Below are 111,671 nucleotides of genomic sequence, written 5' to 3' on the forward strand. Positions count from 1 at the left end.
AACTTCGCCCGCACGCCCGCCGTATAGCGACGGCCGTAATAGTAGATTTCGCGCGGCTGGTTCTTGTCATTGCCGTAATTATAGATGGCGGCCCCGGTCAGGTTGGTGCCTTCCAGCGTCAGCGTGATATTCTCGGTGACGGCATAGGAGAGGCTGGCATCCAGGGTGCCAAAATCATCGACATTGGTGTCGGAGCTGACCTCGTTGCCGAACCCGCTCATATAGGCGCTGCGCCAGGAATAGCTGGCACGGGCACCGAACGGCCCCAGTTCATAGAAGCCGACCAAATTATAGCTGTCCTTGGACAGGCCCGGCAGCAGGTCACGCACGGTGCGGGTACCGGTGACGAATTCGGTCTTCACATCGGCATGGGTGTAATTGGCCTGCACGCCCAGCCCGTCGAACGGGGCCGGCAGGAAGCTCATCACCTGCTGATAGGCCAGTTCAAACCCGCGCACTTCGGCATCACCGCCATTGGTCAAGGTGGTGACGCGGATATCGCCGCGGCCCGGCACATCGATCTGGGTGTTGCGGGCGGTGATATAGCTGTCCAGCTTCTTGAAGAAGACGCCGCCGGTCAGCGCCGCATCCTTGGCGAAGTACCATTCCAGCGTGGCATCATACTGGGTGGCCAGATAGGGGTTCAGGTTGGGGTTGCCACCGCTGCCGGTGGGGGCATCGTTGGAAATGGTCAGGCGCGGGGCGATATCGCCCAGGTTGGGGCGGGTCAGCACGCGGGCCACGCTGAACCGGCCCACCAGATCGTCGGTCAGGTCGGCCTTGACGTTCAGGCTGGGCAGGAACTTGGTATAGTCCTTCTCATACCGCACCGGGGTGGCGGTGGTGCCATTGCTGGCATGGCCGGCAGAGATCTGCTGGGTATTGACCAGACGGCCGCCCAGATTGGCGCTGACGGGGATGGAACCCAGCTCCGTCTCCATATTCAAGCGGGCGTACCCGCCCCAGATTTCTTCCTGCACATTGAAGCTGTTGGCCTTGTCGGCCGCCGTCAGGGGGGTGCTTTCCAGCGCCTTGTTCCAATATTTGGCGAAGAAGGCCTTGCCGTCCGGCACCAGCCAGGTGCGCGGGAAATTGCCGCTATAGTCGGACAGGAAGTCGCTATAGGGGAAACTGTCGAACAGGTCGCTGGAGAAGCTGGCACCGGGCACATTGGCAACGCCGGTGTTGCTGGTGATGTCGCGGCGGAAATAGTCACGCTCCCGCTTGCGATATTCGGCACCGGCCTGGATGCTGGCCAGCGGCCCCATATTCAGTTCGCGCGTCACATCCAGACGCCCGCCCCAATCGGTATCGTTGCTGTCCTGCATCCGATATTCCAGCCGGCGGCCGACATAGGAGGCCGGGTTGTTCAGATCGGTGCTGGTGATCAGATCATAGGCATTCTTGTAACCACGGGTGAAATCCATGGTCAGTGGCAGATAGGTCTGCAACCGGGTGCGGGAGATCGGGTCTTCGCTGATCGAATGCGCCTTGGAATAGGAGACATCCATATCGACGATCCAGCCGTCACCGCTGGTAAATTTCTGGTTCAGGCCCGCCACGTACAGGTCATGACGCTGGCCCGAAGTCTCCCGTGAGGCCATGGTGAAGACGTTATCGAAGGTACCCTTCACCAGGGTGCCGTCCTTGATGGTGAAGCTGCCGGGGCGCGGCTTGGCCGCGCTGTCGCCGGGGTAAATATCGATGCCGTATTCGTCATAGTCGTTACGCAGACGGGAGAACAGCAGATCGACATTGGTTTCCCAGCGCGCATCCGGCTGCCACTGCAGGGCGCCGGCCACGGTGTAGCGCTTGCGGTCTTCCTGCTCGATGGTCGGGCGGATGCGGGTCGGCGTCCAGGTATCGCCGCCGAACAGGGAGGACCAGCCCTTCTTGATCTCAAAGCCGGTGCTGTATTCGCGGTCCTGGCGGACGGAACGCTTCATGTAGGAGCCGGCCAGCAGCAGGCCCAGGCTCTTGTCGTCATTGACCCAGGAGACGATGCCGGAAGCCGACGGATCAGTCTTTTCCCGCAGGTCGGAATAGCTGCCCTGCACCGTGCCGCTGACCGTGGTGCCCAGATCGAACGGGCGCACGGTGCGCACATCGATATTGCCACCGATGGCGCCTTCATTCATGTCGGCCGTGGGGGACTTCACCACATCGATGCGGGAAACCAGTTCCGGCGGCAGCACGTCGAAGCGGAACTGACGGCCATTGACGCCGCCATTTTCCACATTCTCGTTCACGGCGATGGAACGGCCGTTCAGCTGCGTGGTCTGGAAGTTGGAGGCCAGACCACGCACGGCGATATCCAGACCTTCGCTGCGGCTGCGGGTCATGGTGATGCCGGTCACCAGCTGCAGCGCCTCGGCCACATTCTGGTTGGGGAACTTGCCGATATCTTCGGAGGAGACCGAATCCACCACCTTGTCAGCATTGCGCTTCACGTCGCGGGCGGCCTGCAGGCTGCGGCTATAGGTGCCGGTGACGACGATTTCTTCCATCTCCTCCGTCGCGGGGGCGACATCGGCGAAGGCCGTCATGGCCGGGACGCAGGCAAGGCAGAGTGCCAGCGCGGAAGCGCTGCGCAGCAGGAAAGTCCGGTGCATCGGTCAACCTGTGGGGTCGGATTGGCAATAGCCCCACAGCCACAGGGGCCGCCGGGACAAGGCGGCTTATAAGCCCCAATCGTGACAGTATCTGCGCAGACAAATTTCAGATTTATTTCAATGCGTCGCAGCCGTGCAAACGTTTGAAACTTGCCCAACCAGCATACCTTTATATGCTTGGTTTTCCGCCATTCCCAACCCTGTCAATATCCATTTCCGCAGGGGAAATCCGCTTCTCAGCTCAACCGCATGGCCAGCTGGCCAGCGCCGGGATTGCGGGCCAGGCACTGCTGCAGGGCGGTAACACGGGCATCGACCGCCTGGACGCCGGGATATGAAGCCTGCACAGCGGCGGCACAGCCGGCAAAACCGGGATGTTCTTCCGCCACCTGCAGCGGGGCGGCGGTGAGACTGTTGGGAGTGGTGGTGCAGGCGCCGAGAAGCAGCAGCAATCCCGTGCCCGCCAATGACAAGCGGCGCATGGCCCTGGTTCCTGTTAAGATGGGGTGAGGTTGCTGAAACCCTAACCCAGGGTGCCCGGCCCCTCAGTGACACGGCTCACAGCGCCGTCCCTGCCGCCGCATGGCGGCCTTGCAGCAAGGGATCATGCCCATGCCCGCCCCCGCCGACCGCTCTGCCCCCACCCCGCTGGTGCTGACCGGCAACAGCCGGCTGGTCATCATTGATATGCAGGACCGGCTGCTGGCCGCCATTGATGGGGCGGAACAGGTGGTGGCACGGTGCGAATTGCTGGCCCGCGCCGCCCATCGGCTGGGCATCCCGCTCGCCGCCACGGAACAGAACCCGGCCGGCATCGGCCCCACCACCGCCCGGCTGGCCACCCTGGTGCCGCTGCGTTTCGGCAAGGTGCATTTTGCCGCCAGCAACCAGGGCGATTTCCTGGCCTGGGCGGCTGGCGGGGGAACCGTGCTGCTTTGCGGCACAGAGGCGCATATCTGCGTGCTGCAGACGGCCCTGGGCCTGACGGGCTTGGGTTTGAAGGTGGCGGTGGTGGTGGATGCCATCGGCTCCCGCCACCCGTCCGACAAGGCGGCCGCACTGGACCGGCTGCGCCATCACCGGGTTGAACTGGTAACGGCGGAAATGGTGCTGTTCGAATGGCTGGAACGCTATGACCGGCCGGAATTCAAGGAATTGCTGCGGCTGGTGAAGTGACCAGCGGGGAGTTTCGCCATGATCACGGAAAACAGCTATCGGCGCTCCCGGATATTTCCAGGCCTCCTCGCCGCCGGGGCGGTATCCGCCGCGGCGATGTTCCCGGTCGTGGGGTTCTACGAGTCTTTTGACATGTTTACCGGGCAAGGCGGGTTGTGGGAGCCCGACAAGGCGCTGGCACTGCTGCGTCTCTATGCCTTTACCGCCGGGCTTTCCATCCCGCTGACGCTGATGCTGGGTGCAATCATCTTCGCGCTGTTGATCCGGCGGGTTCCGCTCACCCGTCGCCACTGCGCGGCGGTGGGCGGGTTCCTTGTGCCGCTGCCCTTTGCAGGGTTTCCCGATATGGGCAGTCTGGCCGGGACGATACCCCTGGCACTCATCGCCCTGATCGGCGCGGCGGCCGGGCTGACCTTCTGGCGTATCGTCAGGATCGGGCCGGCGGATCAGCCCCCCGGCCCGTCAGCATCATCTCAGTGATGGCCATGCCCATGGTGGCCATGGCCGTGACCATGATCGCCATCGCCTTCCGGTGCCTTGATGGCGGCAATGCAGATGCCGGCCAGCACGCTGGCGGCGACGAAAATACCGATGACGGCGAAGCTCATGATCAATGCATTCCTGAACAGGGAGGGCCGGCGGCGAAATTAGCCGGTGTGGCCGCCGGGCGCAATGGTGGCGACCGGCGGCACCCAGTCCCCATGACTACAGGGTGAGCCCGGCGCGGGTAAACTCTGCTTCGATATGGGTGCTCCATTTCCTGGCCGCCGCCTGATCGGCAGCGGATTTGGCCTTATCGCCCTTGCGGGCCCAGATGATGGCCCGGCCCCACAGAGCATCGCTGAAATTGGGTTTAAGACGCAGGGCATGATCATAGCCGGCCAGCGCCTCGTCCAGCCGATCCAGTCGCAGCAGAATCAGTGCCTGGGCCGCCAGTGCTTCGGGCTGTTCCGCAAAAACGGCCAGCGCCCGATCACAATCCGCCACCGCACTTTCCAACGCGACCCCGGCCTTCGCCTTCATCTCGCAAAGCGCCACAAAGGTCACAGGAAGCTTCGCCGCCATGCGGGCAGCAATGAAATCCTTATCCGCCCCGTCACGATCGCCAGACTGTGCCCGAATGACGCCGCGACGGGCGCGGATCGCGGCATTATCTGGATGCTTTTCGACCAGCCGGTCAAGAATCGCCAAAGCCCCGGTCGTATCCTTGCTGTCAGCCAGCAGCCGGGCCATGCCATAAAGCAGGTTGGGCTCATCCGGCGCAACGGCAAGCCCGGCCTCCAGATCAGCGCGGCGGCCGGTCAGATCGTCCGGGGCCCGCCGCACCGCGCGGGCAAGATAGGTGCCCGACGATTTTTCCCGGGCGAGCGAGGTGGTATAGGCACGATCAGCCTCCTCCCACCGCCCCTGCTGGGCATAGAAATTACCCTGTAATCGCAGAACCTCGGCATCGCCAGGCCCCTCCTGGATCAACGCCTCAATCTCCCGTGCCATAACATCATATTGGCCCGTCCGCTCGTACAGGGCGATCAAGCGCAGCCGGTCGTCCTTCGTGAAGGGCATAGATTTCCGGGCATTCTCAAAATCCTCCAAAGCATGAAACGAGTCACCGATCTTTTCGTAGGCACGGGACCGTGCGGCCAGCAGATCAGGTTGATTGACACGCTTTTCGATCAGACGGTTGAGAATCGCCAGACACTCAGAAAAGCGGTTCTGAGAACAGAACAGATCACTTTGTATCCGCAGCAGCAGGGGATCATCGGGGTGTTGCTGAGAGGCCTTATCCAGTTCCTGCTGAATGGCTGGATAGTCCGCATTCGGCATCTGCATTCGCACGGACGCCCGCAAGGCTTTGGCCGCGGCTACATTCGGGTTAAGAGCGATAACCTCATCCAGCACAGCAAGTGCTTCTTGCCACTTGCCCTCAGACTGGAGGGCGACAGCCCGGCCAAACAGGGCCGGCACCGTTTTTTCCTCCCGCGTGGTCAGCGCTTTCTTATCTTCCGGAGTCACCCAATAGAATTCCGGCGAAACGATCTGGGGCTTCTTGTCATTCAGTGATTTGCGCCGTTTTGCTCCGGCAACAGCCTCCTCAATGGGAATCTCCCGCACCAGGGAGCGATAACTTGCCTCCGCCGACACGACATTTCCGTCCAGCATCGCCTTGCGGGTGAAGGCATGGCCGCCGAAGGTTTCATTCACCTCCTCGCCATTTTCCAACCGGAATGCGCCGACCTGTGCCGGCAGCAGCACCTTCTGTCGTGTCAGCACATAGGTTGGATAAGGAATGGTGACGGGCGCTTCTTTGTCCCCCTGCTCCCGTTCCGGGTCAGTATCCAGGGGGGAAGCCAAACCCGTCAGCCGGAAACGGTCCTCAGGCCATTTGAACGTCGCAGTCCCCTCAGCCTTCAGAAGAAGTTCACCGGCGGCAGGGTCGAAGCGGAAAGTCAGTTCCTTGAATTCCGCCGTACGCAAAATATCGCCCCAATAGCTGCGCAACATCTGTTCACGGGCATTGGAGGCAGCACTGGTCAGCATCAGATTGAACAGAAAGGCACGGTCGCCCCGCAGCAGCTTTTCGCCGCTCAGCTTGGCCGGCGCCCGCAGCCCGGCCGACATGTCCAACGTCAGTGACAGTTCCTCATCCGGCACGGTCAGGGGCGATGCTTCAATGGCCATCAGGCCCGGTGAGCCATCTGCCACCAACGGCAGCCCCCAGCGGAAATCCGGGGTCCGCAGCAATGCCAGGCTGGTGTCCGCCGGGCGGGTACCATCCAGCCAATAGCTCTTCCCCGCAATCGTTGCCCGCACCAGCACATGATCGAACCAGCTGAGCATCGGGATCCGTTGGTCCAGACCGTCCCCCATGCGGGTCTGGACCACCACCGGTTCAGCCGTCACACCCAATTCACGCAACAGAGCCAACAGCAGGGCAGTCTTGCCCTTGCAATCGCCGAAGCGCCGGCTCCAGGTCAGCTGTGCATCCGCCGGCAGCACCCGCCCGGTCCCCATCACCAGGGCGACGTAGCGGATTTGCTGCTGCACCAGGGCCAGCGCCGCCTCCGTGCGCTTGACCGGATCGTTTGATGCCGCCTTGATCCGGTTGATTTCTGCCCAAAGGTCACTGTCGGGCGGCAATTGGGATGCTTGCTGATAAAGCGGAGCCAGCTTCTTGGCGATTTCCTGCCAGGAGGTAAAAGTACCAAACTGGAACTGTGGTTTGAAGAGAAAGCGTGCCGGCGCCATGTCTGTGGACGGAAGCGGCTCCGTCTTTTCCATGGTCAGTTCGATGCTGGTCATTCCTTCGCGCGTCACCGCCTTCGCCCATGGCAGGCCAAGCGGCATACCCATACTGATCCTCTGATCTGCCGGCCATGAGACCCGCAGATGTCCGCGTTCCACCGACAGGCCGAGCCATACCGGCCCCATAAACTCCATTCGACCGGGCAGCAACGGATCCTCTTCTTCGGTGCTGAAGGCAAAGATCAGCGTATCCCCCACCTGCAGCCCCTCCGGGAACAGGCTGGCGGTCAGAACCCCATCCAGTACGGCGGCCTCCATATTGGTTTCGCGCTTCGACACATTGAAGCGCTGACCACCAGCCAATATGTCGATGGGCTTTTCATTGCGAAGAATGGTGATTTTGTGGGCCGTCGCCTTCTGAATCTCCGGCAACCACTGCATCGCAGCGGTGCCGGCCCCCAGACCCTGGGCTGTCCCGATATGAAGGGCGACTTCGGTGTAATGAAATGTTCTGTCGGGCTGAACCCGCGTCTGCTGATCCATCAACAGGATGGTGACCGGCCTTTCACCCGCATCCTTGGGCAGGGGCGGCAGTTTCTGCGGCACCACCCAGGACGGCACCGGCCCACGGGCCGGCTCTGCCAGTTCAGCCGCCGAGGCGGTGACGCTGATCAGAAAGCCAAGCAAAAGCAACAAAAGGCCGGTAGTGGAACCACCAGCGCGACGCCACAATGAACCGGTCCATGCAACTGACATCTTTGGAAAACCATCGGAAACAGGATGAAAGCATTGCAATAATAAGGGAAATTATGGGCTTGGTCACACTAAAATAGACAAACCGTATCCGATCAAACAACCTTTCTAGAAACTGCCTTAACAATCCTGGTGCCCCCCGCACCCCGCTTGTAATTCGCCAAGCGGCTGATTAGGTTCCCGTGCGGGTTCACCCCTTATCGTTTCACCCCAGCCGGATTGTGGCGACGACATGAGCTACGGCCTTTATGACCATCATCGGCGCTATCGCCGCCGCTTCTGGGCCCGGATTATCAAGCTTGGGCTGTGGCTGCTGGTCCTGGGCGGGGTGGCCGGCTTCTCCTATCTGGTGGGCGTCGAGCAGCTGAAATCGCGCCAGGGCTCCATGCAGGAAGAGCTGGCCAATGCCACCGCCGCCAAGGACAAGGCCGAACGGCGCGCCGGGCAGTTGCAGCAGATCGCCCAGTCGCTGGAGGTGAAGACCAAGGAGCTGGAAATCCGCCTGCAGCGCGAAGTGCCCAGCGGGGAGCTGGCGCGACTGTCGGAGTTGCTGTCGCGCAAGCTGGCCGAAGGGGTGAAGCCGGAACGTATCGCCTTTCTTCTGGAACAGGCCAGCAACCCGCGGTCCTGCGCCCGGCCGGAAACCAAGCGCTTCGTGCTGCCCACGCCGATTTATCGCGGCGCCAATACCAGTGTTGCTTTCGCCGATGGCAGCCTGGTGGTGACCGGCGAAGGCGTGCCCGCCCGCAATGCCGGCGGCAGCCCGGAAGCCTGGTACGATCCGGCCAAGCCGGTCACCCTGCGCATCAGCAATGGCGATGCCCCGGCACAGGAAATTTCCGGCGTGCTGCCCCTGCAGCACTCGCTGATCGCCTCGGACAAGGAAGTGAAGCTGACCGTCAGCGCTGGCGCCCGTTCCTTTGTGGAGGTCACCGGCGAAGTCTGCCGCTTCCCCTGATCCGTCAGCCACCGCGCAGATAGGCCGCCACGGCCGCGTCCAGCGCCGGGGGACGGGCGGGCGGGCCTGCATCTGCCGGCGGGCGCAGATGCAGGCTCAACCCCATGGCATAGCCGCCATAAAGGTCCGGGTTGCCACCGTCCAGCCGCAGCACCGGGGCATCCGCCCCCGGGCTCAGCCGCAATTGGCGAAATTGGTAATGGCGCAAGGCCGCCGCCACCAGGGCCGGGCTGTCGGTCTGCTGCGGGTCAAGGAAGGGCGGGACGGTCTCCGCCCCCTGCCAGATGATCTGCCCCGGCCCCACCGCCTGGAAGCCCCCAAGCGGTAAGGATTTGCCATCCAGCGGCAGATCAATGCGACCAGCGATCACCCCTTCCGCCGACAGCGGCGCCATGCCCAGCGCCGCCAGCACCGGGCCGGCCGCACTGTCGGGCAGGGTCAGGGCCAGGGCCAGGGGGAACGGCGCCTTGCCCAGGGCGAAACGGCTGGGCGCCAGCTGCAGGGCAAGGCCGGACCAGTTGACCAGGGCCGGCCCGACCAACAGCTGACCATCCCCCGGCAGTTCCACCGACAGCGCCCCGCCATCCAGCACCATGCCGGCCGCGCGTAGCCGGCCCAGCCACAAAGTCTGCGCTGGCATGGCCAGCGGTGACAGCGTATCAAACCACAGCACGCCGGACAGCCCCTCCACCTGCCCGCCATTCCAGGAAAATCCCGCCTGATCCAGCAACAGATGGGCGGCACTGGTGGAACCGGCGGCGTCCTGGGCATAGGTCAGGCGCAACCCGACACGCCCCCGCGCCGCCGTCAGCCAGCGGGCGAGCCAGGGGGAAAGAGCATCCAGGGACCGGCCCGCCGGCCCCAGATTCTGGGGCGGGATTTCCAGCATCAGCCGGGCCTCGCCCCCCGGCTGCCACGCCGCCTCCCCCCGTACCAGCGGCTGCCCGGCAAGGTCGGTCGCCGACAGGCTGGCCGTCCACTGTCCCGGCTGCCCGCGATCCAGACGCAGCACCGGGCGCAGCGGCACCAGCAGCGGGGCTGGCCCGCCCAGATGCAGGCTATCGGCCGAGAGAATCAAGGCACCCTCCGCCGCCGGGACGGTCAGGGTCAGGCCATGGGCCGCCACGCCCAGCGCGGGCAGGAACAGCGCGCCGCCGGCCGGGCTTTCCACCTGCCAGCCCTGTGCGCCCCGGCGCAGTAACAGGGGCAGGCTGGCGCGATTATCGCGGGGGCCGTCTTGGATGCCGATCCCCTCCGCACTCACCTGCCCTTCCAGCCGGGTCGGGGTGCCCGACAGGGATAGGCTGAGCCGGCCCGCCTGCAGGGGGCCGGCCGCGTCCGGCAAGGTCAGCAGCCCCTGCAAGGCCAGCGCCCCATCCTTGTCCGACCTGGCCGAAATCTCCAGCCGCAGGGGGGAGAGACCCCAGAGCGCCAGCTTCTCCAGCTGCACATGCCCTTCCCCCACCGCCGGCGCGCCGGCGGGCAAGCGGATTCGCATGGTCCCGCTGGCCTGCGGGCCAGCGCCGGCCGGGCTGGCCGTGACCGCCATTTCGGGCGGCTGCCCCGGCAGCAGGCTGCCCTGCAGCGCCAGATGGGCCAGCACGGCCCCACCGCCCAAAAGCTGCCCCTGGCCGTCGGCCTGCCAGCCGCCTGCCGGCAGCGGGGTCAGGCTGGCCTGCATCACCTGCGCCGAAGCTGGCAGCAGGGGGTTGTCCGGCAGCGGCAGGGGAATATCCCGCAGCTGAATGCTGGGCCATTGCCAGCGCCCCGCCCCCGCCGGCGGCAAGGGCGGCGGCGACCAGCCGGCCAGCGACAGGTCGCTGATCAGCAGCGCATCCAGCCGCCGGCCCCACAGGCCGGGCAGGCTGTAGCCCACGGTGAAGCGGGCATGGCAGGCCGGGGCGCAGCGCGTATCCAGCAACAGGGTGCCGCTGGCCTGATCATCGCCCAGTTCCGTCAAGGTCACCTGGGCGCCGGTCAGCCCCTCCGCCCAGAGCGCCTGGGTCAGGGCGCGTTCCACCAGCCCCGGCAGCATCTGCCGCCCCACCAGGAAGAGTATCAGGCCCGAAAGGGCCAGCCCCGCCGCCAGCCAAAGCCGATATTGCCGCACCATCCGCCCCATCACCCTTTGCCGGATCGCCCGCATAGGTAAAATCCACCCAGCATCGATAAACGCCAAGGGTTCCCTTGCAAGGCCGTGGCCGTTATCGTCGGGCCAGGAAAAAACATGGATCGGGGAGAAACCATGGCGATGCTGCGCCGCCTGCTGCTGTTGCTGCCGCTGGCCCTGGTGCTGGCCCTGCCAGCGGGGGCGGCCCCCGCCTATAAGGCCAAGCCGGAGGATATTCTGTATCTGCAACTGGCCAGCGGCCGCATCACCATCAGTATGCGGCCGGATGTGGCACCGCTGCATGTCGCCCGCATCCGCCAGCTGGTGCGACGCGGCTTTTATGATGGGCTGGCCTTTCACCGGGTGTTGAAGGGCTTTATGGTCCAGACGGGCGACCCGCGTGGCAATGGGGCCGGCGGCACCGGTCGATATCTGATGCTGGAGCCATCGGACCTGCCGCATGAACGCGGCACCGTCTCCATGGCGCGCGGGATGCACAAGGACAGCGCCGACAGCCAGTTCTTCATCCTGATGCGGGCAGAACCGCAGCTGGACCGCAAATATACCGTCTGGGGCAAGGTGACCCAGGGGATGGAGCTGGTGGACAAGCTCAAGACCGGCGATATGAAAAAAGATGGCCGCGTGACCGACCCCGACCGCATCATCCGCGCCTGGATCGCGGCGGATGGGGAGGGGCCGCCGGCAGCGGCCAACCCGCAGCCCCAGAGGAAATAGACGGCGGCAACGCATAAAGCGCCGGTTTTCATCCGGTCCCCATATCGCTATGGTGCGCGCCGGCCCATAAAACACCGACCAAGGAACCGACACGATGGATTTGGAAAACACCCTGTATCTCGATCTGGCCGGCGGCCGCGTCACCATTGAGCTGCGTCCCGACCTGGCGCCGAAGCATGTCGCCCGCATCAAGGAGCTGGCGCGCGAAGGCTTCTATGATGGGCTGAAATTCCATCGCGTCATCGAAGGCTTCATGGCGCAGGGCGGCTGCCCGCGCGGTGATGGCACCGGCGGTTCGGGCCAGAACCTGCCGCAGGAATTCAGCCGCCAGCCGCATGTGCGCGGCACCTGCTCGATGGCCCGCGCCGCCAGCCCGAACAGCGCCGACAGCCAGTTCTTCATCTGCTTCGCCGATGCCCGCTTCCTGGACGGCCAGTACACCGTCTGGGGCCAGGTGACCGAGGGGATGGAGCATGTGGACGCCATCAAGCGCGGCCAGGGCCGCAATGGCGAGGTGAAGGACCCCGACCAGATCATCAAGCTGCAGGTCGCGGCCGACGCCGAAGCCGCCTGATCCTACACAGACGGTTTGATCGCACAGAACCGCCGCCGGCCTGCCCGGCGGCGGTTTTATTTTGCCCGCACGGCGGATGGATGCGGCTTGGTTAATTATGCTGCGTCAGCGGAGTGGTTTGGCTAACATCCTGTGGCCTGATACACCACATGGGTTGCAGTCATGCCTGATCATTCCGCAAGCCCTGCCCTGGAAATCCGCGCCTTGCGCAAATCATATGGCGCAAAGGAGGCGGTGAAGGGCATCGACCTTTCCATCCAGCCGGGGGAATTTTACGGGCTGCTGGGCCCCAACGGCGCCGGCAAAACAACGACCCTGAAAATGGTGGTCGGGCTGCTGCGCCCGGATGCCGGCAGCATTTCGGTCTTTGGCGTCGATACGCAGAGCCGGGGGGTGGAGGCCAAGCGCCTGATCGCCTGGCTGCCGGACGAGCCGATGCTGTATGACAAGCTGACCCCGCTGGAATATCTGGAATTCGTCGCCGGACTCTGGGGCATTGACGCCGGTCGCGCCCGGGATGAGGCGGAAAGGCTGCTGACCCGGCTGGAACTGTGGGACCACCGGGATGAGCGCTGTGAAGGCTTTTCCCGCGGCATGAAGCAGAAGGCCGCCCTGGCCGGCGCGCTGATCCATGATCCGCGCCTGTTGATCCTGGACGAGCCCTTGACCGGGCTGGATGCCGCCATCGCCCGGCAGGTGAAAGACCTGTTGCTGGAACGGGCGCGGGCAGGCTGCACCATCATCCTGACCACCCATATCATGGAGGTGGCGGAACGGCTGGTGGACCGTATCGGCATCATCCAGCATGGGCAGCTGGTGGCGGAAGGCACCCTGGACGCCCTGCGCCAGCAGGCCGGCCGCAGCGGTGGCACGCTGGAAGAGGTGTTCCTGGATCTGGTCGCCACGCGGGGGGCCGCCTGATGCTGCCCGCCTTGCGCCCTGGTTCCCTTCCCTGGCTGCTGCGCCACGAACTGCGCCTGTCGTTCCGTACCAAGCGGAATGGCCCCTGGATGATCGCCGGCTCCATCGTACTGCTGCTGATGCTGCATGGGGTTGGCATCATGTCCGCCTTTGGCTTCGCCAAGATGGACCTGCCAGCCCCCGTGCTGCATCTGATGCTGGGGGGCACCGGCCTGTTCACGATGGCGATGAATATCGCCATCGCCCTGCAATTGCTGGTGAACGGGCTCTATACGCGGGGGGATTACGATCTGCTGCTCTCCTCTCCCCTGTCGCCGCGCGTCATTCTGCCGGTGCGATTGATGGGAACCTTGATCGCGCTCTCGGCCGGGGTTCTGATCTTTACCGCTCCCTTCATCAATGGCGGGGCGCTTATTGTCTCCTGGCGATGGCTGGTGGGCTATCTGACCCTGCCCACCCTCAGCCTGATCACCCTGTCCTTTTCCTTCCTGGTGCTGCTGGGTCTGGTGCGGGTGCTGGGGCCAAGACGGGCCCGAACGGTGGCCCAGGTGACCGCAGGCATTGTCGGTATCGGCGGGGCTCTGTCCTGGCAGCTGATGAACATGAAGGGGGGAGGCAGCGGAGAGCGTACCCGCGCTGGCATGGAGACAGCGTTGAAGCTGGCCGATACGCCGATTGCGCTGGCTGTGCGCTGGCTGGGCGCCGCCATGGCGGGGGAGCCAGGGCCCCTGGCCATCCTGCTGCTGGTCGGCATCGGTGGTTTCACCGCCATCTGCTGGTTCAGCGGCCCGGCCTTCCTGCGGCTGGCCGCCAGCACCGGGGCCACCGACGCCAGCCCAAGCCGCCAGAAAAACCGTCCGATGGGGTTGCGGGTGCGCGGCCGCACCTTGTCCGTCATGTTGAAGGAATGGCGGCTGATCTGGCGTGACCCGGCCTTGCTGACCCAGGTGCTGTCCATCGCGTTGATGATCGTCCCCATGGGCTTTTCCCTGCATGGCAAGACCATCACCACCATGGGGAACGCGCCGTTATACATGGGATGGCTGATTGTTCCCCCCAGCCTGGGCCTGCTTGCCGGGGCCATGGTCTGGCTGGCCGTGGTGGCGGAGGATGCACCGGATCTGCTGGGCACCGCGCCGGTGCCCCGGATGCGGCTGCTGGGGGATCAGCTTCTGGCAGCCGGCCTGCCCTCCCTGGTCATTCTCAGCGCTGTCAGCCTTTACCTGCTGCCAGCCTATGGCATGGCGGCGGTCGGCATCTGGCTGACCGGGGTTCTGGCCATCCTGCTGTTCCTGCTGCTGGATATGCGCCAAGCCCCGGTGGAGGGGGGTCGTAAGGCGTTCCAGAAGCGCTATCAGGGCAATTATTTCATCCTGGTGGCGGAGCTGTTGCTGGCCTTCGCCCTCTATGGCGTGGCCAGCCTTGCTGTCTGGGGTAACCCGCTCTGGATCATCCCGACGCTGCTGCTGGCCATCGGGCTGGCCGCCGCCGCCTTGCTGACCCATACCAGCGGCACGAAAACATGACCGAAGGTCACGCTTTCGTGCCCCTCAATCGCCGGCGCCAGCCTCCGCTGGCTTGGCTACGCCGCTACCAAGCGGCGCGGCGGCCGTCGCCGCTGTACAACGGTCATGAATGATGACCGTTGGTATAGCGCCTTACCCATCTGGGATAGCCGGCAAGGGCCGTAAAATAAAAGGCCGGGGCTTCAACGCCCCGGCCTTTTATTTGGCAATAGGATCAAGCAAACCGCTGATAAGCGGCCGCTGACAATGGTTTCAGCGAGCCTCGCCGCTGACGGCAGCCGGGGTCGGTGCCTGCACCAATGCGGTCCGAGCGATCACTGCACGATACAGCATCAAGGTAAGGGCCAAAGTGACCATGAAACCGGCCGGGCCACCGACCAGTATGCCCAGCAAATTGGGTACGCCCACCATCAGCCAATAGACGACAGCCGTGCGCACCGGCGACACCAGCCAGCGCAGCAGATAATGGTGCAGATGTTCCCGGTCAGCGGAAAACGGCGCGCGACCGGAACGGGTGCGCGAGATAATGAGGCGCAGGCAATCCAGCACAGGCAGCAGGAAAAGCCCCACCAGCTGCATGTTGGTCAGGGCACTATCCGGCTGGGCGACAATGGCCAAACCCAGCAAGCCGATCACGGCGGAGATGCCATAAGCCCCGCTGTCACCCAGGAAAATACGGCCCCGCATGTTGAAGCACAGGAACACCAGACCACCGAAGAACAACAGCAGCGCAATCCACGCCAAGACCCCGGTTCCGGTGAAGAAGAAGAACAAGGCCCAGATCATGGCGGCGCCACTGGCCACACCATTGGCGCCATCGCTCATGTTGAAGGCGTATTGGAAGCCCACCAGACTGACGATGGTCAGCACGGCACCGACAACCGGCGCCATCGTAACCAGCGTTCCCTCACCGAAATTCAAGGTCTCGATCGCCAGATGCGGGGACAGGATCACCGCCAGGGAGAACATGACCAGCGAAACAGAGAGGCGGATCGCCGGGGGCAAATGCTCCCGGTCATCCATCATACCCATGATGAACAGGACGGTGGCCGTAGGTACGATGACCCAGTGGGAGACCTCACCGGTCATGACGGAAAGGACAACGCCAATCAGCGCCGCCGGCAGCAGGATGGCCAGACCGCCGATCAGCGGAACGGCACCACGATGCAGTTTGCGGTACGTATCAGGCTTGTCCATCACCCCCAGCAGGGTTCCGATCCGGGGCGCCATCAGGCAGATCAGCGCAGACGCGGCGATCTGCAGAACAAGAGCTATCGCATAATTCAATTTGCCCACCTTTTGCGCGGGTTTTAGGAACGGGCCATCACCGACCAAATAAACCCGTCATCCCCTGCGCATTTCAGGCGCAAGCAATGCCAAGCTCCCTGGTGGGAGAGCACCTTTGCCGTTTATCCGCGGTTCGCCCCTTCGTTCCGCAGTGCCGAAGCAATGTTGCTTTACCACAACCCACCGCCTCTGGTGAAGACATTAGCTCAAGCTTCGCCTGCGTCAAAAGCAGAGTTTCAAGAATACAACTTTCTAGGCAGGCCCCCCCGGTTGGGCAAGCTCCACGCTCTCTTTCGCTAAGAAGTCGTATGCAATTTCGGTAGGGAAGCCGCCATTACCAACCCGGGTAACGACGTTTGGCATAATCCGAAATGCCGAAAATGAGAATTGCTATGATTTCCTATGAGGGCGGATGCGCAACTTTCGCAACGCATCGCCCCGACACTATTGGACATCAGCGCAAAAAATCCTGCGCCGCAACATAAAGTGACGAATCAGTCCGCTTGGCACCTTTTTTGTCGCGCGAAAGTAACACCCGATCCATCAGGTCCCCCTGCGTCTACAGATCAGGGGGCGGCCCGGATGCCCTCCAGGAAGATGCGCACGGCAACCTCGACATCACCCAACACCTCTTCCCGCGTCGGCGGATCGGGCATTTCAGCCGCCAACCGGAACATCGCATCCCCCCAAGCCATGCTGAAAAAGATGCGGGCATATCGTTCCGGGTCCGGAATATAATAGGCACCATCGCGGGAAATATCCGCCAGATAGGTGCCCAGCATCCGGTTCCCTTCCACGAAGCCCTGTTCATGGAAGACCTGCGTCAGATGGGGAAATTTCCGCCCCTCTGCCAGCACCACGCGGGTCAGCGCCAGATTGGCCGGCGATAACAGCACGTCAACCGAACGCACTGCCATTTCCCGCAGCACGTCCCCCGGCGGGCGGGAGCGCACGGCATCTGCCGAAAGCGGGGCCAATACCGCCTGACAGCATTCCACCAGCATGGCCTCCAGCAGCCCGTCCTTGCTGCCGAACAGCTGATAGATGGTGGCGCGCGACCCGCCCGAGAGGGTGAGAATCTCGCTGAGGCTGGCCTTCTCATAGCCTTTCTGCAGAAAGACGATGCTGGCCGCATCCAGAATCGCGCGTCGCCGCATCTCCCCACGGCTGGGACGACGCCCAGCCGTGGGGATGGCGGGTTTTATCCCGGTCACGGTGTTGCGTCGACCGTGGCCGTTCCACCGGCCAGCGTGCCGCCCCCCAGCGCCTTATACAGCGTTACCAGATTGGACAGGCGCTGCAGTCGGACCGAGATCAGGTTCTGCTGGGCGGCATAAAGCGCCCGCTGGCTGTCCAGCACGGTCAGGTAATCATCCACCCCGCGTTCATAGCGGGCCTTGGACAGGTTGAAGCTGCTCTGCGTTGCTGCCACCAGCCCTTCCTGTGCCCGCAACTGGTCCGTCAGCGTGCCCTGCGCCGCCAGCCCGTTGGCCACCTCCTGAAAGGCGGTGCGCACGGTCTGCCGATACTGGGCCACGGCAATGTCGCGGTTGGCCTTGGCCACGCCCAGATTGGCCTCGTTGGCGCCGAAGTCAAAAATTGGCAGCGTGGCAGACGGTGCCACGCTCCAAGCCTTCGTTCCGCTATCGAAAAGATTCGACAGGCTGCCCGAAACGGTACCAATGGAAGAGGTCAGCGAGATGCTGGGGAAGAAGGCGGCCCGCGCCGCGCCGATATTGGCATTGGCGGAACGCAAAGAATATTCCGCCTGCAAAACGTCTGGGCGATGTACCAGCAGATCGGACGGCAGACCGCCCGGCAGGTCGGGCAGCATATAGGTGCCATCTTCGGCGGCCAGCGTCGCCTGCCCGGCATCCACCGGGCCGCCGACCAGCACGATCAGGGCGTTGATGTCCTGATCGACCTGCCGACGGTAAAGCGCCTGGTTGGCGCGCGCCGTCTCCAGCGTCGTCTGGGCCTGGCTCAGTTCCAACTGGGTGCGCACGCCCCGGTCGAAGCCGATCTTGATCAGGTCATAGCTTTCCTGCTGGGCCTTCAGCGTATCGTCCGTCAGCCGCAGCAAGGCCTTGTCGGACAGCAGGGTCAGCCAGGCATTGGCCACTTCCGCCACCAGCGAGAGCTGGGTGGAACGCTGCGCCTGTTCGGTGGCCAGGAAGCTCTGCAGGGCCGCATCGGACAGGTTGCGCACCCGGCCGAAGAAATCCAGCTCAAACGCGGTAATGCCCAGATTGGCCTGATATTGCTCCGTCACCATGGACCGGCCAGTGGCGGAACTGGCGGCCGGCACGCCCTGACGGCTGGCCGAAACACCGGCATTCAGCTTCGGCAGCAGATCGGACCGGCTGATGCGGTACTGGGCCCGGGCCCGTTCCACATTCGCAACGGCTTCTTCCAGATTGGCATTATTGGCCAGCGCCCGCTCGATCAGGCCCTTCAGGGCCGGATCGCGGAAGAATTCCTGCCAGGCGATGGCAGCGGCCTGCTGGTCGGCCGCCATCACCGGGCCGGCAGATGCCGGCCAGGCGCTGGCGACGCCGGTTTCCGGCCGCACCGTCTCCGGCGCCAGGCTGCACCCGGCCAGCCAGAGGGTCAAAGGCAGGGCAAGGACAAGTTTCGCATGGGTTCTCATCGGATCAGCCCTCCCGGTTGGCGGCGTTTTCCTGCCGCTTCGACCGGTTCAAACGAAGCACCAGCTTCTCCACCACCACAAAGAAGATGGGCACAAAGAAGACGGCCAGCAGGGTGGCGGAGATCATGCCGCCGACCACGCCGATACCGATGGCGTTCTGGCTGCCCGAGCCGGCACCAGACGCAATCGCCAGCGGCGTCACACCCAGCACGAAGGCCAGCGAGGTCATCAGGATCGGCCGCAGGCGCTGACGCGCCGCCTCCAGCGTGGCGGGGATCAGGTCCATCCCCTTCTCATAATATTCCTTGGCGAACTCCACGATCAGGATCGCATTCTTCGCCGACAGGCCGATGGTGGTGAGCAGGCCGACCTGGAAATAGATGTCATTGGGCAGGCCGGTCAGGGTGGCGGCAATCACCGCCCCCAGCACGCCCAGCGGCACCACCAGCAACACCGACACCGGGATGGCCCAGCTTTCATACAGGGCCGCCAGACAGAGGAAGACGACCAGCAGCGAAATGGCATAGAGCGCCGGGGCCTGGGAGCCAGAAAGACGTTCCTCGTAAGACAGGCCCGTCCAGGCCAGCCCGATGCCCGGCGGCAGCTTGGCAACAATCTCCTCCACCGCCGCCATGGCAGCACCGGAGGAATAGCCGCGCGCCGGTTCACCCTGGATATTCATCGCCGAACTGCCCTGGAACCGTTCCAGACGCACCGGGCCATGGATCCATTCAGCCTTGGCGAAGGCGGAGAAGGGCACCATCTGGCCGGCCGCATTGCGGACATGCAACAGATTGATGTCCTGCGGCAACATACGGAACTGGGCCTCGGCCTGCAGATAGACGCGCTTCACACGGCCGCGATCAACGAAATCATCGATATAGGCCGAACCCCACATATTGCTGAGCGTGCTGTTGACATCGGCGAGGTTGAGCCCCAGGGCCGCCGCCTTCACCTTGTCGATATCCACCTTCAGCTGGGCCGCATCTTCCATGCCGTTGGGGCGGACATTGGCCAATGCCGGGTTCTGCGCGGCCATGCCCAGGAACATGTTGCGGGCTTCCAGCAGCTTGGCATGGCCAACCCCGCCTTTGTCCAGCAGCTGCAGATCAAAGCCGGTGGCATTGCCCAGTTCCAGCACGGCCGGCGGCGTGAAGGCAAAGGCCATGGCATCCTTGATGGTCATCATGAAGGCGCCCATGGCGCGCATGGCGATGGCCTGGGCTCGGCCCTCCTTATTCCCACGTTCCTTCCAGTCCTTCAGATTGACGAACACCATGGCGGTATTCTGCCCCTGACCGGAGAAGGAGAAGCCGGCGATGGAGAAGACGCCGTTAATATATTTGCCTTCCTGACCGATCAGGTAATCCTCCACCTTCTTCACCGCTTCCAGGGTGCGTTCCTGGGTGGAGCCGGACGGGGTCATCACCTGGGCAAAGATGATGCCCTGGTCTTCTTCCGGCAGGAAGGAGCTGGGCAGGCGGGCAAACAGCACCGCCAGGCCGCCGACAATGGCGGCAAACAGCAACAGATAGCGCGCCGGCCGGTTCACCAGCCGGTCGGTGACCGAGACATAGCGGCGGTTGCTGCGGTCAAAGGTGCGGTTGAACCAGCCGAAGAAGCCTTTACGCTCGTGATGCGCCTGGCTTTTCAGGATGGTGGCGCACAGCGCCGGGGTCAACACAATAGCCACCATCACCGACAGCGCCATGGCCGAAACGATGGTGATGGAAAACTGGCGATAGATCACGCCGGTGGAGCCGGGGAAGAAGGCCATCGGCACGAACACGGCCGACAGCACCATGGCAATACCCACCAGGGCGCCGGTGATCTGTTCCATGGATTTGCGCGTGGCTTCGCGGGCGGAAAGCCCCTCTTCCGCCATCACGCGTTCGACATTTTCCACCACGACGATGGCATCATCCACCAGCAGGCCAATGGCCAGCACCACGCCGAACAGGGTGAGGGTGTTGATGGTAAAACCAAACGCCGCCAAAATGCCGAACGTGCCCAACAGCACCACCGGCACCGCGATGGTGGGGATGATGGTGGCACGGAAGCTCTGCAGGAACAGGTACATCACCAGGAAGACCAGCACCACGGCTTCGCCCAGCGTCTTCACCACCTCATGGATGGAAAGCTTGACGAAGGGCGTCGTCTCGAACGGATAGGCCACATCCACCCCGGCCGGGAAGGACGGGCGCAGCGCTTCGATCTCTGCCTTCACCGCCTCGGCCGTGCCCAGCGCATTGGCACCGGTGGCGAGGTTGATGGCCAGACCGGCGGCGGGCATCCGGTTATAGCGGGAGATGAAATCCGCGCTTTCCGCCCCCAGTTCCACATGCGCCACATCGCGCAGGCGGACGGTAGAACCATCCGTATTGGTGCGCACCAGGATGGCCCCAAATTCCTCCGGCGTCTGCAGGCGGGTCTGGGCGGTGATGGTGGCGTTCAGCTGCTGGCCCTTGGGCGAGGGCGTACCGCCGATCTGACCGGCCGAGACCTGGGCATTCTGCGCCTTGATGGCGGCAGAAACCTCAGCCACGGTCAGGCCATAGCTGGTCATCTTGTTCGGGTCCAGCCAGATGCGCATGGCATAGGACGAACCGAACACCTGGATGCTGCCCACGCCATTGACGCGGCTGATCGGATCCTGGATGCGCGAGGCAACAAAGTCACCGATATCAGCATCGTTCAGCCGCCCGTCGGTGGAGACGAACGCCGCCACCATCAGGAAGCTGGCCGAGGATTTGGCCACCACCACGCCGCGCTGCTGCACTTCCGACGGCAGGCTGGCCAGCGCCGGCTGCACCTTGTTCTGCACCTGCACCTGGGCGATGTCGCCATTGGTGCCGGCATTGAAGGTCAGGTTGATGGAAACAGCGCCGGAGCTGTCGCTGGTGGAGGAGATGTAACGCAGATTATCGATGCCCTTCAGGTTCTGTTCGATAACCTGGGTCACCGTGCGTTCCAGCGTCTCCGCCGAAGCACCGGGGTAGGAGGTGGTAACCGAAATGGTCACCGGCGCAATGGCCGGATATTGTTCGATCGGCAGGCGCAGGATGGAAATCGCGCCCGCCAGCATGACGATGATGGCGAGCACCCAGGCGAAGACCGGGCGATCAATGAAGAATTTTGCCATGATGCGGCGCTCCGATCAGTGGGCCTGGCCCTGGGGTGCGGCACCGGCGGCAGGGGCGGCCGGCTTCTGGCCGGCCGGTACGGGCTTCACTTCAGCACCGGGGGCCGCCTTCATCACCCCTTCGGTGATGATGCGTTCATTGGCGGCCAGCCCCTTGGTCACCAGCCACTGGTCCCCAATGGCCTGCCGGGCCTCCACCGGGCGCATCTGCACCTTATTGTCTGCCCCGACCACCATGGCGATGGCGGCACCACCGGCAACGCGCTGGATGCCGACCTGCGGCGCCAGGATAGCGTCAGCCATCACGCCCTGTTCCACACGGGCACGCACGAACATGCCGGGCAGCAGTTCCTGGCGCGGGTTGGGGAAGGTGGCGCGCAGGGTCACCATGCCGGTCGTCTGATCGACGGTGACTTCATAGAAATCCAGCGTGCCGGCCTCGGCATATTCGCTGCCATCGGGCATCAGCAGGGTGACCCGCAGCTTGCCGCCTTCCGGCATGGCAAGCTGGCCATTGGCGATCTGGCGGCGAAGCGCAGAAATCTCTTCCGCCGACTGGGTCAGATCGACATAGACCTTGGACAGGTCGGTGATGTTGGTCAGCATGTCGGCCTGACCGGCGGTGACCAGGGCCCCCTCGGTAAAGCGCGACCGACCGATGCGGCCGGAAATCGGGGCATTCACTTCCGTGTAGCCAAGATTGATGCGCGCCGTCTCCAGCGCTGCCTTGGCAGAGGCGACGGCCGCTTCCTGCTGGCCCAGCGTGGCGACGACATCATCATAATCCTGCTGGCTGACGCCGCGCACCCGCACCAGCTCGCGGTAACGCTCTGCCTTGGCGCGGGTGGCGACCACCTGGGCCTGGGCACTTTTCAGATTGGCCTCAGCCTCAGCCGCCGCCGCCTTATAGGTGGCCGGATCGATCTGATAGAGCGGCTGGCCGGCCTGGACAGTGCTGCCCTCTTCAAACAGGCGCTTCTTGATGATGCCGCCGACCTGCGGCCGCACCTCCGACACCTGGAAGGCGGTGATGCGGCCGGTCAGTTCCGTGGTCAGCGTATAGGGTTTGGCCGACAGGGTGACCACCCCCACTTCCGCTGGTCCCATCGGACCCATGGTGTGCTGTTCCTTGCCGCAGGCGGTCAGTAACAGCAGGACGCTACCGAGCGCGAGCGGCCCTTTGAGACGGGAGAGGGTGGGCATGGTGCAGTGATCCCCAGTGATCGGTCGTTCCCCGCGCCGGACGCGCGGTTGTCAAATTACATCCGATGGCGGATGTATCATGCATCCGGCAACACAGGTAGATTTCTTTGCGTCGCCGGCCCTATCACCATGGCGATAGGCCGGGCGGAAAGATACTGTACTGACGGGTACATTTCTGTACTGGCACTTATGGGTTCAAATGCAAACAGCCTCTGTGATCCGGCTCACAGAGGCTGTTGATTTTTAACGCGCTGCACAATTCCGTTTTAAAACAAACGCTTGATGCCCCCCCCAAGCCGTAAGGATGACCCGGATCAGAAACCGCCATCGATACGGTAGATATCCGGGGCGGTCGGCTTTTCAACATAGGAAAGCCGCAGATTCGCCCCCTTCACCACCGGCTGGGCATTGGGCTTGTCAGCCTTTTCGGTGATCAGGCCCAGCACCAGTTCCGTCAGGCGGCCCTGGTTATCCTTGCCCTGGAACACCAGCACATTGTCGCCATCCAGCGGATGGTTCAACACCAGCGTGTCCGGCTTATAGCCCTGATCTGTCAGGAAATTACGCAGGGCATTGGCGGCGGAGACGATATTTTCGGCCTTGGTGTCCGAACCCGCTTCCCGGCCCCAGATGACATTGACGCGGAACAGCTTTTTGGATTTGTAGCCCATGATATAGGCGACCACGCCCACGCCGCTGTCCGGCAGCAGATCCTTAACCTTGATCAGCAGGGCCGTGGTGCGTTCCGATGGGTCTTCCACCTTCTGCACGGCATCGCCGGTCAGGTTGAAATCCTTGGCGATGGCCTTGCGCAGCTCTTCCTCATTCATGCCGAAGCGGGCATTGCGGAAGCCCTCCACCTTGGCCTGCTTGGTCTGACCAGCAGGGGCGGCAGGGCTGGTCTGCGCCTGGGCCAGGGTGGGGGCCGCGACCAGCACCATCCCCAACAGCAGCGAAGCGGCAAAACGCGCGAACATGGAACCCTCATGGCAGGATGTGGCGTTGCGCCCAGTTCTATCGCCAGTTCTGCCGGATGACGATGCTTTTCCACATCCTTACCGCTTGGGGGCAGGTGCCGGGTTCCCGTCGGCACCTGCCCCAACCGATTAATGGAACAGCACGGCCGCCTTCTGGAAAGTGACCCAGACGCCCCAGATGATGGGAATACCGACCGCCAGCCAAGCCAGGGCCGCCTTGCCATCCAGCCCGCCCTTGCCAATGCCGAAGGAACCGGTCACCTGCTGAGCGGCTGCAGCGCGGGCGGAAGCCTGCAGGGCCGCCACTTCGCTGTCGGGCATGAACCATTTCTCCGCCAACGGCCGCACGGCCAGATTGGCCAGCAGGCCCAACACCAGCATCCCGGCCAGGATATACATGGTGAAATCATAGACCTGATCGCGCGGCACCCCGGCATCGATCTGGGCTTCGCGGATGAAGGTAACGACGAACGGGCCGATAATGCCCGCCGTGGCCCAGGCCGTCAGCAGGCGGCCATGGATGGCGCCCACGAACTGGGTACCGAAAATATCCGCCAGATAGGCCGGGATGGTGGCAAAGCCGCCGCCATACATGGACAGGATGATGCAGAAGAAGGCGACGAACAAAGCCACCGAACCGGCGTGGGCTGCCCAGGGTGCCAGCCCATAGAGCACGATGCCCAGTGCGAAGAAGGTGAAATAGGTGGCCTTGCGGCCGATCTTGTCGGACAGGGAGGCCCAGAAGAAGCGGCCACCGATATTGAACAGCGACAGCAGGCCAGTGAAGCCGGCGGCAATGGCCGCCACCGCCTTGCGCTGGCTTTCATCCAGGGCATTGAAGCCCACATCCGGCGCGCCGATCAGGGAACCAGCGAAAATTTCCTGCAGCATGGGCGAGGCCATGCCGATCACGCCGATACCGGCAGAGACATTCAGGCAGAGCACCGCCCAGATCAGCCAGAACTGCTTGGTTTTATGGGCATCACGCAGATGCACATGGCCATGGGTGATCATAACCTTACCGCTTGGGGGCGGTGCGGCCCAGCCATCCGGGCGCCAGCCGGCCGGCGGAATGCGATACCCAAAGGCCCCGGCCACCATGAACACGAAATAGCCGGCCGCCATCACCAGGAAGGTCTGCCACACGCCCACGCTGGTGGGGCTGCGGAACATGTTCATCAGAATATCAGCCAGCGGCGCGCCGATCATCGCCCCACCGCCAAAGCCCATGATGGCCATGCCGGTGGCCATGCCGCGCCGGTCGGGGAACCATTTCACCAGGGTGGAGACCGGCGAGATATAGCCGAGCCCCAGCCCGATGCCGCCAATGACGCCGGAACCCAGCCACATCAGCCAGAGTTGATGGGTCATGATACCGAACGCGGCGATCACCATGCCGCCGCACCAGCAGAGGGCGGAGACAAAGGCGGCCTTGCGGGGCCCGACCTTTTCCAGCCAGCCGCCCCACACGGCCGCCGAACAGCCCAGGAAGACGAAGAACAAGGTGTACATGATCGACAGGTCGGCCACCCGCCAGTCGCAACTGGTGGTGAACAGGGCCGTGAAGACATTCAGGTCCGTACAGGCGACCGGGGCCGTAACACCCAGCGCCCGGCTGAGCGGCAGCCAGAAGACGCTGAAACCATAGGCCATGCCGATGCACAGATGCACGGCCAGGGCCGCCGGTGGCACCAGCCAGCGGTTAAAGCCGGGCTGGGCAATGATGCGCTGCTTATCCAGCAGGCCCACGCCATCAGCATCTAAAGGGGGATTGGCAGCACTCATCCTTTTCACGCCTCCTGTTCCAGTTTCCTGCCTGTTCAGTCACTTGCGGCCGGCGCTTATAGCGCACCGTGCCGGGGGCGCGAGGTGCCAAAACCTCACGCCTGTATGCGCAGACTTTCCAATGCCTGGCGCACCAGCGGGTCCAGCCCCTGTCCACCCGCATCCAGATGCGCCAGAATTGTCTGGCGCATCCGGGGATCCCAGAAGCTGCGAATATGGTCGGCGATGCCGGCGGCGGCCTTGTCGCCGGGCTGGGTGGCGAAGAATTTGCCGATCTGGTTGGCCATGCTGACCAGCTTGTCAGGCGACATCGGCCTTTGCCTTTCCGTCAATACGATTTGGATGGGTGAACAGCTCAAATTCATGGCCGCGCACGATAGCGGCCAGGGTGATGCCCGCCTGCTCGGCCAGCCGCACGGCCAGGGCCGTGGGGGCGGAGATGGCGGCGATGACGGGTGCCCCGATGCTGGCCGCCTTCTGCACCATTTCAACCGATACCCGGCTGGTCAGCAGCAGGATGCCGGATGCAGGCGATAGGCCGCCGCGCGCCAGGGCACCGGCCAGCTTGTCCAGGGCATTATGCCGGCCCACATCCTCCCGCACCGCCACGATGCCGGCGCTGGGTGTCCACAGGGCAGCCGCATGAACGGCGCGGGTCTGCTGGTTCAGCGGCTGCAGCGCCGCCAGTTGCGCCATGGCGTTTGTCAGTTGGGTCGGGGTGAAACGGGGCTGTGCCGTCACCTCCGGCAGGGCGCGGTTGGCCTCCGCCAAACTCTCAATCCCGCACAGGCCACAGCCGACCGGCCCAGCCAAACGCCGCCGCCGTCTTTCCGCCCGTGCCGCCGCCGCCGGTTCCAGCCACAGGCGCAGGTTCACGCCATCCGGGACCGGCACCAGCTCCAGTTCCCGGATGGCGGATGGCTGATCGATGATGCCTTCGGTCAGGCTGAAGCCGACGGCGAAATCCTCCAGATCCGCCGGCGTCGCCATCATCACCGCATGGGCGGCCCCGTCATAGCTGAAGGCGACCGGGGTTTCTTCCGCCAGATGGCGTTGATGCGGCTGCATTTCCCCCGCCCGCCAAGCCTGACCGGGGGTTATCCTTACGGCTTGGGGGCGGGGTTGATCGCTCATTCCGCCGCACTCACGTGGCCGGAAATGCGGCGCGACAGGTCGGCATGGGCCTGATAGCGCTCCTGCCAGTCAGAGGGGCCGTTGCTGGGGGTGATCTGCACCGCCGTCACCTTATATTCCGGGCAATTGGTCGCCCAATCGGAATAATCGGTGGTGACGACATTGGCCTGGGTCATGGGGTGGTGGAAGGTGGTGTAAACCACGCCCGGTGCCACGCGGTCGGTGATCAGCGCACGCAGCGTGGTTTCGCCCGCCCGGCTTTGCAACCGCACCCAATCACCGTCGCGCACGCCGCGCTGTTCGGCATCATGCGGGTGGATTTCCAGACGGTCCTCCTGATGCCAAACGGTATTGGCGGTGCGCCGCGTCTGTGCGCCGACATTATATTGCGACAGGATGCGCCCGGTGGTGAGCAGCAGGGGGAAGCGCGGCCCCGTCTTCTCGTCCGTCGGGATATATTCGGTGATGACGAACTTGCCCTTACCACGGGCGAAGCCGCCAATATGCATCACCGGCGTGCCTTCCGGCGCCTTGTCGTTGCAGGGCCATTGCACCGATCCCAATTCCTCCAGCTTGGCGTAGGACACGCCCTTGAAGCTGGGGGTGACGGCGGCGATCTCATCCATGATCTCCGCCGGGTGCTTGTAATTCATCGGGAAGCCCATGGCATTGGCAATGGCCACGGTGATTTCCCAATCCGCCAGCCCCGGCCCACCAGCACCATTGCGCGGCGGCATCACCTTGCGCACGCGGTTGATGCGGCGTTCGGCGTTGGTGAAGGTGCCGTCTTTCTCCAGGAAGGTGCTGCCGGGCAGGAAGACATGGGCGTAATTCGCCGTCTCGTTGAGGAACAGATCCTGCACCACCACACATTCCATGGCCGCTAGACCAGCGGCAACATGGGTGGTGTTGGGGTCGGACTGGACAATATCCTCCCCCTGCACATACAGCCCCTTGAAGCTGCCGCTGACGGCGGCATCCAGCATGTTGGGGATGCGCAGGCCCGGCTCACTGTCAAGGGTCACACCCCAGAGATTTTCAAACATCTCCCGCGTCGCATCATCCGCCACATGGCGATATCCCGACATTTCATGCGGGAAGGAGCCCATGTCGCAGGCCCCCTGCACATTATTCTGCCCGCGCAGAGGGTTCACGCCCACCCCTTCCCGGCCCAGATTGCCCGTGACCATGGCCAGATTGGCGATGGCCATCACGGTGGTGGAACCCTGGCTGTGCTCGGTCACACCCAGGCCGTAATAGATCGCGCCATTGCCGCCCGTGGCATAGAGCCGGGCGGCACCGCGCAGATGGTCCGCCGGCACGCCGGTATAGGCTTCCACCGCCTCCGGGCTGTGGCGCGGGTCGGCGACGAAATCCGCCCAATCGGTGAATTCATCCCAATCGCAGCGTTCGCGCACGAACGCCTCATTCACCAGCCCTTCGGTGACGATGACATGGGCCAGGGCGGTCAGCACCGCCACATTGGTGCCGGGGCGCAGCGGCAGATGGAAGGACGCTTCCACATGCGGCTGGCGCACCAGATCAATCCGGCGCGGATCAATGACGATCAGCTTGGCCCCCTGCCGCAGCCGCTTTTTCAGGCGGGAGCCGAAAACCGGGTGGCCATCGGTGGGGTTAGCCCCGATCACCACCACCACATCGGCGTGCTCCACGGAGTCAAAATCCTGCGTGCCGGCGGAGGTGCCGAACGCTGTCTTCAACCCATAGCCGGTGGGGGAATGGCAGACGCGGGCGCAGGTATCGACATTATTATTGCCGAAACCACCCCGGATCAGCTTCTGCACCAGATAGGTTTCTTCGTTGGTGCAGCGCGATGAGGTGATGCCGCCAATGGCATTGCGGCCATATTGGCCCTGCAGGCGCTTGAACTCCGAGGCAACATGAGCAATCGCCTGATCCCAGGTCACTTCCTGCCAGGGATCGGTGATCTTGGCCCGCAGCATCGGTTTCAGGATACGTTCCTTATGCGTGGCATAGCCCCAGGCGAAGCGGCCTTTGACGCAGGAATGGCCCCGGTTGGCCTTGCCATCCTTATAGGGGACCATGCGCACCAGCTCAGTCCCGCGCATTTCCGCCTTGAAGGAACATCCCACCCCGCAATAGGCGCAGGTGGTGACGACGGAATGTTCGGGCTGGCCGACCTCGATCACCGATTTTTCGATCAGCGTCGCCGTGGGGCAGGCCTGCACGCAGGCCCCGCAGGATACGCAATCCGATGACAGGAAATCCTGCCCCGCCCCCGCATTCACCTTGGACGCAAAGCCCCGGTCAGCGATGGAGATGGCGAAGGTGCCCTGCACCTCCTCGCACGCCCGCACGCAGCGGGCGCAGACGATGCATTTACTGGGATCGAAGGTGAAATAGGGGTTGCTGGTATCCTTTTCCTGGCCCAGATGGGTTTCAACCTCATTGCCATAGCGCACCTCGCGCAGGCCCACGGCACCGGCCATATCCTGCAATTCACAATCGCCATTGGCAGCACAGGTCAGGCAATCCAGCGGATGGTCGGAGATATAAAGCTCCATCACCCCACGCCGCAGTTTCGCCAGCTTCGGCGTTTGCGTCGCCACCTTCATGCCGGGCGCGACAGGCGTGGTGCAGGAAGCGGGGGTGCCGTTGCGCCCCTCGATCTCCACCAGACAGAGCCGGCAGGAGCCATAGGCATCCAGCATGTCGGTGGCACAAAGTTTCGGCACCTGGATGCCGGCATCCATGGCCGCCCGCATCACCGATGTGCCTTCCGGCACGCTGATTTCCACCCCATCAATGGTCAGGCTGACCATGCTCTCCGACTTGGACCTGGGCGTGCCATAGTCGATCTCGTGGATCAGGGTCATGGGTTCCTCCGGGGGTGGGGGCAGGCGTGGGAATGAGGTGAGCTTGTTTCAGCACATTGCGTTTTTGCTGCCTCCCCCGCGAAAGCGGGGGTCCAGGGGCCAAGTGCACCGAAGCGTTGGTTCTTGTGGCCCCTGGTTCCCCGCTTTCGCGGGGAAGGCATGGAATAAGGGATGTTGATGGGGGCGCTCATCCCCCTACTCCGCCGCTGCCGCATGACGCCGCCGGAAATCCTCCGGGTAATGGCGCACAGCACTCAACACCGGATAGGGGGTGAAGCCGCCCAGCGCGCAGAGCGAGCCGAACTTCATCGTGGCGCAGAGATCTTCCAGCAGCACCAGATTGGCATCCACCTCCCGGCCCGCCATGATCTTTTCCACCACCTCCCGCCCCCGGGTGGAGCCGATGCGGCAGGGGGTGCATTTTCCACAGGATTCAATGGCGCAAAATTCCATTGCAAAGCGCGCTTGGGCCGCCATGTCCACACTGTCATCAAACACCACCACCCCGCCATGGCCGATCAGGCCATCACGCTGGGCAAACGCCTCATAATCATAGGGCGTGTCGAACAGAATGGGCGGGAAATAGGCGCCCAGCGGGCCGCCGCACTGCACCGCCTTCACCGGGCGACCGGTGGCGGTGCCGTCGCCGATGCCCTCCACAATCTCGCCCAGCGTCACGCCGAACGCCGTTTCATACAGCCCGCCATGGCGGACATTGCCGGCGATCTGGATCGGCATGGTGCCGCGCGACCGGCCCATGCCGAAATCGGCATAATAGGCCGCCCCTTCCGCCAGGATCACCGGCACCGTAGCCAGCGAGATCAGGTTGTTGATCACGGTCGGCTGGCCGAACAGGCCCTTATGCGCCGGCAGCGGCGGCTTGGCCCGAACCTGCCCGCGCTTACCCTCCAGGCTTTCCAGCAGGGCGGTTTCCTCCCCGCAGACATAGGCCCCGGCACCAACGCGCAATTCCAGATCGAACGTGACGCCGCTGCCCAGAATATCCGCCCCCAGCCGCCCGGTGCGATAGGCTTCCGCGATGGCAGCACGCATGGTGCGGTTGGCATGGGGATATTCGGAGCGGGAATAGATGTACCCCTTGGTCGCCCCCACGGCGATGCCGGCAATGCTCATGCCTTCGATCAGGCAGAACGGATCGCCCTCCATGATCATCCGGTCGGCGAAGGTGCCGCTATCGCCCTCATCGGCGTTGCAGACGATATATTTCTGCGGGGCCTTGGTATCGGCCACCGTTTTCCATTTCACGCCGGTGGGAAAGCCGGCCCCGCCGCGACCGCGCAGACCGGATTTTGTCACCGTCTCCACAATGGCCGCCGGGCCAATCGCCAAGGCGTGGCGCAGCCCCTTGTAACCGCCCGTCGCCTCATAATCCGCCAGCGACAGCGGATCGACGATACCGCAGCGGGCAAAGGTCAGCCGCGTCTGGCCCTTCAGCCAGGGATGATCCTCCATCCGGCCCAGCCGCAGCGGATGGGCGCCGCCCAGCAGAAAGCCGGCATTGAACAGGCCCGGCACATCATGCGGATTGACCGGGCCATAGGCGATGCGGCCGGCGAGCGTTTCCACCTCCACCAGCGTTTCCAGCCAGAACAGCCCGCGCGAGCCGGTGCGGGTGATGGTTATCGGGGTGCCATCGGCGGCGGCATGGCTGGTGATGGCCTTCACCACCCGCTCCGCCCCCACAGCCAGGGCCGCCACGTCCTGCGGGATGAACAGCCGGATCGGCGATATCGGGGCGGTATTCATGCGCGCCGCGCCTCCTCAACAATGCCGGCCAGGCTTTCCGGGGTCAGGCGGCCATGCGGCTCCCCATCCACCAGGGCCGCCGGGGCCGTGGCGCAGAGGCCCAGGCAATAGACCGGCTCCACCGTCACCGACCCGTCCGGCGTGGTACCGCCCCAATCAATGCCCAGCCGGCGCAGCAGGTGGCTGGCCGTATGCTCCCCCTTCATGGACTGGCAGGCTTCCGCCCGGCACAGCTTCACCACATGGCGGCCGGAGGGATCATGGCGGAAATCATGATAGAAGGTGATGACGCCATGCACCTCCGCCCGCGACAGGTTCAGCGCATCCGCCAGCAGCGGCACCGCCGGTTCGGGCACATGGCCGAACTCTTCCTGCAGCGCGTGCAGGATGGGCAACAGGGCGCCCGGCATCTGGGCATGGTCAGCAATAATCGCTTCCGCCCGGAACGGATCCCAGGTGGGGCGATGGGACGCGCTTGGCATCGGGGGCTGCCTTTCGTCTCAACATCGTTTCAGTTGAGAGAAACAGAGCCCTGCACGCGTTTCAACATAGCTGTCCCATGCTGCGATAGAACATTTCTATCAATAATACTCCGTTGCCCTGATCAGAACCTATCGGTTCTGATCAGGGCCCTCAGTCGCCGGCGCCAACATCCGTTGGCTTGGCTACGCCGCACGGGCGGCGCGGCGGCAGTCGCCGCCGTACCAAGTTGCGATGCGTTCTGCTCATCGCAACTTGGTATAAGCCCCTGTCGATCCAAAAACCCGACGGGGCGGCCGCCAGTCCGGGGCCGCCCCTGCAAAGCCGGCACTGGCGGTGGGGCTGGCTTTGCGCTATCCCCTGTGCCCAGCCAAACCGGTTTTGTTCTTGAGACGTGACATGACGAATTGCCATTGCGGCTCCGGCCGCGCCTTTGATGAATGCTGCGGTCCTTACCTCTCGGGGGCGGCCGTGCCGCCGACGCCGGAAGCGCTGATGCGTTCACGTTACTCCGCCTTCGCCACGGCCAATGTCGCCTATCTGGGCGAAACCCTGCTGCCGGGCACGCAGGATGATTTCGACGCCGAACAGGTGACGGAATGGGCGAAGAACAGCCAGTGGACCGGGCTGGAAGTGCGCTCCACCGCCGATGGCAAGGACGCCAATGAAGCCTATGTCGAGTTCGTCGCCAAGTTCATCATGGATGGTAAGGAACTGATCCATCATGAAACCGGCCGCTTCCAGAAGCAGGATGGCCGCTGGTGGTATGTGGATGGCATCATGGGCCAGCGCCCGCGCACCGTGGTGAAGGTTGGCCGCAACGATCCCTGCATCTGCGGGTCGGGCAAAAAATACAAGAAGTGCTGCGGGGCTTGAAGCCGTTCTGATCGCTTCCCGCCCCAGAAGGGGCGGGGAGCGATAACCCATCCCTATCACCCTGATCAGATCAATCGATTTCCCTATCGCCGGCGGTTCGGCCAGAATAACGGCCAATCGGACATGTGATCGGGAGTTGATCCAATGCAACAGCGTAAATCCGCTGAGAAAGTCTTTCATGCCCTGCGCCAGCATGGGGCCGGCCTTGTGGCCAAAGGGGAACAGCTGATCATTGAAGGTTCAGCGCCAGCAGATATCTTGATGCAGGCGCATCGCCATCGGCGCACATTGCTGGCGATGGTGCGCATGAAAGCCTGACCTGCCCGGAACCCCCAAAGGATATCGTGCCGCAAGCCCCCTCCCCCCACCTGCCCGCCGGTCACCCGCCTGTAAAGACGCCGCGTGTCGGCGTGTTGCTGATCAATCTCGGCACGCCGGAGGGCACCGATTACTGGTCGATGCGGCGCTATCTGTCGGAATTCCTCTCCGACCGGCGGGTGGTGGAAGTGCCGCGCCTGATCTGGCAGCCGATCCTGCAGGGCATCATCCTGACCTTCCGGCCGAAGAAAAGCGGCCATGCCTATGCCGGCATCTGGAACCGGGAACTGGATGAAAGCCCGCTGAAAACCCATACGCGCGAACAGGCCCTGCTGCTTTCCGCCGCCATGGCGGCCCGGCATGGCGATGGCGTGGTGGTGGAATGGGGGATGCGCTATGGCCACCCCTCCACCGCCGCCGCCCTGGAACGGCTGACAGCGGCGGGGTGTGAGCGCATTCTGCTGTTTCCGCTCTATCCGCAATATAGCGCCACCACCACGGCCACAGCCTGCGATCAGGCCTTCCGCGCCCTGATGGCCATGCGCCGCCAGCCGGCGCTGCGCACCGTGCCGACATATCATGATGAGCCGGCCTATATCAGCGCGCTGGCCACCAGCGTGCGCGACCATCTGGCCGGGCTGGACTGGACGCCCGATCTGTTGATCACCAGCTTCCATGGCCTGCCCAAGGCCTATCTGGAAAAGGGCGACCCCTATCATTGCTATTGCCTGAAGACGGCGCGGCTGTTGCGCGAAGAGCTGGGCTGGACAGCGGACAAGCTGCGCTTTGCCTTCCAGTCCCGTTTTGGCCGCACCGAATGGCTGCAGCCCTATCTGGAACCGATGGTGAAGGCCCTGCCGGAACAGGGTGTGAAGAACCTCGCCATCATGGCCCCCGCCTTTGTCAGCGACTGTGTGGAAACGCTGGAGGAGGTCAACCAGGGCATCCGGGAGACATTCCTTACCGCTGGGGGGCAGAATTTCACCTATATTCCGTGCCTCAACAGCAGCCCCGCCCATATCGACCTGCTGGTCCGCCTGACCGAACGCGAATTGGGGGGCTGGGTATAGATCCCCACCACACAACCCCACGCCTATCCAACCCGGCAAAAATGATCGTGCACCGCGTGCCATTCCATGGCACGCGGTTTGCTTTATAAAGTTCCGGTTGGAAAATTCTTCAGGCGAAAGAAACGATAATGGCCACGACGATCACTCTGCCGAACTATACCGGTCCGGTCAGCGGCCTGACGCCGCAGAGAATGGCGACGTTGACGGCCACCCAGATCCGATCATTCGATCTGGACGATATCGGCTCCCTGACAAAGCCCCAGATCGCTGCCATTTCTGTCAGGCAAATCAGTGGCTTGACCACCGCCCATATCCAGGCATTGAACAGCAGCCAGATCGGTTTCACCGCAGCGCAACTGGCCGCCCTCAGCGATGATCAGTTCAAGGCATTCGAGGCCGATGACTTCTCGGCCATGACGGTCAGCCAGATCCGCGGGTTGACCCCGCGGGAGATGGCATTAATGACCCCTGAAAAAATTGCCGCCCTCTCCACCACCCAGGTGGCCGCACTGACGGCGCCGCAACTGAAGGCCATGTCCACCAGCCAGATCGCCAGCTTCAGCACCACCCAGATCGGGGCGCTGACCAGCAGCCAGATCGCGGCCCTGTCCGGCGACCAGCTGAATGCGATGACGGCGGATCAGGTGGGGGCATTGTCCAACAGCCAGTTGAAGGGCCTGACCGCCGCACAGATGGCGTCGTTGAGCGACACCCAGCTGGAACGGCTGAGCCCGACCCAGCTGGCCAGCCTGTCCACCGTGCAGGTCCGCAGCCTGACATTGACGCAGCTGAACAACCTGTCCGCCGCGCAATGGCAGAATTTCACCCCGGCCCAGATCGGCACCCTGACGACGGCACAGGTGAAGGGGCTGGACACATCCTTGCTGTCCAGCCTGCCGGAAGCGCAGTTCAAGGGCTTTACCGCCAGCCAGCTGGCGGCATTGACCACCACCCAGGTCCAGGGCCTAGCGGGTGAACAGATCGGCAGCATGACCCCGGCCCAGATGAGGGGTTTGACCCAGGCCCAGCTGGGCGCCCTCACCGAAGGGCAGCTGGCGGCATTCGCTCCCGATCAGCTGTCCAAATTGTCGGTCGCCCAGGTGAAATGGCTGCCGGCGGAGAAGATGACGGCCCTCTCGCCCGACCAGGTGGCCGGGCTGAACGGGGCGCAGATCAATGCGCTGACCACCACCCAGTTCCAGAATCTCAGCGCCGACCAGATCGGCGTGCTGACCCCGGCGCAGATCGCCCAGATCGGCCCGGTCAAGCTGGCCAACCTAAATGATGAACGGCTGGCCGCCCTGACCGGCACCCAGCTGACGGCGCTGACCCCCTCTCAAGTGGCCGTGCTGACCACCACCCAGCTTGCCAGCCTGACCGATGATCAGTTCGGCAGCCTGGGCAAGGGCCAGCTGACCGCCCTGACGGCCAACCAGATCAAGGCCCTGCCGGAAGGGCGGGTCGCGATCCTTTCCACCACCCAGCTGGCCGCCCTGACAGCCCCGCAAGTAGGCGCCCTGACCAGCGGGCAGATCACGGCGCTGAGCCAGGATCAGCTGGCGGGATTGACCACGGTGCAGCTGCGCGCGCTGACCACCAGCCAGATCGGGATGCTGGCCGGCAATCAGCTGTCGGCGCTGAGTTCGACGCAGGTCGCCGCCCTCAACCCCGGCCAGGTACGGGGCGTCGCACCGGAACTGCTGGGCGGCCTGTCCACCACACAAGTGTCGGCCCTGACGCCGGCCCAGGTGGCCGCCATCTCCACCGACCAGATGACGGCGCTGACCGGCAGTCAGCTGGCGGCCATGTCCGCCACCCAGCTGCGCAGCTTCAGCGCCGCGCAGGTCGGCGCCATCACCGCCGAACAGATTGGCAGCATCGGCGGCGATGTGATGGCCAATCTGACGGCGGTGCAGCTGAAGGGCATGTCCAGCACCCAGACGGCAGCCCTGAACCAGACCCAGGTGGAAAGCCTGTCCCGCGCCCAGCTGGCCGGTTTCAACAACAGCGCCCTTTCCGGCTTCAGCAATGTGCAGCTGTCCTGGCTGTCCAGCACGCAGCTGGGCGGGTTGACGGCCGGGCAGATCGGCGCACTGAGCGACGGCCAGATCGCCGGCCTGACCGGCAGCTCCCTGGCCGGGCTGACCAACCAGCAGATCAAGGGCCTGACCACCCTGGCGATTGCCGCCCTGTCGCCCGATCAGCTGGCTGCCCTGACCAGCGAGCAGGTGGCCAGCCTCAGCACCACCCAGATCCGGGGATTGACGCCCGAACAGGTAACGGCCCTCAACACCACCCAGATCGGCGGGCTGGCCGCCTCCAGCATCTCCAGCCTCAGCACCGCGCAGGTGGCCGCCCTTTCCGGGGAACAGGTGGCCAGCCTGTCGGAAGTGCAGCTGAAGGCGCTGTCGGCCACCCAGATCGGGGCGCTGCAGGGTGAGGATGTGGCCGCCCTGACCACCAGCCAGATGGCCCTGTTGAATTCCGGGCAGATCAAGGCGCTGACGGCCGACCAGATCGCCCTGCTGTCCGGTACGCAGATGGCGGCCCTGTCGACCACCCAGCTGTCGGCCCTTTCCTCCACCCAGATCAATGCCATCAGCGGGGAACAGCTGGCGGCCTTGTCAGCCACCCAGCTGGCCGGGCTGGCCGCCGGCCAGCTGGGTGGGCTGGCGCCGGAAAAGGTGGCGCAGCTGACCCCCACCCAGATCGGCGGCATGACGGTAGCCCAGGTGAAGAACCTGACGGTGACCCAGCTGAACAGCCTGAGCGAAAATCAGATCGGCGCGCTGACGCCGGACCAGCTGGCGGGGCTGAGCAACAGCCAGGTGGCGGGTGTCAGCAACGAATTCATGGGCCGCCTCAGCGCCAGCCAGTTCGCCGGGCTGACAGCCGGCCAGTTCGGTGCCATGACGGCGGATCAGCTGAATTCCTTCAGCGATGAACGGTTCGCCGAAATCTCCGTCAGCCAGCTTTCCGGCCTGACGGCCGCGCAGATCGGCAGCCTCAGCCAGACCCGCGTGGCGTCGATCGGCGGGGAGCAGTTCGCTAGCCTCAGCGTGGGCCAGATCGGCGGGCTGAAGGCGGAACAGGTCGCCGTGTTGAATGTCAATAATCTGAATGGCTTGAGCACGGTGAAGTTCGCCGCCCTGACGCCGGCGGCCATCAGCGGGCTGAACACCACCCAGATCACCAATCTGAACCCGGAATTGCTGGCCGGTATGACGGCCCCCCAGCTGGCCGGGCTTTCCACTGACCAGTTCGCCCTGCTGTCGCCCGACCAGCTGGCCAGCCTGACCAACACGCAGATTTCCGGCCTGACAGCGGCACAGCTGGGTTCCCTCAGCCCGGCGCAGCTGGGTGGGCTGACCCCGGCGCAGGTGGCGGCCCTGCCCAATGCTGCCATCGCCGGGCTGACCGGCGACCAGATCACCGCACTGAGCCCACAGCAGATGGCCGGGCTGACGACGACGCAAATTGGCCTATTCACACCCGACCAGATGAGCAAGTTGTCACCCGATCAGGTGGCCCAGCTGACCGTGCCGCAGCTGCAGGCGCTGTCCGCCACGCAGCTGGGCGCCATCGGTGCCGTCAGCCTGCCAATGTTGAACCAGACGCAGCTGCAGGCCCTGGGCACCCGACAGATCGCCGGCCTGTCCGCCGACCAGATCAATGCCCTGACGGCGGAACAGATGCCCTGGCTCAGCACCGGCCAACTGGGGGCCATCAGCAGCACGGCCGCCGCTGGACTGCGCGGTGAACAGCTGGAAGCCCTGTCCAGCGCCCAGTTCGCCACCCTGTCATCAGACCAGTTGAAAGCGGTGTCGCCCTCCCAGCTGGCGGCGCTCAGCGATACGCGGCTGGCCCAGTTGAGCACCGGCCAGGTGAGCGGGCTGACCGCTGCCCAGGTGAACAGCTTCAGCACCACCCAGCTGGGGCTGATGGGCACCGGGCAGGTCAGCGCGCTGGGCACGGGTGTTATCGCCAGCCTGTCCGCCGGCCTGCTGAACGCGCTCAGCAGCACGCAGATGAGCGGCTTGACCGCTGCCCAGGTTGGCGCCCTCTCCCCCGCCCAGGTCGCCTCCCTGCAGACGGAGAAGCTGGGCGTAATTGTGGCCCAGCAGTTGCCGTCCCTGACAGGGGCCCAGTTGGGCGCCATGAGCCAGGCGCAAATCCAGTCGCTGGGCACCAGCGGCATCGCCGCCCTGTCCGCCACCCAGCTGGGCGGATTGACCGCCAGCCAGGCCGGCGGCCTTTCCGCCAGCCAGATGCAGGCCCTGACCACCACGCAGGTGGCCGGGCTCTCCACCGGCTTCGTCAGCTCCATCGGCACAGTGCAGTTCGCCGCCTTGACCGGGACGCAGCTGAACGCCCTGTCCAGCGCCCAGGTGGGGGCGCTGTCCTCCGCCCAGGTCGGCGCCCTGACCGCCAGCCAGATCGGCCTGCTGAACGTGGCCCAGCTGAACCAGTTGAACGCCACGCAGCAGGCCGCCTTCAGCGGCACGCAATTGCAGGATCTCACCACCACGCAGGTGGCAGGGCTGTCCACCGGCTTCATCAGCCGGCTGACACCGGATCAGGTGAGCAACATGCTGACCAATCAGGTGCAGGCGCTTTCCCCTTCCGCGCTGGGGGCCATTCCCGCCGCCAGCATCGGTTCCATCGGCACGGCCCAGCTGGGCGGCATATCCTCCACCCAGGTCAGTGGGTTGACCAGCGACCAGCTGCAGGCGCTGTCCAACACGCAATTGCAGTCCCTGTCCACCAGCGCCATGCCGGGCCTGACCGGGCAACAGCTTTCCGGCCTGCTGCGGGTGCAGCTGCGTGCCCTGGGCAGCGGCCAGGTGGCCGCCCTGACGGCCACGCAGATCGGCGGCATGGCCCCCAGCCAGTTCGCCAATTTCACCGCCGCGCAGATGCAGTCGCTGACCGGCAGCCAGTTCAGCCAAGTGTCGTCGGCACAGATCGCGGCGGTCGGCGTCAGTCAGTTCACCGCCTTGACCACCAGCCAGATCAGCCAACTGACACCCCAACAACTGACCGGGTTGACCACAGATCAGGTGACGGCAATGCCCAGCAGCCAGATCAGCGCCCTTTCCACCAGTCAGATCGAATCCATGTCGGAAAAGCAGGTGAAAGCCTTCACCAGCGCCCAGCTGGACGGCATGACGGCGGAGCAGCGGCAGGCGGTGAACAATGCCCTGGCATAAGCCGACGCCCCCATGATGAAGAGCCCGTTACGCATCCTTGGCAAGGCAAGCTCCATCAATGTCCGCAAGGTTCTCTGGACCTGCCGGGAAATTGGCCAGGACTTCGTGCGGGAAGATTGGGGCAGCGGCTTCCAACCCATCGACACCGCAGCATTCCGGCAGATCAATCCCAATGCGCAGGTACCGGTGGTGGCCCTGCCGGATGGCTATCTTTGGGAATCAAACAGCATATGCCGCTGGCTGGCGGGGGAGGCAGAACGCGCCGACCTGCTGCCGACCGTTCCCTTGGCCCGCGCCCGGGTGGAAATGTGGATGGATTGGCAGGCGACCGAACTGAATCCCGCCTGGCGCTATGCCTTCATGGCCCTGGTGCGCGAGAGCCCGGCCTTTCTGGATAAGGAATTGATCGCCGACAGCATCCGGGCCTGGAACGGCAAGATGCATATTCTCGACGATCAGCTCTCGAAGACAGGTGGCTATGTGGCGGGGGAGAATTTTACCCTGGCCGATATTGTGCTGGGGCTTTCAACCAACCGATGGATGCAGACTCCGATAGAGCATGTGCCATTGCCAGCGGTGGCCGATTGGTGGGAACGGCTTTGCCGACGTCCCGCCTTTATGGAATTCGGGGCCAATGGCATTGCCTGAAAGCGGCGGCCGGGCCGCCGCTTTTCTCAACAACCGATGAAATCCTTGATCACCGCCGCCACCGCCGGCCCGTAGCCATCGGCACCGAAGGCTGGCGTTTCCCGGCATTGCCCATGGGGGGCCAGCGCCAGGGCACGGCGCGTGTCATCCCCCAACGGGTCACTGGCCCCGATCAACCCCAGCACCGGGCAGGTGATCAGCCGGATACGCTCCAGGGTCGGATAGACGAAGGCCGCGTGATAGGCCCAGGGATAGGTCTCCGGTGCCTTCAGCACATCCAGCACCAGTTCATGCAGCCGCTGCGGGCTGGGCAGGCCGGTGGGGCGACGATGGGCGGCGTCGCGGCTGTACCAGGGAAAGAAACTATACTGGTCGCGGCAGAACATGAAGGCGCGCTGCAGGTAATCGCCCTCCAGCGTCGGGGGAAAGGCCGGGGCATAGCGGGCCAGATATTCCGCCTGCTGGTCGGGCGTGAAGGCCGCCACCCCGTCCATTACCACGCTGAGCGCGCGCGCCGGGGCCAGGATGGCGGTTTCCGCCGCGATGGCCGCCCCGGTGTGGGAGCCGTACAGATGCGACGTCGCAACTTCCAACGCATCCATCAGCGCCAGCACATTGGCGGCATAATCCGCCATCTGCGGACGACGCCCGCCGGGAAGGGCGGGCGCATCGCTGTCGCCATTGCCCGGTGTGTCCGGGGCAATGACATCGAAGCGGTCGGCCAGGGCCAGCATCACCGGTTCCAATTGCTTGGAACTGGCGGGGGAAGCGTGGAACAGCAGGATCGGGGCCCCCTGCCCCGCCCGCCGGTAATGGATTTGCCCATGCGGGCCGTCGGCAAAGCCCCGGCGGATGCGGACGGGGCCGCTCATACCGCGTCCCCCGCCACCCGCACCAGGGCGCGCCCATTGGACTGACCGCGCACCACCTTTTCCAGCTGGGCCGGGGCGGCCTGCAGCCCCACGGCCACGTCATTGGCTTCCCGCAGGGCACCGCTGGCGATCAGGGGGCGGGCCATCTCCACCCATTCCGCCCGGCGGGGAATGAAATCATAGACGATCAGCCCATGCACGGTGGCACGCTTGAACATGATCATGCCGGCATTGATCATGGCCGGCGTGCCGGCGCCATAATGTTCGGCCAGCCCGCACAGCACCACCCGCGCATAGGGCCGCAGCAGCGGCAGCGCCACCTGCAGCATACTGGCGCCGACATTTTCAAAATGGATGCTGAAGCCGCCTGCTTCCTTTGACAGATCGGCCAATTGCTGTTGCCAGCCCTCCTGCCGATAATCGACGCAGGCATCAAAACCATATTGCTCCAGGGCCAGCCGGCACTTGTCCGGCCCGCCGGCAATGCCAATGACGCGGGCACCGGCCGCCTTGGCAATCTGCCCGGCCGTGCCCGCCACCACGCCGGCAGCGGCATTGATGCACAGCACATCGCCGGCCTGCACCTTGGCCAGTTGGGTGATGCCGGCCCAGGCGGTGACGCCCGGCATCCCCAGCAGGCCTAGATGAGCCGTCAGCCCCAGGCTGGGATCGATGCGGCGCACAGTCTCTGCCGACACCATCGCCTCTTCGGCCCAACCGGCTTCGGTCACCACATGGTCGCCGGGCTTGAAGCCTTCCACGGCGGAGGCCAGCACCTGGCACACCCCTTCGCCCGGCAGCGGGCCGCCGGGTACCGGCCTTGGTTCGCCCATATGGCGGCCCCGGATGCGCGGCCCCAGATAGGGGTCCAGCCCCAGCCAGAGCAGCCGCACATGCAACATGCCTTGCGGCGGGGTATCCGGCAGATCACGCTGGATCAGGGTGAAGTCCGCCGCTGTCGGGGCCGCCTCCACCGGATGCGCCAAGGTGATTTCGGCGACGCTGCGTCCCATTTTCATTCTCCCACGTTGCTGGCGACGATACAGACCGGGCAATCCTCTGCCGGTTCGTCCGCCACCCCTTCCACCATGCGTTTCACCAGATCGGGCCGGCCGGGGCGGGCGATCACCCGTTCCCCGCCGACCCAAACCCCTGTCCCCGCCGCCGCGCTTACGGCGCTGGTCAGCGGGTTGATCACCGGGATCGCGGCACGCGCCGCCAGCGCCGCCGCCAGGGGCGACATGCAGGTACAGCCCAGCAGCACCGCTTCCGCCCCCCGATCCGCCATGTCGGCAATGGCCAGGGCGATGGCATCCAGCACCACCGCCGCCCCCTCCCGCACCCGGGCCAGATAGCCATCGGGGCCGGCCAGCCGGTCCAGTTCCGCCTCCGCCCCCACATTGGCGATGCCGATGCAGGCCGTCTCATGGCCATAGAGGCGCAACAGACCTTCCGGGATGAAATTCATGGAGCGGGGCCAGACGGTGACAATGCCGAAGCGGCGCCCGCCTGCAGCGGCCGCCGCCATCCCCATTTCCCCCGGCCCGAAGACAGGCAGCGCGGTGGCCGCGCGGAGGGCCGCCAGACCGTAATCCCCCAGACTGTCGATCACCAACGCATCACAGCCGGCCTCTGCCGCCGCAAGCCCGGCTTCCAGATGCCCCACCTGCTGCAGCGCCTGCTCCAACGCGGTGAAGGGGAAGGCCGGCACGCGGGACGGGAAGGGGCGCAGCACAGTGGTGGGCGACAGCAGCGGCGCCAGTTCCGGGGCGACAGGGCGGAGCGGGTCACGCACCGCCCCCAGCAAGCCGATCAACATGTCGCCCCCGTTAAATGATACAAAACTATATCTTTATATTTTATCAACAGGGTTAATCTGTCAATCACCTATCCATGATGGTGATGAACCGGCAATTGCGCTGATCGGCCCGGCGCACTAGGTTCGGTGGGTGAAGCTTCAACCGGACCCCGATCATGCATAGTGAAATTACCCTGGAGGCTGACGGGTCATTGACCTTGACGCCGGAAATGCAGGCCCATCTGCGCGTGCGGCCGGGGCAGCGGCTGAAGATCTCCCTGACCGAGGAGGGGCAGATCATCCTGTCCGCCGCCATCGCCCCCGGCGCGCAATTGCTGCGCGGCATGTTGGGGCGTAAGACGGGGGAGTAAGCCGTTCCATCCCAAGAGCCATGTATCATGGCTCTTGGGATTCGTATGCTCCCTCAGGCGCCGGGCGCTGCCTCCGGCAGCTTGGCTTACGCGCCACGTGGCGCGGGCCAGCGGTCGCTGGCTTCCAAGGATCATGTCCCATGACCCTTGGTTTTGCCCTCCCCCAAAAAAAGAAAGCCCACGTGTTGGCGACCGTGGGCTTTTTTAAGTTTTACTGAAGGAAAACAGGGTCAGCGTTGCCGACCCCGTTGCACGGGAACCGCAAGCGGTTCCGGCCTCGTGATAATGAAGCTGGCAGCAGCGGCCAGGATCGCCATGATTCCAACGCCCAGCCAGGGCAGGGAGAGTGCGAGCGGCACCAGAAAGGCCATGCCCAGGCTGATACCGCCCAGGGCCAGGGCCTTGCCCCGGCGGGTGATCGCGCCATGATCCAGGAACAGCCGGATCGGCGCGCCATAGCGCGGATGCGCCAGCAACCGTTCCGCCCGGTGGTCGCCAGCGCGGATCAGGCAGATGACCGCCAGGATCAGAAAAATCGTGGTGGGCAGGACCGGCAGCACAATGCCGATGATCCCCAGGATCAGACAGAAGCTGGCCGCTAGGCGATAGAGCGCCCGCGCCATGGGTCCGATTTGTTTGGCCGGTTCCCGATCCTGCATGATGGCTTCCTGTTCCCCGCTTGCGACGTCGCAACATCGCCTCCCAACGCCAACCGCTGGGCATGGGTAAACAGTAAGCCCGGAAAAGAATTCCGTACAATCGAATGATCCGATCAGCCTGATAGGGGCGGCCTATCCCCCAGCGGCGGATCGACCGCCGGGGCTTTCCTTACTGCTTGGGGGAACACCCCTTAAGATCTAACAGCCTTCATGGCCGCAGCCATTTCAGCGGCCTGCACGCCATGGCCGAAGACGCGGACGAAATGGCCCTGGCGGTCGAACAGATAGATGAAGGCGGAATGGTCGACCAGATATTCGGTGGTGCCGGCCTCTTCGGCCGACACTTTCTTGGAATAGACGCGGAACTCCTTCTTCACGGCTTCAATCTGCTCGGGGGTGCCGGTCACCCCCCGCAGGTTGGGATGGAACAGGCTGACATAGCCGGCCAGATGTTCCGGCGTGTCCCGTTCCGGATCAACCGTCACGAACAGGGCCTGAGCGTCCGGCAGTTCATTGCCCAGCAGGTCCAGCGTCTCCCCGATCGACTGCAGGTCGGTGGGGCAGATATCCGGGCAATAGCTATAGCCGAAATAGATCAGGCTGACCTTGCCCTGCAGCGCCGCTTCGGTGATCGGCGCGCCGGTATGATCGGTCAGGGCGAAGGGGCCGCCGATATCGGCGCGCCCCTGGCCCTGGTCTGCTTGCGAAAAGGGGCGGAGATGATCCGCCACCAGCAGGGCGGCCCCCAGGAAACCGACAGCGCCCAGAATGGCGATGCCGGTCCATAACATGCGGCGTTTCATCGGCCCCTCCCGGCTTAATGCTGATGGCCGTTATGGCCACCCTGCTCGGCCCCGGCGGCCGGACGGGCACCCGGGCCCTTGACCGGAACGCTGACGGAGACGGCACCCGCCTTTTCGAAATTCAGCGTCAGCGGCACTGCGTCGCCCGCCTTCAATTGCTGCTTCAGGCCGATCAGCATGATGTGCAGCCCGCCGGGCTGCAACTGCACCGGGGTGCCGGCCACCAGGGGAATGGCCGCCACCGACCGCATCTGTGCCACGCCATTTTCCATGACGTGGTTATGCAGTTCTACCTTCTCGGCAACCGGGCTGCTGGCGGACAGCAGCTTGTCCTCCCCCTGGTCCAGGGCCAGGGTCAGAAAGGCTGCCCCCACCTTGGCCGTGGGCGCGGTGGCGCGGGAGAAGGGTTCCGTCACCGTCACGGTGGCAGCAGCGGCCATGCCGGTCAGCGCCAGCATGGAGAGGGAGGCCAGCGCCAGATGCTTGGCAAAAAACTTCATGATGTCACCCTTGGGTATTCATATAAGGATATTGTAGGGGGGATGGGGCTGGCTCAAGCCCCAGGCGGCCCCCGTGCAGGTGGAATTCCCAGGGTGATGCTGAAGGGTGCGCGCCTGCTGTCCATCGCGGTAGCGGCGGACAGAACCCATTGCACCGGCAGGCGCAAAACCGGCCCGGCCAGGGCGGGCAGGCTGGACATGGCGGCGAACAGGCAATGGTCACCGCCATGCAGGATGAGGGAACCATCCCGGTCCGCCGTGCCGGCCGGCAATCCCGCCCGGCAGAGGGAAAAACCCGCCCAGGCGCCGGAAGACAGGCCGGCCGGATCGGGCATATAACCGGCCGGCACCAGGGCCCGCAGCCAAAAGGCCGCCAGCACCAGAATGGTGAGCCATTGTCCGCTGTGCGGCACCGGGTGCGGTATCGCCTTCATGCTTAATGGGTGCCACGCGTGGCCGCCCCTGTCCATTCCCCTGTTGTCGCAGGGATGGAAGGCCGCCGATCAATGCAGGCGCTGCAGCGGGGTCAGCACCGGAGCCCGGTCGCAGGCAAGATCAAAGCCACCCTGCCGCAGCAGGCGAGCCAGCCCTTCCATCGCCGGGGCCGCCCGTTCCGCCGCCTGCACCGGCAGCCAGGCGGTCAGGATCATCTCGGCCCCCAGCCCCTCGTCCCGCTGCAGCGCCCGCACCCCGTTGAGGATCTGCGCCTCATCATCGGTCAGCCGCGTGCAGGCCGGACAGCCCAGGGCCGGCGCGCGGCGGGAAGCCGTGGCGAATATCCGCATCAGCCCGTCGATGCTGGCCGCCGCATCCGGCACCCCGGCACTGCGATAGACATCGCGCAGCATCAGGGCCGGGCAGCGCCCATGCCGGGCACAGGTGGCCCAATAGCGCATCCCCCACAATGTCAGCCGCGCCGCCGGGGTCAGCGCCACAAAAGGCATCTCCGCCCGGATGGGGGCGGGCAGATCGGCTTGGTTGTTCCAGACAAGTCGCAGGCTGCGCATCATCAACACCATGGCAGGGGGAAAGATGGGGTCACCGTATCGTTATTAAGAATGATTCGCAATATCTCATGAGAGGTGATTTTTCTATCGTCCGGGGTTGTAGCCCCCGCCGGGCCGCCCCACCTGCAAATAAGGAACCCCGTCCAAGGAGAAGCGTTTTCCAACACGCATCAACCGGATTTCCATCGGACAGGGGCTGAGGCCGACAGCGCCATCGCCCCCGTAACCCGGCGGTCGGGACCGTTTCAAACCATGTCCCGACCGGACCGGAACCCGCATCAAGGGGAAAGGACTGACGTAATGGACATTCCGCTGCAGATCGCCTTCAAGGACATGGACAGCTCCGCCTTTCTGGAGGCGCAAATCCGTCACCGGGTGGAGAAGCTGAAACGGGTACATCAGGCCATCACCAGTTGCCGGGCGGTGCTTTCCATCCCCCATCGCGCCGCCGCCAGCGGCAAGCTGCCGCTGGAAATCGCCCTGGAAGTGAATATTCCCGGCCACAACACCCTAGTCGCCCGGGATGAGGAACCCCGCCACGACGCCAAGCAGGATCACACCCTGGTGATCAACCGCGTGTTTGAGGTGATGGAACGCCAGCTGGAACAGGCCAACCGGATCCATAAGGGGATTGTGAAGCATCACGCCTCGGCCCCCGACACCGGCAAGGTGGTGCGGCTGTTCCCCGAACAGGATTACGGATTCGTGGAGATGCGGGACGGCGATCTCTATTTCAACCGCACCGCCGTGCAGGGGGAACGGTTCGAAACACTCAGCGTCGGCACGCTGGTAGAGGTGGTGCGGGCGCGCGAAGACGGGCCGATGGGGCCGCAAGCCAGCAGCATCCGCCTGCGGGAAGCAGCGCGCGCCGCTTCCTGAGCTTTTTCCATCCTTACCGTTTGGGGGAGCCCTAAAATCAGCAACTTACCGGCCGTTGGCCAAGGAGTCGCCCGCCCCCGACCTGTAAGGGTTCAGTTTCGCAGAGCAAACGGCGCCGGAAATCCGGCGCCGTTTGTCGTTTCTGCAGGAAAATCGCCCCCAAACAGTAAGGATCAGGCAGGGGCCATTCCCCCCGCATTCCCCCAGGAAGTAAGCTTGGGTCGCGGGACTCGGGACAACCTTACGGGCAGGGGGTGCCTTGACTCTTCGCGTGGGCCCTGGAATCCGATCATGTCCTTACGCCACGGGGGAGCGTAAGCCATTGAAATATATGAGGCGGATAAAAGAATAGCGGCTTGATACAGGCCTATCCTTACCGTTTGGGGGCAAAATTCCGCGCACATCCTTACACCCTGGGGGAAAACCCGTCGCTGCAGCCCCCAAACAGTAAGGATAAGCACCATCCCGCCGCACGCCCCCAAGACGTAAGGGAATCGGATGCCCATTCCTTGGAGACGAATCACATTTACGCCCCCGAGAGGTAAGGAATCCTGCCCCCCGAGTCGCCCTGACCGGTGCTGAAGCGTAATTTGCCCGCCAAACAGGACAGCAATCGCACTGCAAAACTCCTGTTTTTGGTTTTCAGGATTCTTGTATAGATTCAGGGAACCGCAGAGCCGCAGGAATCCTCAGGTTTTTGGCCCTCATCCTTACAGACCGGGGGGCTTAACCCTACCTGACGGGGGCGTTTGGCCCACGCCCCGGGGCGTAAGTGTCTGCCCCCACGCCGTAAGGATGGCTGCCATGGTCCTTTCCTTACTTGCACTCCCTGTAAGGAAGATCATAGGTTGGGGCATTGACCAGGGGATTTCCATGCCGCCTTCACGCCGCAAAGCCGCTGTCGCCATCGACGATGGTGGCGCGGATGACCAGATTGCCAAACCCACGACCGGCCGCGCCAAAGGGGCGGCCGCCGCAGAGATCATACCCTACAGCCCGGCATTCGGGGATAGCGGCGTCGTCATCGACATGGAGGGCAATCCCGGCCCCGACAATCTGCCGGCCCTGGACCCTGGCGGCCACACGGCGCGCGTGGCCGCCGCCACGTTCGAACGCGATGGCTACAAGCACCTGATCAAGGCGGCGGAGGCGGTCTATTCCTACCCGGCCAACGGGTCGCGCCTGTCGCTACCAGCGCAGAAGATGCTGAATTTCATGATCCATCTGGCCGGCAGCCAGAACTTCGCCAACAAGCTCTATCGCCTGCCCAAGAAGGTGGTGCGCGGCAACCATAAGGGGAACGAGCGCATCTTCGACGCGGTGAAGGAGATTTACGAAAGCTCCCTGGTGGTGATCGGCCCCTTCCGTGGCCGGCGCAGCCGCGCGGAACTGCGTATCCTCTCCTCCTATGTCCGGCCGGAAGATGAGGTGGAGATCGACAGCGCCGATATCCATTTCCAGTTCACCGATGCGTTCCTGGAGCTGCAGCGCTCCTCCCAGCTCTGGGCCCGGCTGTCGGGGCCGGCGATGGTGAAGGTCACCAGCACCTATGCGCTGAAGCTGTATGAGATCGGGATGCAGCGCTACCAGATGGATCATCCGTCGCTGACCCTGGATATTGAAACGCTGCGCAAGCTGCTGAATGTGCCGGAGGGTGCCTATAAGGATTTCGGCATTCTGCGCACCCGCACCATCGACCGCGCCATGGCGGAGGTGAACCAGCTGGCCCCCTTCCGCGTCGATATGCCGGAGGAGAAGTTCAAGCGCAAAGGCCGCAAGATTGAGGAAGTGACCCTGGATTTCCACGCCAAGGAGGAGGAGGAAGCCGCCGAGACCTTCCTGGAGCGGGAACGCCATGCCGCCGGCCGCAAGGCTCGTCGCCTGGGCAATGTGGAGAAGCTGGAGGCACCGGCCCCCGCCGTGCCGCCGCCGCCCCTGCCGGATGCCGACGATGCAGAGGCCTTGTGGGCCGCCGCCCGCCATGCCCTGGGTTCCCGCAACGTGCCTACCCCGCTGCTGCGCGATCTGGAGGCGGTGGGGATTGAGGAAACCGCCCGTGGCGCCCGCAAGCTGGTGCTGCGCGCCGCCCACGCCGTGACCGCCGATACCGCCCGCCGCGGGCATGAGGCGACGATGCGGCTGGTGTTGTCCTCGCTGACCTCCGGTTCCATTACCGAGGTGGAGTTCCAGGTACCGGCCAGCAAGCCGCGCAAGGGCTGAGGCGGGTGTGATCAGGATCGATGCAGATGTGGTCTTCAGAAAGAGGCGTTATTTTTCGCCGAAAACTTCATATGAAGCAATATCTTGAGGAACTCAGTATCCTTTTTGGCAGGACAGTCAATGTCGAAGAGATAGGAGATCCCAAAGATCTTGATGCGGTTCTAGGGGCATACAAATTTTGGGATTTTTCGTCTCAAGAAACCGAGATCGAGTTCAATGATCTTCAATCGGATCGGTTCCGTGGCTTAATTCAAAAACTGCATGCCGCTAACCCGTCTGAAGTTCATATAGCCACACCGCGAACGAGGGATTGCGGCAAGTCTCCCTCGCTTCCCATCACTGATGTAAATTTTGCGTTCGACTTTTTCTTGTTCAGGGAAGCGTGCATCAGCTTCATAACAGCGGACATGGAAGACAGGTTGCGTCTGGAGTTGCTCTGGCCCGATGATCGGGATGAAAAGGGCGCTGCCATAATAACAAATGGCAAGAACTGGGCGGGGCTGAGTTACTAACGGTTTTCGCTTCACGGCGCCGTCTCTTGGGTCGTGGGTATCAACGAGACCGCCCGTGGTGACCGCAATTCGGTGCTGCGCGCTGCTTTCCGGTTTCATCACAGATGGTGGTTCCAGCCCCCCAGCAAGCCGCGCAAGGGCTGAGGCTGCCACCGCCCGCATAGCGCAAACACCGGCGGGAAGTGTGTACCCTTCTGTCCGGCCCGGCAGCCCTATGCCAAGGTGCCTGCCGCTTGCGGCAAAGGTGCGGATGATGGTGGGTGCAGCGGTGCAGATACGGGGTGTCACGGTGGGGGAAGCGGAACGGCTTGGCCATCTCACCTTCCGCGCCCTGCGGGACTTGTTGCCCCGGATCGATGGCAAGCGGGTGGCGGCTGTGGCCGCCTGGCAGGATGAACGCCCGCTCGGTCTGGCCCTGCTGGGCCCCAATCTGCTGGGCAGGCCCGGTGCCCAGCTGCATTCCATCATGGTCAGTTCTCCCCATCGCCGCCAGGGTCTGGGGCGGCAATTGCTGGCGGCCATTGTGGATCGGGCGACAGCGGCGGGGGCAGGGGAGCTGGTGGCGGAATGGTCCAGCCGCTTGCCGGGGGCGGGCGCCCTGACGGGGCTGCTGCTGCAGGCTGGCTGGACCGTGCCGCAACGGGTCAGCCTGCGCCTGCAGAGCAGTGTGGACCGCACAGAACGGGTTTTCCTGCGCCGTGCCGCCCTGCTGGGGCGGCTGGAACGGGACCGGGTGGCCCTGGTCCCTTGGGGCACGCTGGGGCAGGGGGGCCAGCAGCAGGTGCGGGACGCGGTTGCCGCCCTGCGCGCGACAGGGGAGCTGCCGGACTGGGCCGACCCGTCCGGCCATCTGGCAACGGCGGAACCCCATTTCACCCTGATGATCCATGATGCTGCCGGTGCGTGGCGCGGCTGGATCATTTGTGAATATCAGCCGCTGGTCGGGCGCTGGTTCTTCCCCATCGGTTGGGTGCATCCAGCCGATGCAAGGCGCGGCTGGCTGATGGCGGCCATCGCCCAGGTGACGGCCATGATGGAAGCACAGATCGGGCCGCACGCCGTGGCCGCGTTTGAGGCCAGCCATCTCAACCCGCCCATGTGGGCGCTGCTGGAGAAACATTTCTACCCGCACGCCACCATGGCCGATTACCTGCTTGCCAGCCGCAGGGCGCTATAGCCGTCTGGTGAACAGGGGGTGCGGCGGACGTCCCCTTATCGGCCGTGTTGGGACAAACTGTTCCCCTTTATCGCTGGGGAGAGACGCGTGATGGTACGGATGCGGCGCGGCTATGCCGATGGGCCTTATGGCCAGATCCATTATCTGGATGGGCGGGAGGGGCGGCCGCTGGTGCTGCTGCATCAGGCGATCCAGAATGCCAACCAGTTCGATTATGTGTTCGAACCGCTTTTGGAACGGGGTATCCGCCCCATCGCCATCGATCTGCCCGGCTTCGGCCTGTCCGATGCCCCGTCCAGCCCGCCCAGCATTGCCGATTATGCGGCCGTGGTGCCGCCGGTGCTGGATGCGCTGGGGCTGACCAAGGCGGCTGTGGGCGGCCACCATACCGGCGCCCTGGTGAGCAATGAGGTGGCCCTGCTCTATCCCGATCGGGTGGAGGCGGCCATTCTGGGCGGGCAGATGCTGATCCCTGATGATGTTCGCCAAGCCCTGATCGACGATATTGTCGTGCGGGAAAAGGCGTTCCAGGCCCTGCCGGAAGCCGCCCATATGGTGGAGGTGGCACGCATTCGGGAACGCTATGCCGCCGGCAGCGTCAGCCCGGCGCGTATCAGCGATTATGTGGTGCAGGCCATGCAGGCGCTGGCCCAAGGTACCTATTGGTACGGCCACGCTGCCGCCTTTGCCTATTATCAGGAAGAGCGGCTGAAGCTGTTGCGTCACCCGACCCTGATCTTGACCAATACCGGCGACATGATCTATCAGGCGGCCCTGGCAACGCACCGGCTGAGGCCGGATTTCGCCTTCGCGGCCCTGGAGGGCGGCGGCATCGACATTGTTGACCAGCAGCCGGCGGCCTGGGCCGCCGCCATTGCGGATTTCCTGCAGGGCCTTTGAGCGACGCAATCCAGGGAGAAGGGCGGCAGCCGATCCGGCGCCGCCTTTTTTTATGTCCCCGACATTAAACGTGTCTATCCATAATTATATGCGCGTAAAAATTATAGCGGACATATATAATTTACTCGCCTTAAGCGTGTTTGTATGATTTCATCATGTCGCCAAGGTGGTTGCTGGCGCAAGGGCTCCAGAACGGATTTCCAGAAGCCAATCACCCAAAATGCTGCGCCTGCCCGCCCTTTGCGTGAACCGAGAGGGAGGTTTCATTGGAAAATTTCACCACGATCACACCCTATGGGGTGGCCATTCGCACGGCCATTTCCAGCGGGAATCTGGATGCGCTGAAAGTGGCGCTGTCGCTGGCCCAGGAACTTCATGCCCGCGATGGTGATGTGCGGTCGGCTTTGGCGGCCGCCCGTGCCCAACTGGCGGCCGCCAAAGCCGCGCCCTGAGCGCCGCAAAGCCCGTCTGAAATTACTGGCTGATCAATCCGCCATGACCCTAACCGGTGTGGCGGCAATGCCCCTTCATGCCTGCAATCAAGAGGAAGCCTGAAATGAGCGACGCCATTATCCGCCCCCTGTATGCCGCGGCACCCCAGGCGCACCATATCCCGCTCTATGCCGCCACGCTGCACAGTGCGGTGGCCCGCAATGACGCGGCCGAGCTGGACAGCCTGATCTGCCAGGCCGAGGCCTATCTGGAAAAATACGGCGATCTGCCGACCCTGATCGAACAGTTGAAGACCGAGATCGCCAAGCTGGAACGCTGATCAGCGCCTGCAACCTATATTTTCAGGAGACGATTATGGTTACCACACCCCCGGAAGGTACCCCGCCCTGGCCCCCCGTTGTGGTGCTGTATGCGGCCAGCATCCGCAACAGCATCGTCAGTGGCGATGTCGGCCTGCTGAAACTGACCCTGGCGGAAGCGCAGAAGCAGAACAGCCAGATCGGTGATATCCGCTCTGCCCTGGCCGTGGCGCGCGCCGCCCTGGCCAAGGCCAAACAGGGCGGCTGAGTTCCCTCCCGCCTGTCGGCCGCCGGCAGAACCGGCGGCCGGCCTTCTTGTGCCCCTTTTATGCCTTTAATCAAGGGTGATGCCGATGCCCGACATTCCCGCCTTGCCGGAAAGCAATGTGCCGCGTGCGCGCTCCATGCGCGATGTGGTCGATCTGGTGCCTGTCCATGTCGTGTGGGAAATCACGCTGGCCTGCAACCTGAAATGCCAGCATTGCGGCTCCCGCGCCGGCCATGTCCGCACCCGTGAGCTGACCACGGCGGAATGCCTGGATCTGGTGGACCAGATGGCGCGGCTGGGCACGCGGGAAGTGACCCTGATCGGCGGTGAGGCTTATCTGCGCCGCGACTGGCTGGATATCCTGCGCCGGGTGCGTGAACATGGCATCCTCTGCCTGATCCAGACCGGCGGGCGCAACCTGACGGATAAGCGCCTGGAAGAGGCGGTGGCCGCTGGCCTGTGCGGTATCGGCGTTTCCATCGATGGGCTGGCACCGCTGCATGACCGGGTGCGTGGCGTGCCTGGTTCTTATGACCAAGCCATGTCGGCCCTGCGCCGGGCCAAGGCGCTGGGGCTGTCCATCTCCGTCAATACCCAGATCGGGGCAGAGACCATGCCCGATCTGCCGGAACTGATGGACCGCATCATCGAGGTTGGCGCCACCCATTGGCAAATCCAGTTGACGGTGGCCATGGGCAATGCCGTGGATAATCCGGAGGTATTGCTGCAGCCCTATCGCCTGATTGAGCTGATGCCGCTGCTGGCCAAGCTCTACCGCGAAGGGGCTAAGCGCGGCCTGACCATGGTGGTGGGCAATAATGTCGGCTATTTCGGCCCCTATGAATCGCTGTGGCGTGGCTTCGGGAACGAGGCGGTGCATTGGGCCGGCTGTGCCGCCGGCCAGAATGTCATCGGGATTGAGGCGGACGGCACCATCAAGGGCTGTCCCTCCCTGGCCACGGTCGGCTACGCCGCTGGCAATATCCGTGACCTGACCCTGGCCGATATCTGGCGGAACAATGAGGCCATGGCCTTTGGCCGGACCCGGTCGGTGGAACAGGATCTCTGGGGTTATTGCCGGACCTGTTACTACGCCGATGTCTGCCGGGCCGGTTGTACCTGGACCTCCCATTCCCTGTTGGGCAAGCGGGGCAACAATCCCTATTGCCATTACCGGGTGCGTGATCTGGCCAAGAAGGGCATCCGGGAGAAGGTGGTGAAGGTGAAGGAGGCGGGGCCGGAGAGCTTCGCCGTGGGCGAGTTCGCCTTGATCGAGGAGGCGATCCCGGCAGCCGAGCAGGTGGCCCCGGCGCTGCTGGCGCCCTTCTCCGCCACCGATGGGCGGGAGGTCCATATCGCCCCGGATGAGCGCGACGGCTATGACCGGGGCCGCATCCCGCCGCATCTGGCGCTCTGCCGGGGCTGCCATGAATATGTCTGGCCGCACGAGACCGACTGCCCCCATTGCGGCACCCACATCGCCACGGCCGCCCAGGATTATAATGACCGGCTGGAGCGGGTGAAGGCGCTGGCGGCGGCCATCCGGGAGCAGTTGCCGGCGGCGGAGTAGGGAAGGCGGGTGATTGACGGCGCATCCTTCCCGCTTCACCCTTACTGTGCGTTCGGGGTTGACTGTTGACATGTCACAACCAACCCCGTTGACGGGCCGTCAACCAACCCCTATGCTCCCGCGCATGTGACAGCCACAAGCGATGGGGCAGGGCCATGGATGGGCCGGAATTGCGGGCGGCGCGGGAAGCGCGCGGGGATACACAGCAGGCGTTTGCCGAATGGTTGAATGCCAGCCTGGGCCGCCGCTATGACAAGGGCCGCATTTCCCGCTGGGAAGGCGGGACGGAGAAGATTCCCCAAGTGGTGGCGGAACTGCTGGGTGCCCCGGTGCAGCGTCGGCGTGATCGGGCCACGGTGATTGCCATTTCCAACCAGAAGGGCGGGGTGGGCAAGACCAGTGCGGCGGTGAATATCGCTGCCGCGCTGGCCACCCTGGGCCAGCGCGTGCTGCTGGTGGATGCCGACCCGCAGGCCAGCGCCACGGTGCATCTGGGCATCTCCCAGGCCGAGGCGTCGGAGGCCGGGCGCACCACGTTCCATGTGATGCTGAAGGACCAACCGGTGGCCAATGCGGTGGTGCCGGTCTGTGACGGGCGGTTCCACCTGCTGCCCTCCACCATCCTGCTGTCGGCGGCAGAGACGGAGCTGATGGCGGAGCCGATGGGCACGCTGGTGCTGCGTGAACGGTTGGCCGGTGTGGCGCGCGCCTATGATTACATCCTGCTGGATTGCCCGCCGCATCTGGGCATGATGACGCTGAATGCCCTGGCGGCGGCCAATGGCGTGCTGATCCCGGTGCAGACGGAATTGCTGGCCATGATGGGCGTGCCGCTGCTGCTGGACACCATTGCCAAGGTGCGCCGGCGCGGCAACCCGGACCTGTCGATCATCGGCATTCTGCCCACCATGTTCACCGCCCGCCACACCCAGGACCGGGCCACCCTGGCCGACCTGACGGAACGGTTCGGCGGCAGCCTGCGTATTTTCTCCGCCGTGCCGCGTTCCACCATCTTCCCGCAATCGGTGGCCGCCGCCCAGCCGACCGTCGATGTGGCACCCGATCCCGCCATCGTGGCGCCGTTCCGCGAGGTGGCGCAATCCCTGATCGAGGCCGACCTGACGGAGGAAGCGAATGTCGCGTAAGCTCGCCCGCAGCAATCCGGCCCTTGCCCCCGCAGCACCGCTGGTGCCGCGCGACAGCGGGTTGAACAAGCTGTTCGGCACCTCGGCTGATTTCCCGGAGCTGGTGGAGCTGGACCTGGATCAGGTTCATGCCAACCCGGACCAGCCGCGCCGCCATTTTGATGAGCTGGCGCTGCAGGAGCTGGCCGACAGCATCCGCCATAACGGCCTGCTGCAGCCGATCCTGGTGAAGAAGCGGGCGGAAGGTGGCTATGTCATCGCTGCCGGTGAACGGCGTTGGCGGGCGCACCGGCTGCTGGGCAAGCCCACCATCTTCGCCGTCGTCACCCGGGGCGATATTGAGGAAGTGGCGCTGGTGGAAAACCTGCAGCGCCGCGACCTGGATGCGCTGGAAACCGCCCAGGCGCTGGCCCGGTTAGGGGAACGGCATCATTATGCCCAGGAGCAGCTGGCGGCCATTGTCGGCCTCAGCAAGTCGGAGGTCTCCCGCCTGCTGGCCCTGCCGGGCCTGCCGGAACTGATCCGCACGGAATATCTGCCCCTGCGGGATCGGGTGACGAAAAGCCACCTGTTCCTGCTGGTGGATACGGAAGGGGAGGGGGCGCGGCTGGCGCTCTGGTCCCGCATCAAGGCCGGTGCCACCATCAAGGAACTGCGCGCCGCCCGTGCCCAGCCTGCAGCGGCGGATAAGATCAAGGCCAGCGCCGTGCTGCAGGCGGCCACCCGCCTGGGGCGCAACCTGGACAATATTGCCAAGCGCGCTGGTGCGCTGGCGGAGGATGAACGCGCCTCCCTGCTGGCGCTGCGGGAACGCATTGACCGGTTGATTGGCGGCTGACCGATAGCGCCGTTGCGACGTCGCAATAAAAAAGGGGGGCAACGCGGCCCCCCTTTTCCATGTCTGTTCCCCCGAAATTACCGGAACAGCTTGGGCAGGAATTCTTCCAGATAGGCACGCCAGTTGATCCAGGTGTGGCCGCCGCCGCTTTCCTCATATTCGTGCTTGATGCCGTAATCATCCATGATCTTGCGCACGGGGGCCACGGAGGGGAAGACGAAATCTTCCTTGCCGACGGCCAGGAACACCGGCCCCTTTTCCTTGGCCCGTGCCTTCAACCCGGCATCATTGGCGCTGGCATAGGCGGTGACCTGATCACCGAACAGGCCGATGCTGAACACGCCGATGCTGCCGAATACATCCGGCCGGGGCAGGCCGAACTGCAGCGTATGGGCGCCACCCATCGACAGGCCCGCCATGGCGCGGGTCTTGGGTGCGGCCTCGGTGCGGAAATGCTTGTCGATATAGGGGATCAGCTCCTTATGCAGATCGGCGCCGAAATCGGTATTCACCATGCCCTGCACGCCCGCCCGTTCCGGCGTATGGCCATAGGGCATGACCACGATCATCGGCTTCACCTTGCCGGCGGCGATCAGGTTGTCCAGGATCGCGTTGGCATTGCCCTTCTGCACCCAGGCATCGTCGCTGTCGCTATAGCCATGGACCAGATACAGCACCGGATAGCGTTCCTTGCCGCCCGCCTCGTACCCCGGCGGGGTATAGACATGGGCGCGGCGCTTGATGCCGCCCAGGCTGGCGGAACTATATTCCACCAGGGAGACTAGGCCGTGCGGCACCTCGGCCTTATAGAACTGGTTCGGGGTTTCCGGCCCCTGGATTTCGAAGATCGATTGCGGGCCACCGAAGCTTTCGGCAAAGCGGGTGCCCTGCGGATCGGCGATACGCAGCCCATCCACCTTGAAGGCATAGGTATAGACACCGGGCGCCACCGGGGTGCTGGTGGTGGCTGACCAATAGCCCTTGTCATCCAGGCTCAGCGCCAGACCCGGCGGCTTGCCATCCAGACCGGTGGGCACACCGGCCACTTCCATGGCCAGCACGCGCACATCCTTGGCGGATTTGGCGCAGAACCGGAAGGTGACGCGCCCGTCCGCCAGTTTCTCCACACCGGGATAGAACAGGGGCGGCTGCATGAAGCTGCGTTCTTCGCACGGCTGCACATCGGCGAGGGCGGGCAGGGCGATAGCAGAAAGGCATAGCGCGGCGCTGGCCGCGATCATGTATTTGCGCATGATGGCTCCTTGAAAGGGAGAATTTGGAAGGGGGCCGCGCGGATAAAAAAACGCGGTGGGGAAGACCGACCATTCCCCACCGCGCCGATCCCGTAAGCGGGATTAGAACTTGACCTTGACCTGCGCCCCGAAGGAACGCTTCTCCCGCAGGCCCACATTGATGGCATTGTAGGCCGAATAGGTAGTGGTGGGGGAGAAGATGAAATTATCGGTGATGGAGGTATAGGCATCTTCGTTGAACAGATTGTTCACGAAGAGATCCAGGGAGACGTCGCCCATGGTGACACCGGCCCGCAGGTTCACCACCTGTGAAGAAGGCGTTTTCACCACATTGGCCACGTCGGACCACATACCGGACTTGTAGGAATAATCAACCCGGGTGAACCAGGAACTGTCTTCCCACAGGTCCAGATCACCATTCAACAGCACACCAACGGAAGCGCCGTACTTGGATGTCGACGGCAGCTCGTTGCCCCGGAAGCTGGTGAAGCCGGTCAACTGGGTGATCAAGGGTGCCCGGTAATTCTTGATCTTGCTGTCATTGATGGAGCCGGCGGCATTCAGGGTGATCAAGTGGCTCAGACGATATGAGCCGTCGAACTCCAGCCCCTTCATATCCGACCCGCCGGCATTGATAGTGCCGAACACGCTGGAGAAGCCGCCCACCGTGTTGCCAAAGGTTTGAATGACCTGATTCAACTGGTCACGCCACTGGGAGAAATAGCCGGCAAAAGTGTAGCGCAGCCGACCATTATCACCCGATCCTTTCAGGCCAATTTCATAGGTCGTTACCTTTTCCGGGCTGACGAAGACATCCAGGCCCAGATTCTTGGCGAACGTGGCCGACTCACCCGTATAGGTCACCACACCGGAGTTCAGCGCAGCCGGATTGACGCCCTTCGCCACGGAGGCATAGGTCATCACCTCATCCGTCCATTGGTACTGGGCGATGAAGCGGGGCAGGAAATTCTCGTACTTCTTGCTGGCCAACAGGGAGCCGGCGGCATAGGTGCCGACCGGGATGAAGGTGGGATCGGTCACCACCAGATCACGCAGGGGCGAGATATAGGCGTAGAGCTTATCGATCTGATAACGGCCTTCGACGCTGGCGGTCAGCGCGTCGGTGATATCGTAGGTGATGCCGAAGAAGCCGCTGAGCGTTTCGTTGCGGGTCTTGCCCGAGGGGGTGACGCCATTGGCCGGGGTGATGTTATCCAGGACATCAACGGTGCGCTTGGCGCTGGCATTCAGGTAATTGACACCCGTTACGAAGCGCAAATCGCCCTGATCATCATAGCCCAGTCGCAGTTCCTGGGAGAAGTCCTTGGACTTGCTTTCCACCAGATAGGAGGAGCTGTAATAGCTGCGCAGGCCATTGGTTGCCGTGGCGGCGGCATTGGGGATGCCCGAGCTGTCATAATTGACGATATCGGACAGGGAGCCCCACTGCTCGCGGTTCATGCCCGTCAGGGCTGTTACCGTGAAGCCGGTGTCCGGAATGTCGTAATCGGCGGCCAAATGGTAATGCTGATAGTCGCGGATCAACCCATAACCCTGGACACTATCCTCCGGATCGATCAGACGGTTCTGCTTGATGGCCAGACGTGAGCGGACATAGCTGTCTACCGCCGTGTTGGAAGCCGGCGACAGGCTGGTCAACGAAGGTGCGGTGCCGCAGATGAAGCGGTTGGTGCTGGTGAAGCCGAACAGGGCGTTGGTAACAGTGAAGCCGCAATTGGATTGGTTGGCGACGACCACTTTGCCCGTCGCATCCTTGGTTTCGGCAGCGCCAATCACACCCATGCCGGCCGGGCCGTCGTCGTCGTGGGAGAACATGCCAAAGGCTTTGATGGTCAGGTTTTCCGTCGGTTTGACCACCACCAGCCCATTGACATTGTAGTTGGACTGGTCACCCAGCGTTTCCTCGCGATTGGCACCGTTCCTGTAGCTGCCATCCTTGGAATCCTTGCTGCCGGCGATGCGGAAGGACAGCTTGTCTTCCAGGATCGGGGCTTCCAGTTCCCCCTGCAGGCGGTAACTGTTGCGGCTGGCGATGGAGGCGGTGACACTGCCGGCCAGCTTGTCACCCGGTTCCTTGTTCACCACGTTCAAGGCACCGGCAAAGGTGTTGCGGCCGAAATAGGCCGATTGCGGGCCGCGCAGCAGTTCAACCCGTGCCGGGTTGGAAATGCTCATCACCGCCGTGGCGGACGAAACGGGCACACCATCAATGAAGGTGGCAACCGGCGTGCTGTCGGTGGTGGCGGGCGTGAAGCCGCGCAGGATCAACTGCTGGAACGACCGGTCTGCCCGGCCGGAGCTGTTATTGTTGATGTTGAAGCCGGGGGTCTGCTCGGCCAGGTTGGAAACAGTGGTGATGCCACGCTGTTCCAACTGCTCCGACGTCACAGCCGTGACGGAAACCGGCGTTTTCAGGATATCTTCGGCCCGTTTACGGGCCGTCACCACGATTTCATCCAGCGCGTATTCGTCCGCCGCCGGCTTTTCCTTCTCCGCAGTCTGTGCCTGGGCCGGCAATGCGGCCGCAGCGATGCTCAACGCCAGGGCAGAAACGCCCAGCGTGTGACGGAAATAAACCCCCTTCATCCTCAACTCCCCTTCGTGTCTTCGTGTGAAAGCGTCCCGATGCCGGCTTCTTGTTGGGCGTAAAGCACCCCCGCGCACGGATGCCGGCATCATCCGCGTTCGATCTGTTCTGGTTTTTCATTTGGCTTGTGGCCGAGGTGTGGAGGTTGAGGCCTCCGCACGCGTCAACTGTTGGGTTTTGTCCCAAAACTTATCAAAATTATTCAACCTGTGTGTCCGTCACATGGACAACGTTGTCCCCAGGCTCCATCCAGGTTCTGAATGGGTATGGTCCAATCGGTAACAGAGGGGGAGTTGTTGCACCTTACGCGGTGCTGGCCCGACCGTGGGTCGGGCCGCGCGGCAGCGATCGCTGCCGTATCAACTTGCGATGAGGCGAACTTATCGCAAGTTGTATCAGGCCATCACCGGCACGCCATCCGCCAGGGCAGCCAGACCGTCGGCCGTGACCTTCAGATGGCGGGGCTTGGTGGTGGGGCCATTGATGCCGGCGACCGCCAGCAGATAGCCGTCCAGATGCCATTGTTCCAGCTGCCACTGCCCGGCCTGCCGCAACCATTCCTCATGGCAGTCAAGGCCGGGGCTGCTGCCGTCATCATCGGCGGCGGGGGTGACGCTGAAGCCGGTTAGTTCCTGCGACAGGCCCCGGCCGGTGGCCTTGATCACGGCTTCCTTCAGGTTCCAGATGCGCATAAAGCGTTCCCGCTTGTCAGCCTCCGCCTCAATGGCGGCGATCTGGGCCACCTCTGCGGTGGAGAACCAGCGGTCAGCAATCTCCAGCTCCGGTTCCCGGCGGGGGCAAAGCTGTTCCACATCCACCCCCACCTCGCCTTGCGGGGCGATGGCCACGGCCACCATGCCGCGCGTATGGCTGATGCTGAAGGGGGCGCCACCGCGCACCAGGGCCGGCTTGCCCCAGGTGCCGGCGTTGAAGGCAAGCTGCGTCGGCGACCGGCCCAGCCAGGCACCCAGGAACAGGCGCAACAGGCCATGGGCGGCGATGTAGGAATGGCGGTCGGCGTCGAAATGGAAACTTGCGGCACGGTCCTGTTCACCAGCATCCAGAAGCTGATGCAGGGAAGCCAGATCGCGCGATCCCAGCCCATCGACCGACAGGCTGACAATAATGGTTTCGTTCCGCCAATCGCCGCGCATGGCAATCCCGTCCCGCATCCTGTTCCCCCATTTTTTGATGCGGCGGATCATAGGGCGGAACGAAGCATTTGGTAAGGAAAACAGCCCCGACCTGAACAGGGGACCGCCCCGCGATTCAGTCAATCCCGTGGTGACAGGCTCCCAACCTTTCCATCGTATACGAAACAGAGAAACCCCATTGACCTTTTTGCTGATGGCTTCACTATCCATTGTTTGAAACGCCGGGGCGACTGGACGGACGCCGGCGGGGGGAGAGTGGGGAATGATGGTTTTCAAGCGCTGCGCGGCGGCCGTGCTGGCCACGCTGCTATTGTGTTTTCTGCCATCCCTGCCGGTCGCGGCGGATGCGATTGAACAGACCAAGGGCAGTTGGAAGGATAAGTTCCGCCAGTTGGAGGTGGACCTGCCCACGCCCAACACCTACCGCACGGCGTCGGGCGCGCCCGGCCACCAATATTGGCAGCAGCGGGCCGATTACCGCATCAATGCCAAGCTGGATGCGGCGGCCAAGCGCATCACCGCGTCAGAAACCATCCGCTACAGCAATAATTCGCCCGACGCCCTGCCCTACCTGTGGCTGCAGCTGGACCAGAATATCTACAAGGATAAATCGATTGCTGAGCTGACCCGCACCAGCGGGGAGGATCGGATCAGCTATGACACGCTGGCCCGCGCCCAGATGATGAAGGATATCAAATACGGGTTCGAAATCGCCAAGGTGACCGATGATCGCGGCAGCCCGCTGCCCTATGTCATCGTTGATACCATGATGCGGATCGACCTGCGCCAGCCGCTGGCGCCGGGCGCCTCGGTCAGCTTCTCCATCGACTGGGCCTTCAACATCATCAACCAGGACCGGATCGGCGGCCGCAGCGGCTATGAGCATTTCACGGAGCCGGACAGCGACCTGTTCTTCATCGCCCAATGGTTCCCCCGCATGGCCGCCTATACCGATTATGCCGGCTGGCAGCACAAGGCCTTTCTGGGTCGGGGGGAGTTCACGCTGGAATTTGGCAATTACGATGTCTCTCTGACCGTGCCGGCCGACCATATCGTCTCGGCCAGCGGGGAGCTGCGCAATGCCAGCGATGTGCTGACCGAAACCCAGCGCAGCCGGCTGGAGAAGGCCCGCACCGCCAAGCAGCCTGTCTTCATCGTCACCCCGGAAGAGGCGGCGGAGAATGAGAAGGCGACCGACAAGGAGATGCGCACCTGGGTGTTCCGCGCCCAGAATGTGCGCGACTTTGCCTTCGCCAGCTCAAACAAATTCATCTGGGATGCCATGGGCTATCGCCAGGAGGATCAGGCCCAGCCGGAAGTGATGGCCATGTCCTTCTATCCCAAGGAGGCGGAGCCGCTCTGGTCGAAATATTCCACCCAGGCGGTGGTGCATACCCTGCGCACCTATTCTAAATTCTCCTTCGCCTATCCCTATCCCACGGCCCAGTCGGTGAACACGTGGGAAGGCGGGGGCATGGAATATCCGATGATCACCTTCAACGGATATCGCCCCAGCGTGGATAAGAAGACGGGCAAGCGCACCTATTCCGCCCAGGCCAAATACGGCCTGATCGGTGTGGTGATCCACGAGATCGGCCATATCTATTTCCCCATGACCGTCAATTCCGATGAACGGCAATGGAGCTGGATGGATGAGGGGCTGAACACCTTCCTGCAGAACATCGCCCATCTGGAATGGGAAGAAGGGTTCGGCGGCCAGACCCGTAACCCCAACCTGCCGGCGCAGATCACCAGCTATATGGTCAGCGAAAATCAGGTGCCGATCATGACGCAGTCGGACAGCGTGCTGCAGTTCGGCCCCAATGCCTATACCAAGCCGGCGACGGCGCTGACCATCTTGCGCGAAACCGTGATGGGCCGGGAGCTGTTCGACCACGCCTTCCGCGAATATGCGCGGCGCTGGAAGTTCAAGCGGCCCACCCCGTCCGACTTCTTCCGCACCATGGAAGATGCGTCGGGCGTGGATCTGGACTGGTTCTGGCGCGGCTGGTTCTATACCACCGACCATGTCGATATCGACCTCAGCAATGTGCGGGAATATCGCATCGGCAGCGGCGACCCGGACAAGGAGAAGCCGCTGCAGCGCGAAGAGGCGGCGCGTGACCAGCGTGAACCGCTGGCCAGCATCCATAACCGGGAACAGGGCCTGCAGACGGCGGTGGAGCGCGACCCGTCGCTGAAGGATTTCTATAACGAGAATGACAAGTTCACCGTCACCAACAAGGACCGCAACAGCTATCAGGAGATGCTGGAAGGGCTGGAGCCTTGGGAGCGTGAGGCGCTGGCCCGGGCGGAGAAGGAGGGCGACTGGGTCTATTTCCTGGATTTCGTCAATAAGGGCGGGCTGGTGATGCCGCTGCCCCTGCAACTGACCTTTGCCGACAAAAGCACCGAATTCCTGATGATCCCGGCGGAAATCTGGCGGTACAATTCCAGGAAGGTGACCAAGATGTTGATCCGGCCCAAGCAGATTGTCGCCGTCGATCTGGATCCGCGGCAGGAAATTGCCGATGCCGACCCGTCCAATAACAGCTTCCCCCGGCGTATCCAGGCTTCCCGTCTGGAACTCTACAAGGACAAGCGGGATGAGAAGAACCTGATGGCCGACATGCTGGTGGAGCTGAAGGCCAAGGAAGGGGAGAAGGGCAAGGGGGCGGAATCCGGCAAGGATGTGCCGCTGGCCCCGGCGGGGGAGGCGAAGTGAGGCGCCGGTCTTTATTGGCCCTGATGGGGGGCGGTCTGCTGTTGGCCGCCCCCCTGCCGGCCCAGGCCCACCGGGCCAAGGCGGCCCTGACCCTGGTGCGCTGGAATGCGGCCGCCAAGCTGCTGGAGGTGGAGCATAAGCTGCACGCCCATGATGCGGAGGTGGCGCTGAGCCAGCAGGCCGGCATCGCCACGCCGGACCTGTCCCGGCTGGAGGATCAGGCCAAGCTGGCGCTGTATGTGGAGGCCCGTTTCAGCCTGACCCCGCCGGGGGGTAAGCCATTGCCCCTGAAGCTGCTGGGGGCGGAGCTGGAGGGCGATCATGTTTTCATTTATCAGGAACTGGCCCTGCCGGCCCCGCCCCAGGCGTTGGCGGTAGAGGATGGCATCCTGCGCGATGTTTTCCGCACCCAGCTCAATCAGGTGAATTTCGACATGGCCGGCGGCGACCCGGCCCATATCCGGACCCTCACCTTCAACGGTCAGGATAAGGCGGAGAGCGTGACGTTTGATCGGTAGGGGGGAGGGGCTTGCCCCTCCTTCACAAATCCAGACTGAGTTCCGTGCCCGGCCGCGTGCTGTGGTCGTGCCAATGCAGGTTACAGCGGGGCTCGTACAGGTCGGCCTGGCCCAGTTCGACGGTGCGGTCGTTGCTGTGCTTCTTGAAGCTCTTATGCGCATCATGGCCGCAGACGGCGCAGCGGGCGCGCAGCTTCTGGATGCCGTCGGCCATGGCGGCCAGGGTAGCGGTCAGCGGAAAGGCGCGGCCGCGCCAATCCATATCCAGCCCGGCCACGGCCACATCGATGCCACGGGCCAGCAGGGCGCGTACATCCTCCACCAGATCGCCCTGGTAATGTGGATCGGTGCAGAACTGCACCTCATCAATGAAGACGGCGGAAATCTGGTCCGCAACGGGCGGCATCCGGGTGATGGGCATGGCGTCAAAGCCGATACCATCATGGTTCACCACCCGGTCCTGGGCATAGCGCACATCGAAGGCGGGCTTCAGCAGCATGATGTGGGAACCGGTGCCGTGCGTGTACCAGATGGCCCGCTTCAATATCTCCGTCGATTTGCCGGAGAACATCGGCCCGCAGATCACTTCCAGCTTCCCGTACCGCATCCGCAGAACCTTTCCACACCCGCATTCCTGTAAGGCGGCGATCTATAGGCGAGATCGCCGAAGCGTGCCATTAAAAGCGAAAGCGTCGTTTCTGGATATGGGCGAGATGCAAGGCTGGACCGAAGGATATGTAACGGAGATCGGCTACACCCACGGGTTCCACGTGGAACTGCTGCCGTGGGAGATGGCGGCGGCCCTGCCCGATGCCCCGATCAGCCCTGGCCAGCCGTTTGATTATTGCGAGCTGGGTTTCGGCCAGGGCTTCAGCCTGGCCCTGATGGCGGCGGCCAACCCGCAGGCCCGCTTCTGGGGCAATGATTTCAACCCGGACCATGTGGCCCATGTGCGCGGGCTGGCCGAGGCGGCGGGGCTGTCTAACCTGACGGTCAGCGAAAAGGGCTTTCGGGATTACCGGCGGCAGCCCGACCTGCCGGCCTTTGACATGATCGCCCTGCATGGCGTCTGGTCCTGGGTGGGGCCGGCGGCGCGGGCCGATGTGGTGCGCTTCATTGAGGCCAAACTGAAGCCCGGCGGGTTGGTCTATATCGGTTACAATGTGCTGCCGGGCTGGGCGCAATATCTGCCGCTGCGCCGCTTGATGCTGGAGCAGGCAAGGCGGACGGCGGGCGATCTGCCGGCGCGCATCGGGGCGGCGCTGGAACTGGCCAGCCGGCTGGAAGGGCAGGGGGCGGATTATTTCCGCATCAATCCCACCCTCTCCCCCCGGCTGGCCCAGTTGCGGGGGCGCCCGGCCCAGTATCTGGCGCATGAATATTTCAATGAGAGCTGGGAGCCGGTCTATTTTGCCGATATCGCCGCCGATCTGGCGGCCATCGACGTGCATTTCGCCGGCCAGCGCCGTGCAGCCGACCGCTGGGAAGCGGCGCTGCAGGCCCCCGCCATTGCGGAAGCGGCAGGGCCGGCAGGGAATGATGATCCCGTCTTTGTGGAGATGCTGCGCGATTATCTGACCAACCGACCGTTCCGCCGTGACCTGTTCCGCCGGGGCGGCGGCGTACCGGCAGCGCCTGTCCGGGATCCAAGCTGGGCGGCGCTGGGCCACCCGCGTGACCTGCCGCGCCGGGCCACCCTGCCCGGCGGCAGCACGGTGGAACCGGATTGGCATCTGTCGCAGGACATCCTGGCCAGCCTGCAGGCGGGGCCATTGCCCCTGTCGGTGCTGCAGGCCCGCCATGGCGCGGGGGTGCCGGGGGCGCTGGGCCTGCTGGCGGCACTGGACCTGCTGGCGCCGGCCCTGCCGCCTGCAGGGCTGGCGGCGCGGGCGACGACGGCGCAGCGGCTCAACGCCGTGATCCTGCAGCAGGCGCTGCAGGTTGACCGGCTGCAGGCGCTGGCCTGCCCCGCCACCGGCGGCGCCATCGCCGTGGATCGGGTGGAACAGCTTTTCCTGCACGCCCTTGGCCAGCAGGCGGCCGACCCCGCAAAGGCTGCCTGGGACGTTCTGGCGGCGTCTGGTCAGCGGCTGTTGCGCGACGGTCGCCTTTTGGAAACGCCGAAACAGAATCTCGTGGAACTGGAGGAACGCTGGCAGCGTTTCCGTCAGCGTCGGCTTCCGCTGCTGCAGGGCCTTGGTGCAGTGCAGCAGTAAAGAGGGGGTACTCCCATCAAGGGGCTGGACAAAGCAGAAAACCTCTAGGGCGACCCGGCGGAAGGTGGTAAATTCTGCCTGTGGTGCGGTGCAATAAATTTGTCAAACTTTTTGCCAACCGCATCATTCGCGCGTTCCCCCAATCGCCGCTTCGCGAACCGCCTTGCATGGAGATCTGGACCTATGCCGCGTAAGCCCAAGAATGCCGAAACCGCTGCCACCACCCTGGTTGAAACCGTCCCGGCAGAGCCGGTGATGCCGCCACCCACCCCGGCCAAGAAGGCGCGGATGGCCACCAAGGCCGCCAAGGCCCCCGCCGGCCGGACGAAGAAGAAGGCTGCCCCCGTCACTGCCGCCCCGCTTGATCCGGTTGCTGTGCAGCCCACCACGGAGCAGGTGGCGCATGAGGCCTATCTGCTCTGGCTGAGTGAAGGCCAGCCGGTGGGCAAGGATATGGAACATTGGCTGGTAGCCGAACAGATCGTTCGCAGCCGTCTGTCTCTGCTGTCGGCGGCCGTCCATACGGCCTGACCCTGTGGTCGCATCGCCCTTGCCGAGGCGGTGCGACCGTCCCTGTTCTGACGCCTCCTCGCCATCCGCCCGCTTCCGGGCGGATTTTCTTTGTTGGGTGGTTGAGATTTGGTCCCCCTGCCCGGCCAAGCTTGCCGTTTCCGGTTTTCTCTTCTGGGAAGAAATTGCCGGTGGGACTCCTCGTCCTACCTGTCACCGTTTTGAATCAGTGACTTAACCGTCTTCTCCCTTTTGGCCCGCCCATTGCATAGGGGTAGGTGACCGATCCATCCGGGGTCTGTCGCTGCCCAGCCGGGCCGCATCAAGGGATAGGGACGATGACCAGCCTTTTCGGCGTTCTCAACAACACCTCCAGCAACCTGCGGATGATCCAGGGGCAGCTGTCGGTCGTTGCCGAGAATGTGGCCGGTGCCGATGATCCCAACCGTTCCCGCCATGTGCTGGAACGGACCATTGATGCAACCGGCAACCCGATGGTGGCGCAGTACCGGCGGGAAGTGGATGTGGCGCTGCGGGTGCAGCTGCAGCAGACGCTTTCGGAGGAGGCCAGCGCCAGCACCCTGTCCACCTATATGCGCAAGGCGACCGACCTGCTGGGCACCACGGCGGGCACCCCGCCCTTGACGGATGCCATGCAGAAATTCCAGGCCGCCTGGATGGAAGTGGAGGCCACGCCGGAAAATACGGTGGCGCAGGGCCAGGTCGTCACCTATGGCGATGACGTGGCCCGCGAGCTGCGGCGGCTGAACCTGGGCGTTAATGATCTGAAGCGTGAGATTGACACGGATATTCAAAGCTCCGTCGATCAGTTGAACACGGCGCTGACCACCATCGACAAGCTGAATGACGATATCCTGGCCAGCAAGGGGGCCGGCGAGCCCACCATGAATCTGGAGGATAAGCGTGACCAGCTTGTCCGCGACGTATCCAGCCTGATGAGCGTCCGCACCATAGAGCGGGGCGACGGCAGGCTGTCCATTTTTACCTCATCCGGCGTCTCGCTGCTGGATGCCGCACCGGTGAAGTTCAGCTATTCCAACGGGGTGCTGCGCTCGTCCGGCAGCGATCGGGCGCTGAATGACCAGATCAATGACGGCAAGCTGGGCGCCCTGCTGCAATTATCTGCCGACGGGTCCACAGCCAATCCGCCGCAGCCGGCCAGCAACCAGCCGGCGGCCGAGATCATCCGCAAGCTGAATTCCCAGCTTCAGGGGCTGGGGGAGGCCTTCCTGGGATCGACCAAGCCGGGGGAGCCCACCAGCTTTGCCGATGCCTATGATAAGGCCAGTCCCGCTGCCGAGGGCGAACTGGACAACCGCTTCTTCATCGGTAAGGGGGCGGGCGATATCCAGCTCAACCCGGCCCTGTTGTCGGGCGAGAAGAAGATCAAGCAAAGTGCTGTCACCGGGGTGACGCAGTCGCTGTCGGCGTCTGGCCGCAGCCTGAATGCGGACGGCTTGCGCATCACCAGCGTCAGCTATTCCTCCATGGTGTCCACCGTGATCGGCTCCTGGAGCACCAATGCCAAGGTGACGCACGAGCAGGCGACCATCGCCACCGATTTCAAATCGCAGCTGGACAGCCGGTACAAGAACAATACCGGCGTCAACATGGATGAAGAGATCGCCATGTTGCAGGTGCTTCAGCGCAATTACTCCGCCGCCGCCCGCGTGATGCAGACGGTCAACACTATGCTGGACGCTATCGAGGGCATCGTCAGATGACACGGATCAGCAGCTATGGCAGCTACCTCTCCACGCTGGGAGGGCTCACCGGTGGGCAGCGGCAGATCGACGATTTGTCGGCGCAGCTCAACACGCTCAAAAAATCGGTCGATGTGTCCGCCTATGGCACGCAGACGCAGCGGCTGCTGGACCTGCGTGCCGATTATGCCAAGCGTCAGGCCTATACGAACACCATCGACCAGTCGATGACGCGGGTGAAATCCTACAACACCATCATGGAGCGGATGGTGAGCATGGCATCCGAGCTGAGCAATGTCAGCCGCCTGCCGCAGGGGCCGGGGGAGGTGCGGGTCAGCTCCGTCATCAATTCCAATGCCGACAGCATGAAGGTGACGGTCGACCACCTCAGTTCCAGCTTCAAGGCAGAGGCCACCTATTCGGTTTCCGCCGTCCCCAGCAGCACCGGTCCCGCCGGCAGTTTCGATGTGACGGTGACCGACGGGCTGGGTGGCAAATCCACCAACACGATCAATATGAAACAGGTGCCGCCCCAGGTGGATGCCGACCGTTTCATCATCAATGGCGGTCCCGGCGAGGGGGCCGTGATCAAGCTGAATATTGAGAAACTGACAGGCGGCGGGACGTCCAGCTTCGATGTCACCTGGCCCGATCTTGCCTCTACCAAGGCCCTGATCAAGGGCATGACCACCGAACTGCAATCCATGCTGAATGAGAAGGTGGGGGATCGCTATATCTTCGCCGGCTCGCGCCTTTCCACCAAGCCGGTGGGCGATATCATCTCCGCCAAGCAGGTCATGACCACCACCCTCTCGGGTGCGCGGGGTGACGCCGGCGAAGTCTATGAAATGACGCTGAACGGTAGTCGCTTTACCTATACCAGTACCGGCAAGGAGAAATCGCTGGACGAGGTGCTGACCAACAGCACCGGTACGGGCCTGGTCGATCAGATGAAGGCCCATCAGCCGCCTTTCAATGTCACCTTGTCCGTCAGCAACGGCATCGTCACCGCCACGGCCAATGATGTCACCGACAAATTCACCATGTCCTCGGCTGTCTATGACAATGGCACCCATAACAACACCGTGGAGCCGGCGCCGGGCGCCCTTGATCCTGGCCAGGCGCCCTATACGATCCAGAAGGCCACCGAAACCCAGAACCAGATCGACCATGTGAAGCTGCATGGCAACGAAGCGGATGTCGGTGATGTGTTCAACATCGCCGTCGGTGCCCGCACCATTGTCCAGAACGAGAATGCGCCGCCGCAGGTCATCATTGCCGGCCCCACGCAATATTCCTATGCCATCAGTCCGGCCGATACCGATATTCTGAACGGCAATACGCCGGTGCCGGCGGGTTTCACCCAACCCACCTCCATGACGAACTGGGTGGCGCAGAAACTGACGGCGCAGATCAATGGTGATCAGGCCTCTACGGTCACGGCCAGCATTGATCCGGCCGATGATACCAACATCATCCTGACGGCCAAGGCCAATAACAGCGAGTTCCAGACCACGGCCAGCATCAACAATGCCGGCAACAGCGCACGGCTGGTAACCAATGAAATCCCCCCCCTGGCCAATCAGGATGTTTTTGCCGATCTGGCGGCACCGCCCAAGCTGCCCTTCTATGATACCGAATTTGCCCAGCAGACCGATAACAGCGCCGCCTATGATCAGGCGCGCATGACGGCGGATGAAGGCCTGTCGGTCACCTATGGGGTCAGCAGCAATGATCCCGCCATCCAGAAGCTGGTCAGCAGCCTGCGCCGGCTGACCCAGGCCGTGGCCCAACCCGGCCGTTACAGCGAGATCATGAGCGAAGGGCGCGATCTGGCGATCGCTGCCCAGAACGAGCTGAAAGGCGTCTCCGCCCGCGTGGTCAATGCCGCCACCACGATGGAAAACGCCCAGACCCGCCACGCCAGCGCCATGGCCAAAGCCACCGGTGAAATGGCCCAGATCGAGGGCGTGGACGAAAATGAAGTGGCCGTAAAATTGCAAGCCGCCCTCAACCGCCAGCAAACCTCCTACGCCGTGACCGGGCGCACCGCTTCCCTGTCACTGGTGAATTTCCTGTCCTGATCCTGTTCCATCCCTTCAAACCTGTTTCAAGCAAAAGGAGAACCGATATGAACGCCTTCACCGAATCCTCCCAGTTCACCATTTCCGCCCCCGAAGCCGCCGGGATGCCGGCCCAGGACGAGGCGGTGCGCACCCGCCTGTTCGATCAGTTCAACGCCTTCTGGCTGAACGCCATCCACGAAGGTGCGCCCTATGACATGATCGGCACCATGTCGGTGACGGCCGCCATTTACGGCCTGTTGGCCAAGCATGGTGCTGAAACCACGGCCGGTTTCCTGGATGGTCTGGCCGGCGACATCCGTTCCGGCATGTTCACCATTCCCCGTCCCAATTGATCGGCGATGGGCCCCAGACGGGGCAAATTTCAAAGGGCCGGTTCCGCGAGGGACCGGCCCTTTTGCTTTGGCTTCACCAGCTTGATCGGCAAATCCGGCACGGGTCCGATCGGCAAAAACCGCCGGGCAGGGGCCGGCGGCAGAGCGTGCCGGGTGGGGTGGGACCCAGAACTGAGGAAAATCAGCGGATTCCGTCCCCATCCCCAGTTGGCATCACAATTGCTTAGGTACTGGCGACACGCCATTATTCCAACGGGAGTTTTCCCATGAGCATCTTCGGCTCCTTGACCACTGGTATCGCCGGCCTGCAGGCCCAGGCCTCCGCGCTTGGCCATATCTCTGATAATATCGCCAATTCGCAGACCACCGGTTACAAGCGGGTGGATACCGCCTTCACCAATCTGGTGCTGCAATCCAACGCCCGTACCCATAGTCCCGGTGGTGTGGTGGCGCGCCCGTCCTACGCCAACAGCGTGGCCGGCAACATCTCCACGGTGGATCGTACCACCAATCTGGCAGTGCGTGGTCAGGGCTTCTTCAGCGTCAGCCGCCTGACAGAAGTCAATGGTGTCGCGACGCCGACGCAGGAACGCTTCTATACCCGTGACGGCAGCTTTGAGCTGAATGATGATCGCACGCTGGTCAATCGTTCCGGCTATGCGCTGAACGGCTATATTTACAATGAAGCGACCAATTCCTTCACGACGACGGCTTCGCCCATCAAGGTGACGGCGGATATCGACAGCCCGGTGCCGACCAAGAATATCACGCTCAAGGCCAACCTCCCGAAGGAACCCCAGGCCGGCACGCCGATCCAGCCGACCACCATCCAGATCTATGATGCGACCGGCACGCCGCGCGACATCACCCTGGGTTGGCGTCCTGGCCAGTCCGAGGGCTCCTGGCGCCTGTCCATCGACACCCCGGGTGCGACCGGCAAGCTGCCCCTGTCCGGCAACCTGACCGGCTTCCCGGTCAGTGCCGCTTCCACCAGCCTGACGCCGGGTGCCGAGGCCCGCAAACAGATCGACGAGGTGCAGTTCACCTCCCCCAAAGGTGATGGCGCTTTCAAGATCGGTGACACCTACAAGGTCACCGTGAATGGGGCCGATTTTACCGAAACGATTACACCGACCAACGCTTCCCAGCTGTCCAACCTGACCGGTGTTGCCCAGTCGCTGGCCGACAAGATCAACGCCTCCGTACCGCCCGCCGGCGTCAATGCCGTTGTCAGCGGTGGTCGCCTGCGTCTGACGGCTGCCGATGCCGGCACCGGTTTCACCCTGGCCACCAAAGTGACCAATGCGGCCCCCACCGCGAACACGGTGAACAGCCCCGTTACCACGGCCGCCACCGCGACCCAGCCGCAGCAGAGCGTGTTGACCTTCGCCGGCAGCTCCATCGATATCGGTGACGTCTTCACCGTGAATGTCGATAACACGACGAACAAGACCTACAAGGTGGAAGTGACGGCGGCCAATGTCGGCCAGCTGAAGGATCTGAACGGTGTTGTCCAGGCGCTGGCTTCCCAGATCAACGCCAACTCGGCCGGCGAACGGGTGGTAGCCTCGGTTTCGGGTAATGCCCTGGCGCTGCGCAGCACCAGTGCTGGCGACAGTTTCAGTGTTGGCGACCAGGTGGGCGAGACGGTTACCCCCAACAATGCCGGCGTGCAGCAGGTCACACAGCTCTCATACCCCGACCGCGCGCCGGTGGCGGGTGAAGAGTTGAGCGTGAGCGCGGACGGTCAGACCTATTCCTACAAGCTGACCCAGGCTGACATTGATGCGCTGCCGCAGCCGCCGAAGTTCAGCGACGCGTTGACGACCCACTTGCTGCCCACCATCACCAGCACAAACTTCACGGCCAGCGTCAGTGATAACCGGCTGGTGCTGACGGCTACGACGGCCGGCACCGGTTTCAATGTCACGGCGCGTGACAAGCTGATGCAGCCGTCGGTCACCAATGCTGCGGCTGCGGATAACACAACCTTTGTCAGCTCTCTGCAGGGCAATGTCAGCGGGGGGCGTCAGACCCAGCGCATTTCGATCGGGGGTGTTCCGGGCGATGTCGGGGCTGTCTATTCCGTGACGTTGCGCAGCCCCAGCCCCATCCAGACCGAGCCGACGGCGCAGCGTGGCACCACCATCACCCAGGCAACCGCCACCAAGGCCCAGGTGACGGAACTGAACTATCCGGACCGCGCCCCGGTGGTGGGGGATATTTTCAGCCTGACCGTCAATGGCTCGCTTGCCAACTATGGCCCCTTGACCCAGGCCGACATTGATGCGTTGCCGCAACCGCCGACGATGACGGATGCGTTGACCACGTACTTCCTGCCCACGATCACCAGCACGGATGTCACCGCCGCTGTGGTGGGCAATAAGCTCCAGCTGACCGGCGTAAGCGTCGATCCTGTTACGGGTGCTAACAAGTCATTCAACGTCACCGATACCGATGCGATGGTCACCGATCCGACCTCGCAGAGGTTCGATTTCTCCAACGCCACGGCGGCGCCGGTACTGGGCAATGTCTATGCCGTCACCATGAACGGCACCACCTATTCAACGCAGATCACGGAACAGAATATTGGGGATTTCCCTGATGTTAAGAGCGTGATGGAGAACCTCATTACCAAGGTGAATAATGATTTCGGTGCGCCGGTCAGCGCCAAGGCGATCACCAATGATAATGGCGATACGACCGGCATTGTGTTGACGGCCAAGGATGCCAGCATCAAGCTGGATGGCACACAGAAGACCTTCCCCAGCTTCAGCAAGACCATCCCCTATACCACAACCGGTAAGGAGGTTTCGCTGGACGAAATCGCCACCAATCTGGCGGCTGCGGTCAATAAGGAACCCGGCATCCCGGTGCGGGCGACGGCGGTTGGCGGCGTTCTCACCATGACCGGGAATGAGGATGGGCTGGCTTTCCTGGCAGAGCCCAATTCCACCTTGGGCTCGACGCCGGCCCACGTCACCTTGAACTTCGGCGGCACCTTGCCCAGCGGTGAGCAGGTCAAGACGGGTACGCTGTCCAGCCTGTCTTCCGCCAATGTCGGTGAAGGTAATGCCCGCGTAACGGCTGTGACGGCAGCCGGGCAGCCGGCCCAGATTTCCTTCGACGTGGATTATGGCAATGGGCCGCAGACCATCACCCTGGATGTCGGCACCTTCGGTGAGGCTTCAGGCCTGACCGAGTTCAATGGCAGCCAGATCAACGTGACCTCCCAGCTTCAGGATGGCAGCCCGCAGGGCACCTTCAAGGATGTGGAAGTGCGCGAAAATGGTGATGTGGTGGCCAACTATGACAATGGCCGCCGCCGCATCATCGCCCAGGTGCCGCTGGTCCTGTTCAACAATGCCAATGCCCTGGGCCGTGAAAGCGGCGGCGTCTTCACGGAATCGGCGGAGAGCGGTCGGGCGCGCTTCAACGATACCGGCCAGAATGGTGCCGGCACCATCGCAGCCAGCAGCATTGAAGGTTCCAACGTGGATATCGCGCAGGAATTCACCAAGCTGATCGTGGCCCAGCGTTCCTATACGGCCAATACCCGCGTCATCACCACCACCGACGAAATGCTGACGGAGACCATCAACTTGAAGCGCTGATCCAGCGGGCGGCACCGGCCCCTTACCCCAGGTGCATGGCGTGTCGATCCCGGCCCCGCAAGGGGCCGGGATTTCGCGTTTATGGGGTACCGGCATCCGGCAGCGATGGCGCCCTGCCAGGGACCGGCTGGTCAAAATGCGGGAAGCGAACTATGTTACAGCGATAGGTTCTTCTCTCTGCGCCGTGTAATATGTCTGTCTCCGGCCTGTCCGTTCTGTCGGGTGCTGCGTCGCCGCGTGTCGGTGGCGGTGGGGCAGCCGCGTCCGGACAGAAAGCGCTGTCCAACGAACAGCAGCAGCAAGTGCGGGAGCTGCAGAAGACCGACACGCAGGTGCGCCAGCATGAGCAGGCGCATAAGACGGCCGGCGGCCCCTATGCCGGGGCGATTCAACTGGAATATACCACCGGGCCGGATGGACGCCGTTATGCCACGGCAGGCGAGGTGCCGATTGATGCCTCCCCTGTCCGCAACAACCCGGAAGCCACCATCACCAAGATGGAGGTGGTCAAGCGGGCAGCACTGGCCCCCCCTGACCCATCGCCGCAGGACCGGGCGGTTGCCTCGCAGGCCGACGCCACCAAGGCCCAGGCACAGAATGAACTGCGGGATAAGCAGCAGGATGGTGGCGGCGATGATGGCCAGGAACGGCCCAATCCCGCATCCCCGTTACTGAACCGGCAGGCGCAGGCTGCCTATGGGCTGGCTGCTGCGGCAGCGCCGACCCCGGCAAAGGCTGCCGCTCCGGGGCTGAATATCACGGCGTGAAACAGGCCAGCTCACGTGGAACATCTCCCCGCCCCGGTCAGGGCGGGGAGATGCTGGGCTGATCAGCTGGCTTTCGGCAGGGCCTTTTCAACCGCCGTCAGGAACTCGGCATTATCCGGTTCGATCTTGGAGGGGAAGGCCGCGACCAGCGTGCCGTCGGGCGCCAGCAGATACTTGTGGAAGTTCCATTTCGGCTCCCCCTTCTGGGCTGCCACCCACTTGTAGAACGGGTGGGCCTGGGCGCCCTTCACCGGTTCCTTGGTGGTCATGGGGAAGTCGATGGCGAAATTGACGTTGCAGAATTCCTTGATTTCCTTGTCGGAGCCGGGCTCCTGGCCGCCAAAATCATTGGAGGGGACGCCAACCACGACCAACCCCTTGTCGCGATACTTTTCCCACAGGGTTTCCAAGCCCTTGTACTGGGGCGTGTAACCGCACATGGAGGCGGTGTTCACCACCAGCACGGCCTTGCCCTTATACTGGGACAGGGGCAGCGCCCCACCTTCAATGGCCTGGAAGGTGAAGTCATAAGCGTTTTCGGCCTTGGCCGGGGTGGCCAGAGGACCAAAGCCCGCCAGCAGGGCCAGCCCGGCGCAAAGCCCCATGAAGGCGCGGCGGGTGGAAGAACGACTCACCAGTTCCATGATCTCACCTGATCGGTTGGCATTATGCATCTTGGCAAAACCCTGCGCCGTCACCGGCAGCTTGGTTTAACCATTATTTAGGGGCTTAAGCGTCGCCGTCCAGTGTTTCCCGTACCTTTGCCGCCAGCGCATCCAGCCCGAATGGTTTCTGCAGGAAATGGGTGCCGGGGTCCAGCACGCCATTATGGACGACCGCGTTGCGGGTATAACCGGTGGTGTACAGCACCTTCAGCCCCGGCAGCAGGGACTGCGCCTTGTCGGCCAGCTGGCGCCCGGTCATTTCCGGCATCACCACATCGGTGAACATCAGGGATGGCCGGCAGCCCGCTTCGATCAGCGACAACGCCTCCAGCCCGCTGGCCGCCTCCACCACTGTATAGCCCAGCTCCCGCAGGGCTTCGACGGAGAAGCGGCGGACCCGTTCCTCATCCTCCACCACCAGCACCACCTCCCCCGGCCGGGCCACCTGCCCCGGCTTGGCTTCGCTACGGCGCTGATAGGGCAGGGCATCGCCATAATGGCGGGGCAGATAGATTTTCACGCAGGTGCCGTGCCCCGGCTCCGAATAGATTTTCACATGGCCGCCAGATTGGCGGACAAAGCCGAACACTTGCGACAGGCCCAGCCCGGTGCCGCGCCCGACCCCCTTGGTGGTGAAGAACGGGTCGAAGGCGCGGGCCAGCACCTCCGGCGTCATGCCGTCACCCGTGTCGGTCACGGCGATCAGCACATATTGGCCCGGCTGCACCTCATGTTCGGCACCATAGGCATCGTCGATGAAGGCATTGGCCGTCTCAATCGTCAGCCGTCCACCGCCGGGCATGGCGTCGCGGGCATTGACGGCCAGGTTGATCAGGGCATTTTCCAGCTGGTTGGGGTCGACATGGGTGCGCCACAAGCCGGCAGCGCGCACCATTTCCACCCGGATCGGTTCGCCAAGCGCCCGTAGCAGCAGCTCCGACATGCCATTGATCAGGCTGTTGGCATCGACGATCTGTGGGGCCAGCGGCTGCTGGCGGGCGAAGGCCAGCAGCCGTTCCGTCAGGGCGGCGGCCCGATGTGCCCCATCCATGGCGCCTTCAATATAAGGGGCGATGTTGGTGTCGCCGCGCGCCAGCCGGCGCTGCATCAGCGTCAGGCCGCTGATGATGACAGCCAGCATATTGTTGAAATCATGGGCGATGCCGCCGGTCAGCTGGCCCACCGCCTCCATCTTCTGGGCCTGACGCAGGCGGCTTTCCGCCTCCAGCAGCTTGGCCGTGCGCTCATTCACCTCGCGCTCCAGCTCCTCCCGTGATCGGGCCAGCACCTCGCGCGCATCCACGATGGCCTGGATGTCGGTACAGGTGCCGAACCAGCGGACAATCCTGCCATCGCTGTCCCGCACCGGCTGTGCCCGGCCCATGGCCCAGAGATAGCGGCCCGAGCGGTGGCGCATCCGGTATTCGATGCGATAGGGGGTGCCGGTGGCAAGCGAGTTACGCCAGCATTCCCAGGTTCGTGCCTGATCTTCCGGATGAATGACACTATCCCAGGCGTCGCCATCACTGGCCCCGCGTGGCAGGCCGGTAAATTCGTACCAGCGGTCATTATAGTAATCGAGATAGCCATCGGCGCGGGCTGACCAGACCATGTCATCAATGGAATTGCTGAGCGCCTGCAGGTGCGCCTCACTATCCCGGACCCGTTGTTCCGCTTCAAAACGGTCAGCAATGTCGATGACCGAGCCGATATAGCCCAGGAAGCTGCCATCCTCGGCAAAACGCGGGGCGGCGGCGTCGATGGCCCAGCGATAGAGGCCATCGGCCCGCCGCAGCCGGTATTCCAGCCGGAACGGCTCCCCTCGCTCCCCGGCGGCGGCGAAGATGCGTTCGGCTTCCGCCCGGTCCTCCGGATGCACCATCTCCAGCCAGCCCAGACCCTGCCCTTCATCTTGCCCCTGGCCGGTAAATTCATACCAGGAGCGGTTGAGATAGGTGCAGAGCCCCTTCTGGTCGGTGACCCACATCATCACCGGGGCATGGTCGGCCATATTGCGGAAGCGCGCCTCGCTTTCCCGCAGCCGCCGTTCCCCCAGCACCCGCCCCGTCGTTTCCGAGACGATGCAGAGCACGCCGCCGATGCTGCCATCCGTATCGAAGACGGGGGAATAGGAGATGTCGAAATAGACTGTCTCCGGATAGCCATGCCGTTCAATGTAGAATGGCCGGTCATTGGCGAAGACGGTCTGGCCACTGTCCCGCACCGATTGCAGCAGCGGATGCAGATCGTCCCACAGTTCCGACCAATATTCCGCCGCCGGCCGCCCCAGCGCGTCGGGATGTTTCAGACCGATGGTGGGGGCATAGGCATCATTGTAAAGTGCGATGAAGGTCGGTCCCCAAAACAGCACGATCTGGGCCTTGGCGGTCAGCATCAGGCCGACCGTGGTTTTTAAGGCGCCGGGCCAGCTCTCTGGCGCGCCCAGGGGGGATTGCGACCAGTCCTTGCGCTGCATCAGCGCCCCGATTTCCCCGCCACGGGCAAGGAAGGCGGCGGTCTGTTGCGGCATGGTTGCTCCCGTCGGGGTGTGCCGGCCCGGATGTTTCCCAGGAATATCCCCTGGAGAACATGTTCGGGGCCGGTGGTCAATTAGTGCCAACGGGTTATATCCGCGACCGCCCTCAACGCTGTTCGCCGAATACCTTGCCGGAGATGGCGGGGCTCATGAACTCGCCCAGATTCTTCAGCACCACGCGGAAGAACAGCCGGTCACCGGTATCGACGCCGGTGCGTTCGGTATAGTTGCGTTCCCCCACCAGCTGGAAGGTCAGGCATTCATCCTGATAGGTGATGGTGGCGCCGCTGCGCAGCGGTCCGCTGCCGCCCTTGGCCAGATCGCGGCGATGGTTGATGCCGACCGACCAGTGCTCGGTGATGGCGGAATTGATGGCCAGGGTCAGTTCTTCACGGTCACGCAGGCTGGTGCTGCTGGTGATGCTGTTGGTGGGGGACTGGGCCAGCTTGTCGATGAAGACATAGCCGCCGGAGACGCGGAACTGCTGCGGACCAATGGTGCCATAGACATCGTGGAGGCGCTGGGCCAGCGTCTTGCTGTCCAACCGGAAGGAATAGCTGACATCCATCCAGGGGCTGGGGCTCAGCTCCAGCTTGCCGACCACGTCAGAGCTGCGACGGCGCAGGCCGGAGCTTTCCGGGAAGTCCGTGTCTTTCTGCAGCCGGTAGGATTGGCCGACAAACAGCGTGCTGCTGCCACCGCCAAAGCCATAGAAGCCGTTTTTCACACCATAGGTGACGCGCTGCCCGCCCTCCAGCCGGTCAATGCCATTATAGCGGGAGGCGCTGAACAGGTTGGTGTAATCGAACTCGATATCCTGGCTGTCCTCGTTGGGGATGGCCGAACTGGCAGAGATATTGGGGGCGGCCGACAGCATCACCATCGGTTCCACCATATGCTGCACCGTGCCCATCTGGCGGGCCAGCGGCATGGAGACGGTCCATTCCGCGTGCGGGAAGGCGCGCAGCCGCGCCTTGTCATCGCGGTCGACCGTGCCATCGGCCCGGCGCAGGTCGGACACCCAGTAGCCGTCGGTGCGCATTTCGGCATTCAGGGTGGAAACAAGGCCGATGGGGGCGATGTCGCTGCGCCGCCAGCCCAGGGCGCTGGACAGGCGGCGTGTATCATTGCCGTCACTGCGCAGCAGCGACAGCAGGCCGGCATCAAACTCCCAACGGCCGCCCAGCAGGCTGCCCGGCTCGCCCAGCAGATTATACTGGGCCATGGGCAGCACCACCGGCTCTTCCTCCCGGTTGGCGGGGCGAAGATCCTGGAAATCATAGGCGTTGAAGCTGAAATAATCCCGGCCGCTGAACCATTCCACGAAGGCGCGGCTGTTCAGGATGTCTTCTGCCGAATAATCATAGCGCAGCAGATGCGTATTGTCGGTGACGCGCCGCAGGTCGAAACCCCAGCGCCAGTTCTGGTCAATGTCGAACCGGCCATTGGCGAAGATATGGCCCCGGAAATTCTTCTTCACCACTTCCTGATTGCCGATGATGCGTGGCCGGTCGGCATAGGTGGCGCTGCCTGACAGGTTGAGGCTGCCACTGCCGAAGCGCTGGCGATATTCACCACCCAGCAGCAGATCATCCTCCGTGCTGGGCACGGCCTCCAGGGTGAAATCCTTCGATTCGTCGATATCGAAGAAATATTTGATGCGGGCATAGGTGCCCAGATCGGAACTGATGCCCCCGGCCGGCGGCAGGAAGCCGCTGCGCCGTTCCACGGTGGGATCGGGATGGCCGAAGAAGGGCATATACATCACCGGAACGCCCATCACCTCCAGCGTGGCGTCCCGGTAATAGATATCGTGCTTTTCCTGATCATGGGTGATGCGGGCGGCCCGGATCTGCCAGATGGGCGGGCGCGTCGGGTCGCTGGCGCACAGCTCGCAAGGCGAATAGACGCCCTTTTCCATGCGGGTATAGCGCCCGTCCAGCCGTTCGCCCTGCAGGGCGGCGAACTTGGAATTATCCGACATCAGGATGCGGACCTGATCGACGAAGCCCCGGGAAAGATCGTCCGACAGCTCGGTGTAATTGGCGAACAGCACCTCGCCCGTTGGCTCCAGGATGGAGACATTGCCCGACGCGGTGACGATGTTGGTCTTTTCCGAGAAGCTGACCGTATCAGCCAGCAGCAGGCGTGCCCCCTGGCTCAGCTCCACATGGCCGCGCGCGGTGACGATGCCCAGATCCTCATCATAATCCAGATGGTCGGCCGACAGCAGCACCGGCTGCCCCTTGCCCTTGTCCTTCTCCGCGCTGCCGAGTGCGACGGGGGAGACGCCGGGCGTGCCCACCGGGTTGGTCTGCGCCCAGGCCGCCGGCGCGCCAAGGGCCAGGGCGGAGCAGAGCAGCAGGCGGCGGAGGCGAAGGGTGGTCGGCGTCATGGGCGGGCCGTCTTGTTCCAACGGGGAAGAATCTCATCACTGGGTTTCAGCTTGTCCCCGACGACGGCAACGAAGTCAATGCACGCCGATGGCGGACAGGTCAGCGGCATGGAAGAGGGTGATTGCGGCAAAGACTTGGCGAAGACGGCCCCGGCCTTATTCTGCCGCTTCCCGACGGCTGGCTTCTTCCCGGGCGCCGGAGTCGATGGCGTGCCAAGCGGCAGCGATATGGCTGCGCATGACCGAACCGGCCCAGGCGCCGTCGCGCACCTCCATCGCCGCCACGATCTCCAGATGGTGGTTCAGGCTGCGGCGCAGCGCCTCGGGGTCATAGCGGTGGAAGGTGCGCAGCACCAGCGGCAGCTCCACCACCTGGGCCATCATGCTGCCCAGCCGCTGGGTGCCGGCACTCTGCACGATGATGCGGTGGAATTCGCCATTGGCCTCGGCGATGCGGGAGCGGAAATCGGGTCCGCCCTCGGCCTCCAGCGCGATCATCTCTTCTGCCAGCTGGCGCAACCGCGCCACATCGTCGGCGGAACAGCGTTCCGCCGCGCGTTCAGCGGCATAGCCTTCCAGTACCCCGCGCAGATCGAAGATTTCCCGGATTTCCGCCATGGTCCAGTCGGCGACAAAGGCGCCATGGTTGCGCAGGAATCGTACCGAGCCTTCGGCATTCAGCCGGCGCAGCGCCTCCCGGATCGGGGTGCGGCTGACGCCGATCCTTTTCGCCAGCTCATCTTCCTTCAGATGTGTGCCGGGCGGGAAAATGCCGACCATGATGGCATCACGGATCTCGGCATAGGCCTTCTCCACCGCATTGCTCATGTTCCGGGCCTCCCCTGATCGCCGTCATTACGGTCTTGCCTGGGATGGTTATAGCGCCCCTGTGCCCTGACACCAGCCCGCAAGGGGCATCTCCTTGATGGCGGCTTTCGGTGGCACCGCGTCATTCATACAACAGTTCCAGTCAAAGTATACAATGTTTGCATCTACCCCCTTGCTGCCTATCTGGTCGCGACACAGACTTATTGTCACGGGTAACAGGTCGCACAACCGGAAACAGGGTCGGCGGCCTCTCATAAATCAAAGAGAACAGTGGAGATGATGATGAAAATCGGCAAGGGATTGCTGTCACGTCTCAGCGCCGGGACGGCGTTGGCGATCCTGACAATTGTATCCAATAACGCGGCGGCGCAGAACGCTGCCCCGCCGCCGGCGAATGATGATATTATGCTGGACGAGATCGTCGTGATCGCCCGCCAGCGTAATGAGACGGCGCGCGAAACCCCGGTGGCCGTGGCCGCCTTCACCGCCGACACGATTGAAAAGGCCGGTATCACCGGGCCGGCGGATTTCCTGTCCCTGACGCCCAATGTCAGCTTCCTGCAGACCACCAATGTCGGTGAAAGCCAGGTGCATATCCGCGGCGTCATCCAGCCGCGCGACAGCGAGCCGCCCTTCGCCTATGTGCTGGATGGGGTGCTGGTGCCCAACCCCAATGCCTTCAACCAGGATATGGTGGATATCGCGCAGATTGAGGTGATCAAGGGGCCGCTGGGCTCCATCTATGGCCGCAACGCCATTGGCGGCGCCATTCTGGTCACCACCAAGAAGCCGGGGAACGAGCCGGAGGGCGAAATCCGCGCCGGTTATGAGTTCAACGGCAATGAATACAAGGTCACCGGCTTTGTCGGCGGCCCGATCATTGAGAATAAGCTGTTTGCCCGTATCACCGCTGCCTACAAGGACCGCGAGGGCTATTTCGAAAACATCACCCTGCATAAGAAGGAGGATAGCTTCTCCGAAGGGCAGGTACGCGGCCGCTTGGTGTATAAGGCGACGGAGGATATCGAGGTCGATCTGTCGGTCGGCTATGCCAAGGTCCATGGCTATGCCTTCAATTTCAACAATCAGACGGCGGGTACGCCGGGCTTCACCAACGGTGTCGATATCAAGGACACCTCCATCCCCTATGTCGGCAATGTCGACAGCTTCAACCACCAGGAACGGCTGGATATTGCCGGCAAGGTGGATTGGAACAGCGAGGCCGGCACCCTGACCTTCACCGCCGCCTATCATGACCTGAAAGAGAATATGGGCGGTGAAGGGGCGGTCGATCTGGCCCTGTTCGGTGCCCCGTTCCCCAATGCGCCCAAGCCGACGGATTTCTTCACCAACCCGGCGCTGTATGAGGGCTATGGCCCCACCCCGCGCGACGGCACGCAATATCAGGAGCGCAATCAGGATGACACATCCTTTGAACTGCGCTTCACCTCCCCCGGTGAAGACCGGCTGCGCTACATCGCCGGCGCCTATTACATCAAGTTCAACCGCGAAGTCGTGCTGAACCGGGGTAATGATCTGGGCCAGGGCGTCATCGTGCCGGCACCGCTGGGCGGCCCTGAAAACCCGGTGGTGGCCGTCACCTGGACCGACAATGCCAACGATGCCTGGGCCCTGTTCGGCCAGCTGGCCTATGATATCGTGCCGGATGTGGAAGCCTCGGTCGCGCTGCGCTACGACAAGGAGAATCGGGAGACGACGAACCTGACCCCGGCCGCCTTCTCCCCTATCCCCAATGTGCAGGGGCTGGTCCGCAAGGAGAGCTTCAGTGACCTGCAGCCGCGCATCTCCCTGCGCTGGAACGCGTCGGATCAGGTCTCCCTCTATGCCACCTGGGGGGAGGGCTTCCGCTCGGGCGGTTTCAACCCGCTGGGCAGCCGCTTCAACATCATCAATATCGATGGCGTCACCAACACCACGGTGCAAGACCAGTTCAACAAGGAGACGTCATCATCCTATGAGGCGGGCGTGAAGACCCGCCTGTTCGATGGCCGCGTCACCTTCAACGTGGCCGCCTTCACCACCAGGGTGGAAAATGCCCATTATTTCCAGTTCTTCCCCTTCTCCCTGTCGCGCGTGATCTCCATCGTTGATCGCAACGACATCAAGGGGTTCGAGATGGATGGCGTGGTGCGGGTGGCCGACGGGTTGGACCTGTTCGGCGGCTTTGGCTATCTGCATAGCGAGATCAAGGAGAATAAGGAGCTGCCGCAGACGGTGGGCAACCGCTTCCCCTTCACCGCCAAATATGACGTCATCCTGGGCAGCCAGTACAGCAAGCCGATTGGCGATGGCTTCGACCTGTCGGCCCGCGTGGAATATAACCGCACCGGCCCGATGTATTTCGACACGCTGAACACGCCGGGCACGGAACGCCCCGCGCTGGATCTGGTGAATGTCCGCCTGGGCGTGGAGAATGAGACCTGGGGCATCAACCTGTTCGCCCGCAACCTGTTCGACAAGCGCTATAATGCCGATGGCGTGGTGCTGGTGGTGCCCAACACCACCACCTTCAACTTCGTCACCAAGGGCCTGCCCCGTACCTGGGGGCTGGAACTGAAGGCGAAGTTCTGAGGGTGAGCGATACAGCGGGGCCGGGAGATATCCCGGCCCCGCTGCTGCTTTCAGCGGGAGGTCACGCAGATTCGGTCGCGGCACTGCACGGTGACGGCCACTTCCTTGCCGTCGCTGGTCTTCTGGCCGGTACAGACGATCTTGTAGAGTGTTTCCGACAGCCGGCCATTGACGCGCTTCAGCACCTCCACCTTACCCGGCTTGCAATTGGCATCCAGCGCCGCCGCCTTGGCCTCGGCCTGCTGGGCCAGGGCAGGGGCGGGCAGGCTGGCCAACAGGGCCAGGGCGATCATGGGTGCGTGCAAGGGGCGGAACATGGGGGCGAGCCTGATTGCGGCAGAACAGGCCCCATCCTATGCCCTTGTCCGCTGACGGGAAAGCCCGTCAGCCCAGATAGCCGCTCAAGGCCGTTTGCAGCTTCTCTTCCCGTGCCTGCAATTCCGGGGTCATGGCGGGGCCGAAATCCTCTGCCGTGAAGATACGGCGGATTTCGATTTCCGCCTGCTGGCCGGTGGGGTTGGGGCAGCGTTTTACCCATTCCACCGCCTCTTTCAGGCTGTTCGTCTCAAAAATCCAGAAGCCGGCAATCAGATGGGCCGGATCGTCCGCGAACGGGCCCGACTTTGCCTGGCGGTCAGCGCCATCGAAACGCACCCGCGCGCCGGCGCTTGTCGGATGCAGCCCTTCGCCGCCCGCCAGCACGCCGGCCGTTAAAAGCTCTTCATTATAGGCAGTCATGGCGGCCAGCAGGCCGGTATCCGGCATCTCACCGGCTTCGGTGGCGGTTGTGGCCTTCAGCAGGATCATGAATTTCATTGCTGGCGTCCCCGTTCAGGATGGTTCTGCCTGAAAGACGCTGTGGCCCCGGTTGTACCGACATGCCCATGAAAATTTTCCGCAAAAAAGAAACCCCCGCCGGCGGACCGGCGGGGGTTCCCAAATGCTCTCTGCTGGCTGCCGGCCCTGTTGCCAGGGCCGGCAAGCGCATCAGACGCTGTAGTACATCTTGTATTCGATCGGGTGCGGCGAGGTTTCGAACGCCAGCACTTCTTCCATCTTCAGCTCGATGAAAGCGTCGATCATGTCGTCGGTGAACACGTCGCCCTTCTTCAGGAACTCGCGGTCCGCGTTCAGGCTTTCCAGCGCTTCGCGCAGGCTGCGGCAGACGGTCGGGATTTCCTTCAGTTCTTCCGGCGGCAGATCGTACAGGTTCTTGTCCATCGCCTCGCCCGGATGGATCTTGTTCTGGATACCATCCAGACCGGCCATCAGCATGGCGGCGAAGGCCAGGTACGGGTTTGCACCCGGATCGGGGAAGCGAACCTCGACGCGCTTGCCCTTCGGGCTGGACACGTGCGGGATACGGCAGGAAGCGGAACGGTTGCGGCTGGAGTAAGCCAGCAGCACCGGGGCTTCATAGCCCGGAACCAGACGCTTGTAGCTGTTGGTCAGCGGGTTGGTGAAGGCGTTCAGGGCACGGGCGTGCTTGATGATACCGCCGATATAGAACAGGGCGGTTTCCGACAGGTCGGCATAGCCATTGCCGGCGAACAGCGGCTTGCCGTCCTTCCAGATGGACTGGTGGCAGTGCATACCCGAGCCATTGTCGCCGAACACCGGCTTCGGCATGAAGGTCGCGGTCTTGCCGTACTGGTGCGCAACATTGTGCACCACATACTTAAACAGCTGCATCCCGTCGGCCATCTTGACCAGGGTGCCGAACTTCACGCCCAGCTCGTGCTGGGAAGCGGCCACCTCGTGGTGGTGCTTTTCGACTTCCACACCCATCTCGCCCAGAACGGTCAGCATCTCGGCGCGCAGATCCTGGGCGCTGTCGATCGGGGCCACCGGGAAGTAACCGCCCTTGACGCCCGGACGGTGGCCCATATTGCCACCCTCGTAGGCCTTGCCGGAGGTGTAGGGGCCTTCTTCGCTGTCGAACTCGTAGAACACCTTGTTCATCGAGACTTCGAACTTCACGTCGTCGAACACGAAGAATTCGGCTTCCGGACCGAAATAGGCCACGTCGCCGATACCGGCCGAGGCCATGTACTTTTCAGCGGCCTTGGCGATGGAACGCGGGTCGCGCTTGTAGGGCTGGCCGGTCGACGGTTCCAGCACGTCGCACAGCACGGTCAGCAGCGGCTGGGCCGAGAACGGGTCCATGACGGCGGTGGACAGGTCGGGCGCCAGGGTCATGTCCGACTCGTTGATGGCCTTCCAGCCAGCAATGGACGACCCGTCGAACATCACGCCGTCGGTCAGCAGATCCTCGTCCACGGTGGACAGGTGCTGGGAAACGTGATGGACCTTCCCCTTGATATCGGTGAAGCGGAAATCGACATACTTAACGTCGTTTTCCTTGATCAGGTCGAAGAACTTGGCCAAATCAGACATAGCCTCTGCTTCCGTGGTTTGAGGTTTGTCGCTGTCGCTGCGAGGCGGTGGTTGATGCCGCTTCAAGATGAAGGGCGTTACCGCAACCCCCGCCGGTTTGAAAGATAATTTTCAAGGACTCCCAGAGGTGGCCCTGAAAATTGCCGCTTTGGCCATCTGGCGGGCGAACCGCCCGCCGGGGCAATGCGGCACGAAGCCTCAGATGGCGTCGGAGCCGCGTTCGCCGGTGCGGATGCGGATCACCTCTTCCACCGGGGTGACGAAAATCTTGCCATCGCCGATACGGCCGGTATGGGCGGCCTGCTGGATCGCCTCAATCGCGCGGTCGACAAGGCTGTCGTCCATCACGATCTCGATCTTCACCTTGGGCAGGAAATCCACAACATATTCGGCGCCACGATACAGCTCCGTATGGCCCTTCTGGCGACCGAAGCCCTTGGCTTCGGTGACGGTGATGCCCTTGATGCCAACATCATGCAGGGCCTCTTTCACCTCATCCAGCTTGAAGGGCTTGATGATGGCTTCGATTTTCTTCATCGCGTCCCACCGCTCCAAATTTCGGCGCCGACCAGTCCGTTTCCGGTTGCCGGCCAGCGCGTCTGACCATGTAAGCACATGCCGTGCCAGTTGCCCAGCCCGTTGGGATCAGAGGATTTCACCATGTCATCTCTTAATGATTGCCTCATTTTTAATCTTGATGTGGCCTAATTTTTGACCCTTGGGGTTAAAGGGTGTGCATATGGGCGTTGTATCGCTCCCAAATACCGATCTGCTGCATGATATAGCGGCGTTTTCGTCCCTGCCAAAAAAGTCAAAAAAAGTTTGAACCAGTGCTTGACGTCAGAACGGCAGCTGGTGCATATAGCGGCTCCCGGCGGCGGTGGTAGCTCAGTTGGTAGAGCTCTCGGTTGTGGTCCGAGTGGTCGCGGGTTCGAGTCCCGTCCATCGCCCCAGTCCTCTCCTGCAGAGGATACACGTTGAAGGCGCCCGGCGAAAGCCGCAGGCGCCTTTACGTTTTCTGGCCCGCCGGCGCATCATGGTCCGGTATCCCCGTGCCAGAGGTTCGATCATGGAACCGGAATCCCCCATCCTGCTGACCATCAACCAGATGTATGCCGCCGATCAGGCTGCCATGGCGGCCGGCATTCCCGGCCCCCGTCTGATGGCGGCGGCTGGCGCGGCGGTGGCGTCGGCCGTGCAAACGCTGGCGGGAGAGGGGGCGCGGCCGCGCGTGCTGGCCCTGTGTGGTCCCGGCAATAATGGCGGTGATGGTTTCGTAGCGGCGGGCCTGCTGGCGGCGGCTGGCTGGCCGGTGCGTGTTGCCCTGTTGGGGGAGCGCGGGGCCTTGGCGGGCGATGCCGCCTGGGCGGCAACGCAATGGTCGGGCGCGGTGGAGCCTGCGACTCCGGCCCTGCTGGCGGATGCCGATATTGTCATCGATGCGCTGTTCGGCGCCGGGCTGCGCCGACCGCTGGAAGGGGCGGCGCTGGGCCTGGTGCAGGCCCTGGCAGCAAGCGGCCTACCGGTGGTGGCGGTGGATGTGCCCAGCGGGGTGAATGGCGATACCGGGCAGGTGATGGGGGCGGCGGCCCCGGCCCAGGTGACCGTGACCTTTTTCCGCCGCAAGCCGGGCCACCTGTTGCTGCCGGGCCGGCAGCTCTGTGGTTCTCTCGTGCTGGCGGATATTGGCATTCCGTCCAGCGTGCTGGGGCAGATCGCGCCGACTCTGTTCGCCAACGATCCGGCGCTCTGGCGAGCCCAATATCCCTGGCCGCGCCTGGAGGGGCATAAATATGCCCGCGGCCATCTGCTGCTGCTGGGTGGGGCGGTGATGACCGGTGCGGCGCGTTTGGCCGCCCGTGCCGCGCTGCGGGTGGGGGCGGGGTTGGTGACGCTGGCCTGCGATCCATCTGCAGCCCTTATATATAGTCTGTCGCAGGCCAGTTTGATCGTTGCGCCCCTGGACTCGCTGGACGGTTTTACCGCCCTGCTGGCGGACCCTCGCCGCAATGCCCTGCTGTTGGGGCCAGGCGCGGGAACGACGGGGGAGGCGGCGGCATTGCTGCGGGCCGCCACCCTGGCGGCGCTGGGCGCTGGCCGGGCCGGGGTGCTGGATGCCGATATTTTCAGCATTTTCGCCGGCGACCTGTCCACCCTTCAGCAAGCGGGCCTTAACGAACATTGGGTGCTGACCCCGCACGAAGGGGAGTTTCAGCGCCTGTTCGGCCAAATTGCCGGCAGTCGGCTGGCACGTGCCCAGGAGGCGGCGCGTCGCAGCGGGGCGGTGGTGCTGTTGAAGGGGGCCGATACGGTGATCGCCGCCCCCGATGGCCGGGCCGCCATCAACCATAATGCCCCGCCCGATCTGGCCACGGCCGGCAGCGGTGATGTGTTGTCGGGCCTGATTGCCGGCTTGCTGGCCCAGGGGATGCCCGCCTTCGAAGCGGCTTGTGCCGGGACCTGGCTGCATGGCGAGTCGGGCCGGGTCGCCGGCCCGGGCCTGATTGCCGATGACCTGCCTGAAGCCCTGCGGCCGGTGCTGGCGGCCCTACGCCGGGGCTTCGAGTCGGCACCTGCCGGCTGATACCGGGGCTGCCGTTGGATGAACAGACCCTCCGCCCCTGTGGCATCGCCTGGTCCGTTCATGTTCCAAAATGGTTACGCGACCCGACGCCAAGCGGAATCTAGCCTCCCCGGGACGAAATCAGCGGCCCCGCACCCCCGATCCCTTTGCCTTTAAAATCAAATTTAAATTGCTGGGAATAAAATCGGGTTTCGGTGGGTCGGTTTGTTGCGACGGCAATGTTAATGCGTTAGCCTTCGTGACGGGTCGGTTGGTGCCACTTTGGGCGGCGTTCCGGGGGAAAAGGTTACCTCGGTCGGTCACCCTTCAACCTCTTGCGAGTGGGGGAGCGTGGAGATGGGCGTGTCGTTCTTCAGGCGGTCGAAACAGGTGGCTGCACCGGTGCCTGGCGCCGTTTATCGGCGGGTGATTTTCAATACGGTGGAAACAGCCCAGGTGGTTGCCGTGACTGAAGAGGGGTTTCCCTTGCCCCATGTCCGCTATATCGCCCGCAACGACATAATGGATGGCCCCGATCGGGGCCATCCGGCCCGGAATATCCGCATCCTGTCGGTGGATAGTTTCAACCGCCTGTACGGTCTGCCGCAGGCCGGCTGATCCCCTGGAGGGGCAGGATTAAAAAGGGGGGCGTTTGTGCCCCCCTTTTGCTTTTCGGTCCCGTGGCGAGCAAGGCATGGGCCGATGCGGCCGCTTTCATGCCATTGCATGACTTGGAAAGCAGATGCGGCGCTGCTCTGCGCCAGCCCCATTGCTCTTGCCGCTCGGCTTTGCGGAATCGCGCTTGGCGCGGCTGTTTTCCCTTGCTATACGGTGCGCTCCCGCGGGCAGGCTTTGGTCTGCCCGTGCGTGCGGGCGTGGCGGAATGGTAGACGCGCCGGATTTAGGTTCCGGTGTCGAAAGACGTGGGGGTTCAAGTCCCTTCGCCCGCACCACAATTTGTTGTTTTGACCCGCAACCCACCGCGGTGGCGCCGATCCATGGGCGTATCCGCGGGAGCTTCGGTCCGATCCACCGGGCCTGAGGCGACCAGCAAAGACAGGCATTTCGTCCCATGCAGATCACCGAGACCAGCGCTGAAGGCCTCCGCCGCGACTATAAGGTCGTCATCACGACCCAGGACATCGAATCGCGGGTGCAGACCCAGCTGATCCAAGTCGGCAAGACCGTCAAGATGCCCGGCTTCCGCCCCGGCAAGGTGCCGATGCCGATCCTGAAGCAGCGCTATGGCATGTCGGTCATGGGCGAGGTGCTGGAAGCGGTCGTGCAGGAATCGGTGGACAAGCTGGTCGCCGACAACAGCCTGCGCCCGGCCCTGCAGCCGAGCGTGAAGGCCGTGGAGCCCTTCGCCGAGGGCAAGGATTTCACCCTGGACGTCTCCGTTGAGCTGCTGCCGGAATTCGAGCCGGCCGACCTGTCCGGCGTTGAGATCGAGAAGCCCGTCGCCGCTGTGGCCGACGAAGCCGTGACCGAGAGCCTGGAGCGTCTGGCCAAGGCCCGCCGCACCACCGAGAAGGTGGAAGATGACCGCGCCGCCGTCACCGGCGACATCCTGCTGATCGATTTCGACGGTTCCGTCGATGGCGAGAAGCGCCCCGGCATGAAGGGCGAAGGCCATGAGCTGGAGCTGGGCTCCAACTCCTTCATCCCCGGCTTCGAGGATCAGCTGGTTGGCGCCAAGGCCGGCAGCGATGTCACCGTGAAGGTGACCTTCCCGACCGAATACCATGCCGCCGAACTGGCCGGTAAGGACGCCGTGTTCGAGGTGAAGGTGCATGAGATTCGCGCCGCCAAGGATGCGGAGCTGAATGACGATCTGGCCAAGACCTTCGGCTTTGACGATCTGGAAGGCCTGCGGACGGCCATTTCCGAGCGCATCGGCGAGGAATATGCCGCCACGTCCCGCCTGCGCGCCAAGCGCACCCTGCTGGACAAGCTGGCCGAGCTGCACAGCTTCGAGGTTCCGGCCGGCATGGTCGAGATCGAGTTCGAGCAGATCTGGAAGCGCCTGCAGGACGAGCTGGCCAATGGCGAAGCCGAGGCTGAGGACAAGGATAAGGACGAAGAGGCCCTGAAGGCCGAATACCGTGACATCGCGGTGCGTCGCGTCCGTCTGGGCCTGCTGCTGTCGGAAATCGGCCGCCGCAACAATGTGACCGTCAGCCGTGAAGAGCTGAACAAGGCCATGATCGACGAGGTTCGTCGCTATCCGGGCCAGGAACAGCAGGTGTTTGAGTTCTTCCGTAAGAACCCCCAGGCTGTCGAAAGCCTGCGCGCGCCGATTTATGAAGACAAGGTTGTCGACTTCATCCTCGGAAGCGTTAAGGTGAACGAAGTGACCGTGTCGGTTGACGAGCTGATGCGCGATCCGGACGATGAGGAAGAGGGTGCGGCTGCCGCCTGATCGGCATTCCCCCTTTGAATTAAACCGTGGGGGTCTATATAGGGCTCCCACGGTACATGGCGAGGAACAAGGCAGGAATCATGATCGATCCGCAGATGAACGCGCTGGTTCCGATGGTGGTCGAGCAGACCAATCGGGGTGAACGCGCCTACGACATCTATTCCCGCCTCCTGAAGGAGCGGATCATTTTCCTGGTTGGCGGCGTCAATGACGCGGTCTCCAGCCTGATCTGCGCCCAGCTGCTGTTCCTTGAGGCGGAGAATCCTGACAAGGAAATCTCCTTCTATATCAATTCCCCCGGTGGCTATGTCACGGCTGGCCTCGCCATCTATGACACCATGCAGTATATCCGCTGCCCGGTGCAGACCATCTGCATGGGTCAGGCGGCCAGCATGGGCGCCTTGCTGCTGGCGGGTGGCGCCAAGGGCAAGCGTTTTGCCCTGCCCAACAGCCGAATCATGATCCACCAGCCTTCGGGCGGGGCCCAGGGTCAGGCGGCCGATATCGAGATCCAGGCCCAGGAAATCCTGCGGATGCGCCAGCGTCTGAACGAGATTTTCCAGGATCATACCGGCCAAGCGCTGGATGTGATTGAAAAGGCCGTGGAACGTGACAATTTCATGAGCCCGGACGAAGCCAAGGCTTTCGGCTTGATTGATCAGGTAATTTCCGATCGTCCCACCAGCTTTGGCCGGGGGGCGTGATCATCTGATCACCTGAACGGGGGCGGCAGCGAACAAGTATATATTGATCCTGTCGCTTTACGTGTTGTTGAATAGGCGGGCAGGGCGGTGCGCCCGGTTCCGTCAGTCGGTTCAAGGGCGCGCGCAAGGTGTTGGTATCGGTCCCCAGGGACGGTCACCAACACTGTTGTAACCGCCCGGTTTGAAGTGGATGCCCCAACGGGTATCCGGGTGCGGGGGCCAGGGCCATGCCGGGCCAGGGACCACGCGCTATCCGGTGATGTACGGAGCCCATATGACCAAGTCGACCGGCGGCGACAGCAAGAATACCCTCTACTGTTCTTTCTGCGGAAAGAGCCAGCACGAGGTGCGCAAGCTCATTGCCGGCCCCACCGTGTTCATCTGCGATGAATGCGTCGAGCTGTGCATGGATATCATCCGCGAGGAGAATAAGACCACGCTGGTGAAGTCCCGCGACGGGGTTCCGTCCCCGCGCGATATCAGCACGGTGCTGGATGACTATGTCATCGGACAGGAACATGCCAAGCGCGTGCTGTCCGTGGCGGTGCATAACCATTACAAGCGGCTGGCCCACGGTGCGAAGCACAATGACGTGGAACTGGCCAAGTCCAACATCCTGCTGGTCGGGCCGACCGGTTCGGGCAAGACGCTGCTGGCACAGACCCTGGCCCGCATCATCGACGTGCCCTTCACCATGGCCGATGCCACCACACTGACCGAAGCCGGTTATGTGGGTGAGGATGTCGAGAACATCATCCTGAAGCTGCTCCAGTCCGCTGATTATAATGTCGAGCGGGCGCAGCGCGGCATCGTCTATATCGACGAGGTCGATAAGATCAGCCGCAAGTCCGATAACCCGTCGATCACCCGCGACGTGTCGGGCGAAGGCGTGCAGCAGGCGCTGCTGAAGATCATGGAAGGCACCGTTGCCTCCGTGCCGCCGCAGGGCGGGCGCAAGCATCCGCAGCAGGAATTCCTGCAGGTGGACACGACCAACATCCTGTTCATCTGCGGTGGCGCCTTTGCCGGCCTGGAAAAGATCATTGCCGCCCGCGGCAAAGGCACGTCCATCGGTTTTGGTGCCGATGTGCGCGGCCCGGATGAACGCCGTACCGGCGACATCCTGCGCGAGGTCGAGCCGGAAGATCTGCTGAAATTCGGTCTGATCCCCGAATTTGTCGGCCGTCTGCCCGTGCTGGCCACCCTGCATGACCTGGACGAGTCGGCCCTGATCGAAATCCTTTCCAAGCCGAAGAACGCGCTGGTGAAGCAGTATCAGCGTCTTTTCGAGATGGAGGATGTGAAGCTGACGGTGCATGAGGATGCGCTGCGCTCCATTTCCCGCAAGGCGATTGAGCGCAAGACCGGTGCCCGTGGTCTGCGCTCCATCATGGAAACCATCCTGCTGGACCCGATGTATGATCTGCCCGGCCTGCAGGGCGTGGAAGAGATCGTCATCAATAAGGAGGTGGTGGAGGGCCGCGCTAAGCCGCTCTACATCTATTCCGACCGTCGCAGCGAGGCGGCCCCGGGGGCGTAAAACCATCGCTGTTTCCTGGCTATCGTTGAAAACCCCACCGGCGCCGGCCGGTGGGGTTTTTCTTTGCTGCAGTTCAGACCGATCAAAAGAAGAGGCCATCACCGGGCGCCCGGTGATGGCCTTATCAGTTTGGGGTGTTGAACTGCCGGTGCGCCCGAGAACAGGAAGGCGGGGCCGGCAGGTCTTCCCGGCAGCGGGCTCAGCCTGCCGGGCAGACGGCGTTGGTCGGGTCGGCCTCCAGCTTCACATCGGTGAAGGTAAGGCCAAGCGTCGACGAGCTGGTCAGGATCAGCGGTGCTTCCACCCGGTCCATCTTGGCGCCAGCCCCGGCGAAGCATTTCAGGGGAATCTTCAGGGTGGAGAAGCTGCCGACCGGCGCCTTGCGCAACAGGTCGGTCACGTCCAGCGTCCCGGCACAGTCAGTGCCACAGCCCACCGCCATCTGCACCTTGCCGCCGGGGGCCTGATCCACCCGGTAGCGGACAGACAGGGTGACATCGCCGTTTGACTGGCGGGAGAGATCGACGGCACGACCGGAAATAGCCAGACTGCCGGCGGCCTTACCCGACCAGATGAGCTGTTTGGCATCTTCCTGGGCCGCCACATCGACGGAGCGCAGTGACAGCACGGAACCGGGGCTCGCCGCTGTGGTGGTGGTGACGCGCAGTTCGCCCTGCGCATCGCGCAGGCCCAGCGACCAGGGGGCGGCGGCCCGGCCGGCGCGGAAATAGATGCCAGCATTCTGCCGCGCCCCGGCCGGCACGCCCGATTCTTCCGGCAGGGTGCCAACCTTGCTCTTGTCCTGATAGGTCAGGCCATAGCCATAGGCGAAGAGCGGGTTGTAATCCTTGTCCCCCCGGTTCAGCGGCGTCTGTACCGCCGTGCGCGGCCAGGAGAAGGAGAGTTTGCCGTTGAAATCATGACGAATCTTGCCATCCGCCCCTTTGAACAGCACATCGGCGATACCCCCGCCCTCCGTTCCCGGCAGCCAGGCGGCAACGAACGCGTCTGACGCGTTCAGTTCCGGATTGACCCACAGCGGCCGACCGGAGAGGAAGACCGCCACCACGGGAATACCCTGGGCGCGCAGTTTCTTCAGCAGGGCCAGATCCGTCTTCTCGTCCGGCTGATATTCCAGGGTTTCCACATCGCCCTGGAACTCCGCATAGGGTTCCTCGCCAAAGACGACGATGGCAACATCCGGCTTGGCGTTGAAATGGCCGGCCTTGTCATAATCGACCGTGCCGCCGGCGGCCGACACGGCCGCCTTGATACCGGCCAGGATGGAGGTGGCGCCGGGGAACTCGTCATTGCGATTGCCCGTCCCCTGCCAGGAGATGGTCCAGCCGCCGGATTGCTTGCCGATATTATCGGCCCCGTCACCGGCCACCAGCACCCGCGCCTTGGGCGACAGCGGCAGCACGCCGGCATCATTCTTCAACAGCACCAGCGACTTACGGACCGCCTCCCGCCCGACGGCGCGATGTTCCGGGCTGCCCAGCGTGCTGAGCGCCGGCAGGCCCGGCCGATCCTTCGGCGCCGGCTTCTCAAACAAGCCCGACAGCAGCTTCACCCGCAGGATGCGGCGCACCGCATCATCCAGCCGGGCCATGGGGATGGTGCCGTCCTTCGCCTGGGCCAGCGTATTTTCATAAAGCTGCTTCCAGCCATCGGCGGCCATAAACATGTCCAGGCCGGCATTGATGGCGGTGGGGCAATTCACCTTGGTGCAGCCGGGCACCTGATCATGCGCGTTCCAGTCGCCGACGATAAAACCGTTGAAGCCCATCCGGCCTTTCAGCACATCGGTCAGCAATTCCTTGTTGCCATGATGCTTGATGCCCTGCCAGCTGCTGAAACTGGCCATCACCGTCAGCACGCCGGCATCAATGGCCGGCGGATAGCCGGCATTATGGATGCGGATCAGCTCCTCTTCACTGGCCAGGGCATTGCCCTGGTCGCGGCCCTTATCCGTGCCGCCATCGGCCAGGAAATGCTTGGCGCTGGCAACGATGCGGCCGGGGGCCATGAAATCCGTGCTGCCGGCCTTGCCCTGCACCCCTTCGACGATGGCGCTGGAATAGGCGGCGACGATCTCCGGATCTTCCGAGAACCCTTCATAGGAGCGGCCCCAGCGGTCGTCCCGCACCACCGACAGGGCCGGGGCGAAGGTCCAATCAATGCCGGTGGCCGCCATTTCCGCCGCCGTCACCGTGCCGATCCGGCGCAACAGGTCGGGATCATGGGCTGCCCCCAGCCCGATATTATGCGGGAAAATGGTGGCCGCCCCGATATTGCCATGGCCATGCACGGCATCCACCCCGAACAGGACGGGAATGGGCGTGTGGCCCGGCCGCTTCTCCAGCGAGATGCGATAGAACTGATCCGCCAGATCAAGCCAGGCCTGGGGCGGGGCGCGATCATCCCCGCCGGGGCCGGAATTGCCTCCCGCCAGGACAGAGCCCAGGGGATATTTGCGCAAATCTTCCGGTGTGATGCTGCCAATATCGCCCTGGATGACCTGGCCCACCTTTTCTTCCAGGGACAGCTGCTTCAGCAGTGCCTCCACCCGCGCCTCAATCGTCGGGTTGATCAGCCGCTGATGCGTCGGCGCCGGCCATTTTTCCGGATGCAGCTGGGCAGCTGTCGGCGCCGTTTCCTGGGCCATGGCCGGGAAACCCGACACCATGCCGGTCAGGGCCAGGGCGCTGACCATGCCAAAGGCGGCCGCGCATCTCGCATAGGTGTTCTTCACCGGTAATCCTCCCCTGGCGACGGATCAAGGCCGCATCGGCGCGGGTGGCGCGCGCGGTCATTGTCTTCGCCCTTATTCGTGACAGCGTTGTCAGGTTATGCCTGCGACAAAACCACCCTGTCAATGCTGATTCCGGGGCAAAATCATCGGACTTTTCCCGCTTTTGCGGCGCAAAAGAATGTTGCAACGCGAAAGGGTGCAGCAAAGTTGCATCGGTCCAATTTATTGCCAATTGCTGGGGGGTGTATATTAACTTATTGATAATAAATGATCTGATGGGTGGGCCAACACATGATGTTGTAGGAATTAGGAAAATTGAAACCGCAAAAATAGACAGCGCTGTCATTTTCCGTTGACGGAAGCCGCTCCCTGTCGCCTCAATAGGGCTGCGCGGCTTGGGTGAGCTGCGACCAAACACCAACAGCAATAAATCCCTGGGAGGGAGAGATGCCTTTCAAAAACAGGCTCGGGCTCTACCTGCATTCCGTCGCCGCGGTCGCGCTGCTGGCCAGCCCGGCCGCCATGGGCCAGGCCGCCCCGGCGGCGGCCGACGGCGCGCAGCAGATGGACGAGATCATTGTTACCGGTTTCCGGGCGTCGCTGGCCAGCGCGCTGCAGACCAAGCGGAACGCCAACGAAATCATCGAATCCATCACCGCAGAGGATATGGGCAAGTTCCCTGACCAGAATATCGCGGAAAGCCTGCAGCGCCTTTCGGGTGTGCAGATCGATCGCGACAATGGCCAGGGGACCAAGGTTCGCATCCGCGGTCTGGACCAGAATGTCACCCTGCTGAATGACGAAATTTTCCTGACCGGCCTGGAGGTTTTCACCCTGGGCGAAGGCCAGAACCGCAATACCGACAGCCTGGAAGGCGTGCCGTCGGAACTGCTGGGCGGGGTGGATGTCTATAAATCCCCCAATGCCAAGCTGTTGGAAGGTGGCCTGGGCGGCATCATCAACCTGAAGACCCGTAATCCGCTGGCGCTGGATGAGGGCATCACGGCGGCCGGCAACGTCCGCATGGCCAAATCCGGTGGTGCCGACGGGGGATGGAAGCCGCTGGGGGCGGTGGCCGTCGGCTACAATTGGGGCGACAAGGCAGCCCTGATCGGCACCTTCTCCTACGACAAGCAGAATACCCAGTCCGACGTGCTGGGCGGGCAGAACCGCGGCAACTGGCGCTTTGCCGAACGCGGTGACAAGGCCACTGTCAAGACCAACTACTACGCCCCGGAATATCGCTACGCCACGGATCGTGACCAGACACGGGAGCGTATCGGCGGATCGCTGAGCGGTGCCATCGTGCTCAATGACAGCCTGGAACTGTCGGGCGACTGGTTCCATTCGGAATCCGATATTCTGACCTCCGAGGCGTCGCTGAAATTCCCCTTCACGGTGGAAAGCCCCGGCCTGGATACGACCAAGCCCTATACGATTGACAGCAATGGCGTGCTGATCAACGGCACCCTGATTGCCAATTCCGCGGAAGCCATTTCCTATGTGCAGAATTCCAGTGTCGATGCCGATAATTTCGGCCTGAAGCTGAAATATGATGGCGGCGGGAACTTCCGTGGCTCCCTGCGCGGGGCCTATGCCACGGCGGAGCTGCACAGCGACAGCGCCAATAATGATGTGCGCTATACCAAGTACAGCGTGCCGACCGCCGACCCGACCAGCCCCACCGGTTACAGCCATCAGGCGGCCAACCCAGCGGCGCCGGCCAATTACCTGTTCACCTATAATAATGGTGACGGAAAGCTGCCCAGCTTTGCGCTGGCCAGCACGCCGGACCTTTATACAAACCCGGCCTATGGCTATTTCAAATCGCACTGGGTGTTTGGTGATCGTGCCGATCTGGAAAATTACTCGCTGCGGGCCGATGGCGAATATGACCCGGAATTCATTGCTGCCGGTAATGTTCACCTGTCCACCGGCTACCGCTTTGCCTCACGTGATGTCGATTATGTCCGTGGTCGCTACCTGGCGGATTATTCCGGCAAGGGCGAGCTGGATGGCACCAAGTTCGGGCAGAAATGGACGCCCTATGGATATTTCCAGGATGGCGCCATCGGCTTCAAGGCCTGCGAATTGCCCAAGGGGACGCCAGGAATTCCGGCCAAGTGCGATAATCGCTTCGGCAATTCGCCGCCGCTGATCACCCCGTTCCAGACCTTCACCGGCGCCAGTGGCCGGGTGGAGACGATTAATAACTTCTTCTCATCGGGCAATGTGGTGGGGGGCAAGATCCTGGTGCAGGATCGCAGCCAGATGAAGGATGGCCAGGCCTGGATTCAGGCGCTTTATCCCTCCACCCCGTTTGCCTTCTATGCGGAGCCGCTGGAAAGCTTCCGGGTGAAGGAAGAGACCCATTCCGGCTATCTGATGGCGGATATCGGCGATGCCGGTGACGGTTATCACATCAATGTCGGCGCCCGGCTGATCCATACCAACCTGACCGTCTATCAGAATCGCGCCACCGATCCCGATCCGGTCTATCTGGGCACGGATAGTTGGAACGGCGTGCTGCGCGACAGCGAAACCATCGCCAACGAACGTTCATACACCGATATTCTGCCCAGCCTGAACATGGTGTTCGATCTGGATGAGGGGCAGAAGGTGCGCTTCGCGGCGGGACGTGTCGTGGCCCGTCAGAACCTGTTTGATCTGGGTCGCGGTTTCCGCGTGGACTTCACCCGTAACCCGACCACCAACCTGTTCGAGGCCACCAACGGTTCTTCCGGCAACCCCGATCTCGATCCGTTCCGGGCCTCGCAGTTCGACCTGGGCTATGAATATTATTTCGGTCGCCAGGGTCTGGTGTCGCTGGTCGGCTTCTGGAAGGAAGTGGACAGCTTTATTGCCAACGAAACCAAGCCGGAATTCGTTATGGATCAGGCCGGTGGGCGCAACACGCCCATCACCCGCCCGATCAATGGTGAGGGCGGACGGGTTCGGGGCTTTGAGCTGGGTGCTCAATATGCCTTCGATTGGGGCGTTGGCTTCAATGTCAACTATACCTATTCGGACAGCAAATCGCCGATCTTCAATGATTTTGACAAGGGGTTGCCGATCCCCGGCGTGGCCAAGCATGCCTTCAACGGTCAGGTCTATTACGAATATGAGGGGCTGGAAGCGCGGCTTTCCTATACCTGGCGGACCAAATCCTTTGCTGGCAATTTCGGCTTCGGCGATGGTGCGGTCAACCGCACGCTGGGCATCTGGAACCGCTCCTATGGTCAGCTGGATGCCCAGCTCGGCTATCAGGTCACCGAGCAGATCGGGGTGACGCTGGAAGGCATCAACCTGACCAAGGAGGATCAGAGCCAGTACCTGCAATATAAGAACCTGCCCTTCTCCTATGGATCGGGTTCCCGCCGCGTGATGGCGGGGGTACGGTTCAAGCTCTGAACGACAAACGCCAAGTATGGGCGCCGGGGAAACCCGGCGCCTTTTTTGGTTTGGCGTGCCCGAATGCGTCCCATACCACCCACCATGTTTGACGGCGATGCAGGGAGCAAAGGGCTCCCCTCGAGGCGGAGCGGCAACGACCCACATTCCGGGGGACCAACAGCTTAAACACCCTGCTCCCCCTGCTGTTCATCTTTGTGATATTTGCCGTAGGTTGTGGTAGAGGCGGTTCTCATCTTCGATTGACCGGCCGCGCCTGTGGCAGAATGGGGGAGAGGGATCATGGGGGAAAGTCTGCCGGGGGAGATTCTGATCGTTGGCGGCGGCACGGCCGGCTGGATGGCGGCAGCGGCCTTGGCCCGTACCTTGAACCGGCAGGCGCGGATTACCTTGATAGAAAGCGGCAGCATCGGCACTGTCGGCGTCGGTGAAGCGACGATTCCTGCCATTCGCCATTTCAACCGTCTGCTGGGGTTTAATGAGGGTGACTTCCTGGCCTTCACACAAGGAACATATAAGCTGGGGATTGAGTTCCGGAACTGGCGGCGGGAGGGCCACAGCTATTTCCATCCCTTCGGTGTGTATGGCAGCAGTTTGGACGCGAGCTATACCCATCAATATTGGCTACGCCTGCGTCAATTGGGCGAGGGCGGCGAACTGGCGGATTATTCCCTCTGCAGCGTGATGGCGGCGCTGGGCCGCTACACGGCACCGGCGTCAGCGAACTCCCAGCGCGACCGTGACATCCTCCCCAGTATCGGTTCTGCCTATCATTTTGATGCTGCTCTCTATGCCCAATATCTGAGGCTTTATGCCGAACGTCTGGGCGTGGTGCGGCTGGATCGGAACATTGTTGATGTGGTGTTGCGGGGGGAGGATGGTTTCATTGAAGCTGTCGTCGCGGAGGGGGGGGAGCGGCTGAAGGCCGATTTCTTCATCGATTGCACCGGTTTTGCCGGGCTGCTGATCGAAAAGGCGCTGAAGGCGGGCTATGAGGAATGGACCCACTGGTTGCCCTGTGACCGAGCCTGGGCCGTGCCATCGGCCAGTGACGGCCGCATCGTCCCTTACACCCGTTCCACCGCGCGCGACGCCGGCTGGCAATGGCGCATCCCGCTGCGCCATCGTGTGGGCAATGGTTATGTCTTCAGCAGCAATCATCTGGGGGAAGAGGCGGCCTGCCAAACCTTGCTGTCCAGCCTGGACAGTGCCGCCCTGGCCGAACCGAAGCTGCTGCGCTTCACCACCGGCCGGCGGCGGCAAGCCTGGGTGAAGAATTGCGTGTCACTGGGATTATCGTCGGGCTTTCTGGAGCCGCTGGAATCCACCTCCATCCACCTGATCCAGACCGGCATCACCCGGTTGCTCGATCTTTTCCCCGGCAAGCGGATCGAACCGGCGGAGGTGGCCGAATATAATGCGCTGACCCAGGCTGAATATGAGGCGGTGCGCGATTTTCTGATTCTGCACTATCATGTCACGGAGCGTACCGGCTCCCCGCTCTGGAACGATTGCCGGACCATGGCGATCCCCGACAGTCTGCGACAGCGTATTGACCTGTTCCGGCAGCGGGGGCGAGTTTCCACCCGGGGACGGGCGCTGTTCAGTGATACGAGCTGGCTTTCCGTGCTGCTGGGCCAGGGGATCATGCCGGAGACCTATGATCCCCTGGTCGATGTGCACGCGCTGGATGCCATCCGGGAACGGATGGGCACCATGCGCCGCCGCATCCGTCAGGCGGCGGAAGCCATGCCAACACATGAAGCCTATCTGGCCGGTGCGCGCGCGGCCTGAGCCGCTAAACAATAAAAGAAAACCCCCGGCATCTGGGTGATGCCGGGGGTGATCAAGGGCCGCGATTTTACGCTTTGCCGGGTTCGGCCGGCGTCTCCACGGCGGGCCCATCGCCCTCCGTCATCGTCCGGCGCAGCCGATGCTCGCCCAGATAGAGCAGGATCGGGGCGGCGATGAAGATGGAAGAGGAGGTTGCCAGCAGCACGCCGAACAGCAGCGCCCAGGCAAATTCCCGCAGTGCCTCCCCGCCGAACAGGGCCAGCGGCAGAATCGACAGGAACAGGGCGATGTTGGTGTTGATCGTGCGGCTCATCGTTTCATTGATGGACCGGTCGATCAGCTCCCGCAGCGGCATCTTGCGATACAGCCGCAGGTTCTCACGCACGCGGTCATAGACCACGACCTTGTCATTGATGGAGAAGCCCATGATGGCCAGCATGGCGGCAATGGCCGTCAGGTTGAACTGCATCCCCGTCAAGGCATAGAAGCCGATGGTCTTGGTCACGTCCAGCATCATGGTCACCACGGCACCGATGCCGAACTGCCATTCGAAGCGGATGGTGATGTAGAACAGCATGGCCAGGGCGGCCAGCCCCAGGGCCAGCATCCCGTCATGGAACAGCTCACCGGAGACAGAGGCGCCCACGGCTTCGACGCGGCGCACTTCGGTGCCCGGCACATGCTGATTCAGCGCGTCCGTCACCGCCTTGATGGCGGCCTGCTGGTTGGCCTCAGCCCCTTCCTGGCGCTCCAGCCGCAGGATGACATCACGGTCGGTGCCGAAGGATTGCAGCGCCACCGGCCCAACATTTACCCCCTCCATCACCTCCCGCAGCTTGGCGAAGTCGGCCGGCTGTTCGGTGCGGATTTCCATCACGATACCGCCGGCAAAATCGATGCCGTAATTCAGGCCGGGCTTGAAGAACATGAAGACGGATAGGGTGGACAGCACCACCGACGTCGCCAGACCGAGATGGCGGCCCTTCATGAAGGAGATGTTCAGCCCGACCGTCTTCAGCTTGATGGGGCCAAAAACCGGGATGCTCTTGGGCCGGCTGCGCTTGTACCAGATGGCCGTCAGCAGGCGCGCCACCAGGGTGGCGGTGAACATGGAGGTGATGATGCCCAGCGAGGTGGTAACGGCGAACCCCTTCACCGCACCGGTGCCCACGATATAGAGCAGCACCATCTTGATCAGCGTGGTGAGGTTACTGTCGGTGATGGTGGCAAAGGCCTTGGTATAGCCAGCCTCCAGCGCCGACAGCGGCGTCTTGCCTTTGCGCAGTTCTTCCTTGATACGCTCATTGATCAGGATATTAGCATCCACCGACATGCCAAGCGTCAGCACGATACCGGCAATGCCGGGCAAGGTCAGTGTCGCCTGCAGCATGGCCAGGCAGGCCAGCGTCAGGAACAGGTTAAAGATCAAGGCGATATTGGCAAAAATGCCGAACATGCCATAGGTCAGCCACATATAAGCGACCACCAGCACCACACCGACGATGCAGGAGATCAGGCCGGCCTTGATGCTGTCCGCGCCCAGCTCAGGCCCGATGGAGCGTTCTTCCACCACGGTCAGCGGGGCGGGCAGGGCACCGGCGCGCAGCAGCACCGCCAGTTCGGTGGCCGACTGGGCGTTGAAATTGCCGCTGATCTGGCCACGGCCGCCGACGATCGGCTCCCGGATCACCGGGGCGGAGATCACCTTGCCATCCAGCACGATGGCGAACGGCTTGTTCACATTGTTGCGGGTGGTATCGGCGAAGCGGCGGGCGCCCACCTGATCAAAGGTGAAGGAAACCACCCACTGACCGGTCTTCGGGTCGGGGGAGGGCTGGGCGTCGGTCAAGGTGGAACCATCCACCTCCACCTTTTTGCGCACCAGCATCCGGCCCTCGCCGGCCGCACGGTCGCTGTTGGGCAGCCAGTCATAGCCTGGCGGGGCGGCGGAACCCGGCGCCAGCGACCCGTCCCCCACCAGATGGAAGGTCATCTTGGCGGTCTGGCCCAGCAGGCGCTTGATGCGGCCGGGGTCGGTGACGCCCGGCAACTGCACCAGCACGCGGGCGGCACCCTGGCGGGCCACGATGGGCTCATTCACGCCCGTCTCATCAATACGGCGACGGACGATTTCCAGCGACTGTTCCACCGCCTTGCTGACCCGCTTGGCCAGGGCCTGCGGGCCGAAGGCGAGGCGGACGCGGCCGGTTTCCTGGGTGATGGTGAAATCACCCTGTTCGCCCGGCAGGGTGCCGATGGTCATCGGCTTCAACAGGTCGGCGGCGCGGGCGGCATCATTGGCATCAACCAGCCGCACCAGAATGCCATCGCCATCCACCGCCACGCCGCCGATCCGCAGATCGCCGGCGCGCAGCAGGCCGCGTGCCTCATCGGTGGCACCTTCCAGCCGCTCGCGCTTCACCGCCTCGGCATCGACCTCCAGCAGCAGATAGGAACCGCCCTGCAGGTCAAGGCCCAGATTGAAATGCCGCATGGGCAGCCAAGAAGGGATGTTCGCCGGCCCGATCAGGCTGGGAACGGAAAGCAGGACGCCCAGAAGGCAGATCCCCAGGATCAATGCCATTCGGAGCTTGGAGAAATTCAACATCGGCTTCTATCCCGACAAAAGGGAATTGCCGCGATACAGCAGGGGGGACCGAACCTGCGGTCCGGCCCCTGCGGTGATCGCTTTGGGGGGCGTGATCTTTGGGTTCAGATGCGAGCCGGTGGTGCGCGCGGCCGGCTGCCCCCGGCCAGCCGGCGGTGATGCGCCTGGCTTTTCGGCATCTGGGCGCGCCGCGCCGTTCCGCTGATGGTCAGCAGGCCCCAGCCTTGTGGGGCCAGACCGGCGGCATGGCCATCTGCCTGGGCCACGGCCTTGCCATCCAGCCGGCTCAGCGCCTGCAGGATGGTGGGCTGGGCCGGGGCGGTCAGGATGGCGGCACAGCCGGCGCGATCCCCCTGGTGGCAGACAGTGCGGGCATTCTCCGCCGGTTGGCGCGCTGCCGCGGCCCCACCCATGGCGCCCGCCAGCAGCAGCAATGCCGCCGCCAGCCAATATCGCCAATGGGAAAGGGGAACCCGCACTGCTGCCATCCTGCCATGAAGTCAGCGCGCAGGATTACGCCCTGTATCTGCGCATGGCAAGGGAGGATGCCTGGATTCCGGCTGCCATGCCGGACGGCAGCGCCCTGCATCGGCTGCATGGGTGCCGGTGTCGGAATGACCTTGCTGATAATAAGCAAGCTTATAATATGGAGGCTATGACAAACCATCCCGTACCCCTCTCCCTGGGCTCCCTGTTGGGGGAGACGACGCGCCTGTTGTGGCGGCGTTTCGACCAGCACGCCCGCGCCGCCGGCTCCACCCGCGCGCAATGGTTCGCCATGTTCAAGATTTCCCAGCGGGAAGGTCAGAAACAGGCGGAACTGGCCGAGCTGTTGGAAGTGGAGCCGATCACCCTGACCCGGACCATTGACCGTATGGTCGAAGGTGGCTGGGTGGAGCGCCGGGCCGACCCCACCGACCGGCGCGCCCGGCTGTTGTTCCTGACCGACAAGGCACGTGATGCCGTGGCGGAAATGCGCCTCATCGCCAACGCGATCTATGACGAGGCGCTGGGCGGTTTCAGCGTGGCAGAGCGGGAGATGCTGCTGGCGCTGTTGATGCGGGTTCGTGGCAATCTTTCGAATGCGGCGCCGGACTCTCCGGCCGAGGAAGGCAAGAAATGAGTGATGACAGCACCAAGGCTCCCCGCACGGGGCGGGCCCGCCGCCTGGGCCTGATGCTCTCCCTGCCGCTGCTGCTTGGGGCAGGCGGGCTTTATGTCTGGGCCACCGGCGGACGCTATATCGACACCGACAATGCCTATGTGCAGCAGGACATGATTTCCGTTGCGTCGGAGGTCTCCGGCCGCATTGTCGAGGTGAAGGTGGCGGAGAACGCGCATGTGAAGCGCGGCGACCTGCTGTTCCGCATCGATCCTGAACCTTATCGCATTGCCCTGGCCCAGGCCGATGCCAGCATCGCCGCCGCGCGCCTGCAGGTGGAACAGATGCGCGCCGCCTATTCGCAGGAAAAGGCGGCGCTGCAGGAGGCGGAGCAGACGCTGGATTACCGCCGGCGGGAGTTTGAGCGTCAGTCGAAACTGGCCACCAGCGGCTATGCCGCGCAATCCCGCCTGGATGAGGTGCGCAACGATCTGCGCACGGCCGAACAGGGCGTGGCCAAAGTTCGCCAGGGTGTGGCCGCCGCCTTGGCGGCGCTGGGCGGTGACCCGGCGATTGAAACGGACAAGCATCCCTCAGTGATGCTGGCCCTGGCGGCCCGCGACCGTGCCGCGCTGGACCTGTCCCGCACCAGCATCTCTGCACCGGCGGATGGGGTGGTCAGCCAAACCGACCGGCTGCATGTTGGTCAGTTCATGCCGCTTGGCCTAGGTGCGCTCAGTCTGGTGGAAACCGGCCGCACCTATATTGAGGCTAACTACAAGGAAACCGATCTCACCCATATGGTCCCCGGGCAGACGGCCACCGTGCGGCTTGATGCCTATCCCGACCGCACCCTGACGGCGCGGGTGGAAAGCATCGGTGCGGGGACCGGCTCCGAATTCTCCCTGATCCCGGCGCAGAACGCGACCGGCAACTGGGTGAAGGTGGTGCAGCGCGTGCCGGTGCGGCTGGTGCTGGACAAGGCGACGGATGTGCCGCTGCGCGCCGGCCTCTCGGTCAATGTCGCCGTCGATACCGGCTATAGCCGTGGCTTGCCCGGCCTTGCCACCGCGCACGCAGCTGAAAAGTAATACCCGGTTGTGATGCGTTCCACGCATCACAACCGGGTACGGCGGCGACCGCCGCCGCGCGGCCTGTGCCGCGTGAAGCCAAGCCAACGGATGTTGGCGCCGGCGATTGAGGGCCTTGATCAGAACCGATAGGTTCTGATCAAGGCAGCGGAGTATAAACCCTCAGCGGGCAGGCTTTGTTGCCTTTCCGTAATGAAATGGAGAAGCCATCATGTCGGCTTCGAAACAATCGGTTGAGGTGAAGCATCGCGGGCTGATCACCCTGTCGATCATGCTCGCCACCATCATGCAGGTGCTGGACACCACCATTGCCAATGTGGCGCTGCCTTCCATGCAGGGCAGCCTGGGGGCGGCCCAGGACAGCATCACCTGGGTGCTGACCTCCTATATCGTCGCGGCTGCCATCATGACGCCGGTGACCGGCTGGCTGGCGGACCGGATGGGGTTGAAGACCCTGTTCATCCTCTCCGTCGGCGGCTTCATCCTGTTTTCCATGCTGTGCGGCATTGCCACCAGCCTGGAGGAAATGGTGGTTTTCCGCCTGTTGCAGGGCGTGTTTGGCGCGCCCCTGGTGCCGCTGTCACAGACGGTGCTGCTGAACATCAACCCCAAGGAACGTCATGGTCAGGCCATGGCCATGTGGGGGGCCGGCATCATGGTCGGCCCGATCATTGGCCCGACGCTGGGCGGCTATCTGACGGAAATGCTGAACTGGCGCTGGGTTTTCTACATTAACCTGCCCATCGGTATTGTTGCCTTCATCGGGATGCTGATTTGGCTGCCCCGTTCGAGCACCCGCCCGCGCGGGTTTGATTTCCTCGGTTTCGCCCTGCTCAGTCTCGCCGTGGGCGGCCTGCAGATGATGCTGGACCGTGGCGAACAGCTGGACTGGTTCGCTTCCACCGAAATCTGGCTGGAAACGGCCGTGGCGCTTTGCGCCCTCTGGGCCTTCATCATCCACATCCTGACGGCGGAAAAGCCCTTTATCGAACCGCGCATCCTGCGGGACCGAAATCTGGCGGTGGGGCTGGTGCTGATCTTCGTCGTGGGGGTGATCGTGCTGGCGGCGATGGCGCTGTTGCCGCCCCTGCTGCAACGGCTGATGGGCTATCCTACGATTACCACCGGTCTGGTCATCGCGCCGCGTGGGGTGGGGGTGATGGTCAGCATGATCGTGGTCGGCCGGCTGGTGCAGCGTATTGATGCACGGCTGATGATCCTGGCCGGGTTGGGACTGACGGCTTGGTCGCTGCATCTGATGACGGAATATACCATTGTCATGGGCATGGGGCCGATCATCACCAGTGGCATCATTCAGGGGCTGGGCCTGGGCCTGATCTTCGTGCCCCTCTCCACCCTGGCCTTTGCCACCCTGGCCCCGCAGGATCGCACGGATGCTGCCAGCCTGTTCAGCCTGCTGCGCAACCTGGGCAGCAGCGTCGGGGTTTCGGCGGTCACCAGCCTGCTGTCCCAATATACCCAGATCAACCATGCCGAGCTGGGCGCCTTCATCAACCCGTTCCGCACCCAGCTTGATCCCTATATGGCCCTGCTCGGGTCAACCTCGCCCGTCAAGGGTCTGGCCATGGTGGATGCGATGGTCAACCAGCAGGCAGCGATGATCGCCTATCTCAACGATTTCAAAATGATGATGCTGGTAACGCTGGGCATCGCCCCGCTCTTGCTGCTGTTGCGGAAACCCGCCCCCCGTGCCGCCGCCGGGGATGATCATCCGGCGGTGATGGAGTAATCATCCTGCTGAGGTGGGGGTTGTTTCAGCAATAACCGGCAAGGATTGCATGTCTGGCATCCCCGGCTTTGCCCGCTCATCCGCTTGCGGGCGGGGCATCGGCATCTTATTGCCAATCAGGCCCGTCGTCACCCCGACGGCGGCATAGGCAATAACCGAGGATTCCACGACCGTGAGCATCGTCCGTCTTCAGCCCGGCCGCCGCATGAGCGAAGCCGCCATCCATAATGGCACCGTCTATCTGGCCGGTCAGGTCGCCGCCGACAACAGTGCCGACATCAAGGGCCAGACCGCCCAGGTGCTGGCGCAGATCGATGCGCTGCTGGCCGCCGCTGGCAGCTCCAAGTCGCGCATCCTCTCCACCACCATCTACCTGTCCAGCATCGGCAATTTCGCCGCCATGAACGAGGTGTGGGACGCCTGGGTGGACCAGTCCAACCCGCCGGCCCGCGCCACGGTGGAGGCTCGTCTGGCCGCCCCCGGCTATCTGGTGGAAATCGTCTGCGTCGCGGCCCAGGGCTGACCCGGCTGCGTGAGGGGGTGAGTCATCACCCCCCACTTTCGGCCCCGCCCCTCTCGCCGCACTGGCGGTGGCGGGGCCGACGCGCTATGTGATGCGCCATATCATGGCGGCCCGGCCCGCCACCCCCAAAAGCCCCGGATTGGTGAGCAACCATGCCTGATGATCTTTCGCCCCAGAGCTTCAGCCTGTTCCCGCTTGGCGAGGACAAGACCCCCTATCGCAAGCTGACCGCCGATTATGTCTCGGTCAGCGAGTTTGAGGGCGAAAGCATCCTCAAGGTGGAGCCGGAGGGGATGCGCCTGTTGGCCGAGCAGGCCTTCATCGACATCAACCACCTGCTGCGTCCCGGCCATCTGGCCCAATTGGCCAAGATCCTGGATGACAAGGAGGCCTCGGCCAACGACCGTTTCGTGGCGCTCGACCTGCTGAAGAATGCCTCCATCGCCGCCGGTGGCGTGCTGCCCATGTGCCAGGATACTGGCACCGCCATTGTCATGGGCAAGAAGGGCCGCCGCGTCTGGACCAAGGGTGCCGACGATCTGGCGCTGGCCGATGGTATCCGCGATGCCTATCTGAAGCGCAATCTGCGCTACAGCCAGGTGGCCCCGCTCTCCATGTATGAGGAGAAGAACACCCGCACCAACCTGCCCGGCCAGATCGAGATCTATGCCGAGGGGGAGGATGCCTATAAGTTCTTCTTCATGGCCAAGGGCGGCGGTTCCGCCAACAAGACTTTCCTGTTCCAGGCCACGCCGTCCGTGCTGGCGCCCGACCGGCTGATCCCCTTCATTGAAGAGAAGATGGCCTCGCTGGGCACCTCGGCCTGTCCGCCCTATCATCTGTCGGTGGTGATCGGCGGCCTGTCGGCGGAACTGAACCTGAAGACGGTGAAGCTGGCTTCGGCGCGTTATTATGACGGTCTGCCGACGCAAGGTTCGGAAAGCGGCCATGCTTACCGCGATCTGGAGATGGAACAGGCCCTGTTCGCCGCCTCCCAGAAGCTGGGCATCGGTGCACAGTTCGGCGGCAAATATTTCTGCCATGATGTGCGGGTGATCCGCCTGCCGCGCCATGGTGCCTCGCTGCCGATCGGCATTGGCGTGTCCTGCTCGGCCGATCGTCAGGCCTTGGGCAAGATCACCAAGGATGGCATCTATCTGGAGCAGCTGGAGACCGATCCCGCCCGCTTCCTGCCGGAAGTGGATGCCTCCTCCCTCTCTGACGAGGTGGTGAAGATCGATCTGACCAAGCCGATGGCGGAAATCCGCGCCACGCTGACTCAATATCCGATCCGTACCCGCGTCTCGCTCACCGGCCCGCTGATCGTGGCGCGCGACAGCGCCCATGCCAAGCTGCGCGCGGCCCTGGATGCGGGCCAGCCGCTGCCGGATTATTTCAAGAATCACCCGATCTATTATGCCGGCCCGGCGAAGACGCCGGAAGGTTACGCCTCGGGTTCCTTCGGCCCGACGACGGCTGGCCGTATGGACAGCTTCGTTGATCAATTCCAGGCGGCGGGCGGTTCGTTTGTTATGCTTGCCAAGGGCAACCGCTCGCCGGCGGTGAAAAATGCCTGCCAGAAACATGGCGGCTTCTATCTGGGCTCCATCGGCGGCGCGGCCGCCCGTCTGGCCCAGGATTGCATCAAAAAGGTGGAGTGCATCGCCTTCCCCGAGCTGGGCATGGAAGCCATCTGGCGCATCGAGGTGGAGGATTTCCCCGCCTTCATCATCACCGACGATAAGGGCAACGATTTCTTCGAAGCGACGAAGTAAACCGCCCTCTCGTAAAAAACCCCGACCTCCCCGGTCGGGGTTTTTTGCATTTTTGTGAAAAAGCTCTTGCATATCGTCGCGTAGGCGCCCATAAACAGTTCCCCGCACTGAACGAGCTGTATGGTTTGGATGGTGCGAGGTTGGAAATGGGCTGCAAGGCCATTCTGACGCGGCTCTTGGGTGAATGCCCAGACAAGTTAAATGATCTATCGTGCTGTTGGGTGAGCTGTTCGCCAGACTTGGTTCTGGTGGGTTGATTGCTTGATGGTCCGTTGACCGGGTTGGTTCTATGCTTTTTGTAGCGTTTCGGCGCTGCGGAGAAAAAAGTTTGGAACGGTGAAAAAACGGTTGACGGGTTGGTTGGAGGTGTTTAGAAAGCGCTCCACCAACGACGGCGGCGCCGCTGCCGACGATGGATTTGCAGTCTC

General features: G+C 63.3%; 87 protein-coding genes and 2 tRNA genes (1 of these 89 only partly in view). 48 read left to right on the forward strand and 41 right to left on the reverse strand.

All coding sequences use genetic code 11. The annotated features are described in order from the left end of the window. Nucleotides 1-2,612, reverse strand: partial view of a TonB-dependent receptor gene (locus CHB97_RS18620; RefSeq protein WP_089289514.1) — the 5' portion only. The gene continues 4 nt to the left of window position 1, outside the view; the window shows 2,612 of its 2,616 coding nt (coding positions 1-2,612); its start codon is at nucleotides 2,610-2,612; the stop codon falls past the left edge of the window. Between the two features lie 236 nt (nucleotides 2,613-2,848). Then, nucleotides 2,849-3,094, reverse strand: coding sequence for a hypothetical protein (locus CHB97_RS18625; protein WP_089289515.1), 246 nt, complete (start codon nucleotides 3,092-3,094; stop codon nucleotides 2,849-2,851). A gap of 130 nt (nucleotides 3,095-3,224) precedes the next feature. On the opposite strand from CHB97_RS18625, the gene CHB97_RS18630 reads away from it, so the two are divergent. Both CHB97_RS18630 and CHB97_RS18635 read left to right on the forward strand, forming a co-directional pair. Next, a complete protein-coding gene (locus tag CHB97_RS18630) occupies nucleotides 3,225-3,788 on the forward strand; it encodes an isochorismatase family protein (protein WP_089289516.1) in 564 nt (187 codons plus the stop codon). An 18-nt stretch (nucleotides 3,789-3,806) separates the two neighbouring features. Beyond that, on the forward strand, nucleotides 3,807-4,268 hold the full coding sequence (locus tag CHB97_RS18635; RefSeq protein WP_089289517.1) for a hypothetical protein: 462 nt from the start codon (nucleotides 3,807-3,809) through the stop codon (nucleotides 4,266-4,268). On the opposite strand, the gene CHB97_RS26990 is transcribed toward CHB97_RS18635, so the two are convergent. Then, complete coding sequence (locus CHB97_RS26990) at nucleotides 4,262-4,396, reverse strand: hypothetical protein (protein ID WP_256387132.1); 135 nt, start codon at nucleotides 4,394-4,396, stop codon at nucleotides 4,262-4,264. The two genes, CHB97_RS18635 and CHB97_RS26990, sit on opposite strands and share 7 nt — an antisense overlap. Before the next feature lie 97 nt (nucleotides 4,397-4,493). Further along, nucleotides 4,494-7,787: a tetratricopeptide repeat protein gene (locus tag CHB97_RS18640; RefSeq protein WP_089289518.1), complete on the reverse strand. Its 3,294-nt coding sequence runs from the start codon at nucleotides 7,785-7,787 to the stop codon at nucleotides 4,494-4,496. 229 nt (nucleotides 7,788-8,016) lie between these two features. On the opposite strand from CHB97_RS18640, the gene CHB97_RS18645 reads away from it, so the two are divergent. After that, a complete protein-coding gene (locus CHB97_RS18645) occupies nucleotides 8,017-8,742 on the forward strand; it encodes a hypothetical protein (RefSeq protein WP_089289519.1) in 726 nt (241 codons plus the stop codon). 4 nt (nucleotides 8,743-8,746) lie between these two features. Here CHB97_RS18645 and CHB97_RS18650 read toward each other — a convergent pair whose 3' ends face one another. After that, entirely contained in the window at nucleotides 8,747-10,888 is a 2,142-nt protein-coding gene (locus tag CHB97_RS18650; RefSeq protein WP_143271015.1) for a hypothetical protein, read from the reverse strand. Nucleotides 10,889-10,969: 81 nt separating this feature from the next. Here CHB97_RS18650 and CHB97_RS18655 point away from each other — a divergent pair, with 81 nt between their 5' ends. The 4 genes from CHB97_RS18655 (at nucleotide 10,970) to CHB97_RS18670 (ending at nucleotide 14,608) form a co-directional block, all read left to right on the forward strand. Continuing rightward, nucleotides 10,970-11,587 carry a peptidylprolyl isomerase gene (locus CHB97_RS18655; RefSeq protein ID WP_244559607.1) on the forward strand — a complete coding sequence of 206 codons (618 nt, stop codon included), beginning with the start codon at nucleotides 10,970-10,972 and terminating at the stop codon, nucleotides 11,585-11,587. A 94-nt stretch (nucleotides 11,588-11,681) separates the two neighbouring features. After that, nucleotides 11,682-12,161: a peptidylprolyl isomerase gene (locus tag CHB97_RS18660; protein WP_089289521.1), complete on the forward strand. Its 480-nt coding sequence runs from the start codon at nucleotides 11,682-11,684 to the stop codon at nucleotides 12,159-12,161. A 162-nt stretch (nucleotides 12,162-12,323) separates the two neighbouring features. Further along, a complete protein-coding gene (locus CHB97_RS18665; protein ID WP_089289522.1) occupies nucleotides 12,324-13,082 on the forward strand; it encodes an ABC transporter ATP-binding protein in 759 nt (252 codons plus the stop codon). Then, nucleotides 13,082-14,608, forward strand: coding sequence for a hypothetical protein (locus tag CHB97_RS18670; RefSeq protein WP_089289523.1), 1,527 nt, complete (start codon nucleotides 13,082-13,084; stop codon nucleotides 14,606-14,608). The genes CHB97_RS18665 and CHB97_RS18670 overlap by 1 nt, the downstream gene beginning before the upstream one ends. 252 nt (nucleotides 14,609-14,860) lie before the next feature. Here CHB97_RS18670 and CHB97_RS18675 read toward each other — a convergent pair whose 3' ends face one another. From CHB97_RS18675 to CHB97_RS18730, 12 genes are all read right to left on the reverse strand, one after another. Continuing rightward, a complete protein-coding gene (locus CHB97_RS18675; RefSeq protein WP_143271018.1) occupies nucleotides 14,861-15,838 on the reverse strand; it encodes a glycosyltransferase family 4 protein in 978 nt (325 codons plus the stop codon). Between the two features lie 623 nt (nucleotides 15,839-16,461). Continuing rightward, complete coding sequence (locus CHB97_RS18680) at nucleotides 16,462-17,052, reverse strand: TetR/AcrR family transcriptional regulator (RefSeq protein WP_089289525.1); 591 nt, start codon at nucleotides 17,050-17,052, stop codon at nucleotides 16,462-16,464. Nucleotides 17,053-17,105: 53 nt separating this feature from the next. Continuing rightward, entirely contained in the window at nucleotides 17,106-18,545 is a 1,440-nt protein-coding gene (locus tag CHB97_RS18685; RefSeq protein ID WP_089289526.1) for an efflux transporter outer membrane subunit, read from the reverse strand. Nucleotides 18,546-18,549: 4 nt separating this feature from the next. Beyond that, nucleotides 18,550-21,687, reverse strand: a complete 3,138-nt coding sequence (locus tag CHB97_RS18690) for an efflux RND transporter permease subunit (protein ID WP_089289527.1) — start codon at nucleotides 21,685-21,687, stop codon at nucleotides 18,550-18,552. 15 nt (nucleotides 21,688-21,702) lie between these two features. Next, nucleotides 21,703-22,890: an efflux RND transporter periplasmic adaptor subunit gene (locus tag CHB97_RS18695; protein ID WP_089289528.1), complete on the reverse strand. Its 1,188-nt coding sequence runs from the start codon at nucleotides 22,888-22,890 to the stop codon at nucleotides 21,703-21,705. Nucleotides 22,891-23,204: 314 nt separating this feature from the next. Further along, entirely contained in the window at nucleotides 23,205-23,867 is a 663-nt protein-coding gene (locus CHB97_RS18700) for a hypothetical protein (RefSeq protein ID WP_089289529.1), read from the reverse strand. 129 nt (nucleotides 23,868-23,996) lie between these two features. After that, nucleotides 23,997-25,652, reverse strand: coding sequence for an OFA family MFS transporter (locus CHB97_RS18705; protein ID WP_089289530.1), 1,656 nt, complete (start codon nucleotides 25,650-25,652; stop codon nucleotides 23,997-23,999). A 95-nt stretch (nucleotides 25,653-25,747) separates the two neighbouring features. Then, a complete protein-coding gene (locus CHB97_RS18710; protein WP_089289531.1) occupies nucleotides 25,748-25,963 on the reverse strand; it encodes a formate dehydrogenase subunit delta in 216 nt (71 codons plus the stop codon). Then, nucleotides 25,953-26,720 (reverse strand): formate dehydrogenase accessory sulfurtransferase FdhD, encoded by a 768-nt coding sequence (fdhD, locus tag CHB97_RS18715; protein WP_244559608.1) that lies wholly within the window; start codon nucleotides 26,718-26,720, stop codon nucleotides 25,953-25,955. Before fdhD ends, CHB97_RS18710 begins: the two co-directional genes overlap by 11 nt. Nucleotides 26,721-26,782: 62 nt before the next feature. After that, complete coding sequence (gene fdhF / locus CHB97_RS18720; protein ID WP_089289533.1) at nucleotides 26,783-29,644, reverse strand: formate dehydrogenase subunit alpha; 2,862 nt, start codon at nucleotides 29,642-29,644, stop codon at nucleotides 26,783-26,785. Between the two features lie 195 nt (nucleotides 29,645-29,839). Continuing rightward, on the reverse strand, nucleotides 29,840-31,411 hold the full coding sequence (locus tag CHB97_RS18725) for an NADH-quinone oxidoreductase subunit NuoF (protein ID WP_089289534.1): 1,572 nt from the start codon (nucleotides 31,409-31,411) through the stop codon (nucleotides 29,840-29,842). Further along, nucleotides 31,408-31,893, reverse strand: a complete 486-nt coding sequence (locus tag CHB97_RS18730) for a formate dehydrogenase subunit gamma (RefSeq protein ID WP_089289535.1) — start codon at nucleotides 31,891-31,893, stop codon at nucleotides 31,408-31,410. The genes CHB97_RS18725 and CHB97_RS18730 overlap by 4 nt, the downstream gene beginning before the upstream one ends. Nucleotides 31,894-32,290: 397 nt before the next feature. On the opposite strand from CHB97_RS18730, the gene CHB97_RS18735 reads away from it, so the two are divergent. From CHB97_RS18735 to CHB97_RS18750, 5 genes are all read left to right on the forward strand, one after another. Next, a complete protein-coding gene (locus tag CHB97_RS18735) occupies nucleotides 32,291-32,767 on the forward strand; it encodes a YchJ family protein (protein ID WP_089289536.1) in 477 nt (158 codons plus the stop codon). Between the two features lie 144 nt (nucleotides 32,768-32,911). After that, a complete protein-coding gene (locus CHB97_RS26495; protein ID WP_160106008.1) occupies nucleotides 32,912-33,085 on the forward strand; it encodes a hypothetical protein in 174 nt (57 codons plus the stop codon). 26 nt (nucleotides 33,086-33,111) lie between these two features. After that, the gene (gene hemH / locus CHB97_RS18740) at nucleotides 33,112-34,155 is read left to right on the forward strand and encodes a ferrochelatase (RefSeq protein ID WP_244559609.1); all 1,044 of its coding nucleotides are present in this window, start codon (nucleotides 33,112-33,114) and stop codon (nucleotides 34,153-34,155) included. A gap of 128 nt (nucleotides 34,156-34,283) precedes the next feature. After that, nucleotides 34,284-39,365, forward strand: coding sequence for a hypothetical protein (locus CHB97_RS18745; RefSeq protein ID WP_089289538.1), 5,082 nt, complete (start codon nucleotides 34,284-34,286; stop codon nucleotides 39,363-39,365). A 12-nt stretch (nucleotides 39,366-39,377) separates the two neighbouring features. After that, entirely contained in the window at nucleotides 39,378-40,013 is a 636-nt protein-coding gene (locus tag CHB97_RS18750; protein WP_200820014.1) for a glutathione binding-like protein, read from the forward strand. 26 nt (nucleotides 40,014-40,039) lie between these two features. Here CHB97_RS18750 and CHB97_RS18755 read toward each other — a convergent pair whose 3' ends face one another. The 3 genes from CHB97_RS18755 to CHB97_RS18765 are packed head-to-tail and all read right to left on the reverse strand — an operon-like array spanning nucleotide 40,040 to nucleotide 42,704. After that, nucleotides 40,040-40,885 (reverse strand): alpha/beta fold hydrolase, encoded by an 846-nt coding sequence (locus CHB97_RS18755; protein WP_089289539.1) that lies wholly within the window; start codon nucleotides 40,883-40,885, stop codon nucleotides 40,040-40,042. After that, on the reverse strand, nucleotides 40,882-41,898 hold the full coding sequence (locus CHB97_RS18760) for an NADP-dependent oxidoreductase (protein WP_089289540.1): 1,017 nt from the start codon (nucleotides 41,896-41,898) through the stop codon (nucleotides 40,882-40,884). The genes CHB97_RS18755 and CHB97_RS18760 overlap by 4 nt, the downstream gene beginning before the upstream one ends. A gap of 2 nt (nucleotides 41,899-41,900) precedes the next feature. Continuing rightward, complete coding sequence (locus CHB97_RS18765; RefSeq protein ID WP_089289541.1) at nucleotides 41,901-42,704, reverse strand: aspartate/glutamate racemase family protein; 804 nt, start codon at nucleotides 42,702-42,704, stop codon at nucleotides 41,901-41,903. A gap of 155 nt (nucleotides 42,705-42,859) precedes the next feature. On the opposite strand from CHB97_RS18765, the gene CHB97_RS18770 reads away from it, so the two are divergent. Then, complete coding sequence (locus tag CHB97_RS18770) at nucleotides 42,860-43,054, forward strand: hypothetical protein (RefSeq protein ID WP_089367482.1); 195 nt, start codon at nucleotides 42,860-42,862, stop codon at nucleotides 43,052-43,054. A gap of 230 nt (nucleotides 43,055-43,284) precedes the next feature. Here the strand turns inward: CHB97_RS18770 and CHB97_RS18775 are convergent, their stop codons facing one another. The 5 genes from CHB97_RS18775 to CHB97_RS18795 all read right to left on the reverse strand — a co-directional run bounded on the left by CHB97_RS18775 (nucleotide 43,285) and on the right by CHB97_RS18795 (nucleotide 46,026). Continuing rightward, nucleotides 43,285-43,713, reverse strand: coding sequence for a YbaN family protein (locus CHB97_RS18775; RefSeq protein WP_200820015.1), 429 nt, complete (start codon nucleotides 43,711-43,713; stop codon nucleotides 43,285-43,287). 191 nt (nucleotides 43,714-43,904) lie between these two features. Continuing rightward, the gene (locus CHB97_RS18780) at nucleotides 43,905-44,516 is read right to left on the reverse strand and encodes an SCO family protein (protein ID WP_089289542.1); all 612 of its coding nucleotides are present in this window, start codon (nucleotides 44,514-44,516) and stop codon (nucleotides 43,905-43,907) included. A gap of 14 nt (nucleotides 44,517-44,530) precedes the next feature. Next, nucleotides 44,531-45,016 carry a copper chaperone PCu(A)C gene (locus CHB97_RS18785; protein ID WP_089289543.1) on the reverse strand — a complete coding sequence of 162 codons (486 nt, stop codon included), beginning with the start codon at nucleotides 45,014-45,016 and terminating at the stop codon, nucleotides 44,531-44,533. A 53-nt stretch (nucleotides 45,017-45,069) separates the two neighbouring features. Then, entirely contained in the window at nucleotides 45,070-45,450 is a 381-nt protein-coding gene (locus CHB97_RS18790) for a hypothetical protein (protein ID WP_089289544.1), read from the reverse strand. Nucleotides 45,451-45,519: 69 nt separating this feature from the next. Then, nucleotides 45,520-46,026, reverse strand: a complete 507-nt coding sequence (locus tag CHB97_RS18795) for a hypothetical protein (protein WP_143271020.1) — start codon at nucleotides 46,024-46,026, stop codon at nucleotides 45,520-45,522. A gap of 297 nt (nucleotides 46,027-46,323) precedes the next feature. On the opposite strand from CHB97_RS18795, the gene CHB97_RS18800 reads away from it, so the two are divergent. The 11 genes from CHB97_RS18800 (at nucleotide 46,324) to CHB97_RS18850 (ending at nucleotide 56,284) form a co-directional block, all read left to right on the forward strand. Next, entirely contained in the window at nucleotides 46,324-46,902 is a 579-nt protein-coding gene (locus tag CHB97_RS18800) for an HPF/RaiA family ribosome-associated protein (RefSeq protein ID WP_160106010.1), read from the forward strand. Nucleotides 46,903-47,775: 873 nt separating this feature from the next. Then, complete coding sequence (locus CHB97_RS18805; RefSeq protein ID WP_089289547.1) at nucleotides 47,776-49,122, forward strand: replication initiation protein; 1,347 nt, start codon at nucleotides 47,776-47,778, stop codon at nucleotides 49,120-49,122. A gap of 20 nt (nucleotides 49,123-49,142) precedes the next feature. After that, nucleotides 49,143-49,634, forward strand: coding sequence for a hypothetical protein (locus CHB97_RS18810; RefSeq protein ID WP_143271022.1), 492 nt, complete (start codon nucleotides 49,143-49,145; stop codon nucleotides 49,632-49,634). A 250-nt stretch (nucleotides 49,635-49,884) separates the two neighbouring features. Beyond that, nucleotides 49,885-50,811 (forward strand): GNAT family N-acetyltransferase, encoded by a 927-nt coding sequence (locus tag CHB97_RS18815; RefSeq protein ID WP_160106012.1) that lies wholly within the window; start codon nucleotides 49,885-49,887, stop codon nucleotides 50,809-50,811. 90 nt (nucleotides 50,812-50,901) lie between these two features. Continuing rightward, entirely contained in the window at nucleotides 50,902-51,711 is an 810-nt protein-coding gene (locus CHB97_RS18820; RefSeq protein ID WP_089289550.1) for an alpha/beta fold hydrolase, read from the forward strand. A 266-nt stretch (nucleotides 51,712-51,977) separates the two neighbouring features. Continuing rightward, complete coding sequence (locus CHB97_RS18825) at nucleotides 51,978-52,163, forward strand: DUF1843 domain-containing protein (RefSeq protein WP_089289551.1); 186 nt, start codon at nucleotides 51,978-51,980, stop codon at nucleotides 52,161-52,163. Nucleotides 52,164-52,267: 104 nt separating this feature from the next. Continuing rightward, nucleotides 52,268-52,483, forward strand: a complete 216-nt coding sequence (locus tag CHB97_RS18830) for a DUF1843 domain-containing protein (protein WP_089289552.1) — start codon at nucleotides 52,268-52,270, stop codon at nucleotides 52,481-52,483. A 35-nt stretch (nucleotides 52,484-52,518) separates the two neighbouring features. Continuing rightward, entirely contained in the window at nucleotides 52,519-52,731 is a 213-nt protein-coding gene (locus tag CHB97_RS18835; RefSeq protein WP_089289553.1) for a DUF1843 domain-containing protein, read from the forward strand. 85 nt (nucleotides 52,732-52,816) lie between these two features. After that, nucleotides 52,817-54,301, forward strand: coding sequence for a GDL motif peptide-associated radical SAM/SPASM maturase (locus tag CHB97_RS18840; protein WP_089289554.1), 1,485 nt, complete (start codon nucleotides 52,817-52,819; stop codon nucleotides 54,299-54,301). A 155-nt stretch (nucleotides 54,302-54,456) separates the two neighbouring features. After that, nucleotides 54,457-55,446, forward strand: coding sequence for an AAA family ATPase (locus CHB97_RS18845; protein ID WP_305764485.1), 990 nt, complete (start codon nucleotides 54,457-54,459; stop codon nucleotides 55,444-55,446). Then, nucleotides 55,436-56,284, forward strand: a complete 849-nt coding sequence (locus CHB97_RS18850) for a ParB/RepB/Spo0J family partition protein (protein ID WP_089289555.1) — start codon at nucleotides 55,436-55,438, stop codon at nucleotides 56,282-56,284. Before CHB97_RS18845 ends, CHB97_RS18850 begins: the two co-directional genes overlap by 11 nt. Before the next feature lie 77 nt (nucleotides 56,285-56,361). Here CHB97_RS18850 and CHB97_RS18855 read toward each other — a convergent pair whose 3' ends face one another. The 3 genes from CHB97_RS18855 to CHB97_RS18865 form a co-directional block, all read right to left on the reverse strand. Next, nucleotides 56,362-57,537 carry an alpha/beta hydrolase-fold protein gene (locus CHB97_RS18855; protein ID WP_200820017.1) on the reverse strand — a complete coding sequence of 392 codons (1,176 nt, stop codon included), beginning with the start codon at nucleotides 57,535-57,537 and terminating at the stop codon, nucleotides 56,362-56,364. A 102-nt stretch (nucleotides 57,538-57,639) separates the two neighbouring features. After that, the gene (locus CHB97_RS18860; protein WP_160106014.1) at nucleotides 57,640-60,144 is read right to left on the reverse strand and encodes a TonB-dependent receptor; all 2,505 of its coding nucleotides are present in this window, start codon (nucleotides 60,142-60,144) and stop codon (nucleotides 57,640-57,642) included. Nucleotides 60,145-60,540: 396 nt separating this feature from the next. After that, entirely contained in the window at nucleotides 60,541-61,317 is a 777-nt protein-coding gene (locus CHB97_RS18865; RefSeq protein WP_160106016.1) for a 4'-phosphopantetheinyl transferase superfamily protein, read from the reverse strand. 244 nt (nucleotides 61,318-61,561) lie between these two features. Between CHB97_RS18865 and CHB97_RS18870 the strand changes: the two genes are divergently transcribed. Both CHB97_RS18870 and CHB97_RS18875 read left to right on the forward strand, forming a co-directional pair. After that, nucleotides 61,562-64,024, forward strand: a complete 2,463-nt coding sequence (locus tag CHB97_RS18870; RefSeq protein WP_160106018.1) for a M1 family metallopeptidase — start codon at nucleotides 61,562-61,564, stop codon at nucleotides 64,022-64,024. After that, entirely contained in the window at nucleotides 64,021-64,542 is a 522-nt protein-coding gene (locus CHB97_RS18875; RefSeq protein WP_143271024.1) for a DUF6702 family protein, read from the forward strand. The genes CHB97_RS18870 and CHB97_RS18875 overlap by 4 nt, the downstream gene beginning before the upstream one ends. A gap of 22 nt (nucleotides 64,543-64,564) precedes the next feature. Here the strand turns inward: CHB97_RS18875 and CHB97_RS18880 are convergent, their stop codons facing one another. Next, complete coding sequence (locus CHB97_RS18880) at nucleotides 64,565-65,149, reverse strand: thymidine kinase (RefSeq protein ID WP_089289559.1); 585 nt, start codon at nucleotides 65,147-65,149, stop codon at nucleotides 64,565-64,567. Between the two features lie 106 nt (nucleotides 65,150-65,255). Here CHB97_RS18880 and CHB97_RS18885 point away from each other — a divergent pair, with 106 nt between their 5' ends. From CHB97_RS18885 to CHB97_RS18915, 7 genes are all read left to right on the forward strand, one after another. Further along, nucleotides 65,256-66,758, forward strand: coding sequence for a class I SAM-dependent methyltransferase (locus tag CHB97_RS18885; RefSeq protein ID WP_160106020.1), 1,503 nt, complete (start codon nucleotides 65,256-65,258; stop codon nucleotides 66,756-66,758). 183 nt (nucleotides 66,759-66,941) lie between these two features. After that, nucleotides 66,942-67,289, forward strand: coding sequence for a DUF2934 domain-containing protein (locus tag CHB97_RS18890; RefSeq protein WP_089289561.1), 348 nt, complete (start codon nucleotides 66,942-66,944; stop codon nucleotides 67,287-67,289). Nucleotides 67,290-67,606: 317 nt separating this feature from the next. Continuing rightward, nucleotides 67,607-69,013, forward strand: coding sequence for a flagellar hook-associated protein FlgK (gene flgK, locus CHB97_RS18895; protein WP_089289562.1), 1,407 nt, complete (start codon nucleotides 67,607-67,609; stop codon nucleotides 69,011-69,013). Beyond that, the gene (locus CHB97_RS18900; protein ID WP_089289563.1) at nucleotides 69,010-71,076 is read left to right on the forward strand and encodes a hypothetical protein; all 2,067 of its coding nucleotides are present in this window, start codon (nucleotides 69,010-69,012) and stop codon (nucleotides 71,074-71,076) included. The genes flgK and CHB97_RS18900 overlap by 4 nt, the downstream gene beginning before the upstream one ends. 47 nt (nucleotides 71,077-71,123) lie before the next feature. Next, the gene (locus tag CHB97_RS18905) at nucleotides 71,124-71,411 is read left to right on the forward strand and encodes a hypothetical protein (protein WP_089289564.1); all 288 of its coding nucleotides are present in this window, start codon (nucleotides 71,124-71,126) and stop codon (nucleotides 71,409-71,411) included. 266 nt (nucleotides 71,412-71,677) lie between these two features. Beyond that, the gene (locus CHB97_RS18910) at nucleotides 71,678-75,025 is read left to right on the forward strand and encodes a flagellar hook-basal body complex protein (protein WP_089289565.1); all 3,348 of its coding nucleotides are present in this window, start codon (nucleotides 71,678-71,680) and stop codon (nucleotides 75,023-75,025) included. 191 nt (nucleotides 75,026-75,216) lie between these two features. Beyond that, entirely contained in the window at nucleotides 75,217-75,792 is a 576-nt protein-coding gene (locus CHB97_RS18915; protein ID WP_089289566.1) for a putative metalloprotease CJM1_0395 family protein, read from the forward strand. Nucleotides 75,793-75,854: 62 nt separating this feature from the next. On the opposite strand, the gene CHB97_RS18920 is transcribed toward CHB97_RS18915, so the two are convergent. The 4 genes from CHB97_RS18920 to CHB97_RS18935 all read right to left on the reverse strand — a co-directional run bounded on the left by CHB97_RS18920 (nucleotide 75,855) and on the right by CHB97_RS18935 (nucleotide 82,216). After that, nucleotides 75,855-76,436 carry a glutathione peroxidase gene (locus CHB97_RS18920; RefSeq protein WP_089289592.1) on the reverse strand — a complete coding sequence of 194 codons (582 nt, stop codon included), beginning with the start codon at nucleotides 76,434-76,436 and terminating at the stop codon, nucleotides 75,855-75,857. 85 nt (nucleotides 76,437-76,521) lie between these two features. Then, on the reverse strand, nucleotides 76,522-78,987 hold the full coding sequence (locus CHB97_RS18925; protein WP_200820018.1) for a PAS domain S-box protein: 2,466 nt from the start codon (nucleotides 78,985-78,987) through the stop codon (nucleotides 76,522-76,524). 112 nt (nucleotides 78,988-79,099) lie between these two features. Beyond that, nucleotides 79,100-81,388 (reverse strand): LPS-assembly protein LptD, encoded by a 2,289-nt coding sequence (locus tag CHB97_RS18930; RefSeq protein WP_089289567.1) that lies wholly within the window; start codon nucleotides 81,386-81,388, stop codon nucleotides 79,100-79,102. Between the two features lie 156 nt (nucleotides 81,389-81,544). Continuing rightward, a complete protein-coding gene (locus CHB97_RS18935; RefSeq protein ID WP_089289568.1) occupies nucleotides 81,545-82,216 on the reverse strand; it encodes a GntR family transcriptional regulator in 672 nt (223 codons plus the stop codon). Nucleotides 82,217-82,492: 276 nt separating this feature from the next. Here CHB97_RS18935 and CHB97_RS18940 point away from each other — a divergent pair, with 276 nt between their 5' ends. After that, entirely contained in the window at nucleotides 82,493-84,808 is a 2,316-nt protein-coding gene (locus CHB97_RS18940; protein WP_089289569.1) for a TonB-dependent receptor, read from the forward strand. A gap of 50 nt (nucleotides 84,809-84,858) precedes the next feature. On the opposite strand, the gene CHB97_RS18945 is transcribed toward CHB97_RS18940, so the two are convergent. The 4 genes from CHB97_RS18945 to CHB97_RS18960 all read right to left on the reverse strand — a co-directional run bounded on the left by CHB97_RS18945 (nucleotide 84,859) and on the right by CHB97_RS18960 (nucleotide 87,742). Continuing rightward, nucleotides 84,859-85,125, reverse strand: coding sequence for a hypothetical protein (locus CHB97_RS18945; RefSeq protein WP_244559610.1), 267 nt, complete (start codon nucleotides 85,123-85,125; stop codon nucleotides 84,859-84,861). A gap of 67 nt (nucleotides 85,126-85,192) precedes the next feature. Then, entirely contained in the window at nucleotides 85,193-85,624 is a 432-nt protein-coding gene (locus CHB97_RS18950; RefSeq protein ID WP_089289570.1) for a YciI family protein, read from the reverse strand. 171 nt (nucleotides 85,625-85,795) lie between these two features. Further along, on the reverse strand, nucleotides 85,796-87,205 hold the full coding sequence (glnA, locus tag CHB97_RS18955) for a type I glutamate--ammonia ligase (protein WP_089289571.1): 1,410 nt from the start codon (nucleotides 87,203-87,205) through the stop codon (nucleotides 85,796-85,798). Between the two features lie 198 nt (nucleotides 87,206-87,403). Continuing rightward, entirely contained in the window at nucleotides 87,404-87,742 is a 339-nt protein-coding gene (locus CHB97_RS18960; RefSeq protein WP_089289572.1) for a P-II family nitrogen regulator, read from the reverse strand. Between the two features lie 340 nt (nucleotides 87,743-88,082). Here CHB97_RS18960 and CHB97_RS18965 point away from each other — a divergent pair. From CHB97_RS18965 to clpX, 7 genes are all read left to right on the forward strand, one after another. Next, nucleotides 88,083-88,158, forward strand: a tRNA-His gene (locus CHB97_RS18965). Nucleotides 88,159-88,274: 116 nt separating this feature from the next. Continuing rightward, a complete protein-coding gene (locus CHB97_RS18970) occupies nucleotides 88,275-89,789 on the forward strand; it encodes an NAD(P)H-hydrate dehydratase (RefSeq protein ID WP_089289573.1) in 1,515 nt (504 codons plus the stop codon). Nucleotides 89,790-90,131: 342 nt separating this feature from the next. Further along, nucleotides 90,132-90,386, forward strand: a complete 255-nt coding sequence (locus CHB97_RS18975) for a hypothetical protein (RefSeq protein ID WP_143271026.1) — start codon at nucleotides 90,132-90,134, stop codon at nucleotides 90,384-90,386. A gap of 251 nt (nucleotides 90,387-90,637) precedes the next feature. Continuing rightward, nucleotides 90,638-90,721 (forward strand) — tRNA-Leu (locus CHB97_RS18980). Nucleotides 90,722-90,840: 119 nt separating this feature from the next. Beyond that, nucleotides 90,841-92,190 carry a trigger factor gene (gene tig / locus CHB97_RS18985; protein ID WP_089289575.1) on the forward strand — a complete coding sequence of 450 codons (1,350 nt, stop codon included), beginning with the start codon at nucleotides 90,841-90,843 and terminating at the stop codon, nucleotides 92,188-92,190. An 80-nt stretch (nucleotides 92,191-92,270) separates the two neighbouring features. Continuing rightward, nucleotides 92,271-92,894, forward strand: a complete 624-nt coding sequence (gene clpP, locus CHB97_RS18990) for an ATP-dependent Clp endopeptidase proteolytic subunit ClpP (protein WP_089289576.1) — start codon at nucleotides 92,271-92,273, stop codon at nucleotides 92,892-92,894. Nucleotides 92,895-93,168: 274 nt separating this feature from the next. Then, complete coding sequence (gene clpX / locus CHB97_RS18995; RefSeq protein WP_089289577.1) at nucleotides 93,169-94,434, forward strand: ATP-dependent Clp protease ATP-binding subunit ClpX; 1,266 nt, start codon at nucleotides 93,169-93,171, stop codon at nucleotides 94,432-94,434. Between the two features lie 199 nt (nucleotides 94,435-94,633). Here clpX and CHB97_RS19000 read toward each other — a convergent pair whose 3' ends face one another. Further along, nucleotides 94,634-97,189, reverse strand: a complete 2,556-nt coding sequence (locus tag CHB97_RS19000; RefSeq protein ID WP_200820019.1) for an exo 1,3/1,4-beta-D-glucan glucohydrolase — start codon at nucleotides 97,187-97,189, stop codon at nucleotides 94,634-94,636. 447 nt (nucleotides 97,190-97,636) lie between these two features. Between CHB97_RS19000 and CHB97_RS19005 the strand changes: the two genes are divergently transcribed. Next, nucleotides 97,637-100,600 (forward strand): TonB-dependent receptor, encoded by a 2,964-nt coding sequence (locus CHB97_RS19005; protein ID WP_089289578.1) that lies wholly within the window; start codon nucleotides 97,637-97,639, stop codon nucleotides 100,598-100,600. A gap of 282 nt (nucleotides 100,601-100,882) precedes the next feature. Continuing rightward, a complete protein-coding gene (locus tag CHB97_RS19010; RefSeq protein ID WP_089289579.1) occupies nucleotides 100,883-102,394 on the forward strand; it encodes a tryptophan halogenase family protein in 1,512 nt (503 codons plus the stop codon). A gap of 67 nt (nucleotides 102,395-102,461) precedes the next feature. Here CHB97_RS19010 and secD read toward each other — a convergent pair whose 3' ends face one another. Together secD and CHB97_RS19020 are read right to left on the reverse strand one after the other, a co-directional pair. Beyond that, the gene (secD, locus tag CHB97_RS19015; protein ID WP_089289580.1) at nucleotides 102,462-105,002 is read right to left on the reverse strand and encodes a protein translocase subunit SecD; all 2,541 of its coding nucleotides are present in this window, start codon (nucleotides 105,000-105,002) and stop codon (nucleotides 102,462-102,464) included. Between the two features lie 104 nt (nucleotides 105,003-105,106). Next, nucleotides 105,107-105,481: a hypothetical protein gene (locus CHB97_RS19020; protein WP_143271028.1), complete on the reverse strand. Its 375-nt coding sequence runs from the start codon at nucleotides 105,479-105,481 to the stop codon at nucleotides 105,107-105,109. A 176-nt stretch (nucleotides 105,482-105,657) separates the two neighbouring features. Between CHB97_RS19020 and CHB97_RS19025 the strand changes: the two genes are divergently transcribed. From CHB97_RS19025 to CHB97_RS19035, 3 genes are all read left to right on the forward strand, one after another. After that, complete coding sequence (locus CHB97_RS19025; protein WP_200820020.1) at nucleotides 105,658-106,125, forward strand: MarR family winged helix-turn-helix transcriptional regulator; 468 nt, start codon at nucleotides 105,658-105,660, stop codon at nucleotides 106,123-106,125. Next, nucleotides 106,122-107,195, forward strand: a complete 1,074-nt coding sequence (locus CHB97_RS19030; RefSeq protein ID WP_089289582.1) for an HlyD family secretion protein — start codon at nucleotides 106,122-106,124, stop codon at nucleotides 107,193-107,195. The genes CHB97_RS19025 and CHB97_RS19030 overlap by 4 nt, the downstream gene beginning before the upstream one ends. 211 nt (nucleotides 107,196-107,406) lie before the next feature. Continuing rightward, the gene (locus CHB97_RS19035) at nucleotides 107,407-108,945 is read left to right on the forward strand and encodes a DHA2 family efflux MFS transporter permease subunit (protein ID WP_089289583.1); all 1,539 of its coding nucleotides are present in this window, start codon (nucleotides 107,407-107,409) and stop codon (nucleotides 108,943-108,945) included. Here CHB97_RS19035 and CHB97_RS26080 read toward each other — a convergent pair whose 3' ends face one another. Further along, nucleotides 108,946-109,125 (reverse strand): hypothetical protein, encoded by a 180-nt coding sequence (locus CHB97_RS26080; RefSeq protein ID WP_143271030.1) that lies wholly within the window; start codon nucleotides 109,123-109,125, stop codon nucleotides 108,946-108,948. It abuts the gene before it with no gap. Here CHB97_RS26080 and CHB97_RS19040 point away from each other — a divergent pair. Both CHB97_RS19040 and CHB97_RS19045 read left to right on the forward strand, forming a co-directional pair. Next, complete coding sequence (locus tag CHB97_RS19040; RefSeq protein WP_089289584.1) at nucleotides 109,118-109,468, forward strand: RidA family protein; 351 nt, start codon at nucleotides 109,118-109,120, stop codon at nucleotides 109,466-109,468. The two genes, CHB97_RS26080 and CHB97_RS19040, sit on opposite strands and share 8 nt — an antisense overlap. Nucleotides 109,469-109,620: 152 nt before the next feature. Then, nucleotides 109,621-111,243, forward strand: a complete 1,623-nt coding sequence (locus CHB97_RS19045) for a fumarate hydratase (RefSeq protein ID WP_089289585.1) — start codon at nucleotides 109,621-109,623, stop codon at nucleotides 111,241-111,243. Nucleotides 111,244-111,671: the final 428 nt, after the last annotated feature.

This window comes from Azospirillum sp. RU38E, assembly GCF_900188385.1.
GTDB lineage: Bacteria > Pseudomonadota > Alphaproteobacteria > Azospirillales > Azospirillaceae > Niveispirillum.

Coding starts and splice junctions, on each gene's coding strand:
- CHB97_RS18625 (WP_089289515.1), bottom strand. CDS start 3,094: ATGCGCCGCTTGTCATTGGCGGGCACGGGATTGCTGCTGCTTCTCGGC.
- CHB97_RS18630 (WP_089289516.1), top strand. CDS start 3,225: ATGCCCGCCCCCGCCGACCGCTCTGCCCCCACCCCGCTGGTGCTGACC.
- CHB97_RS18635 (WP_089289517.1), top strand. CDS start 3,807: ATGATCACGGAAAACAGCTATCGGCGCTCCCGGATATTTCCAGGCCTC.
- CHB97_RS26990 (WP_256387132.1), bottom strand. CDS start 4,396: ATGAGCTTCGCCGTCATCGGTATTTTCGTCGCCGCCAGCGTGCTGGCC.
- CHB97_RS18640 (WP_089289518.1), bottom strand. CDS start 7,787: ATGTCAGTTGCATGGACCGGTTCATTGTGGCGTCGCGCTGGTGGTTCC.
- CHB97_RS18645 (WP_089289519.1), top strand. CDS start 8,017: ATGAGCTACGGCCTTTATGACCATCATCGGCGCTATCGCCGCCGCTTC.
- CHB97_RS18650 (WP_143271015.1), bottom strand. CDS start 10,888: ATGCGGGCGATCCGGCAAAGGGTGATGGGGCGGATGGTGCGGCAATAT.
- CHB97_RS18655 (WP_244559607.1), top strand. CDS start 10,970: ATGGATCGGGGAGAAACCATGGCGATGCTGCGCCGCCTGCTGCTGTTG.
- CHB97_RS18660 (WP_089289521.1), top strand. CDS start 11,682: ATGGATTTGGAAAACACCCTGTATCTCGATCTGGCCGGCGGCCGCGTC.
- CHB97_RS18665 (WP_089289522.1), top strand. CDS start 12,324: ATGCCTGATCATTCCGCAAGCCCTGCCCTGGAAATCCGCGCCTTGCGC.
- CHB97_RS18670 (WP_089289523.1), top strand. CDS start 13,082: ATGCTGCCCGCCTTGCGCCCTGGTTCCCTTCCCTGGCTGCTGCGCCAC.
- CHB97_RS18675 (WP_143271018.1), bottom strand. CDS start 15,838: ATGGCGCCCCGGATCGGAACCCTGCTGGGGGTGATGGACAAGCCTGAT.
- CHB97_RS18680 (WP_089289525.1), bottom strand. CDS start 17,052: ATGCGGCGACGCGCGATTCTGGATGCGGCCAGCATCGTCTTTCTGCAG.
- CHB97_RS18685 (WP_089289526.1), bottom strand. CDS start 18,545: ATGAGAACCCATGCGAAACTTGTCCTTGCCCTGCCTTTGACCCTCTGG.
- CHB97_RS18690 (WP_089289527.1), bottom strand. CDS start 21,687: ATGGCAAAATTCTTCATTGATCGCCCGGTCTTCGCCTGGGTGCTCGCC.
- CHB97_RS18695 (WP_089289528.1), bottom strand. CDS start 22,890: ATGCCCACCCTCTCCCGTCTCAAAGGGCCGCTCGCGCTCGGTAGCGTC.
- CHB97_RS18700 (WP_089289529.1), bottom strand. CDS start 23,867: ATGTTCGCGCGTTTTGCCGCTTCGCTGCTGTTGGGGATGGTGCTGGTC.
- CHB97_RS18705 (WP_089289530.1), bottom strand. CDS start 25,652: ATGAGTGCTGCCAATCCCCCTTTAGATGCTGATGGCGTGGGCCTGCTG.
- CHB97_RS18710 (WP_089289531.1), bottom strand. CDS start 25,963: ATGTCGCCTGACAAGCTGGTCAGCATGGCCAACCAGATCGGCAAATTC.
- fdhD (WP_244559608.1), bottom strand. CDS start 26,720: ATGCAGCCGCATCAACGCCATCTGGCGGAAGAAACCCCGGTCGCCTTC.
- fdhF (WP_089289533.1), bottom strand. CDS start 29,644: ATGACCCTGATCCACGAGATCGACTATGGCACGCCCAGGTCCAAGTCG.
- CHB97_RS18725 (WP_089289534.1), bottom strand. CDS start 31,411: ATGAATACCGCCCCGATATCGCCGATCCGGCTGTTCATCCCGCAGGAC.
- CHB97_RS18730 (WP_089289535.1), bottom strand. CDS start 31,893: ATGCCAAGCGCGTCCCATCGCCCCACCTGGGATCCGTTCCGGGCGGAA.
- CHB97_RS18735 (WP_089289536.1), top strand. CDS start 32,291: ATGACGAATTGCCATTGCGGCTCCGGCCGCGCCTTTGATGAATGCTGC.
- CHB97_RS26495 (WP_160106008.1), top strand. CDS start 32,912: ATGCAACAGCGTAAATCCGCTGAGAAAGTCTTTCATGCCCTGCGCCAG.
- CHB97_RS18745 (WP_089289538.1), top strand. CDS start 34,284: ATGGCCACGACGATCACTCTGCCGAACTATACCGGTCCGGTCAGCGGC.
- CHB97_RS18750 (WP_200820014.1), top strand. CDS start 39,378: ATGATGAAGAGCCCGTTACGCATCCTTGGCAAGGCAAGCTCCATCAAT.
- CHB97_RS18755 (WP_089289539.1), bottom strand. CDS start 40,885: ATGAGCGGCCCCGTCCGCATCCGCCGGGGCTTTGCCGACGGCCCGCAT.
- CHB97_RS18760 (WP_089289540.1), bottom strand. CDS start 41,898: ATGGGACGCAGCGTCGCCGAAATCACCTTGGCGCATCCGGTGGAGGCG.
- CHB97_RS18765 (WP_089289541.1), bottom strand. CDS start 42,704: ATGTTGATCGGCTTGCTGGGGGCGGTGCGTGACCCGCTCCGCCCTGTC.
- CHB97_RS18770 (WP_089367482.1), top strand. CDS start 42,860: ATGCATAGTGAAATTACCCTGGAGGCTGACGGGTCATTGACCTTGACG.
- CHB97_RS18775 (WP_200820015.1), bottom strand. CDS start 43,713: ATGCAGGATCGGGAACCGGCCAAACAAATCGGACCCATGGCGCGGGCG.
- CHB97_RS18780 (WP_089289542.1), bottom strand. CDS start 44,516: ATGAAACGCCGCATGTTATGGACCGGCATCGCCATTCTGGGCGCTGTC.
- CHB97_RS18785 (WP_089289543.1), bottom strand. CDS start 45,016: ATGAAGTTTTTTGCCAAGCATCTGGCGCTGGCCTCCCTCTCCATGCTG.
- CHB97_RS18790 (WP_089289544.1), bottom strand. CDS start 45,450: ATGAAGGCGATACCGCACCCGGTGCCGCACAGCGGACAATGGCTCACC.
- CHB97_RS18795 (WP_143271020.1), bottom strand. CDS start 46,026: ATGATGCGCAGCCTGCGACTTGTCTGGAACAACCAAGCCGATCTGCCC.
- CHB97_RS18800 (WP_160106010.1), top strand. CDS start 46,324: ATGGACATTCCGCTGCAGATCGCCTTCAAGGACATGGACAGCTCCGCC.
- CHB97_RS18805 (WP_089289547.1), top strand. CDS start 47,776: ATGCCGCCTTCACGCCGCAAAGCCGCTGTCGCCATCGACGATGGTGGC.
- CHB97_RS18810 (WP_143271022.1), top strand. CDS start 49,143: ATGCAGATGTGGTCTTCAGAAAGAGGCGTTATTTTTCGCCGAAAACTT.
- CHB97_RS18815 (WP_160106012.1), top strand. CDS start 49,885: ATGATGGTGGGTGCAGCGGTGCAGATACGGGGTGTCACGGTGGGGGAA.
- CHB97_RS18820 (WP_089289550.1), top strand. CDS start 50,902: ATGGTACGGATGCGGCGCGGCTATGCCGATGGGCCTTATGGCCAGATC.
- CHB97_RS18830 (WP_089289552.1), top strand. CDS start 52,268: ATGAGCGACGCCATTATCCGCCCCCTGTATGCCGCGGCACCCCAGGCG.
- CHB97_RS18835 (WP_089289553.1), top strand. CDS start 52,519: ATGGTTACCACACCCCCGGAAGGTACCCCGCCCTGGCCCCCCGTTGTG.
- CHB97_RS18840 (WP_089289554.1), top strand. CDS start 52,817: ATGCCCGACATTCCCGCCTTGCCGGAAAGCAATGTGCCGCGTGCGCGC.
- CHB97_RS18845 (WP_305764485.1), top strand. CDS start 54,457: ATGGATGGGCCGGAATTGCGGGCGGCGCGGGAAGCGCGCGGGGATACA.
- CHB97_RS18850 (WP_089289555.1), top strand. CDS start 55,436: ATGTCGCGTAAGCTCGCCCGCAGCAATCCGGCCCTTGCCCCCGCAGCA.
- CHB97_RS18855 (WP_200820017.1), bottom strand. CDS start 57,537: ATGCGCAAATACATGATCGCGGCCAGCGCCGCGCTATGCCTTTCTGCT.
- CHB97_RS18860 (WP_160106014.1), bottom strand. CDS start 60,144: ATGAAGGGGGTTTATTTCCGTCACACGCTGGGCGTTTCTGCCCTGGCG.
- CHB97_RS18865 (WP_160106016.1), bottom strand. CDS start 61,317: ATGCGGGACGGGATTGCCATGCGCGGCGATTGGCGGAACGAAACCATT.
- CHB97_RS18870 (WP_160106018.1), top strand. CDS start 61,562: ATGATGGTTTTCAAGCGCTGCGCGGCGGCCGTGCTGGCCACGCTGCTA.
- CHB97_RS18880 (WP_089289559.1), bottom strand. CDS start 65,149: ATGCGGTACGGGAAGCTGGAAGTGATCTGCGGGCCGATGTTCTCCGGC.
- CHB97_RS18885 (WP_160106020.1), top strand. CDS start 65,256: ATGCAAGGCTGGACCGAAGGATATGTAACGGAGATCGGCTACACCCAC.
- CHB97_RS18890 (WP_089289561.1), top strand. CDS start 66,942: ATGCCGCGTAAGCCCAAGAATGCCGAAACCGCTGCCACCACCCTGGTT.
- flgK (WP_089289562.1), top strand. CDS start 67,607: ATGACCAGCCTTTTCGGCGTTCTCAACAACACCTCCAGCAACCTGCGG.
- CHB97_RS18900 (WP_089289563.1), top strand. CDS start 69,010: ATGACACGGATCAGCAGCTATGGCAGCTACCTCTCCACGCTGGGAGGG.
- CHB97_RS18905 (WP_089289564.1), top strand. CDS start 71,124: ATGAACGCCTTCACCGAATCCTCCCAGTTCACCATTTCCGCCCCCGAA.
- CHB97_RS18910 (WP_089289565.1), top strand. CDS start 71,678: ATGAGCATCTTCGGCTCCTTGACCACTGGTATCGCCGGCCTGCAGGCC.
- CHB97_RS18915 (WP_089289566.1), top strand. CDS start 75,217: ATGTCTGTCTCCGGCCTGTCCGTTCTGTCGGGTGCTGCGTCGCCGCGT.
- CHB97_RS18920 (WP_089289592.1), bottom strand. CDS start 76,436: ATGGAACTGGTGAGTCGTTCTTCCACCCGCCGCGCCTTCATGGGGCTT.
- CHB97_RS18925 (WP_200820018.1), bottom strand. CDS start 78,987: ATGCCGCAACAGACCGCCGCCTTCCTTGCCCGTGGCGGGGAAATCGGG.
- CHB97_RS18930 (WP_089289567.1), bottom strand. CDS start 81,388: ATGACGCCGACCACCCTTCGCCTCCGCCGCCTGCTGCTCTGCTCCGCC.
- CHB97_RS18935 (WP_089289568.1), bottom strand. CDS start 82,216: ATGAGCAATGCGGTGGAGAAGGCCTATGCCGAGATCCGTGATGCCATC.
- CHB97_RS18940 (WP_089289569.1), top strand. CDS start 82,493: ATGATGATGAAAATCGGCAAGGGATTGCTGTCACGTCTCAGCGCCGGG.
- CHB97_RS18945 (WP_244559610.1), bottom strand. CDS start 85,125: ATGTTCCGCCCCTTGCACGCACCCATGATCGCCCTGGCCCTGTTGGCC.
- CHB97_RS18950 (WP_089289570.1), bottom strand. CDS start 85,624: ATGAAATTCATGATCCTGCTGAAGGCCACAACCGCCACCGAAGCCGGT.
- glnA (WP_089289571.1), bottom strand. CDS start 87,205: ATGTCTGATTTGGCCAAGTTCTTCGACCTGATCAAGGAAAACGACGTT.
- CHB97_RS18960 (WP_089289572.1), bottom strand. CDS start 87,742: ATGAAGAAAATCGAAGCCATCATCAAGCCCTTCAAGCTGGATGAGGTG.
- CHB97_RS18970 (WP_089289573.1), top strand. CDS start 88,275: ATGGAACCGGAATCCCCCATCCTGCTGACCATCAACCAGATGTATGCC.
- tig (WP_089289575.1), top strand. CDS start 90,841: ATGCAGATCACCGAGACCAGCGCTGAAGGCCTCCGCCGCGACTATAAG.
- clpP (WP_089289576.1), top strand. CDS start 92,271: ATGATCGATCCGCAGATGAACGCGCTGGTTCCGATGGTGGTCGAGCAG.
- clpX (WP_089289577.1), top strand. CDS start 93,169: ATGACCAAGTCGACCGGCGGCGACAGCAAGAATACCCTCTACTGTTCT.
- CHB97_RS19005 (WP_089289578.1), top strand. CDS start 97,637: ATGCCTTTCAAAAACAGGCTCGGGCTCTACCTGCATTCCGTCGCCGCG.
- CHB97_RS19010 (WP_089289579.1), top strand. CDS start 100,883: ATGGGGGAAAGTCTGCCGGGGGAGATTCTGATCGTTGGCGGCGGCACG.
- secD (WP_089289580.1), bottom strand. CDS start 105,002: ATGTTGAATTTCTCCAAGCTCCGAATGGCATTGATCCTGGGGATCTGC.
- CHB97_RS19025 (WP_200820020.1), top strand. CDS start 105,658: ATGACAAACCATCCCGTACCCCTCTCCCTGGGCTCCCTGTTGGGGGAG.
- CHB97_RS19030 (WP_089289582.1), top strand. CDS start 106,122: ATGAGTGATGACAGCACCAAGGCTCCCCGCACGGGGCGGGCCCGCCGC.
- CHB97_RS19035 (WP_089289583.1), top strand. CDS start 107,407: ATGTCGGCTTCGAAACAATCGGTTGAGGTGAAGCATCGCGGGCTGATC.
- CHB97_RS26080 (WP_143271030.1), bottom strand. CDS start 109,125: ATGCTCACGGTCGTGGAATCCTCGGTTATTGCCTATGCCGCCGTCGGG.
- CHB97_RS19045 (WP_089289585.1), top strand. CDS start 109,621: ATGCCTGATGATCTTTCGCCCCAGAGCTTCAGCCTGTTCCCGCTTGGC.